Here is a 110,587-nt window from a genome sequence, read left to right on the forward strand (position 1 = left end):
CCGATGTAGACGGTGTGCCCCAGTTCCAGAAGTTGTCTGGCTGTCTCGAAACCGATGCCCTTGTTGGCCCCGGTGATCAGTGTGACGGTCATGCGTTTCCCCTCGAAGGGTGTGGCCCGAGTGGACCGTTGGGCGCGACCGCTTCCCACGTCGCCGTCCCCGAAGAATCAGCCGGTGAGCTGCCGGAGGAGCTCACCGGCGTCGTGCAGGGCCGTCATGTGCGCGAACCGCCCGTTGCACCTGGTAGACGGCGTATTCGGTGATCTCGAACGAGGCGCCGGTGGGTGCCACACCGAGCCACTCCTTCACCGGTGTGCCCGTGTTGACCAGCCGCGCGGCCAGGCGGTCACCGTCGAGGAGCAGTTCCCTGAGGTCCCAGTGCAGGTCCGGAACCGCGTCCACGTCAGCCTTCTGTACGGCGATGAGGTCGTCCCGGGTGGCGGGCTCGCCGTTCAATGTGGTCCGGTCGTCGATGAATTCGTCCATCTGATCGAACCTGTGGGCGTTGAGTTCACCGATGTAGCGCAGGTAGAACTCGCGCAGATCACCGTCGGACATCGGATGCCCCTTTCCGCATGGCAGTCGTACGGCACCGGGCAGGACGATCCCGGTGCCCTTGGGAACCGGCTCGCACCGACTTCCGCATCGATCGATGCGGAAAGGGGAGGCGGCGAACATCAGACCCGCGACGAACTGATCACCAACCTCGCCAGGGCGCGACGGGGCACCGCCAGGTGATGTCCGGCGGCCGACGATCATGCGTCCAGGACCGCCCGCGATCTCGGGCGCACCGCCGTTTTGGGCGGGGCGACCCGCCCGCGCTGTCAGGCGTCGAAGCGCCGGCGGGCGGTCTCGATGTGGCCGAAGTGCTGGTGGGTCCAGCCGCAGATGAGATCGACCGTCGCGCGCAGGGCCTGGCCCGGCCCGGTGAGGGTGTACTCGACCCGCGGCGGCACGGTGGGATGCACCTTCCGCTCGGCCAGGCCGTTGCGCTCCAGCATGCGCAGGTTCTGGGTGAGCATCTTGTGGCTGATGCCCTCGACCTCGTCACGCAGCTCGCTGAAGCGGAGGGTGCGATCACCGAGAGCCTCGATGATCAGCAGCGCCCACTTGTTGGCGACGTCCGAGAAGATCTCCCGCGCCAGGGAGTCGGCGCGCCTCAGGTCCGCTTCGTCGGCGGTGCCTGCGAACTGCTTGGTCACCATGAGGTTCCCCAGTCTCTGAAAAGTGCGTTCTTCCACGTCAGCGAACACTCTCCTATGGTTTCCGAGTAACCACAAGAGAGCACGGGCGCCCTTGGGCGCCTCGATCGCACAACCGGCCAGGAGATCTCGTGACCGTTTCGCTCATCAACCCCGACAGGCAGTTTCGCGTCCCGCTCTACCACCACGTCGCGGTGGCGAGGGGGAGCAAGCAGGTCCACATCGCGGGACAGGTCGCCTGGGACGAGAACGGCGACCTCGTGGCACCGGGCGACCTCGCCGGGCAGGTCACCCAGGTCTACCGCAACGTCGCCAAAGCGCTGGACGCGGCCGGAGCGACGTTCCACGACGTCGTCCGCGTCACGTGGTACGCCGCGGGCTGGAAGAGAGAGATGTACGACGCCTTCAACGCGGGCGTCGAGCAGGCGGCCCGCGAGTTCGACATCGCCACGCCACCGGCCGCGCTGATCGGGGTGGACGTGCTCTTCGAGCCCGGCATCCTCATCGAGGCCGAAGTCACCGCGATCATCGACTGAAGCGGGCGCGGGCAACGGGGGCGTCCCCCGGTCCGGGCCGCCCACCACGCCGGGACACGCCCAGCCTGCCACGGCCTGGACGTGCCACTCGTCTTCGGCAACCGGGGCAGCGGACAGCCCGCCATGCTGATCGGCGACCCGCCCTCCCGATCGCGGACAGCGAACGATCATCTGTGACGGCATGGGGGGCGGGACTACCATGCTCGGCATGTCCGGTCGCGCGTTGAGCTTCGGAGTGATGGCGGAAGCCTACGAACGGTTCCGGCCGGGGTATCCGGTGGCGCTTTTCGACATGGTGATGGCGTACGCGGCCCAGCCGGTCAGGACCGCGCTGGAGATCGGCGCCGGGACGGGCAAGGCCACCCGCCTGTTCGCCGGACGAGGGATCGCCGTGACGGCGACCGAACCCGACGAGGCCATGCTCGCCGAGCTGCGCGAGCGGGTGTTCGGCCGGATCATCGAGGTCCTGCCGGAAACGGTCGAGATCATCGCTGACATCACCGTTCATCTCGCGCGTCGGCGCGGCGAGCCCCGACAGTGAGGCCGTGCGCCTGATCACCTGATCCCGTTCCGCTCCGCGGATCGCCGTACCCCCGGACCTGTTCCGCGGATCCTCGGCCGTGGCGGGGACCGCCCAGGCGGATGCCCCGCAGGATGATTCCGTAGGGCGACGCCCTGGCGAACGTGGCAGGCGGAAGGATCCGCGGGACGGTCCCGGGGCTCAGGGCCGCGAGAGGCCCCCGGCCCACCTCAGGCGGTGGCCTTCACGAGGTGGCGCAGCGTCTCGCCGAGCTCGGTCGTACACACGGATCGCCTGTCGCCCCCGGGCTGGAGGATGCCCTGCTGCTCGGCGTCGTGCAGGGCGGCCAGTTCCTCGGCGAGCTGGGGCGGGACGCCTGCCTCCACCATCGTGGCGACCCATGCGGTCCGCGGGACGGTCACCACCGTGAGCGGCCTGCCGAGAACGGCCGCCAGCTCTTCGGCCACCTGCCGCTCCGAGTACCGGTGGCCGTCCAGGTCGATGATCTCGCCGGCCGCGGCAGGCGCCGTGAGGTGTTCGGCGACCGCCCCGCCGATGTCGCGTGTCGCGACCATCGGGACGGGCACATCGGCCGACGCGCCGAAGACCGGGTAGACACCGGCCCCGAGAGCGGCGTCGAGCACCGTTTCGACCTTCTCCTGGAAGTGCGGCGAGCGGATCGCGGTCAGGAGCACGCCCGTCTCGCGCAGCCGGTTCTCCATGTGGTGGAGCCAGCGGATGGGACCGGTGCCCTCGGCCAGCTCAGCCCCGATCGAGGAGAGCATCACCACACGCGGGACACCGCTGTCCAGGACCGCCCCGGCGATCGAGTCGGCCAGCCGACGATGGTAGGTGTCGGCGTCGGCCGCCGCCGGATCCGTCGGCAGCAGGACGAACGCCCCACGGCAACCACGGAACGCCTCCGCCAGCGCCGCCCTGTCGCCGAAATCGGCGACGAAGACCTCGGCGCCCGCGTTGATCCAGTCCGCGCTCCTGGCCGCGTCGCGGACCACGGCCCGCACCGGTTCTCCCCTGGCCAGCAGGTCCCGGGCCGCCGCCCCGCCTACGTGGCCCGTCACTCCTGTGATCGCGTACATCGGATACCTCCGGTGGTCGTCGAGGTGAGTTGACCCCAGTGAACAGGTGCCGAGAGAGACGATCCATATTCCGTACGCTCACTTTCATTTCTGTGCGTCTAAACTGAGGCGGTGGATCCGCTCGCTGACCTTCTCGACGGTGTCCGTGCCCGAAGTGCGGCGTTCTGCCAGGCGATCCTCGCACCGCCGTGGTCGCTGCGGATCTGCGACGGCGCCCCGCTCGCCCTGGCCACCACGTTGCGCGGGCACGCCTGGATCATGTACGGGGAGGCCGAGCCGGTGCTGATGCGCACCGGAGACGTGGCCATCGTCAAGGGGCCGGAGCCATACACGATCAGCGACGATCCGGCGACCGCGCCGGAGATCGTCGTCCACCCGGGCAACCGGCTGACCACCATGGACGGCATCGACGTCACCGACGAGTTGCGGCTCGGGCCACGCACGAGCGGACGCACCCTCGACGGGTCGGCGATCGTGGCCAGCGGGACCTACCAGGTCAGTGGAGATGTGAGCGAGCGGCTCCTGAACGCCCTGCCCGAGGTCGTGCTCGTGCCGCGGTCGGGCGACCAGTCCCCGATCATGGAGCTGCTCGCCCAGGAGGTCGACGGCGAAGGGCCCGGCCAGCAGGTCCTCCTGGACCGGCTGCTGGACCTGGCGCTGCTCGCGACCCTGCGCGCCTGGTTCGCCCGCCCCGAGGCCCGGGCACCCGGCTGGTACCAGGCGCAGAGCGATCCGCTGATCGGCCCGGCACTGCGGCTGATCCACGACGACCCGGCCCGCCCGTGGACGGTGGCCCTGCTGGCGGAAAAGGCGGGTGCCTCGCGCGCGGCGTTCGCGCGCCGGTTCACCACCCTTGTGGGGGAGCCTCCCATGGCCTACCTCACCGGCTGGCGGATGGCGCTCGCCGCCGATCTGCTGCGCTCCTCCGACACCACGATCGACTCGGTCGCCCGGCACGTCGGCTACGCCAACGCCTTCGCGCTGAGCGTCGCTTTCAAACGGGTGCGCGGCGTGTCCCCGAGCCGCCACCGGGCGGGCGGATAGGCCGCGATCGCCGACACCCGTCGAGGGAACCTCCTCGGTCTCCTCAGCCGGGCACCTGCCCGTGCCGCCCCGGCCGCCCGCGGCCCGCACGCCACCGGCCGCACCCGCATCCCCTGCCGCGTGAAGATGGCCGCTGCCCAGTGAGGAGGGCGCTGTGGCGTCGGTCTACACCGGGTTCGTCCACGCGCGCGGGTGGCTGGTACAGACGGCGAAGGTGTCGGGGCGGGGCAGAGCGTAGCGGTCGAGCAAGCCGCTGACGGCTTCATTACCTGGTGAGAGGCCCGGTGAGGGCGGGACGCAAAGAATCTTATTTATTGGTTTCTAATTTCCGGAAAATCCGGGATGTTAGGCTTCCCGGCATGCGGGAGCCCGGCGCGGTGACGCCATGCAAACACTGTGGGACGCCGATCGAGCAGCGGCCCGGGCGGGGGCGGCCGAGGGCGTACTGCGCGCAGGGGAACTGCCAGGCGGTGGCCAAGCGCGAACGCGAGATGCGGCGGGCGACGCCGGGGCTGGAGGGGGCGCTGGCCAGGGCCGAGGAGTTCTACGAGCGCATGGAGAAGGGGATGATCGCGGCGATCGCCCCGCTGGCGCAGGTGCTGTCGGAGGAGCTGAGCCCGGCCGGGGTGGAGGCCAAGGTGAGCGCGGTGCAGGCCGAGGCGCACACCCGGGTGGCGATCGCGCGCGCCGAGCGGGAGCAGGCCTTCGAGCAGGTACGCCTGGCGCGGGAGGCCTCCGAGCACGCCCGGCGCGAGCGGGACGCGATGGCGCGCCGCGTGGAGGAGGCCCACGCCGAACGCGACATCGCCCTGGCCGACGCGGAGACCGCCAGGGAGCAGGCGCTCGCCGCGTTGCACGAGGCCGCCAGCACCGAACGCCGGGCCAGGCAGGCCGAGCAGGAGGCCACCCGCAGGGCCCAGCGGGCCGAGGCCGCCCGCGACGCGGCGCTGCGGGAGATGGCCGAGCGGGTGGAGACCGCCGAGACCGAGGCGCGCCGGGCCGAGGCGCGCGCCCTCCACGACCAGGAGCAGTCCGGCCAGGCGCGGACCGAGTGGGACCGGGCGCTGGAGGAGGCCAGGAAGGCCCAGGAGGCCAGGGGCCAGGCCGAACGCGTCGCCTCGGCCGCGTCGGCGCGCGCCGACGCGGCCGAGGCCGAGCGGGACCGGGCGCTGGCGCGCGCCGACGCCGAGGCGGCCGCGCGCGCTCAGGCCCTGGCCGAGGCGGCCGAAGCGCGTGCGCGAGCGGAACGCGTGGACAAGCAGGCGGCCGAGCTGGAGCGGCGGACGGCGCGCCGGATGGCCAGGGCCGAGGAACGAGCCGCCGAGAGGATCGCCGAGGCGGGGGAGCGGGCGGCGGCCAGGGCCGCCGAGGCGCTCGCCGAACGCGATGAGGCGCGCATGCGGCTGGCCATGGAACAGATGCGCCTGACGGACCTGCGCGAGCAGATGGAGGCACTGCGTGCCGAGTCCGCCCAGCTCAGGGAGCGGGCGATCACCGCGGAGCTGCGAAGGGAACGTGCGACCACCACGGAGGCGGGCTCGCCGTAGCGTTCGCCGGGCGCCCGGCACGCCCAGGCCCCCGTGCGGGCTGCGGCCGGTCCCGGGCATCGTCGTGACCGGCACCGGGTCCCACGGTCCGGGATCACGGGGTGCCCCTGGCGACGGTCGCCGGTGACCAGCGGCAGCGAGATCGACGTGTCGGCCAGGTCGACGGTGAGCCCGGCGCCGTCCTCCTTCGGCCGGATGATGTCCACCTGGACCAGGTTCTTCTCGCCGTCGCCGTCGCCTTCACTGTCGCCTTCACTGTCGGCAGGGGACTGCACCCGGACGAGCTCGCGGATGGCGTCCTCGTAGGAGAAGAGGGGTTGCGTGAGCCCGCTGGAGGCTTCGATCTCCGGCCTCGCCGTCGCGGAGGCGGCGGGAGTCCTGGCGACCACGACCGTGAGCGTAATTGCGGTGAGCAACCCTCGCCGCTGCGGAATGGACATGTGTCCCTCTTTCGAGCTGGTGTGCAGGCGCATGTGGTGGCGTGGTCGTTTCAGGGGGTGCCGAACCAGTCGGTGAGTGCCTGGCGCAGCGCGGGCGCGGCGGTGTCGGCGGGTTCGTCGACGGCGGCGGCCCAGGCGAGGTGGGCGTCCGGGCGGATCAGCAAGGCGTCAGCCGATCGATCCCCGGTTTTGGCGGTGCGGACGTCGACGCGACGCCGCCAGTCCTGGGCGCCCCGGTGGAGGTCCGGGCGGTCGGCGAGGACGAGGAGGACGGGCCGTCCGCCGTGCATGAGTTCGGCGACGCTGGTGACGCCCTGGTCGGTGTGCAGGGTGAGGTCGGGGGCGAAGGTGCCGGCCAGCGGGTGGTGGCCGGATCCAGGCATCGGATAGCGGATGTCGCTGCCGGCGACCAGCGCTCCCATCCGGCGCAGCGGCTGTTCGTCGGTGAGCAGTTCGGAGAGGACCTCCCGCAGCGCCTCGGCGGCCGCGTCGTGTCCGCGCCGCAGGGCGACCTGGGCTCGGGTGTGCAGCATGGTGCGGGCGCCGGCGAGGTGGCGTTCGTCGTGGTAGGTGTCCAGCAGGCCGGGCGGCGCCTCGCCGTGGACGTGGGCGGCCAGCTTCCAGGCCAGGTTGACCGCGTCCATCATGCCGGCGTTGAGTGCCACGCCGGTGGCGGGGAAGCAGGTGCGCCGCGTCGCCGGCCAGCAGGATGCGGCCCTGCCGGTAGCGTTCGGCCTGACGGGCCTTGAAGGTGAACCGCGATAACCGGAGCGTCCCCGCCACGGGCAGTCGCACGCCGAGCACCCGGTGGAGGCTGTCCAGGAGTTCGGTGACGGTCATCGGGGTGTCGTCGTCGTACTCGGTGCCCTCGTCCTCGATGGTGTAGAGGGAGACGACCTTGGACGCGGGCGAGGAGCCGACGCCGAGAAGACCATGAACTGTCCGGGTGAAGCCCGCGCGGATCACGCCGAAGCCGGGGACGTCGAGATCGCCGTTGCCGAGCACGGTCACCGTCTCGGGCAGGGTGACCTGGGCCAGCCGGTTGACCTCCGGATAGGTAGTGCCGGGGAAGCCGATGCCGGCCCAGTCGCGGACCCGGCTGCGTGCGCCGTCGCAGCCCACGAGGTAGCGGGCCCTCACCCGGTAGGGCCCGTCCGGGCCGTGGGCGTCCACGGTCACCGCGGTGTCGTCCTGGCTCACCCCCACCACCCGGTGTCCGCGACGGACGTCGACACCGAGTTCGTCGGCACGTTCACCGAGCAGCCGCTCGAACTGCTGCTGCGGCAGCGGCAGGCCGCGGCTGGCTCCCGTGATGAACCAAGTGCGGGAAGGGGCGTTGTCAGGGGTACGCATGTGCGGAACTCCGATCGGTTGGGTTCTCCGCTATTGAGACGGTCCGTCTCGTCTCGAAAGAACGTGACGATAGCCGGGTTTTCTTCGCCACGTCAAGACGGACCGTCTCGTCTAGTTTGTTAGGTTTACGGCATGACGACACAGCGCACGTCCCCCTCCGGCGCGGCCCGCCGGAGCGACGCCTCCCGGAGGGCTTCCTTCACGGTGCCGAGAGTGGTCCGAGGGTCGGGTGGCAGCGGTGGCCACAGCGCCCGGCCCTCGGCGGCGAAGTGGAGACGGAGCGACTGCCCTGCTCCCGAAGCCGTCCTGAACCTCGGAAAGGGGTTGTGATCCAGATCACGGTTGAGGTTGACCCTGGGTCAGGATGGAAGCTCGGCGCAGCGGCGCGACGCCGACCGGACACAACGGATTCGAAGGAGCACACCATCATGTCCGTCACCCCCACCGACCAGGACAAGAGCACCCAGCGGGCCGGGCAGGACCGCCCGGAGCTGCGGAAAACCATCCAGGAGATCGTCGATTCCGGCTTCGTCGGGGTGTCGCTGCGCGTGCGCGACGAGCGGGGCGAGTGGACCGGCAGCGCCGGGGTGGCCGAGCTGGGCGAGACCGCGAAGCCGCCGACGGAGGGGCACTTCCGGATCGGCAGCGCCACCAAGACCTTCGTCGCGACCCTGGTGCTGCAGCTGGTGGCCGAGGGCAGGATCGGGCTGGACGACCCGGTGGCGGGCCACCTGCCCGCGTTCGGGCTGGACGGGCGGATCACGGTGCGGATGCTGCTGCAGCACACCAGCGGGGTGTTCAACTTCACCGGCGAGGTCTATCCCGACGGGACGGTCGTGCCGGGGATCTCCATCCCGTACGGCACCGCGGGCAGGGAGTGGGTGGACGACCGGTTCAGGACCTACCGGCCGCAGGAGCTGGTGGAGCTGGCGCTGTCCAGGCCCGCGCGGTTCGAGCCGGGGACGGACTGGAGCTATGCCAACACCAACTACGTGCTGGCCAGGTTGCTGATCGAGGAGGTCACCGGCCGCTCGTTCGCCGAGGAGCTCCGGCGGCTGATCCTGGAGCCGCTCGGGATGCCGGGCACCGTGGCGCCGGACGCGTCGCCTGAGATCCCCGACCCGCACGCCCACGCCTACTACAGGTACGAGGAGAAGACGGTCGACGTCACCCGCCAGAACCCCTCCTGGCTCTCCGCCGGCGGCGACATGATCTCGACCACCCGGGACCTCCAGACGTTCTTCTCCGCGCTGCTGGACGGAAGGCTCCTGCCGCCCCCGCTGCTGGCCGAGATGTGCACCCCGCGCCCGACGGGCATCCCGAACATGGACTACGGCCTGGGAGTGTTCGTGGTGAGCACGGACGACGGCGGCACCCTCATCTCCCACAACGGCGCCACCGTGGGCCACGCGGCGCTGATGTACGGCACGCCCGGCGGGGGCAGGACCCTGATCGCCGCGCTGAACTGCGTGGACGACGCCGAGCTGTCCATCGCGGCGGCTTTCCAGAACGCCCAGCGAAGGCTCGTCGACGAGGTGTTCCGCGCCGGGCGACCCGATCCGGTCCGGCCCGGCCCGGTCCGGTCCGGCAGGCGGGCGGGCTGAGCGAATGAGGAACAGGGGCGGGAACCGGGCTCGGGGACAGGGCGGGCCGGGCGAATGAAGAACAGGGTGACGAACCGGGCCCGGACACAGGGCAGGCTGGGCGGATGAGGAACGGGGTCACGATCGGGCAGGCGGCGGCGTTCGTCGGCGTCACGGTGAAGACGGTGCGGCACTACCACAGGCTCGGCCTGGTCGAGGAGCCGGAACGCGACGGCTCCGGCTACCGGCGGTACGGATCGGCCGACCTGTTGCGGCTGGTGCGGGTCCGGGCGCTGGCCGCCGCCGGGGTGCCGCTGGCCGGGATCGGGCCCCTGCTCGACGCCGACGCCGCGCTGTTCGCCACCATGGTCGCCGACGTCGAGCGGCAGCTCACCGGACGGATCGAGGAGTTGACCGCGCGGCGTGACACGCTGCACCGGCTCGCCGACGGTGACCGGGCTCTGCTGCCCGACCGCGCCGTGGCGCTGCTGGAGCGGATGCCCGGCCTCGGGTTCCCCGCGGAGGAGGTGGCGGCCACCAGGGAGGGCTGGGTACTGGCCAGGGCACTGGTCCCGGACGGCTTCGACGACTATCTCACCCATTTCGAGCGCGCCCTGGAAGACACCCGGCTCGTCGCCCTGGCCAGGCGCGCGGCCGAGGCCTCGGCCTGGGAACCGGACGACCCCCGAGTCACCGAGCTCGCCGACGACGTGGCCGACCACTACCTCGCCGACCCCGCCCTGCTGAAGACCGTGACCGGCCTGCAGGCTCGTACCGAGACCGCGACCCGGTACACGCTGATCGCCCGCCACGGCGAGGAGCGGACGCCGGCCGCGGCGCGGCTGGCGGAGCTTTTCGAGGCCAGGCTCCGCGCCGCCGGCGTCCGCATCCCCAGACCGGACTCCCGCTGACCGCGCCGCGCTCCGGCCCCTGTCAGCCCCCGCGGACAGCGGTCGCCCCTCGCCCGCCGATCCCGCGCGGCACCGACGCGAACACCTCGGCCGCGAACGCGTCCGGCTCGCCTCGCAGTGTTCACGAGGGCGGCATGCCGAACTGGGCACCCACGATCAGATCAACCCGGCGAAGTACTCGCGATGCGGCTGGAGGTCGTTTCCGGTTCAGGCACCGGCCTCGAGCACGGCGAGGTCGCGTACCGCATAGCGGTGATGCTCGGCCTCCTCCTTCAGCACCACCTTGAGGCAGCGGCGCACGACGTACTCCTGGTCGGGATACGGGTCCGCCGGCCTGCGACCGCACACCCGATCGAGCCCGGCCTCGGTGAGCCCGTCGACGACACGCCGCATCGTGGCCATGCGGGCGAGCCGTGGCGCGAGCACCTCGTCGAGTGTCGGGGTGGCTTCGAGGGTGAGACCGAGCTTCGCCGTCGCCTCGGGCGGCATCCCGCCGTGGGGGAAGCCCAGCGGGTGGTACGGCGCCTCCTCCTCCAGCACGGCGTTGCCGAGCCAGGCATCGCCGGCGAACAGCAGGTGCCGTTGGGTCTCGACCAGCGACCACTCGCCGTTGACCCGCTCGTGCAGCCTGGCCTCGGGCAACAGCCCGGCGCGGTCGAGTGTCGCCGCCCACAGCGCCTCGACGGCATCCCAGGCGGCCCGGTAGTCGTCGGGGGACTCGGCCTCACGCGCCAGCACCCGCGCGGGGTGGCGCCGGTCGAGCTCGCCTTCGACGTAGGCGGTCACGTCGACGTCGTTGACGACGAGACGCTCGAAGTCGCCGCCGAGGTAGACGTCGCTCCCATAGCAGTCGACGATCTTCAGACCGCTGACCTCGCAATCGCGGATCTCAAGATCGGCGAGGTCGCACAGGTGGATGCGGGCACCACGGAACCGGTCACTCTGGGTGTATTCAGCAGGCATCGAGGCAGTCTTCCGCACCCGTCCCGCCCGCGCCACCTCCGGCAACCAAGTCGCCGACTCGATCGCGTGCACCTGGCCGCACGACTCTTACCGACCCCGAATCCTTGCGGGTCACACAGGTGGCCTGGCCGTGCTCATCGGTGATGGCCGTCTCACACCTGGCCTGAGATTTACTATATTTAGTAAATGGTGAATTTATCGGCGATGCCGTCTTTGGACGGTTGCGCTCTTCGTTACGCCGACAGCGGCGGTGACGGCGTACCGCTGGTGTTCTCGCACGGCGCCGGGGCCGATCATGTGATGTTCGACGCTCAGTACGAGTACTTGCGTGCCCGGGGATACCGGGTCGTCGTGTGGGACATGCGCGGCCACGGGGCATCTCGCCCGGCCGGTGCCGGCTTCACCGCCGAACGGGCGATCGCGGACCTGCGCGCGCTGATCGAGCACCTCGCGCTTGACCGGCCGGTGCTGGTGGGACAGTCACTCGGCGGCAACCTCGGCCAGGCGATCGTACGGCGGTATCCGGACCTGGCGCGGGCGCTGATCGTGATCGGCGCGGCGTGGAACACGGGGCCGTTGTCGTGGAAGGAGCGTCTGCTGGTGAAGATGGCCGCGCCGAGCCTGGCGATGATCCCGGCCAGGAACCTTCCCCGCCTGATGGCGGAGGTCTCCGCGGTGAGCGAGGCCGCGCGGGCAGATGCCCGGCGCGCCTTCTCGCAGTTGCCGAAGAGGGAGTTCCTTCAAGTGTGGCGGGCGACCGTCGAGATCCTCACCCCCGATCCCGGCTTTCGCACGCCGGTGCCGCTGTGCCTGATCCGCGGCGAGCACGACCGGACCGGCAACATCGCCTCGGCCATGTCCCGATGGGCTCGGGCCGAGGGCGTCGAGGAGGTCGTCATCCCCGGTGCCGGCCACATCGCGAACCAGGATGCCCCCCAGACGGTGAACGAGGCGATCGAGGTGTTCCTGCGTACGGTGCCGGCATCAAGGCGGGCACGGTGATGAGCCTGGCCAGGCGCCACGCGTTCATCACGTCGGTGGGCGATTTGCTGGCCTCATGGAACCTGCCGCACGCGACCGGCCGCGTCTACGGGCTGCTCCTGGTCACCGAGGAGCCCGCCTCCCTCGACACGATCGCCGCCGAACTGGAACTGAGCAAGGGGGCGGTGAGCACCTCGGTACGGCAGCTGGACTCCTGGGGACTCGCCCGGGTGATCCCGCAGCCCGGCAGCCGCAGACTTCTCATCGAGGCCACCGCCGGGATCGAGACGCTGCTGGAGGCCAGTCACGCGCGGGCCAGAACCCTGATCGCCGCCCTGCGCGATGGCGAGGACCTGGTCGAACCCGGTCCGGCACAAGATCGGCTCCACGACGTGATCGGGCTGTTCGCCGGCTACGTCGACGTAGGAGAGCAGATGCTCAGCAGATGCCGTCACACCCGATGAGGTCCTCCGGCTCCCGCTTTCCGCGCGCCTGCCCGCATGACCGCCGCTGTGCCGGTCATCCCCGCGTTCTTCGGGGAGAACCAGCTTCGGGGAGGACCAGGTGAAGATCGTGGACCACAGCGGTGCGGCGTACTTCCAGGTCGCCCGAGGTCAGTTCCGGGGGAAGAACTCGGTCTCGGGGCGCTGCATGTACTCCATCGCCGCGGTGAACTCCGGGTCGCCGAGACGTCGCTCCATCTCCTCGGGCGTCACATCCTCGATGTGGGTCTGGATCCACCACACGTTGCCGAACGGGTCGCGCACCCGCCCGACCAGGTCGCCGAACGCCAGATGGGTGACCTCCGAGATGGAGACGCCCCCCGCCTCGACCGCCTGGCGGTGCACCGCGCGGGCGTCCTCGACGTACAGCCGGAGGAACGCGGGCGTCGCGGGCCACCTCGGGTCGCCGTCGAACAGCATCACGATCGCGTCGCCGATGCGGACCTCCGCGTGCCCGATCACCCCGCGTGCGTCGATCACCCGGCCCAGTTCCTCGGCGCCGAACGCCTTCCGGATGTAGTCGATGACCGCGGCCGTGTCGCGGGAGATGATCCACGGCGTGACGGTCGTGTAGCCCTCGGGGATCGCGTTGACAGACATCTGGGGTGCCTCCTTGCGTGCCGGAACGTGATACCGACACTAGGCCTCGTGTAGGTCAGTTTCCGACCTATACGGCACGAAGTGTCCTGGCCGCCATCTCACGCAGGTAGTCGACCAGCTCGGGCGGCTCGTGCACCTCGAACTCGCACCCCAGCATGACCAGCCGGAATGCCAGCCACTCCAGGGTGTCGCTCTGCCCGGACAGTCGGCAGGTGTCGGCGTCGATCGGCTCCACCTCGCCCGCCGCGTCGCCGAGGCGGGCCGCCACCCGCTCGGCCGGGGCGTGCAGGGTGGCGACGGCGCGGAAGGTGGGCGCCGTCGAGTACAGCCTGGCCGTGACGAAGGCTGCGGCGTCCTCGGCGGGCGGCGTCCTCGCCGGCACCCGCACTCCGGTCGGGCGGGGCTCGCTCACGCGGTCCACGCGAAAGATCCGCCAGTCGTCCCTGTCGTTGTCGAAGGCCACCAGGTACCAGCGCCTGCCCACGGTGACCAGGCGGTACGGCTCGACCAGCCGCCTGCTCGCGCTGCCGTCGACCGCCTCGTAGGCGAAGCGCAGCCGCTCGTGGCCTGCCGCGGCCCCGGCGATCGCGGTGAGGATCTCCGGGTCGATGTCCGGCCCGGAGAAAGGAGGGGGAGCCTCGGTCGCGGCGTTCAGCGCGCCGACCCGGTGCCGCAGACGGGACGGCAACACCTGCTGGAGCTTGGCCATCGCGCGGACCGACGCCTGGTCGATGCCCGCGACGGGGTGCCTGGCCACCGTACGCAGGCCGACGGCGATGGCCACGGCCTCCTCGTCGTCGAGCAGCAGCGGCGGCATGGCGGTACCCGCCACCAGGCGGTAGCCGCCCTCACCGCCCATCGTCGCGCGTACCGGATAGCCGAGGTCGCGCAGCCGCTCGACGTCGCGGCGGACGGTGCGCCGGCTGACCTCCAGACGCGCCGCGAGTTCGCTGCCCGGCCAGTCGCGCGGAGCCTGGAGCAGGGACAGCAGGTTCAGCAGTCGTGCCGAGGTGCCGGACATGTCACCAAGGATGCCAGGAGGCCGGCGCGCACGACCGGCGCCCGGACCTCACCGGCCCGCCGGCCGCGTGACGCCGGACGCCCGCCCGTTCCGGCGGCGGCGCGGCCGGACCTCCCGGCACTCGACGCCGGCGGGGCTGACGGTCCTGGTGTGCGCGGTCAGCCCCGCCAGCGCGCCAGGTCCGCTCACGACCCGCTGCGGGCCGGCCGCTGCGGGAGGTCTTCGCCGGGCCCGGCGTCGGCGCCATGAGCCCCCGCAGAAATCCGGCGTTCAGGAAACTGAGCACATCCGCGTAGAGCATGGTGAACATGACGGCGATCCACAGGGTGGAGAGTCTTGCTCGTACGTCACTCATTTCGGCCTCGGCGCCTTTCTGGGGCGTCGGACGGGGGTCAGCGCGGGCCGCCGCCTCGGTCGTCGCCGAGGCCGTTGTCATCCGGCGTCCTGACGCGGGCCGGTCCACGCCTCTGTGACGCGGCCGCCCGGCAGTGCGATGTCCAACTGTCGGCACCACGGTCGCGTCGGCGTCCATCCCTCGGCCGGAGTGAAGTTCACACGCAGTAGGCGGGCCGAGCCGGGAACCGGCCCACCCAGGTGGCGAGTTCCGTGCGCGGCCGCCTTGCCGTAAAGCCGGGCAAGCAGGCAAAAATTGCCATAGGCGTATAGAGCGTCGTTTCAGCTAGCCTCGGCGCACTCCCTGGATCCGGGAAGCCCTCACCTTTCACCCCGCGCGACGTGCTGATCGACGCGCCCGTCCCCGGCCGTCTGGACGAACTGCCCATCGGCGGCGCCCCTTCGACCTGGTGACCCTCCGGCCCGGAGGCCCGCCCGCGGGCACCGCTGGAGCGGCCGGGCGGCGTCACGCCGGGGTGGACGCGACGCGGGCTCAGGGTTCGCGGGCGCGGAGGTAGGCGTCCAGGTCGGCGGCGCCCCCGAGCATGGCACGGCCCCGGGCGGACAGGCGGCCCTGCCAGTCGCGCAGGGTCGACTCCAGCGGGGCGACGCCCCCGGCGGAGCGGACCTGGGCGATCAGCGGGGCGATCCGCTCCAGCGGGTAGCCGCCCCGCCTGAGCTGGTGGGCCAGCCGGACGTCCCGTACGTCGGTCGCGCTGTAGATGCGGTAGCCCGTCCGCGGGTCGCGGCGCGGCCGGACCAGCCCGGCGTTCTCCCACTTGCGCAGGGTGGCGGGGCGGATGCCGAGCCTCCTGGCCAGCGGGCCGATGAACGTGTCGCCGCGCTCCTGCGGCACGGGCGCCAGGTCGCGGAGCGCGGCCTCGACGGCCTGGAGGGTGCGGCGGTCGTCGAGGAGCCGGCAGTGGCTCTCGTCGACGAGCCGCAGCGCCTCGTCGGTGGCCCCCCGGTTGACCGCTTGCATGATCGAGGTGGCCGTCTGGTGGCCGTGTCCGGGCAGGAGAGAGAGGAACGCGCGCAGGGCCTGCGCGTGCGGCGGGGTGTAGGTGCGGTAGCCGTGGGCGGTGCGTTCGGCGGCGGGCAGGATGCCGGCGTCCTCGTAGTTCCTGATCGCCTGGGTGGACAGGCCGTGCTCGCGCGCCAGGTCGACCGGCCTCATGGATGCATCCCCGATTGAAGGTCCGTCGCGGTGGGAATGGGAAATTCCGCGAAAAGTTTACACCGAATGTTCAACGATACCGTTTAAGGAATGAACATCAAGGACACGGCCCGGCCGTTCGACGGCGCGGGCGTCTCTGCGTTCCTCCGGTCGCTTCCCGCCGAACCCCTGCTGCTCGGCCTGGGCGAGGCCAGGCACTTCGTGGGGGAGCTGGGCGAGGCGCGCAACGAGATCTTCCGGCACCTGGTCGAGCACGAGGGCTACCGGTCGTTCGCCATCGAGAGTGACTGCCTCATGGGCCTGGTGGTCGACGACTACGTCACGACGGGCGCGGGCACGCTCGACGACGTCATGGAACGCGGCTTCAGCCACAACTTCGGCACCTCGCCGGCCAACCGCGAGCTCGTGCGCTGGATGCGCGCGTACAACGAGGAGCATGGCGGCGGGCTCCGGTTCTTCGGCTTCGACGGCCCGCTGGAGTACTGGGCGGCGAGCCCGCGCCAGGCGCTCACCGCCCTCCACGCCCTCCTCGACGGCCCCCTCCCCTGCACCGTGGAAACGCTCGACGCGCTGCTCGGCCCGGACGAGCGGTGGACGAACGAGGCCACGGTCATGGACCCGTCCCAGTCGATCGGCCGGTCCGCCGACGCCCAGCGGCTACGGTTGCTCGCCGACGACCTGGTGGCCCTGCTCGACACGCAGGCGCCGCGGCTGAGCGCGCACGACCGGGAGCGGGCGGCGCTGTACGGGCGCACCGCCGTCGGCCTGCTCCGCTACCACTCCTGGATGGCCGACACCTCTCCCGCGCGGATAGGGCGGCTGTCGGCCCTGCGGGACGCGATGATGGCCGCCAACCTGCGCGCCGTCGCCGAGCGGGGCCCCGCCCTGGTCTTCACCCACAACCTCCACCTGCAGCGGAACAAGAGTCTCATGTCGTTCGGCGACCAGCGGCTGGAGTGGTGGAGCGCGGGGTCGATCACCGAGGCGCACCTGGGCGCCCGGTACGCCTTCCTGGCCTCGGCCTTCGGCACGGTCGGCGACGACACCCCGCCCCCGGACACCGTCGAGGGCATCCTGTCCACGCTCCCGTGGGACCGCGCTCTCGTCGACACCCGCCGCCTGGCCGAGGCCCTCGCGAAGGCCGCTATGGAGCCCGCCCCGCGCGTCTCCCATGATTTCGCCTATTTCCCGCTGGACCCGGCCCAGCTCGACCTGGTCGACGGCGTCGTCTTCCTCAGGCAGGCCGTCAGGCTGGGGTGACGGGCGCGCGTGCCAGGTCGTGCTGACGGGCGCGTGCGTCGGGCACACCGTCCGTGCCCGCCTTCCGCACCGAAGGCGGTCCGCGGGTGAGGGGCGAGACGCCGGCCCCGCGCGGCGGAGGGTCGTCGATCCGGCTACCGGGCGGGACGCGCCAGGCGTAATGTGACGGCATGGCCGGACAGGCACACCACCCGTTCCCGTTCCCTTTCCCGAGCGGGGTCGCCGGTGCCCGCCACGGCGGCCCCGCCGATCGGCCGCCGGATCAGGGGTTCCGCCGCCTGGACGCGGCCCGGCCGGCGCGGGAGCCACGATGAGGCGGATCGACTACGACACCGAGCAGTACCGCGACTACGCGCGTGGCCGTGCGTTCACCGAGCGGCAGCTGCGGGCATGGATCGGCGCCTTCGAAGCGGTGCTGCCCGAGCGGCGTCCGCTGGAAGGGCTGGACGTCGGCTCGGGGACCGGCAGGCTCACCCCGGCGCTGGCGCGAGCGTTCGGGCCGGTCACCGGTGTCGAGCCGTCGATCCGCATGCGCGAGACGGCGCAGGAGCGGTCACGGCATCCCGACGCGCGGTACGTGGCGGGCCTCGCCGAGGACATGCCGGTGCCGTCCGCCGGCGCCGACTACGCGCTCATGTTCCTGTCCTGGCATCACGTCCAGGACAAGCCGCGGGCGGTGCGGGAACTGGCCAGGGTGGTCAGGCCCGGCGGGCGGCTGCTGCTGCGCGCGAACTTCAGCGACCACCATCCCATGCCGTGGTGGCTCGAGTACTTCCCTCGCGGCTTCGAGGTGGACACCGCCCTGTTCCAGCCGCTGCACGAGGTCATCGAGATGTTCACCTCGGGAGGCTGGCGCGTCACGGACTTCGGCACGGTCACCCAGCCGTCCTCCGGCACCCGCGGCGAGAGACTCGAACGCCTGCGCCTGCGCACCCTCTCGTTCTTCGCCCAGCTCGCTCCCGACGAGGTGGAGACCGGTTTCCGCAACCTGGAGCGGGCCGTCGCCGCGGATCCCGACGCACCGGTACCCGCGCTTTCCGAGCCGCTGCTCACGCTCGAACGCCGCCCTTGACGCCGGCGTCCCCTGGACGACCCGGAGTCCCTTGAACGGCCCGGAGTCCCTTGAACGGCCCAAACCCCCTGGACGGCCCGGAGCCCCCTGAACGGTCCGGAGCCCCCGCGGCCACGGTGAACCACCGCTCGCTCCAGGGGCGCCGCCGTCGAAACCGGGCTCGCCGGGCTCGCCGGAGGATGGCGCTACAGGCTCGCGAGCCGGTTTCCGAGGCCGTCGAGGAGGGCCTCCAGACCGAACTCGAAGGTCTGGTCGGGGGCGGCGGCGTAGTCGGTGGCCGCGGGTGCCTCAAGACGGGCGCGAAGCCGGGGAAAGTCCATGGCGACCTCGGTCGCCCTGGTCATCGTGTCCTGGATCACTGCCTGGGCGTCGGCGCCGTCCCGGCCCAGCCGTCTGGTCAGGGAGATCGCGGCCGAGGCGCCCAGGACGTTGCCCAGAACGAAGGTGAAGACGGTGGCCGCGGCGCGGTCGGCCTGGGCGCCGGTGAAGCCGGCCGCCTCGTAGACGGCGAGGCTGTGGTCGTCGTGGCGCGCCTTGCCGGGACCGTGGAACAGGTGGGAGCCGAAGGCCTGGACCAGCCACGGGTGGCGGGTGAACATCGCGTGCAGGCCGGTGGCCATCGCGGTGGCCGCGGCCCGCCAGCCGATCGCGTCGGGGTCGGGCAGCTCGATCTCGTTCCAGACGTGGTCGCCGGCGAGCTGGATGAGGTTGTCCTTGTTCTTGACGTGCCAGTAGACGGCCGTGGCGGCGGCGCCGAGCCGGCCGCCCAGGCTGCGCATGTTCAGGCCGTCCAGGCCCTGCTCGTCGAGCAGGGCGATCGCGGTGCGGACGATCTGTTCGGCGGTGAGCGTGTCGCGCGGCATGCGGCCACGATAGGGCACCCGGCCCGTCTTGCACAAAGTTCAAGAACTCTCTTGCACTAAGTTCAAGAAGCGCTCTACATTCGACTTGAACATAGTGCAAGTCGATGCGGCGCCCCCGGGCGCACCCACCAAGGAGACCCACCGTGAACGTCCTCGTCGCCGCCACGCAGCTGCTCGTCGCCGCCGCCTTCGTGAGCATCCCGCTGGTACGCCACCGCTACGGGGCCACCGCCATGGCCGGCGCGCAGGCCGAACTGCGACGCCAGGACGTGCGGCCCACCGTCCTGGCCGAGAACGGCATGAGGTTCGACGCCGGGGGCCACGAGACCGCCGCCCCGGTCGCCGTCGCCGCGGTGATGGTGACCCTGGCCGCGCTCAACCTGATCGGCGACGGCTGGGCCCACCCCCTGACCCTGGTCTTCCAGTCCCTCGTCCTGGCCGGGAACGGCCTCATCCTCCACAGCCAGCTGACGGCCGAGAAGTCCGTGCGAGCCGCCTTCCTGCGCAAGGGCGACCCGGAGCTGGCGAGCGTCGACGTACCGGCCCTGCTCAAGGCCGCCGAGGACGGTTTCCCCGCCTGGACGTGGACCTTGCAGAACGTCCGGCACGTCGTGGTGTTCGGCGCCTCGATCCTCGCCCTGGCCGCGACGGTCCTCGCCTGAGACGCCACCCGAACCGGCTCACGTCGCCGCCGCCGTGTTGCGGCTCCCGCTCGCCGGGACCTTCCCGAGCGGGCGTCAGACCCGGTCGATCCAGACCGTGAACCGGTTCCCGGCGCGGGCGAGCGCGTCCAGCCCCCTGTCCACGGAGCCGAGCCGGACCATGCCGGGCGGGGGCACGGACCGGCCGAGGTCGTCGTAGACGATGGCGACGACCCCGCTCGGCGGCCAGTAGTAGATGCCGGCCACGTCGGGATCGACGACCCGGGTGGCGCCGGGGATGTCGATCCGGTGCGGCAACCGCCCCGACTTCGCCTGCCCCATCGGGTCGTGCAGGGTCAGCCGCAGGGGCAGCATCGCGGCGAACCCGCGCGCCGCCGGCGTGGCCGCGAGCGTGGCCGTCGCCAGCCCGTCGCCGGTACGCAGCACGATCCGCACCGCATCGGCCCGCACCGCATCGGCCCGCACCGCATCGGCGAGGCCGCCGGACGCGCCGGCGACGGTGGTGGTGGTCGCGGAGACCGGGTCGGCGGGGGGGCATCGCGACGGGGCCGCCCGACCCGCCCGCCGAGCAGCCGGTCAGCAGGACGGCCGGCAGGAGGGCCAGGAGGGCTGCCGGTGGCGCGCCCGCCCGGAGGCGGAGGCGCGGTCGCGGGGTGAGGTTCATGCCCCAAGAAGATCCCCGCCGCGCGCCGGGAGGAAGTCACCGGCGATAGGTGTACTGACAGGGCATCCCTCGGCACACGGCCGCCGTCGTACGGTGGCGGGGTGGACAACCGTGCCGAAGTCCGCGAGTCCCTGACCTCGCGGCGAGCCAAGATCACCCCTGAGCGGGCCGGGGTGCCCCACGCGGGACGTCGCCGTGTCCCAGGGTTGCGCCGCAGCGAGGTGGCCGCGCTGGCCGGGGTGAGCGTGGAGTATTACGCCAAGCTGGAGCGCGGCGCGCTCGGGGGCGTGTCGGCCGGTGTCCTGGACGCGATCGCCGGCGCCCTGCGCCTCGACGACGCCGAACGCCGTCACCTGTTCCACCTCGCCCAGGCCGCCGACGGCACCGCGGCCGCCATGCGCCCGCGCCGGGGGGCTCCCCGCGATGGGCCCTCGACTCCGTCACCACCCGGCCGGCGATCGTCGGGAACAACAGGTCCGGCCTGCTCGCGGCGAACCACCTGGGCCGCGCGCTGTACGCCGACGCCTACGCCGACCCGACCGGCGCGCCCAACCTGGCCCGGTTCGCCTTCCTCGACGCCGCCGCCCGCCGGTTCTACCCCGACTGGGACCTGACCGCCGACACCACCGTGGCCAACCTGCGCACCGCCGCGGGCCGGGACCCGCACGACAGGGACCTGCGCGACCTGGTCGGCGAGCTGTCCACCCGCAGCGACGACTTCCGGCGCCGCTGGGGTTCCCACAACGTCCGCACCCACGCGGGCGGCCTCAAGTACTTCCACCACCCCGTGGTCGGCGATCTCGCCCTGGCCTACGAGAGCATGGACCTGCGAGGCGACCCCGGCCTCACCATGACGATCTTCACCGCCGAACCGGGATCATCCACCGACCACGCCCTGGCCCTGCTCGCCTCGCGGGCGACTCCTCAGGAAAACCTCCGGGAAAGCGCTCATCCCGGAACGTGAGAGCGTCCGCCTCGTCTTCGGGAACGGCGCCGGGCGGAGTGCGTCCGCCTCGTCTCGGGGGCGAGTGCCGAGCGAAGTGCGTCCGCCTCGTCTTCAGGGCCGGTGCCGGGCGGAGTGCGTCCGCCTCGCCTTCGGGGCGGGTGCCGGGCGGAGTGCGTCCGTCACCGTAGACGGCCCGTCGGCCGGGTCCGGCCGGGCTCACCCTCGCCCTCCCGGCCGAGACCGGAGACGGCCCGCCGGTCGGGTCCGGTCGGCCTCGCCCCCGACCTTCTGGCCGAAACCGGTGCGCGGCCTCTCCGGCCCGCCGGGGCCGGGCGCCTCGTGCCGGTCTCCGGCGGACGGCGGGTGGGGGGCGGGTCAGGGGGGAGCGGCAGCCGGGGCCGGGGCCTGCCCGGCCACAGCACGGCGACGGTGGCGATCGCGGAGATCGTCAGTAACACGCCCAGCAGAATTTCGAGAAGCGCGGTGGTCGACATCGAGTCCTCCCTCGGCCTCGCTGTGATCATGTGACGAGGACGAAGGTCTTCCCACACCCTCGCGTCGCGCGAGGGCCACCCCGCCGGGTCTCCCTGTCACCGGGGACCGTGATGACGATCGAGGTGTCGGACGGTGGGTACTCCCCTCCGTATCAATCCGTATCAATTCCACTATCCGTGCAGCTCAGGCCATAGTCAAACGCCTCCCCCGGGGCGGGGCCCCGCTCGGGGGGCCGCCTAACCTGGGAGGACGAGGGGAGTACTTCCAAGAGCCGATCCGGTCAGTACGGACGTTTCATGACGTCCTCGGGCGGCCACCCACAGGCACGGGTGAAGGAGACCTCGAACAGCCGAGCGCGTTCGAGGAGGTTGCATGTCCGCCGAGACGCTCCTGTCGGTGGCCGAGCTTGAGACGATCGGTTCGCCGAAACTTTGGATGATCACCGTGGCCGCGCTGGTGGCCCTGCTGGCCGTGGACTTCATGCTGACCCGGCGCCCGCACGAGGTGCGGATGCGCGAGGCGGTGGGCTGGTCGATCTTCTACCTGACACTGCCACTGATCTTCGGCGTCTACGTGTGGGGGGTCTTCGGCTCCGAGGTGGGGATGGAGTTCTTCACCGGCTACGTGGTGGAGAAGTCGCTGTCGGTGGACAACCTGTTCGTGTTCATGCTGCTGCTGTCGGCCTTCGCGGTCCCCTCCGTACTGGCTCAGCGGGTCCTGCTGTACGGCATCGTCGGGGCCCTGGTGCTGCGCGCGATCTTCATCGCGCTGGGGGCGGCCGTCCTGAAGAGCGGCACCTGGGCGTTCCTGCTGTTCGGCGGGATACTGATCGTCACCGCCTGGAAGATCCTCAAGGACGCGCTGAAGGGGGAGCAGCACAAGGTCGACATCTCCTCCATGCGCTCGATCCGGCTGCTGCGGCGCTTCATGCCGGTCACCGACGACTACCGCGGCTCCCACCTGGTCGTCCGCGAGAACGGCCGCCGCGCCCTGACCCCGCTGGCGCTGGCCATCGTCGCCGTCTTCGCCACCGACATCGTCTTCGCCGTCGACTCGGTGCCCGCGGTGTACGGCGTCACCGACGACCCCTTCATCGTCTTCGCCACCAACGCCTTCGCCCTGCTGGGCCTGCGGGCGCTCTACTTCGTGCTCCTGGGCGTCCTGACGAAGCTGCGGCACCTGAACCACGGCCTCAGCGTCATCCTGGCCTTCATCGGGATCAAGCTCGTCCTGCACTGGGCGCACGGCATCTGGACGTGGGTACCGGAGATCCCCACCCCGATCTCGCTAGCGGTCATCATCGGGGTCCTGATCACCGTCACGATCACGAGCGTGCACGCCAACCGCCGCGACGCGAGACCTCCCGCGCCGCCCACCGAACGGGAGCCCCGCTCGCGGCCGGCTCCCTAGCGGGCCCCGCGCCGGAGGCCCGCTCGCGGCGTTCATGTGGACGTAGCCGCTACTTGATCCCGCCCGCCGGTACGCCGGAGGCCGAGGCGCCCGAACGCGTGCGCCTCGACCCCGACCGGCCGCCCGGCCCGACCCCCGGGCCCGGCCAGGCGTGACCTGGCGTGATGGCCGGTTAGCAGGTGCCCCGGTTGTAGACCCGGAACGTACCGTTCCAGGACCCGACGTAGGCCGTCGAACCGGGGGTCACGCAGTAGTACCGATTGCCGCCGAGGAAGTAGGTCACGAAGATCCTCTCATTGACCGTGGTGCAGTTCTTGTACATCGCGGCGTCCCCGTCCCGGTACATACCGCAGGGGTTGGCCGCCGTGGAGACGCGCACGCCGTCGGGCGAGGTCTCCGTGGCGTGGGCCGGCTGGCCGGTCAGCAACGCCGTACCGGCGGCCACGAGGGTGGCGATGAGGGTCGCGGCGAGTCTGCGGCGTGCGTTCATGATGGTCTCCGTTGTTCAGGCCGGCCGGATGTGCCGACTTTTCGGGAACAGGGGATTTGGGCTTCCGGCCTGGACGGGTCCGCGCGGGGACCCGTCCAGGCCGGTCGCTCCTCGTCGTGGCTCACCGGTCGTGTTCGCCCCGGTCAACCACCGTGAACGTCAGCCAATCCGTGCCGCCGAGGTGTCCAACAGGGTCACGGACGGACTCGGTCCACCCCGCGGCCAAGCTCGGACACCCTGAGCGACGGCTTGCACGCTTTGGGTTACGGCGAGGCCGCGTGGGGACGGAAGGCCCGGCTCGGCAGAAGGGCACGGCGTGCTCGACCACGCCGGGAACCGGTACCGGCGCCACCGGCGGAGCCGTTGCCCGCCGTCAGGGGCGACCCGTCCCGCCGGTGCCGTCGGTGACGTCGCCGGTGCGTGAGCCGTACCGGTGCAGCGCCTCGACCTGCTCGTAGGACGGCACGTCGCCGATGACCGGTTCGCCCCGGGCCACCGCCAGCGCCGTGGTGACGGCCGCGCGCAACGCCGCCCGGAACAGCAGCGACCCGTAACTGAGGCGGGCCACGCCCAGCTCGGCCGGCCGCCGCACCGGGACACCGGGCTGGACGAGCACGTTCAGCGGCACCCCGGCCCCGGCCACCAGCGCCTCGATATCCCGCTCGGTGCTCGCGCCCGGCACGAAGACCCCGTCGGCCCCCGCCTCCGCGTAGGCCCGGACCCTCTCCAGCGCCAGGGTCCGGGCATCGGGCAGGCCCAGCCAGAACGCGTCGGTACGCGCGTTGAGGAACACCTCGGGAACCCGTCGCTTGACCAGCGCGACCAGCCGGGTCTGTGCCGGGAGATCGGCCAGGCGGTCGCCGCGGCCGTCTTCGAGGTTGATCCCCGCCACTCCCAGCCCCGCCAGCTCCGCCACCAGGTCGGCGACCTCGCCGGGGGCCTCGGCGAACCCGGCCTCGATGTCCACCGTCACCGGGACGCCCAGCCCCGTGATCGTCCGTGCCAGCGCGAGCGTCTCCTCCCGCGTCGCCCGCCCGGCGTCCGGTTTGCCCGCCGCGGCGGCCACCCCCAGGCTCGTCGTCCCGATCGCGGCGAACCCCGCCTGCGCCAGGGCCGCCGCGGAGGCGTGATCCCACGCGCAAGGAAGCAGCAGCGGCTCGTCCGCGTGGTGCAGCGCCCTGAACCGCGCGAACGTCATCGGGTCGCCGCCTCGACCGCCCCGGCCGCCAGGGCCAGCGCGACCCGCCTGCCCGGACAGGCACGCGGCCCCGCCCCGAACGTCAGGTACTCCGGCTCGCCTTCCGTACGCGCGAGGACCGCGCGGCGGGCCGTCTCAGGGGCTTGGCCGGTCCCGGGGTCGTGGCCGGTCCCGGGGTTTTGACCGGTCGCCGGGACCCGGCCGATTTCGGGGTCCCGGCCGGTCTCGGGGTCCCGGCTCGTCTCGGGGGTCCGGACGGTTCCGGGGTCCTGGCCGGCCGCGGCGACGTCGAGTACCACGGTTCTCCCGTCGCCGGGTGCCCTGCGGCGCAGCGTACGGACCGGGGGATCGCGGCGCAGGGTCTCGTCCAGCAGTTCCTCCACCGTCCACGTCCCGCTCCCGCGCGACCCGGCGGCACTCGCTCCGGCCGTGGACCGCGCCGTCGCGGCGGCCAGGGCGGCGCGGACCAGACCGGTCGTCGGGCCGTACGCCTGGGCGAGCAGCCCCGCCACCACGGCCAGCCGTTCCGGGGCCGGGTCGCCCAGCAGGCGCGCGAGCCGCACCAGCCCCTCGTCGGCCGTGCCGGATCCCGCCTCACCGGGCCCGGGTGCCGGTCCCGTCCCGGGCAGGTAGGCCGGGGCGATCGCCGCGACGGCCTCCACGGCCTCCGGCCCGTCCTCGGCCCGTACCCCCAGGGCGACGGCGAGGACCAGCACCGGAACCAGTTCCGGGGGACAGGCGGGAGGACCGGCGTCTCGCGAGGCGAGCCGGAACGCCTCGGCGCGCAGCGTGTCCGGGTCCAGCCCGGCCAGCACCGCCTCCGCCGCGGCCCTGCGCCCGGCGTGCGCCGCCCCCTCCGCGAAGCGGCCGACCGCTCCGCGCAGCCACGCCACGGTCAGCGCGAACGGCGGGCGCGGTACGGGGTCGACGGTGAAACGGGAATCGGCCAGCACGGCCCGTATCTCGGCGGGCCGGCTCAGAACCAGCGGATCGGATGTCATCGGTTCTCCTTGGTTATCCCTGATCGCCCTGGTTCTCCGGGGTTCTTCAGGGTTTCCACGGGGTGGAGACCCCTTCTCCCGCCGGGGATCGCGCGGTGCGGCGCCCCGTGGCTCGGCGGCGATCGGAAGGCTAGACGCCGGACGCTTCGGCCCCCGCCGAAGCGTCCGCGTACCTCCTCCACGCACCCCCCGCGTGAAACGGGGCGGTGGTCACGCCCGCGCGGAGGAGGCGGCGTGGGCGACGCAGGCCGAGGCGAAGCCGGTGACGATCGGGTGCGGGCGGCTGCCGTCCCCGGCCAGTTCCGGCTGGAAGAGGGTGGCCAGGAAGAACGGGTGGCCGGGCAGCTCCAGGACCCGTACCAGCCCCGCCTCGTCGTGGCCGGTGAAGCGCAGCCCGCCCGCCTCCAGGGCGGGCACGTAGTCGGCGTTGAGCCCGAAGGCGCAGGAGTATCTCTCCACCGTCCTCTCGGTGCCGACGATCTTCTCGGCGAGCGATCCCGGCGTCAGACGGACGGCGTCCTCGTGACCCGCCAGCGAGCACGCCAGCGGCAGCAGCAGGAAGTCCTCGGCGCCCGGGTCGTTCTCGGCGTGCGCGACGGGCAGGCCCAGGACGTTGCGCGCGTACTCCAGCAGGGTGTGCTGGAAACCCCCGCAGGTGCCCAGGAACGGGACGCGGTGCTCGCGGGCGGTGCGGGCGGCGTTCACCGCGCCGGCCTCACTGCGGTACGGGCTGCCGGGCACCATCCAGACGCCGTCGAAGCCCTCCAGGCCGGTGGCCTCGGTGGTGGGGATCCAGTAGGCGTCCAGCGCCAGCCCGTCGCGCTCGCGCAGTGCTTCGAGCAGTACGGGGATGCGGGCGTGGGACCGGACGGACGGTGACTTGTCGCCCACCAGGGCGATCCTCGCGGTGGTCATGCCCCGATCCTGACCCCGGCGGCCGGGTAAGCGCCAACGATGATTACCGGTGGGCCGATAAGCGATACTGATACACCGTGGACCCGCATATGCTGCGCACATTCGTCACCGTGGCCGGGCTGCGGTCCTTCTCCGCCGCCGCCACCGAGCTCGGCTACACCCAGTCGGCGGTCTCCCAGCAGATCGCCACGCTGGAGGCCGATCTGGGCCTGGTTCTGCTGCACCGCCGCCCGGTGGAGCCCACCCGCGCGGGGGAGCGCCTGCTGGAACACGCCGGGCCGCTGCTGCTGCGCCACCGGGCCGCCCGCGCGGACGTGCTGCGCGCCGCCTCGGGACCGGCCGGGCGGCTGGAGCTGGTCGCCTCCCCGCTGTCCTGCCTCCCGGCGATCGTGCGGAGCCTGCCGCCGGGGTGCGGGCTCCGTACAATCTCCCGCGAGCGCGTCGCCGCCGAGGTCGCCTCGGGCGCGGCCGGTCTCGGCCTGGTCGACGGGATCGCCGCCCCCAGCGACCCGCTGCGGCTGCCCGACGTGGGACCGCTGTCGGGCTTCGGGGTCGCCGAGGAGGAACTGGCGGTGCTCCTGCCCTCAGGCCACCCGCTCGCCCACCGGCGCGGCCTGGACCTGGCCGATCTGACCGACGCCCTGTGGCTGCGGGCGCCGGTCGCCGTACCGGTGGAGCGGCTGCGCGAGCTGGCCGGCGGGGGCGGGTTCCGCGCCGCGTCCCGCTACGACGGCGAGGACGTGCGCACGGTGCTGAACCTGGTCGCCGCCGGGCACGGGCTGGTCCTGCTGCCCGCGTCCGTGGCCGCCGAGGCGGCCGGGGTGACCGGGGCGGCGAGAGGGGTGCCGCTGAGCTCACCGCGTGTGGTGCACCGGGTGGAGGTCCTGTACGCCGGGACCGTCGGCCCGGCCGCCGCGCTCGCCGCTCAGCTGCGCCAGCCGCCCTCGTCCACCCCGCCGGGCACCTCCGCCTCCGGGTCGTAGGGGGTGCGGGTGAAGACGAAGGTGTTGAGGTCCAGGTGGCTGAGGGAGCCGTCGGGCCTGCGGACCACCCGCAGGGTCTCGCCCGCGTAGTAGCCGTCCAGCCCCAGCCAGGTCCCGTCGGCCTGGGCGGTGAACCGCGAGGCCCGTCCCGCGCCGCCGACCGGGGTGAGGGAGACGCCGCCCTCGGGCAGCAGCCGCAGCGCGTACGCGCTGGGCCCCCAGTACCAAGGACCGGCCAGCTCCAGCAGGCCCGCGGTGTCGGCGACGGGCTCCCACTCGGCGGGCAGGCGCGGCTCGTGCTGGTCGAGGATCGCCAGCAGGTCGGTCAGCAGGTTCCGGCTCACGCCCGCGGTGGAGTTGGCGGTGAACAGCACGCCGACCTTGTCGGACGGGTCGGCCCACACCGTGGCCAGGAAGCCCGGCATGGAGCCGGTGTGACCGGCCAGGCGGCGGCCGTTCGCGCGGGCCAGCTGCAGGCCCAGGCCGTACCCGCCGGTCCAGGCGTCGCCGTCGTCGACGGTCGCGGGCTCGCGCATCTCCGCCACGGTGTCGGGGGCGAGCACGTCCCCGGTGTCGCCGGCCACGAACGCCGCCCACCGGGCGAGGTCGGCGGGGGTGGACCACAGCTGCCCGGCCGGGGCCATGGAGACCGCGTCGTGCTCGGGTTCGGGCAGCAGCACGTCCGCCCAGGGATGCACGGCGTAGCCGGTGGCGTGCGGGGCGCGCGGGCGCGTGGTGGTGTCGTGCATGCCCAGCGGCAACAGGATCTCCTCGTGCACGGCCTGGGCCCAGCTCACGCCGCGGTGCCGGGCCACCAGCTCGCCCAGCAGGGCGAATCCCACGTTGGAGTAGTGGTAGCGGCGCCCGGGCCGGTGCTTGGCCGCCTCGGGGCCGAGCCCGGCGACGAGCTCGGCGACCGGCACACCCGGGGTCCGCTCCCACCACTGGCCCGGCGACTCCGCGCTCAGCCCCGAGGTGTGCGACAGCAACTGGGCGACGGTCACGTCCCCGGCCTGGAGGCCGGGGACGTGCTTGCCGACCGGGTCGAGCAGGTCGACCTTCCCCTCGTCGCGCAGGCGCATCACCACGGCGGCGACCAGGCTCTTGGTGATCGAGCCGATGCGGTACTGGGTGACGGGGGTGGGGGCGATCCCCTCCACCCGGCCCCGCGCGCCGAACCAGGCGAGCTCCCCGTCGCGCACCACCGCGGCGGTCAGCGAGGGCAGGCGTCCCTGGGCCTGCTCCACCGCGATCCTGCGCAGCAGCGCGCGAGCCGTACTCTCCAGAACCGGCGACATCAAATGGCTCCTCACCCGACACAAAACCCAATGCGAAAAAGTGCCCCCAGGTTAGTGCCGTACGGGCAGGGAGGACGTCGGTGGCGGCCCGGCGCGGTGAGCGGGGGGAGATGAGCGCCGGGCCGTCCGCCGGCGCGGGCTCACCCCGCCGTCCCGACGCGAAAACAACCCGTAGCCGCCGCAGACCGGCTCCCCGCCGGCGAGCAGGGGCCGCCGAGCTGGGCGAACCCGGTCGCGTGTGCCCGGTGACACGAGTCTTACCGGCACGTCCGCCGTGAGTTCGGCCGAACTGAAGGTTCTTCAAGGAGAACTCGGAGGTTTTCAGCTTCGATTGGTGTCTCACCCCTTGGGTTCGCTGGAACTCGTGGTCGGCTGCGGGTGGGCGATGATGGCGTACCGCTCGTCGTGGATCGGGCGGCCCCACAGGTCGGGGTCGGTGAGCGGCTCGGTGCGCAGGTCGGCGGCGAGTGGCCGCAGGGCTTGGAGGAGACGCTCGACGCTCACCCCGCCGAGCCAGGGCAGTGCTTCGGACCCTGCGGCATAGAACTGATCGTCTGCAGGGTTGTCCCATCTCCCCTCGATGAATACCAGCCGTCCTCCCGGGCGCAGCAGGCTCACCCAGCGGTGCAGGGCTTTTTGGGGTGCGGGAAGGGTCCACAGCAGGTGGCGGGCGAGGATCACGTCGAAGGAGTGCCCCGCCCGTGCCGGGGGATCGCTCGCGTCGCCCACCAGTACCGCGGCGTCGAAGCCGGCCTTGGTGAGCTTGTGGCGGGCCTGTTCGACCATGCGCGGCGACAGGTCCATCCCAACCGAGCGGTGTCCCTGCTGGGCGAGCAGCAGCGACAACGAGCCGGTGCCACAGCCCAGGTCCAAGACATCGGCCGGGGGCCGGGCAGCCAGAAGCGTAGTCGCCGTGCCCATGCGGTCCTGACCCGGGGATCACGAAGGCCGTGATCGGCTTCGTCGTCGAAGGAAGGGGCGGCGGCATCCCAGAAGGACGCGATCGATGAGACATCCGGAGCCGGCATGGACGGATCATGCCGGCGAGCACCGACAAGAACGCGCGCCGCTCGATTCCCGCCTTCATCGCAGCCGCACGATGAGCAACACGGGTGACGGAACCTCAGAAACCCCGAAGCACCTTCAATGCGGTGTCCCGTTCCACAGATCGCGGAGAAGGCACAGCTCACAGGCCGGAAGGCGTGTGCCATGGCCGATCAAGAATGCCGGGAACTCACAAGTCGCTCCTTAAGAGTTGTGGTTGGTGTGCTCTGCGTCTCACCTGACCTGCTCAGTCAACGCGTAGCCGAGCGAATCAGGCGAGACACCGAGCAGGTCAAACGAGACGAGACACTAGGGTGCCAGAGGAATACGGCAGAAACATGCCGCGGTGGGCCGCAGACCAAACAGAATTTTGGCTTTGCCCGGTCAACCGAGCAATATCTTCGCTGGTAGACGCATCGGCAACCATGCGGACCGCAATCCGGTCCCAGGCTGGGCGCGGTCATTCACCCGCCCTCGGCCTCACTGTCCGACCTGCGGATTCGAGCGACCGCAGCCCATTTCCGCCGTATTGCGGTGGCACCCCCACCAGGCTCACCGGGTGAATCCGGGGCCACCGAACACTCGCCAAATCATATTCGGCCGTTCACCCGCCTGTCATTGATCCCAGAGGCAGGCGGGTTTTGATCACCCTGCATCTCCTGACAGATGGAGGAACTGTGCCGAAATCCGGCCGCTTCGCCTTATCCCTGCTCGTCGTCCTGACGCTGCTGCTCCAAGTGGGTTTCGTCCCGGCCGCGCAGGCCGCCACCACCACGGTCACGCTGGCGATCCCGATACCCGAAGGCACCGACCGGGCCGAGGTCGCCATCTGGGTGAACGAGATCAACGGGCGCAACGACCTGCTCAGCGACACGATCAGGGAGGAGTCCGAAAAGCACCCCGTTAATCTGCCGGGGGCCGTCGTCGACCCGCCTGATTTCGACGGCAGTTTCACCCTCACGAGCGCCGGCCTGTCACTCACGATCGAGTCGGAGGTGGCCGCCACCGATCTGAACTGGTGGGAGCGGGCGATCCTGACCTCCGTCGCCTACGCCGGGGGTGTCATCCTCCGGCTGGCGTGTGTGCTCACCCTGAACTCCACGGGTGTGGGGGCGGTCATCTCCGCGCCCGCCTGCGCGTTCCTCAGCACCGTGATCAGCAACCTGCTCTCCGCGCTGATCCTGCGGTTGCACTCCGGAGAGCTGACCGACGCGGAGTTCTGGAAGCGGGCGGCGATCGTCGCCGTGATGAACGGCCTCGCCCAGGCCGCCTGGGAGGCGTGGCTCGGCCCGTTCTCCGCGGGCACCACCTGGAGCGGCGCCTTCACGAAGATCGGTGGCTACTTCAAGAGCGCCGCGGACTGGTTCAAGAACTGGCCCGCCGTCTCGGCCCTGCTCAACAAGGTCAGCGGCGCGGTGGGCAGCACCCAGGGAAACTCCTTCAACCTGGGCATCTGGAACGAGGCCGTCCGGCGCGGCTGGGTCCGCCCGACGACCGCGCTGCGCGTGATGCCGCTGGGCGACTCCATCACTCACGGCGTCGGCGGTTCCCCCGGCGGCGTCGGTTACCGCGCCCGCCTGTGGAGCCTGCTGCAGGACGACACGAGCGAACTGGACTTCGTCGGCTCCAAGGACTCGGGGCAGGGCTCCATCCCCGACACCGACCACGAGGGGCATCCCCGCTGGTGGATCGACCAAATCGACAGCCTGGCGGCCGACTGCGCGATCAACCGTTACCGGCCCAACGTCGTCGTCCTGCACATCGGGACCAACGACCTGGCCAACGACAGCGACGTCGTCGCGGCCCGCAACCGGCTCGCCAAGCTGGTCCGCAAGATCACCGACCTGTCCCCGACGACGACCGTCCTGGTCTCCAGCCTCGTGCCCTCGACGAACCAGACGGTCAACGCGCGGATCGGGACGTACAACGCCTACCTGCCGACCATCGTCAACACGCTCCGCGCCGAGGGCAGGCGGGTCAGGCTGGTCGGCAACGGCAGTCTCAACCTCACCGCGGCCGACCTGGCGGACTCGCTGCACCCCAACAACAACGGTTATCGCAAGATGGCCGACGCCTACCACGGCGCGATCAACGCCGCGATGGCCGAAGGCCTGATCATGCCCGCACTCCCGGGCGACCCCGGGCCGTGCCGCCCCGATCCGGCCAGCCCTCCGCCGCCGCCCCCCGGCCCGCCGCCGAGCGGCCCCGTCGTCGAGGGCTGGAACTACGTCGGCAAGATCTCCGCGGACGTCGGCGCGACCCGCGACCAGGTCCGCTTCGCCGACGTCAACGGCGACGGCCGCGACGACTACCTCGTGGTCGGCGACCAAGGCCAGGTGAAGGCCTGGTACAACAACCGCGCCGCACAGGGCGGCGGCTGGGACTACGCGGGCGAGATCGCCTCCGGTTCGGCCCCGCGCGACCAGGTCCGCTTCGCCGACGTCAACGGTGACGGCCGCGACGACTACCTCGTGGTCGATGACCAGGGCCGGGTCAGAGCCTGGCTCCGGACCTCGACGGGCTGGACCTCCCAGGGCGAGATCGCGCCGGGCGTCGGCGCGACCCGCGACCAGGTGCGACTGGCCGACGTCGACTTCGACGGCCGGGCCGACTACCTGGTCGTCGACGACCAGGGCAGGGTCAAGGCCTGGCTGAACAACCTCGGCGTCGGCGGCGGGTGGAGCTACCGGGGCGAGATCGCCTCCGGGGTGGGCGCCACTCAGACGCAGGTGCGCTTCTCGGACCTGGACGGCGACGGCCGTGACGACTACCTGGTCGTCCAGGACTGGGGCCAGATCCGCGGCTGGCTCAACGACGTCGGCGGCAGCCGGCCATGGATCTACCAGGGCGACGTCGCCTCCAGCGTCGGCGCGCAACGCACGCAGGTGATCCTGGCCGACGTCAACGGCGACGCCCGCGCCGACTATCTGGTCGTCGGCAACGACGGCAGCGTCTCGGCCTGGCTGAACGAACGCTACGACCGCCCCGACCCCTGGGGCTGGCAGGGCAAGATCGCTTCCGCTGGCGCACCCCGCCACCAGGTCAGATTCGCCGACGTCAACGGCGACGGCCGCGACGACTACCTCGTGGTCGGCAGTCAGGGCCAGGTCAGCGCCTGGCACAACACCGGCTCCACCTGGGCCTGGCAGGGAGAGATCGCCTCGGGCGCCGCGCCCGGCGACCAGATCAGGTTCGCCGACGTCAACGGTGACAACCGCGACGACTACCTGGTGCTGGGCGAGCAGGGCCAGGTCAGGGCGTGGTTCAACACCGAGACGGGCTGGACCTCGCAAGGGGAGATCGCCTCCGGCGCCGGGGCCCGCGACCAGGTCAGATTCGGCGACGTCAACGGTGACGGCCGCGACGACTACCTCGTGGTCGACGCCCAGGGCCGGGTCAGGGCGTGGTTCAACACCGCGGCCGACGGCTGGGTCCACCAGGGCGAGATCGCCTCGGGCGTCGGGGCCGCCGGGAACACCGTGACCTTCGCCGACGTCAACGGCGACCGCCGCGACGACTACCTGGTCATCGGCGACCAGGGGCAGATCCGCGCCTGGGTGAACAACCGGGGCGGCACCGGCTCGCCCTGGCTGTCGCGCGGCGAGATCGCCTCGGGCGTCGGCGCGCCGCGGAGCCAGATCGAACTGGCCGAACTCAACGGCGACCGCCGGGCCGACTACCTCGTCCTCGACGACCAGGGCGGCGTCCGGGCCTGGACCAACAACGGGGCCGCCGGATCCGGCATCGTCATCCCCATGCCGGGCGACCCCGCCCCGCCCATCCCGGGCGACCCCGGGGGCTGGAGCAACGGCGAGGGCGGCGGCGGAGGCCTGCCACTCTGCGTCGCCAACCGGTGCCCCAAGTAGGAAGATCCGCAAAGGTCCCGGCCGTCCGGCCGGGACCGCCTGCTCCCGGGACCGTCCACGACCTACGGCGATGTCGACTCGGCCGGAGCCGGAGTCGGAGCCTGCCGACCCGCCCTGACCTGCCGCACCGGACGCGGCGGCCTCACCGGGAAGGGCTTCCGGGGCGAGACCCAGACGATCACCACCGTCGAGAAGGCCCAGGAGCGCTGCACCCGACAGCTTCATCACCGCCCGACGTGCCGCGATCGTCCCGCCGCCGCCCGGCGGCCATTCCCCGCAGCAACTCGCCGGCCGATGGTGCTGTCGGTCAGCCCGGCTGACGCGCGAGCCAGCACGAACCCCGCCAGGACATCGATCTCGAAGGCGGCAAGATCTTCTTCGCTGTTAGGGGCTCGATGCTCGCGTAGATCTCGTACGACTCCCAGCGCCAACCCACACCTCTCGACTTCACCCGCACCGCCGTCTCATCACTCCTGCGACAAAAACTTCACGGAGAGTGAAGTTACTTCGACATATGGTGATCGATCCAGCAAACGGAAGAAGACGCAGTTCGCAGGCAGCGAGCGTGCAAGCAGAGGAGGGTCCAGTGCCCTCAACTCAAGAACTGTTGTTTACCCGTTCCGGGCACGTCCCGCCATCGATTCGCCCGCCTCATACAGGCAGGTCATCGGCGTATACGCGATGTCAAGGTCGTGTCAACCACGGCCCCCTAGCTTCACCGTCGACAGTGAAGACCTGCCCGAACAGGGAGATCATAATGATCACGTTCATCATCAGCGCCATCATCGTCGGTGCGATCACCGGCGGCCTCGGCCGGCTGCTGCTTCCGGGCCGCCAGGACATCGGGTGGGTTCCCACCATCTTCGCGGGCATCGTGGCCGCCCTCGCCGGTACCGCCATCGCCCACCTGCTGGGCTTCGCGGACAGGGCGTGGCTGACCTTCGTGGTGCAGCTGATCATGGCGGTCATCTGCGTGAGCGTCGTTGCCAACATGCAGGGCAAGAAGGGCACCAGGGCCTGAGCCTCATGTGACGCGGGCCGGAAGGCCCGCCTCCGGGTACGAACGACGCGGGTCCTCGGCCACCGCGCCACATGAGGAGGGTTCTCACCCTTACAGGGGGTGAGGGCCCGCGAGGAGTCCGGAACCGATCAGCGCCCACCGGCGCGAGTCGGAACCGGACTCTCGGCGTATCCGCGCCCGGTATCGGTATAAGGCGCCCGGACCGATCAGGATTCGAGAAGCGCCGCCCCCCGGGCCGCACCTAGCGTGACCACCATGGACATCACCGTTCACGCGATCTTCCTCCCGCATGACGCCCCGGCCGCCCTGACGGCCCGTTCTGGCCGCTCCACGAGCCGAAGCATGAAGAAGCGAACCAGAACGAGCCGTAACGCTTGAAAGCAGGCTGAAGCCGGGCGGAGGCCCTGGTTCTCGCGCCGGGCCCGACCCCGGCCGGTGCCGTCGGCGAGGCGGGCGGCGGGCCGTCGCGGCCCCCTTCCCGATCAAGAGGAAAAACCAGACGTACTGCTCAAAGCTGGTTAGATCGAGCCAGGCGACGCCGACGGAGACCGCGAAGGCGGTCCGCTTAACAGATGGAGACACGATGAGCATGGCCCCGAGGACGGACACGCAGTCGCCTGCGCCGCACGATGCCGACAGCCACGATCTGATCCGCGTGCACGGCGCGCGCGAGAACAACCTCAAGGACGTCAGCGTCGAGATCCCGAAGCGCCGGTTGACGGTGTTCACCGGTGTCTCCGGCTCGGGCAAGAGCTCGCTGGTGTTCGGCACGATCGCCGCGGAGTCGCAGCGGCTGATCAACGAGACCTACAGCGCCTTCGTGCAGGGCTTCATGCCGACGCTGGCGCGGCCCGAGGTCGACGTCCTCGACGGGCTGACGACCGCGATCATCGTCGACCAGCAGCGGATGGGGGCCAACGTCCGCTCCACGGTCGGCACCGCCACCGACGCCAACGCGATGCTGCGCATCCTCTTCAGCCGGCTCGGTCAGCCGCACATCGGCTCTCCCCAGGCCTTCTCCTTCAACGTCCCCACGGTCCGGGCGAGCGGCGCGATCACGGTCGAACGCGGCGCCCGCAAGACCGAGAAGGCGACCTTCACCCGCGTCGGCGGCATGTGCACGCGCTGCGAGGGCCAGGGAACGGTCTCCGACATCGACCTCACCCAGCTCTACGACGACTCCAAGTCGCTCGCCGAGGGCGCGTTCACCATCCCCGGCTGGAAGTCGGACAGCTTCTGGACCGTACGGGTCTACGCCGAGTCGGGCCTCGTCGACCCGGACAAGCCGATCAACAAGTACACCAAGAAGGAGCTGCACGACTTCCTCTACAAGGAGCCGGTCAAGGTGAAGGTCGACGGCGTCAACCTCACCTACGAGGGGCTGATCCCGAAGATCCAGAAGTCGTTCCTGTCCAAGGACCGGGAGGCGATGCAGCCGCACATCCGGGCGTTCGTGGACCGGGCGGTCACCTTCACCGTCTGCCCCGAGTGCGACGGCACCCGGCTCAGCGAGGCGGCCAGGTCGTCGCGGATCGGCGAGATCAACATCGCCGACGCGTGCGCGATGCAGATCAGCGACCTGGCCGAGTGGATCCGCGGCCTCGACGAGCCGTCGGTGGCGCCGCTGCTCGCCGCGCTGCGGCACACCCTCGACTCGTTCGTGGAGATCGGGCTGGGCTACCTCTCGCTCGACCGGTCCTCGGGAACGCTGTCGGGCGGCGAGGCGCAGCGCGTCAAGATGATCCGCCACCTCGGCTCCTCCCTCACCGACGTCACCTACGTCTTCGACGAGCCCACCGTCGGCCTGCACCCCCATGACATCCAGCGGATGAACGGCCTGCTGCTGCGGCTGCGGGACAAGGGCAACACGGTGCTCGTCGTGGAGCACAAGCCGGAGACGATCGTGATCGCCGACCACGTCGTCGACCTCGGCCCCGGCGCCGGTACGGCGGGCGGCACCGTCTGCTTCGAGGGCACCGTCGAGGGGCTGCGGGCCAGCGGCACCGTCACCGGCCGCCATTTCGACGACCGGGCCGCCCTCAAGGAGAAGGTGCGGACGTCCACCGGCGCGCTGGAGATCCGCGGCGCGTCGGCGCACAACCTGCGCGACGTCGACGTCGACATCCCGCTCGGGGTGCTCACCGTGATCACCGGCGTGGCCGGCTCCGGCAAGAGCTCGCTCGTGCACGGGTCGATCCCCGCCGGGGCAGGGGTGGTGTCGATCGACCAGGGCGCGATCCGCGGCTCGCGGCGGAGCAACCCGGCGACCTACACCGGGCTGCTCGACCCGATCCGCAAGGCGTTCGCGAAGGCCAACGGCGTGAAGCCGGCGCTGTTCAGCGCCAACTCCGAGGGGGCCTGCCCCGGCTGCAACGGCGCCGGTGTCATCTACACCGACCTCGCGATGATGGCCGGGGTCGCCACGACCTGCGAGGAGTGCGAGGGGAGGCGGTTCCAGGCCTCGGTGCTTGACTACCGTCTCGGCGGGCGCGACATCAGCGAGGTGCTCTCGATGCCGGTGATCGAGGCGAGGGAGTTCTTCGGCGCGGGCGAGGCGCGCACACCGGCCGCGCACGCCATCCTCGACCGGCTCGCCGACGTCGGGCTCGGCTACCTCAGCCTCGGCCAGCCGCTCACCACGCTGTCCGGCGGCGAGCGGCAGCGGCTCAAGCTGGCCACCCACATGGCCGAGAAGGGCGGCGTCTACGTCCTCGACGAGCCGACCACCGGTCTCCACCTCGCCGACGTCGAGCAGCTGCTCGGCCTGCTCGACCGGCTCGTCGACTCCGGCAAGTCGGTCATCGTCATCGAGCACCACCAGGCGGTCATGGCGCACGCCGACTGGATCATCGACCTCGGTCCCGGCGCGGGCCACGACGGCGGCCGTGTCGTCTTCGAGGGCACGCCCGCCGACCTCGTCGCCGCCCGCTCCACCCTCACCGGCGAGCACCTCGCGGCCTACGTCGGCGCCTGACAGAGGCACCCGCCTGAGCACCCGCGGGACGACCCCGCGGGTGCCCGCCGGGCCGGCGTCCTGGTACGGGACGTCCTCGTACGGGACAGCGGGGCGCCCCGGCGGGGCGCGGGGGAGAGAGCGCGGGGTGCGGGCGCCCTGGTCTTGGCTTCGCTTCCAACCCGGTGACAGGTACCGATTCACCGCTTGTCCGGCGTCTCCTTCCCAGGTGTGCACGCCTCTTCACGGTGCTGGAACGAATCGGGAATGACGGCTGGTTCCCACTGCCCGACCAAGGCCCTGGATCTTCCGCAGTGGCCAAGAGCACACACCCTCCCTGACACCGCCGACCGCGCCGCGTTCACACGGAGGTGTCCGGCGCCGCCGGACAGCACCCCTGACCTGGCGGGAAGGAGAAACCGACGACCAGAGCGTCCGGCCCCCCTGGCCGGACAGTCGGAGGGGATCACAGGGTGGCGGTACATCACATCCCCTCTCCTGGGAGCTCCCATGCGCGCTCGCACACCCGCCCTGGTCCTCATCACCGCCGCACTGCTCACCACGATCTCCTCCGCACCGACGCACGCCTCCTCCGACAAAGCGGGGCGGGTCACCTGCGCCGGACTCAGTTGCACGTTCTACTTCTCCACCCGGACGACGGCCGCCATGAAAAGGGCCGCCGGCCGGTCCGACTGGCTGGCCGGCCCGACGTCCGACATCATCTGCCTGCGCATCCCCAACAGGTTCGTCGCGCTGGCCTGCGCGGGGGCGCTGCTGCTGCCGTACGACAAGGCCAAGAGCCGGCTTTCCGAGGCGTCCGCGATGGGCGGCTGTCACTGCCGGAGGGGCTGGACACGCGCGAGGCGTGGGACGAGGCGTACGAACGGCTGCGCCGCCAGAGCGAGGAGTTCGAGTACGCGCGGGCGGCGCTGCGCACCAGCGGGCGGCCGCAGTCCTCCGGCCCGTGCCCGTATCGCGGGCTGGAGGCGTTCGGTGCGGCCGACGCCGACCTGTTCTTCGGGCGGGACGCCATGACCGCCGAACTCCTCGACCGGACCGGCGAAGGGGGGCTGCTGGTGGTGACCGGTCCGTCGGGGGCGGGCAAGTCGTCGCTGGTCCGGGCCGGGCTGATCGCCTCGCTCACCCGGCTGCACGGCATCGAACCCGTACTGACACGGCCCGGCCCCGAACCGGTCGCCACCCTGTTGCGGCGGCTGGCGCGGGGGGGCCCGACCGCGCCGATCATCGTCGACCAGTTCGAGGAGCTGTTCACCGCCTGCCCCGACGAGGCGAAACGGGTCCAGTTCGTCGACCTGCTGACCACGCTGGAGGCCGACGGCCGGCCGGTGATCGTGGTGGTGCGCGCGGACTTCTTCGGCCACTGCACCCGCCACCCCGCCCTCGTCCCCGCCTTGCGCCGCCCCCTGGTCGTCACGCCGATGAACCGGGACGGATTACGCGAAGCCATCGAAGGACCCGCCAGGACAACCGGCCTGACCTTCCAGGAAGGCCTGGTCGACCTGCTGATGGAGGACCCGAGCAGCGGTACGGCCGAAGCCGAACCGGCCGGCGTGCTGCCCCTGCTGTCGCACGCCCTGCGCGAGACGTGGGACCACCGGCAGGGCGCGACCCTGACCCTGGCCGGCTACCGGCGGACCGGCGGCATCATGCGCTCCCTCGCCCAGAGCGCCGACACCGCCTTCGACGCGCTCGACGCCGACGAACAGCGGGCCCCCAGGGACCTGCTGACCCGGCTGGTCCGCCTGGGCAGCGACGGCCCCGACACCGCGCGCAAACTGCCGCTGGAGGAGACGACCGGCACCGGGCGGGTGCTCGACCATTTCGTCCGGGCCCGGCTGGTGACCGTCGACGCCGACTCCGTCCAGTTCACTCATGAGGCGCTCATCCGGAGCTGGCCGCCGCTGCACGGGTGGATCGAGGAGGACAGGACCGGGCTGCTGGCGGTGCAGCAGCTGGAGGTCGACGCCCGGCTGTGGGACCGACGGCAGCGCGGCGCGGCTTACCTGTACCGGGGTGAGCGGCTGGCGCGGCTGGCGAACCTGCGCGACGCGGGCCAGCCGATCTCCGCGACCGCTTCGGGCTTCCTCGCCGCCGGGCTCCGATCGGACCGCCGGGCCAGGTGGACGCGACGGGCTCTGGTGAGCCTGCTGGTCACGTCACTGGTGGCCACGTCCACCGCCGCCCTCCTGGCCGCCGCCGCCCGCAACGCGATCGACGCGCAGCGCGACACCGCGCTGTCGCGGCAGCTGTCGGCGCAGAGCGCGCTGACCACCAACGATCCGCCCCTGTCCGCGATGTCCTGGCGGATTGGCCCGACGGACGAGGCGCGCGCGAGCCTGCTGAACGTCCTGGCCAACCCGGGCCGCGCGGTCCTGACCGGCCACGCCGGCGGGTCGTTCGCGGTGGCCTTCAACCACGACGGCACCCTCTTGGCCGGCGGCGGGCTGGGCGGCGACGTCCACCTGTGGGACGCGCGGACCGGACGCGCCGCCCGCGCCCCGCTCAACGTGGGCGACGAGACCACCATCGTGCTGTCCGTGGCGTTCAGGCGCCTTGATCGCCGCGCACGCGTCGGAGGTGTCGTCGCTGGCCTACAGCCGGGATGGCACCCGCCTGGTGAGCGGCGGATACGACTCGCTGGTCAAAGTGTGGGACGTCGCCTTGTCCCCGGACGCCTTCACCTCCGTCTGCGCGATGCTCGGCCGCGAGGTGACCCCGGCCGAATGGGCCCAGTACGTGCCCGGCCTGCCGTACGAGCCGGTCTGCGCCAAGCGCTAGCGCTCGGCGTCGACGACGGCGCGGATGACCGGGTCGCGATCCAGCGCCGGCTGCACGAGGGGGCGCAGCGCGAACGCGTCGGCCGTGCTGAGGAGGTGGTTGGAGCGGGGTGAGGTCGGCGCAGCGCAGGAGCAGCTGCCGATCGAGGGTGGCGCGGTTGAGGGCGCGGCGGGTCAAGGTCTGCATGACGGTACTCCCGAAAGTCTGCATGACGGTACTCCCGAAAGTTCGAACCCGGGTGCGCGCGGCGAAATGCCCGCCGCGCGCACCCGCTCGACACGGTTCAGCGCAGCCGGCGAAAGAAGCCGCGGATGTCGTCGACCAGCAGGCCGGGCACGTCATGTGCGGCGAAGTGGCTGCCGGTGTCGTAGACGTTCCAGGACACGATGTTCTTGTGGTCGCGTTCGGCGAACGGCCGGATCGACTGGAAGTCCCAGGCGAAGTTCGCCAGCCCGAGCGGCACGGTAGTGGGCTCGGCCGGTCTGCCGGCGGCGTGGAAGTCCTCGTAGTACAGGCGTGCGGCCGAGGCGGCGGTGTTGGTGAGCCAGTAGATCATGGTGTTGGTCAGCACATAGTCCGCATCAAGGTTCGGGCCGAGCAGCTGCGCGTTCCAGCCCAGTTGTCCCACCGGCGAGTCGGCCAGCGCGTGGGCCAGGGTCTGCGGCGCAGTGGACTGCAGCTTGTCGTAGGCGCCGCCGTTGTCCGTCCACCACCGCAGGAACTGGACCTTTTTCTGGTCCTCCTGCGACAGGCCGGCCAGCTCGGCCGGGTCGCCGGAGGGGAAGGAGAAGATCTGGGTGACGTGCACGCCGATGACGTGCTCGGGGTCGTGACGGCCCACCTCGGGTGAGAGGTGTGAGCCGCAGTCGTTGCCGTGCGCGCCGTAACGCGCGTAGCCGAGGCGGCGCATCAGCTCGGCCCACGCCCTGGCGATCCGGTACCGGTCCCAGCCCCGCTCGGTGGTGGGACCGGAGAAGCCGAACCCGGGGATGGACGGGATCACCAGGTGGAAGGCGTCGGCCGCATCGCCGCCGTGGGCTCGCGGATCGCTCAGCGGGCCGATGACATCGAGGTACTCCACGACGGTGGTCGGCCAGCCGTGCGTGAGCAGCAGCGGGGTGGCGTCCGGCTCGGGTGAGCGGACGTGCAGGAAGTGCACGTTCTGCCCGTCGATGGTGGTGGTGTACTGGGGGTGGGAATTGAGTTTCGCCTCCCACGCGCGCCAGTCGTAGCCGTCGCGCCACCGCCGCACCAGGCCCTGCACGTACCGCAGCGGCACGCCGTAGTCGTCGCCGGCCTCGGGCAGCTCGCCGCTCCAGCGGACCCGGGCCAGGCGCTCGGCCAGGTCCTCCAGGTCGGCTTGCGGGATGTCGATACGGAAATCACGGATCTCGGCCGTGTCGATCTCGGTCATGGCGTCGACCCTGCCGGACCATTAGGACGACTCCGCTCCTAATGGTCCGCCATGCTGAAGGAATGTTGGACACCTCGGCCCGCCTCCTGCGGCTGCTCTCCCACCTGCAGACCCCGCGCGAGTGGACCGGCGCCGAACTCGCCGAGCGCCTCGCGGTGAGCGGGCGGACCGTACGGGCCGACGTGCAGCGCCTGCGCAACCTCGGCTACCCGGTGCTGGCCACCCGCGGTTCCGCCGGCGGCTACCGGCTCGGCGCCGGTGCCGTGCTGCCGCCGTTGCTGCTCGACGACGAGGAGGCGGTCGCCGTCACCGTCGGCCTGCGGACCGCGACCGGCGGCGCCATCACAGGAATCGAGGAGGCGTCGTTACGGGCGCTGGCGAAGCTGGAGCAGGTGCTGCCGTCGCGGCTGCGGCGCCGGGTCAACACCCTGCAGGCCTACACGGTGCCGGTGCCCCGCGGCGACACCGGCCCCGGCGCCGACCCGGCGGTCCTGACCACGCTGAGCGCGCTCTGCCGCGACCGGGAACGGCTGCGCTTGGACTACCGCGACCACGCCGGCGCGGCCACCGTGCGCACGGTCGAGCCGTACCGGCTCGTCATCTGGGGCCGCCGCTGGTACCTGCTGGCCTGGGACGTCGAGCGGAGCGACTGGCGCACCTTCCGCGTCGACCGGATCCGGCCCCGCACCCCGACCGGCCCCCGCTTCACCCCACGGGACCTGCCCGACGACGACGTCGCCGCCTACGTCTCCGGCCGGGTGTCCGCCGCCGCCTGGCGCTACCGGGCCAAGGTCACCGTGCACGCGCCCGCCGAGGTCATCGCCGATCGCATCGGCCCGGCGGCCGGCACGGTCGAACGCCTCGACGACCGCACCTGCGTCCTGCACACCGGCGCCGACACGATCGAGACCCTCGCCGTCCATCTGGGCCTGCTCGACGCGGACCTCGACGTCACCGGGCCACCGGAACTCCTCACGCACCTGCGCCGGCTCGCCCACCGATACCTCCGCGCGACCACGTCATCCGCACCCGAATGATCCAGCCGGGTGAGCGCCCGTCGCCGCATGAAAGGGCTGAGCCCCCACCGATCCATCCACCCGCGCGGGCCGACCGGCAGCCTTCAAGTCTTCGCCGCGGCCGGCTGGATCCGGGCGGCGGCGTCCTTGTCCCAGGGAGTTTCGCTCATGTCCTTGGGCGTAGCCCGACGCGGAAGGGGCGGCGGTGACAGGCCTGGTCAGCCCTGTCCCGCCAGGGGGACGGTCGTGCGGAGCGCGCCGTCGTAGCTGCGCGCGCCGGAGAACGCACCGGTGACCTCGGCCAGTCCGTCGAGCACCGTGACCGCCCGCGCCCGGGTCGCGGCGTCCAGGTTGCGGGCGAGCGTCACATGCGGGAGCCACCGTCCCGGCGCGTGCAGCGGGTTGCCGCCGCGGGAGCCGCCCAGCACCCGCCACACCCCCGCGTGTACGGCCAGCAGCCGGGCCTGCGGCACCACGCCCCAGGCGAGCACCCGCGCCCGGCCGGCGAACAGCAGCAGCGGCCCCAGCCTGACCGGCACCGGCAGGTCAGCGAAGGTCTCGGCGAACGCGGCCGGCGCGTCGGGCGGCAGCCGTTCGCAGACCGCCAGCGTCAGATGGGGGCGGGTTGGTCGGGTGCGGGTGCCGGGCCTGGCTGGGCAGTCCCTCGGCCGCCAGCCGGTCCCAGACCGCGCGCACCGCCGAGTCGAGCATGTCGTCACAGGTCAGCTCGATGGTGTGCATCCGGCAACGGTAACCGGTCCGCAGATCGGCGCGTCCGCTTCCTCCTCGGCCGTCTTCCTGCGCCTGCCGGCTCGGCCGCGACCGCCCGCGGCTTCCGGCCAGGAGCCGGGATGCCGCTGTCGACGAGCTCCAGGAGGTCGTCGACAGCGGTCGCAGGCGGAGGCCCGGCGAGCGGGCGGGCGGGGAGACCTCCAGGGGCGCGACCTCGACCGGCCGCCGGACAGTACGAGGGGTCACCCGACGCGATCGAGCGACCCCTCGGAGCATCGCGCGGTGGCCGTTCCACGTCGGGAATCACCCGCTACCGGGTTGAAAGCGAAGCCAAGGCGGCGGGGTGCGGGTGTTCACCGCCGGGTGTGAGAGGCCCGTCTCTCCCGCAGGATCGCCGCGCTCCGGTGGCACCAGTCCCGGTTGCCCTGCTCGAAGGCGAGACCGCGCAGGCAGGTCAGGTAGGGGCCGACGCGCTCGTCGTCACGCAGGAACTCCTCCTCGCTCCGGTCGCCGCGCATCTTCCGCAGCAGGCCGCCGAACAGTTCGATCTTGGCGTCGGCGAAGGCGGCCCGTTCCATGAGCTGGGCGATCACCTCGTCGGTGTCGACGTGGTCGACGGCCTGGATCTTGACGAGAAGGTCGTCCCGGATGAAGGAGGGCTTGTTGGCGGTCACCGCGAACCGTTCCAGCTCGGCCAGCCCGCTCCCGGTGACCTTGAACAGGCGCTTGTTGGGCCGGGAGTCCTGGATCACCTCCCGGCCGGTGACCAGCCCTTCCCTCTCCAGCTTGGCCAGCTCGGCGTACAGCTGCTGGGGGAGGGCGTGCCAGAAGTTCGCCACGCCCAGGTCGAACGCCTTGGCCAGCTGGTAGCCGCTGAGCTCCTCGTCCAGCAGCGCCGCCAGCACGGCGTGTCGCAACGCCATCGAGACGCCCCCTCTTGCCCGGTGAGTGTCTGGTGGGTGTCTTCCCCTGTGAGTACCCATCATGATAGTCAATAAAGTGACTAATCACTTTATTGACTACAGGGATATGGCCATGACCACCGCAGACCTCTTCCGGGCCGCCGTCGAGCGTCGTGACCTCGCCGCGCTGGGCGACCTGTTCACCGACGACATCCGTCTGTACAGCCCGGTGAAGTTCACCCCCTTCGAGGGCAAACCCATGGTCCTGGGCCTCTTCGGCGTCCTGCTGCGCACCTTCGAGGACGACTTCCGCTACATCGGGCAGCTCGACGGCACCGCGCGGACCAGCGCGGACGGCACCGAGGCCCCGTCGATCGTCCTGCTGTTCCGGGCCACCGTGGGCGGCAAGCAGATCCACGGCATGGATCTCCTCCAGCTCGACGAGGCCGGCCTGATCAGGGAGTTCACCGTGATGGTCCGCCCGCGGTCCGCGGTCCACGCCCTGGGTGAGGCGGTCCTCGCCGGTCTCGTCGCCGACGGCCTCGCCCCGGCCGAGCGCTGAACCCGTCCCGGGCGACCGCTGAGCCCGTCCCGTACGACCGGCTGAGTCCGTTCCGGTCGACCGCCGAGACCGTACGACGCGCCGGCCGGCGCTCCCGCACCGGGGGACGGCCCTCGGGCCACCCGGCGGCCGACGCCGACCTGACGTCGGCCCCGAGAGGCCCCTTCCGGTCCGCGCGATGCCCCCGGCATGCCGGCCGAACGGGTACCCCTGTCACGGGTGGTGGCCGAAGGTGGAGCCGGTGGGGGTCGAGCCCGGTGCCGCTCCGGGAGGCGGAACCCGGCGCGGCGCCCCCCGGCGGCGCAGGGCCGCCGCCGCCCCGAGGGCGAGGGCGGCGTATCCGCAGGTCACGGCCAAACCTGCCCACGGCGGGAGCGGGTAGTGGCCCCCGAGCGGCGACAGGACCACGTGCGCGAACGTGGGGACGCTCTGCGTGATCGCGAACCCGGCGGCGGGGGTGATCGTCAGCAGCCATGGCGCCAGGCCCGCGGTCGCCAGCAGGTGGGGCACGACGACCAGCGCGACGGCCAGCCCGATGGCGACGACGGCCCGCCTGACCAGCGCGGCGAGGCCGAGAGCCAGTACGGCGGCGGCCGCGGTCAGCGCCGCGTAGCCGACGATCACCCGCAGCCCGGTACCCGGGGTGATCGGCTGGATCGGGTTCTGGTTGACGCGCAACATCGCCAGGCCGACGGGGACCACGACCGCCGAGGCCGCCAACCCCGTCACGAACGCGACCGCGCCGATCACCACGGCCCTGGCCGCCAGGCCGGTCCCGGTCGGCCCGCGCCGGTGATCCGCCCTGAGGAACACGCCGCGCCGATGATCCGACGTGAGGAACACGACCGCCGCCACGAGTACCGGGATCAGCCCCACCCCTCCGCCGGCCAGCACGAGGTCGGCGCGCAGACCGCCGTCCACCGTGGCGGGCCCGATGTCCCCGCTCCCGGTGATGAGGAACCTGCCGCCGGACTCGACGACCTCGCCCGGGTGATGCGGGGTCCTGCCGTCCTCCTTCATCGTGACGCCGACGTCGTCGCGCCGCCACGAACCGTTCGCGCCCCGCAGCGTGACCTGGTCGAAGGTGGCGGTGGCCTGGGCGAAGGCCTCCGCCATCTCCCACAGGGCGCCCGGCGAGGTGGTGAAGAGCCCGATCTCGACCGTCTCCGGCAGTCCGGTCGGCTCGACCGTGCCGACCTCGGTCCACGTCCTGCCGTCGCCTGACTCGTGGCCGGTGAGAGTGTCGCCCGATCTGGTGAGCCGCAGCCACACGGGCCCCCTCACGGCGCCGCCGGCCACGTCGTGGATGAAATCGTGCTGCATCCGCACGCCATGGCCGCCGGTGATCATGACGGCGGCGTACGGCGTGCCCTGCGTGAGGCTCTGCCTGACCAGGAGCCCGGCCTTCGCCCAGGGCACCACCCCCTTCTTGACATTGCGCACCCCCGGTACGGCGTCCGGCTGCCGCATCTACGGGGACGAGATCTGCCGGCGGCTGGCCCACGACCGCCGCGAGGTCCGCGTGCTGATGCTCACCGCCTCCGGCACGATCGAGGACCGCGTCGACGGGCTCGGCCTCGGCGCAGACGACTACCTGCCCAAGCCGTTCGCGTTCGCCGAGCTGGTCGCCCGCGTGCGCGCCCTGGCCCGCCGCGCCGGCCCGCCGTTGCCGCCCACCCTGGCGTACGGGGACATCTCCCTCGATCCGGCCCGCCGTGCCGCGTTCCGGGCCGGCCGGCGCCTTGAGCTGAGCCCCAGGGAGTTCGCCCTGCTCGAATGCCTGCTCGCCGTACCCGGCCTGGTCATCTCCGCCGAGGAACTGCTCGAACGCGTCTGGGACGAGGCCGCCGACCCCTTCAGCAGTGCCGTCAAGCACACCGTGCACCGGTTGCGGGCCAAGCTCGGCGACCCGCCCGTGATCGAGACCGTTCGCGAGGGCGGCTACCGCATCGGACCGTCATGACCTCACGGAAGCTCGCCAGAAGGTCCCTGCGGACGCGCCTCGCGCTCGCCTACGCGGCGGGCGTCTACGCCGCGGGGGTCTTCGTGGTCGTGTTCGTCGCCGTCCCGCTCGCCGGTGTCGACGCGACCGTCCCCGAAGGCCGGCCCTCGTCGCGCGTGGTCGCCGAGACCGGGTCCGGGGTCAGCCTGCCCAGGCTTCTCACGGGGTCCGCCGTCGCCCTGGTCGTCCTGATCCCCGTAGCCCTGGCCCTCGGCTGGTTCGTCGCCGGCCGGTTCCTGCGCCCGCTGCGCGCCATCACCGCCACCGCCGGAATCATCTCCGCCGGAAACCTCCACCGGCGCCTCGACCTCGGCGAGCCCACGGACGAGCTGACCGAACTCGGCCACACCCTCGACGATCTGTTCGCCCGCCTGCAGGCCTCCTTCGACGCCCAGCGCCACTTCGTCGCCAACGCCTCCCACGAGCTGCGCACCCCGCTCGCCGGCCTGCGTACCCTCCTCGAGGTCACCCTCGCCGACCCCGACGCCGACGTCGAGGCCCTGCGCTCGGCCTGCCAGGAGGCCCTCGTCCTGGGCGAACACCAGGAGCGGCTCGTCCTGGCACTGCTCGCCCTCGCCACCGGCGAGCGCGGGCTCACCCGCCGGCACTCCTTCGACCTCGCCCACGTCGTCGAAGGGGTGCTCGCCCCCCGCCGCGAACGGGCGAAGGAGAGGGGCATCGACCTCGCCGAACACCTCACGCCCGCGGTGACGACCGGGGACCCGGGACTGGTGGAAAGCCTCGTCGCCAACCTCGTCGACAACGCCGTCCGCCACAACCACGCGGACGGACATGTGAGGGTCACCACTCAGACCTCCGGCACGGGGGTGACCCTCACGGTCACCAACAGCGGGCCGGTCATCCCCGGCGACCAGATCCAACGCCTCCTTCAGCCCTTCCAGAGACTCGCGCCCGCACGTCACGGCCGCCGCGACGGCTACGGCCTCGGCCTCGCCATCGTCAACGCCGTCACGCACGCCCACCGCGCCACCCTGACCATCGGCGCACGCCCCGAAGGTGGCCTGTCCGTCACCGTACGGTTCGCGCACGGATCCCATCCGAACCACCCCTGACGTCACCGGTCCCGTCACCGACGGCCTCGCCCCGGTTCCGGCCGGGTACCGGAGCGCCCGCGGTTCCGGAACCGGCACGCCGGGGGAGGGGGAACCGCGGGCGGGTGGCGGTTCGGGTCAGGGCGGCGGCGTGGGCGCGCGCCTGGTTCTGCCTGATTCAATTCCCCTGAAAGCGCGGTGCTCGCCCGGCGCATCTGCGTATTGGACTTTCGGCAGTGTCGGTGTTGCACGGCTCTGCGTATCGTCACGGCTGTGGGAAGAGGGACGACCGAGGCGAGACTGTGACCGCGGAGAGAACCGGGAACGCCGGGGGGTGGTGGCCACCCGGGGTGGCGCTCCTGCTGAGCGTGGCGGCCACGGTGGCGGCTGGTCTGAGTGTCATCAGCCTGTGGTGGGCCGTGCCGACCGCGGTCACCGCGTTTGTGGTGGGGTTGCGGTACGGGCGGGTCCGGTCGACGGCGCTCGTGCTGGTCGCAGGGCTCGCGATCGCCGTGGTGGCGGTCTCGGTGGTCCCCTCCTGGATCGAACTGGGGAGCCGGTTCGTGGCGGTGGTGGTGGGGGCCGCCATGCTGCCCTGGTTCGCGGGCCGGTTCTGGCGCCAGTACCGGCAACTCGTCCGGGCCGGCTGGGAGCGGGCCGAGCATCTGGAACGTGAGCAGCGGCTCGTCGCCGAGCAGGCCCGGCTGCGTGAGCGGACCCGTATCGCCCAGGACATGCACGACGTCCTGGGCCACGACCTCAGCCTGATCGCCCTGTCGGCCGCCGCCCTGAAGCTCGCGCCCGATCTGCCGGAGGCGCACCGGGCGTCCGCGGCGGACATCAGGGCGAGGGCGGCGGCCGCCGTGGAGCGCCTCGGTGAGGTGATCGGCATCCTGCGCGAGGAGACGGACGGGGCGCCGGCACAGCCGGTCGGTGCCGATATCGCGGACCTGGTCGCCAGGGCATCCGCGTCCGGACTCGCGGTCACGTTGTGCGTCGAGGGCGAGATGGGCGATCTGCCGCCGGTGGTCGAACGGGCCGCGCACCGCGTCGTGCAGGAGGCGCTGACCAACGTCGCCAAACACGCGCCTGGTGGGGCAGCGGCCGTCCAGGTCCGGCACATGGCCACCGAGACCGAGGTCCTGGTGGAGAACGGCCTCGCGAACACCGTCGATCTCCCGTCCCGGGGCGGGAGCGGGGGCCGCGGCCTCATCGGCCTGGACGAACGCGTCCGGCTGGCCGGAGGCTCCCTCACCTACGGTCCCTCAGGTGGTGGCTTCACCGTCCTGGCCCGGCTCCCGCACAGCTCCGCGGCGCAGTCGCCGCCCTCTTCCGGCCTCGCGTCGCCCGCCTCGGGCGGTGCCGTGCCGCGGGAGCACCGGCGCGCCCGCCGCAAGCTCGGCCGCACCCTGGTCACCGCGTTCATGCTGCCCCTGGTGACGGGCGCACTGCTCGGCGGTGTCCTGAGAGGGCGGGAGATGCTGACGGCGGGGCAGTCGGTGCTGGCTCCGGAGAACTACGCCGGCCTGCGAATCGGGCAGGATCGTTCCGAGGTGGAGCGGTATCTGCCGGATCAGCAGACGGCCCATCCACTAGGAGTCGTCGGATCAGAAGAACAGGGCATGACGTGCGAGTACTACGCGATGACAGCCGATCCTTTCGACGACCGATCCGGAGACACCTACCGCCTGTGCTTCCGGGCGGGCAAGCTGGTGTCCGCGGACGTACTCGCCGGGTGAGTGTCCGATGATCCGCGTACTGATCGCCGACGACGAGCCGATGATCCGCGCGGGCGTGCGGGCCGTTCTGTCGGCTGACCCGGACATCACCGTCGTCGCCGAGGCCGCCGACGGCCACGAGGCGGTGGGACTGGTTCAGCGCCACCGCCCTCAGGTGGCCGTGCTCGACATCCGTATGCCGAAGGTCAACGGCATCGAAGCCGCCGCGGAGATCCGCAGGACGGTTCCGGCCACCGGTGTCGTCATCCTGACGACGTTCGGCGAGGACGACTACATCCTTCAGGCACTCGGCGGCGGAGCCGCGGGGTTCCTGATCAAGTCCGGTGAGCCCGAGGAGCTGATCGCGGGAGTCCGCGCGGTGGCCGACGGTGCGGCTTATCTGTCACCGAAAGTCGCCGCCCGGGTGGTCGCCCATCTCGCGGCGAGCGGCGCGGGAACCCTGGCCGGCCGGCGCGGCACCGCCCGCAGGCGGATCGATGCGCTCACCGCCCGGGAACGCGAAGTACTGGCCTTCCTCGGCGGCGGGCTGTCCAACGGTCAGATCGCCCGCCGGCTGCACGTGGTGGAGGGGACGGTCAAAGCCCATGTCAGCTCGATCCTGGCCCGCCTGGCCGTCGACAACCGGGCGGCGGCGGCCGTGGTGGCCCACGAGGCCGGGATCGTTCCCGCCCAGGCGTCCGAGCAGCGGTGACACCAGCCGCGCCGCCGGCGGCGTGAACGCGAACAGCACCGCCGCCACCACGGTGGCAGCGAGGATCACGCCGGCGAGCACGTCATGCGGGTAGTGAACCCCCACCATCACCCGCAGCAGCGCCGCCGCCCCGGCCAGCGGCAGAGTCACCGTGGCGAGGCGGGGACGCAGCATGGCCAGCCCGACCGCGAGCCCGGCGGCCAGAGTGGCGTGGTTGCTCGGAAACGACCAGTCCCCTGCCGCGGGACATTCCGCGATCGCCGCCCCCGCCCCCCGCACCACGCGACATGGCCGCTCCTCGTCCACCACCAGCTTCAACGCTTCGCTGATCGCGTAGGCGGCGACGGTGCCGACACCGATCACGACGGTCGCGCCGACACCGTGAGCGTCCTTGCGGCGAACGGCGATCCACCAGACCAGGACGAGCAGCAGCCCGAGGACCACGAGGGTGCCCTCCGTGGCCACCTCCAGCGCCGTGCCCACCCATGACGGCGCGTCGGCCACCGCCCCGGTCACCGATCGGTACGCGGATGCCGAAGCCCCATCCACGATCTTCACCGGACCGGCCTCGCCCAACCCGCCCGGAGAAAGCCAGGCGACCACTCCCGCCCCCGCGCCCAGCAACACGGTTGAGCCCAGCAGCCGACGACCGAGATCGTGCCTGGAGTCAGTTCTCATAGCCACTGACCGTAGGAACGGCAACAGCCTGACACCTGAGTCGAACGGTAAGGCCGGGCTTGGACGAACGTCAGGGTTGACACCCCGCGGCCACCATGTCCAAAGCCGCCGTCGTCCTCGACAGCCACCCCGGAGCTCGTCGCTCCCGCGGCATGGGAGGCGCTTTCCCCGTCGGCCGGGGAACCGCCAGGGACGCCGGGCGGACGGTTCAGAGCCAGGTGGTGCCGAGCCAGGCGGTCGCCGCGGCGGCTGCCAGGAGGGCGATGTTGAGCCCGATCTGCCGGACCTCGCCGCGGCTCAGGTGGACCGCGATGCCGCCGATCTGGATCAGGAGGAGGCCGATCGCCGCGGCGACGGCGAGCCAGGGCGCGATCCCGGTGAGCGGCGGCAGGATCAGGCCGGCCGCGCCGAGAACCTCCAGGACGCCGATCAGGCGGACGAGCGGCATCGGGACGGTGTCGACCCAGCCCATCATCGGCTGGAGCCGCTCCTGGCTCTGGACGACCTTCTTGCCCCCGGCGTAGAGGTAGAAGGCGGCCATAAGCGCCGCGACGATCCAGTAGGAAATCTCCATGGGGGACCCCTCGGGGTTGGTGACGTGGCGCCTGCCACGATGGTTACCGGTCGTAAGAAGCCCCATGATGCGTCACCATTGGAAGCCGTACAAAAGGCACACGCGTGTGCCTTACACACAGGGGACTGTCATGTCGGAGTACGAGCACACCTGCATGATCCGGGGAGACGGCGGGCGGACGATCCGCGCCATCCTCGACCGCATCTGCAACAAGTGGACGTTGCTGGTCGTGGCGACCCTCGACCAGGGCAGGCTGCGCTTCACCGACCTGCACCAGCAGGTTCCCGGGATCTCCCAGCGCATGCTGACCCTGACGCTCCGTAACCTCGAACGCGACGGCCTGGTCTCCCGGACGGTGTACGCCGAGGTCCCGCCACGGGTCGAGTACGCGCTGACCCTCACCGGCAAGAGCCTCATCCCGCCCGCGCTCGCCCTCGCCGGCTGGGCCATCGAGCACATCTCGCACATCGAGGCCAGCCGCGAGGCCTACCAGACCCGCGACGGGTGACCCGAGGTCCCGCCCCCGGCCGCTTCGCCCATGACACGCCGATCCGTGACGGGAAACGCGTTTCCGGCCCGTCCTGCTCAGCCGCAGCGGCCCCAGGACTTCCAGCGGGCCTTGGCGACGGCGGCGCCGCGCCCGTCGTCCCAGATCGTGCCGGAGTATCTGACGCACCGGCCCTTGCCGTAGACCTTCAGCGGGCCTATGTGGGACTTGACCTGCCGCCCCTCGTTCCTGCCGGGCCCGCTCGAACTCGCGCCCATCCTCTGCGTCGTGACCGTGGCCGAGGCGAAGGTGGCGACGCCGACGTTCGAGGTCTTGATCGTGGTGACGCAGTTGTAGCCGGTCCTGCGGTCGTACAGCAGGTAGACGTGACCGAGCACGTCGCCGGAGGGGGTCCTCACGGCCTGCTTGCTCCGGGCGACCCGGGCGAAGCCGGGACCGCACACCCGTTCCGGGCTGACGGCGGGGGCGACCGTGTGCGCGGGACCGGCGACGGAGGCGACCGCGGGGGCGGGGTTGACGACGATCCCCCCGATCGACAGCGCGGCGGCGAGGAGGATCGTCTTCGTGGACCCGCGCATTCGGCCATCCCTCTCAACCGTCCCCCGCTTGCCGCGGGGGAGCAATGGTTGATCATTCTGCCGGAGGATCCGGCATCAAATGACCGAAACGGTCAGACGCGTGGCCTCACCCCTGACTCTGGGGGAGGCCTGACCGGCTCAGCCGCCTCAGGGCCTCGGCGGTGGCGGAGCCGGGTTCGGGGTTGTAGACGCACAGGGTCTGGTCGGGGTCGTCGGGAGGCTGGAAGGACTCGTAGAGGAAGCGGAGATCACCGACCACGGGGTGGTGGTAGCGCTTGACGCCGTGGGTGCGGCGCAGGACGCAGTGGTCGTCCCACCAGGTGGCGAACTGGGGCAGGCGCAGGGTGAGCTCGCACACGAGGTCGGCGAGCCGCCGGTCGTGCGGGTGGCGGCCCGTCTCGAAGCGGAGGATGGCGATGGTCTCGGAGGCGACCTGCGGCCAGTCCACCACGCGTTCGCGGGCCTCGGGGTCCAGGAGGTAGAAGCGGGAGAGATTGCGCCGGGGGGCGGGGAGAGCCTCGAAGTCGGTCAGGACCGCGCGCGCCAGGCGGTTGCTGGCCAGCACGTCGGTGCGCCGGCCGAGGATGAAGGCGGGGACGTGCTCCAGGGTCTGGAGCATCAGGTGCAGGCCCGGCCGGACCCGCTGCGGAGCGAGCGTACGGCCGGCGGGCGCGGGCCGTGCCAGCAGGCCGCCGAGATACTCGCGCTCCGCGAGATCGAGCTGCAGCGCGTGGGCGAGGGTCTCCATGACCTTCGGGGACGGGGTTCCGGCGCGGCCCTGCTCAAGACGGGTGTAGTACTCGGTGCTCACTCCGGCGAGGCGGGCGACCTCGCCCCGGCGCAGTCCCGGCACCCGCCGGGTGCGGTCGTCACCCGCCAGCCCTGCCAGGCCAGGAGTGATCTTGGCCCGGCGGGAGCGCAGGAAGTCCGCGATCTCGCTGCTACGGTCCATCCTCCCAGTGTGTGCCAGCGGGGTGCGGTGCTCTCTCACCGGGTGGCCCTGGCGGTACCTGCCTGACCAGGGCCTGCTCGGGCCCTCTGGACGCCGCTCGGGGGTGGTGTGCTGGATGTGTGGCCGGGATCCCGTCTCCCGGCCCGGTTCTCTTCGGAAGGTGTCCACATGTTCGGGGAAACTCCCGCCAGGCCCCTGACCGGCCGCGTGGCGGTCATCACCGGGGCCTTCGGCGACGTCGGCGAGACCCTGGCCGGGCATCTGGCGAGGCTGGGCGCGCGCGTCGCCCTCCTGGCCGGGGTCGAGGACCGGCTGGACGGGCCGGTCTCCCGGATCGAGGAGGACGGCGCCGCCCTGGCGATCACCGTCGACGTGACCGACGCCGCGGCGGTGCGGTCGGCCGCCGGCCGGGTGGCGGCCGAGCTGGACGACGCCGACCTGCTGTTCAACAACGCGGACGTCATGCTGCCCGCCCCGGCCGAGAGGCTCACCCCCGAGCAGCGGGAGCACCGGATCGACCTGAACATCACCGGGCTGATGAACGTCCTGGGCGCCTTCACCCCGCAGCTGGTCAGGGCCGCCGCCGAGCGCGGCGTGGCCGATCTGATCAACACCTCGTCGACCGCGGCGCTGGACATCTTCCCGAACATCGCCCTCCACTCCGGCACCAGGGCCTACGTCACCCACCTCTCGCACCACCTGCGCGTCGAGCTGGGCACCAGGAACGTGCGGGTCTCGACGCTCGAACCCGGCATCGTCGACACCGGGTCACGTGGCCAGGCCACCGGCGACAACGTGCTCCCGTGGCCGAAGAGGCCCAGGGAGACGGCGGAGGGCCTCACGCCGCGCGACATCGCCGAGACCGTCGGCTTCATCGCCACCCTGCCGCCGCGCGTGAACCTCCAGCAGGTCACGATCATGCCCACCCACCGGCCCGGCTGACCTTCCCACGGGGAAGGGCTTCGCGACCCGCGCGATTGTGGTTGCGGTACGTGACGGCGCACGCGTACCCTTCCGGCAACGCATTGACGGAGACGAGTAGTCACCGGACCAGGGCAGGCACGAGAGAGCCGCCGGCAGCTGTGAAGGCGGCCCTGTCCCCGGTGACGAAGACCCTCCCGAGTGCGGGGAGGAACGGCGCCCGCGCCCAATGCCCCGCCGGCCGGCCCCCGTCACCGGGCCCTTCGAGGCCGCCGTCGTCACGGCGGTGAAAGTGCGGTGGCACCGCGAGTTCCCTTCTCGCCCGCACTCCCAAGGGATCACCACTCACTGACCAGAGGTTTGTGATGATCTCCTCATCCACGGAATCCACGGAATCCACGACATCCGCTGAATCCACGACATCCGCGACTGGCCCGTCCACCCGCAGGACCCTGGCCGCCGAGCTTCCCCGGCGAATCGGCCACCAGGTGACCGTCCAGGGCTGGCTGCACCGCAGGCGAACCCTGAAATCGGTGGTCTTCCTCGTCCTGCGGGACCGCTCCGGCCTGGCACAGGCCGTGGTCACCGAGCCCGAGGCCATGGCCCTGGCCGGAGGCCACCCCGAGGAGACGGTCCTGCAGATCACCGGGACCGCGACCGCCAACCCCCAGGCCCCCGGCGGGGTCGAGGTGACCTCCCCGCAGGTCACCGCCCTGTCGGGGCCGGCCGCGGCCCCGCCGTTCGACCTCTACCGCCCCGCGGTGGCGGCCACCCTGCCGACCGTCCTCGACCACGCCCCGGTCGCGCTGCGCCACCCGCTGCTGCGGGCCCCCCACACGATCTCCGCGGTCTCGGTGGCGGGTTTCCGTACGGCGCTGGACGCGCTCGGCTTCACCGAGATCCACACGCCCAAGGTGGTTGCCTCGGCGACCGAGTCCGGCGCGAACGTCTTCGAGATCGACTGGTTCGGCACCCGCGCCTACCTGGCCCAGTCGCCGCAGTTCTTCAAGCAGGCCATGGTCGGCGTCTTCGAGCGCGTCTACGAGACCGGGCCGGTCTTCCGCGCCGAGCCCCACGACACCGCGCGGCACCTGGCCCAGTACATCTCGCTGGACGCCGAGCTCGGCTTCGTCACCGACCACCGGGAGGTGATGGCCGTTCTGCGCGAGGTCCTCGCGGGCATGACGGCCGCCGTCGCACGGCACGCCGGCGAGGCGTGCGCGCTGCTGGACGTCTCGCTGCCCGAGGTCCCGGAACGGATCCCGGAGATCCACTTCTCCCGGGCCCAGGAACTCCTGGCCGCCCACACCGGCGAGGACCCCAGGGGCGAGCCGGACCTCGCGCCGGCCCACGAACGCTGGCTGTCGCGGTGGGCGCTGCGCGAGCACGGCAGCGAGTTCCTGTTCGTCACCGGCTACCCGATGGTCAAACGCCCCTTCTACACCCACCCCGAGCCCGGCAGGCCGGAGTACTCCAACAGCTTCGACCTGCTCTTTCGCGGCCTGGAGCTGGTCACCGGCGGCCAGCGCCTGCACCGCCACGAGGACTATCTCGCGGCCCTGGCGGCCCGGGGGGAGTCGCCGGAGCCCTACGCCGGCTACCTCGCCGCCTTCCGGCACGGGATGCCCCCGCACGGCGGCTTCGCCCTCGGCCTGGAACGCTGGACCACCCGGCTGACCGGGGCCGACAACATCCGCCGCGCCACCCTGTTCCCCCGTGACCTCCACCGGCTGACGCCGTGACGCCGTGACGCCGTGACGCTGTGACGCCGTGACGCTGTGACGCTGTGACAACCCCCGGGTGCGGCCCGTTCCGGCGGGCCGCACCCGGGGCAAGCCCGGTGGGGGAGGGGCCGTCACGAGAACATGTGGCCCGCGTAGCGGGCGTACACGGCGGCGCAGCGGCGCATGGCGGCCTCGTCGACGTACTCGCCGGGGCCGTGCGAGACGTCCAGGCGGCCCGCCCCGTAGCCGAAGGCGGGGATGCCGAGCTGCGCGTACCAGCGGGTCTCCAGGATGCCCGCGCACATCTCGAACCGGGCCGGGCCGCCCTCGACCTCGCCGACGGCGCGGGCGAGCGCGACGGCCGCGGGATGGTCGGCGTCGGTGCCGGCGGAGGGCTGCAGCTGGGTCGTGCGGACCGACACCTCGGCGCCGATCTCGCGGGCGGCGTCCTCGACGATGCCGGTCAGGCGCTTGAGCTCGCCCTCCAGGTCCTCCTCGGGGTTGTAGCGGCCGTCGACGGTGAAGAAGGCCGAGCCGGGCACGACGTTGAAGTTGGAGCCGCCGCCGGACAGGCCGCCGACCACGACCATGGTGCCGGGGGCGTCGCCGGGGTTCATCGGCAGGCCGGTGTGGCGCCCGGCCATCTCGGCGGCGTAGCGCTCGACGGGACGGGCGACGTGCAGCATGTGCTGGAAGGCGTTGACGCCGAGGTCGGCCTGCCCGACGTGGGCCTCGCGGCCCCGGATGTCGACGCGGACGGAGACGGCGCCGCGGGCGGCGTTCCAGATGGCGCCGCCGCTGGGTTCGGCGGTGAGCATGGCCAGCGCGGCCGGGTCGATCAGCCCGGCGGCGCGCAGGTGACCGGCGCCCACGACGCTGCCGGTCTCCTCGTCGCACACCAGGTGCACCACGACCCGCCCGTCGCCCAGCAGCCCCAGGTCCCTGGCGGCCGCGGCGCCGTAGAGCATGCTGACGATGCCGCCCTTCATGTCGGCCGTGCCCCGGCCGATGATCCTCCCGTCGCGGCGTACGGCCGTGAACTGGCCGCGGTCCTGGGCGGGCACCACGTCGAAGTGGCCGTGGAAGTAGACGAGTCTGTCACCGTCGCCGGCGGTGCCGCGCACGACGCACGGCTCCTCGAGCTCGCCGGACGGGTCGGCGACCTCGATGATCTCCGGGGACAGGCCGAGCCCGTCCATCGCCTCGCCCAGCACCCGCGCGCAGCGGCCCAGCGCGCGGCCGGGCGGGTTCTCGGAGTCGACGGCCACGAGGCGTTCGAGCAGCCCCGCCATCTCCTCGGCCCGTTCGTCCAGCCAGGCCCCGACCCGCGCGGCATGGTTCGTCATGGGTTTCGCCTTTCGGTCGGACGGTGTCATGTCGCGGCTCGCCCCCGGAGCCGGGACGCGTGTGGCGAAAGCAGTCGGCGCGATCCCAGGTTGCCATCAACCTTCGAAGAGGTCGATGCCCCGGGGCGCTACCCGCCGGACCGATCCTCGAGGAACACGCGTTCACGCGCCTGCTCGACTCCCGGGAGGTGGCGATCGCCGAGCTGTTCCGGGCGTTCCTGAGCGCGGTGGTGGGGGGCGAACCGCCCGCGAGAACCTGATCGTCCCGGCCGCCGGGGGTGCTCCCGCGCCCGGCGGTCAGGATGGCTGGACCTCGTCGAAGAGGGCGAGGGCTTCGGCGGGGTCCGGGCTCACGAGGCGTTCCAGGCCGGCCGTCGTGATCTCCGCCCACCTGCCGGCCCGTGCCCACATCCGTTCCTCGAAGGCGCGGACGGCCTCGTCCAGACCGCCGGGGGTGGAGGCGGCGACGGACTCGGCGAGTTCGGCGCCGTCCAGCATCGCGAGGTTCGCGCCCACTCCGAGCGGGGGCATCAGGTGGGCGGCGTCGCCCAGCAGCGTCACCCCGGGGACGTGCGCCCAGGTGTGGGAAACGGGCAGGACGTGAAGGGGGCGGTGGGCGAAGGCGGTGCCGTGGCGGAGGAGGTCGAGGAGGGGGGCGGCCCAGCCGTCGAACAGGGCCAGCAGGCTCGAGCGCACCGCCTCGGCGTCGGCCAGGTCCAGGCCCGCGCCCAGGCCCGCGTCCGCGTCTGTGTCCGCGCCCAGGCCCGTGCCCGTGCTTGTGTCCGTGCGCAGGCCCAGGTGCCGGTCCGGGTTCGTGTGCCAGTCCAGCGGCGCGCGGAACTGGGCGTACACCTTGACGTGGCCGCCGCTGTTGCGCTGGGCGACGAGGGCGCGGTTCACGCCGTACGCGGCCACGGAACCGTCGCCGACCAGCCGGGCGAGGTCGGGGTGGCGGGTGTCGACGTCGTCCAGGGAGGTCTCGACCAGGGTGACGCCGGTGTAGTGCGGCGTCGCGGGCGAGAGTGCCGGGCGGACCCGGGACCGGGCGCCGTCCGCGCCGATCACGAGGTCGAACGTCTCCTGCCGCCCGTCCGCGAAGCGGACCGGCACGCCGTCCCGGGTCCCCGGCGCCACCTCCGTCACGCCGTGCCCCCACCGGACCTCCAGGGGGCCGAGCAGCAGGTCGCGGAGTTGTCCCCGGTCGATCTCGGGGTTGGCCACCTCGTCGGGCCGGGGTCGCCAGTCGCGCAGGACGGTCCCGTCCGTGTCCAGGATGCGCATGGCCTGCCCCTCGGGACGGGACAGCTCCTGGAACTCCGCCAGCAGCCCCGCCTTGGCCAGCGCGAGCCGGCCCATCCCCTCATGCAGGTCGAGCGTGCCGCCCGGGGGACGGGCGTCGGGGGCGGGGTCGCGTTCGAGGACGGTGACGGGGTGTCCGTGGCGGTGCAGGACGCGGGCGAAGGTGAGGCCGGCGAGGCCGCCCCCGACTACGGCGATACGATGTCTCATGTCGATACACTGTATTTCGCTCATACGATGTATCGCAACAGTACGATGCGACCATGACTGTGTGGGACCGGCCGGAGCCGCCGACTCGCCCCGTACCACTGGACCGGGAGCGAATCGTCGCCGCCGCCGTCGCGCTCGCCGACGAGGGCGGCCTGGAGGCGGTGTCGCTGCGCAAGGTCGCCGCCCGGCTGGACGCCGGCCCGATGCGGCTGTACGGATACATCTCCACCAAGGAGGAGCTGTTCGACCTCATGGTGGACGAGGTCCACGCCGAGATCCTCCCCGAGGAGCGGCCCGGCGACTGGCGGGAGGCGCTGCGCGGCCACGCCCACCGCACCAGGCGGGCCACCCTCCGTCACGAATGGCTGGCCGACCTGCTCGGCGGCCGTCCGGCCCTGGGCCCGAACGCCCTCGCCGTCACCGAGACCACACTGGCCGCCCTCGACGGCCTCGCCGACCTCGACACCGTCCTGCGCGCCGTGGAGACCGTCGGCGCCTACCTCATCGGCGCGATCAGGCGCGAGATCGCGAACCTGCGGGCCGAGCGCGCCACGGGCCTGTCCGAGCGCGACTGGCAGCGCGCCTCCGGCCCGCACGTGACGAGGATGCTGGCCACCGGCCGCTTCCCGGCGCTGGCCAGGGTCGTGCACGAGGGCACGGACATGGACGCCGAGACGTCCTTCGCCACCGGCCTGGAGTGGGTCCTCGACGCCGTGGCCGCCAGACTCGCCCGGCCGCCGGCGTGAGGCCCGGGATTCCGGTACATCAGCGGGAGCGCGCCCAGCCGAGGGGTGAGCTCGGCGCGGCTCGGTTCGCGGCCCGGTTCGCGGCCCGGTTCGCGGCCCCGGGGCACGGCACCGGGGCACGGCCGGTGAACCGTTCGCGGCATCCGTCGTCGGCCGCTCCGATGCCGGTTACCGCCGTCTGATTGCCCGCTGAACAGCCCCTTCCAGCTACTCGGTGCCGCTGACTACCGGGACATGGCAACACCGAATAACCGGAAGGGCCTCGTTCACGTGCCGTGCAGGCGGGTGTGTCGCGCCAGGACGGTGTCGATGATCTGGGTGCGCTCGGGCGGGGCGACGGCGGTGTCCCACCAGCGGATGGCGCCGATCTCCTGGTTGGGGGTGAAGGCGTGGTGGAGGGCGGGGACGTGGGCGGTGTAGATCGCGGCGTACTCCTCACGTAGCGGGCCGACGAGCCGGAAGCGCGCGTATCCGGCGAGGGTGAGGGTGGGCAGGAGCAGGCCGCTCTCCTCGTGGAGTTCCCGTACGGCGGCCTGGAGGGGTGTCTCGCCGGGGTCGATCCCGCCGCCGGGCAGCTCCCACTCCCCTCGGAAGCGGTCGAAGACCAGCAGCAGGTGGCGGCCGCACCAGACCGCGACCAGGGCCGCGGGCATCGGCGCGTCGTCCGGCACATCGTCCGGAATGTCGTCCGGTGCGTCGGCAACGCGTGCGACCGGCAGGAACGCCGTCAGCGTGTTGCCCTTCACATCCTGGGCCAGGGCATCGTCCATGCACCCATGGTGAACGCTCACCTTCGAGAAACCTCGGCCGTGGCACCCGTGTCACCTGACTCTGGATGCGCCGCCGTCCCTCGTCCTGAAAAGATTCCGGCCGGCATGTAGAGGAACGACAAACGGCTCCGACTCCCCGGTGAAGGCGCCGGACGGGCGCCGGAACATGGAAGGCAGCGAGTATGAGCAAGGTCACGTGCGACATGGCGATGTCCCTCGACGGCTTCGTGGCAGGGCCGAACCAGAGCCTGGAGAACCCGCTCGGCGAGGGCGCGAAGGAGTGCCTGCACCGGTGGATGTTCGAGGAGCCCGAGCGGCACACCGCGGTGCTCGAGGGCATCACCGCGGCCGGGGCCTTCATCATGGGCCGTAACATGTTCGGTCCCGGCCGCGGCGCCTGGGATCTGGACTGGAGCGGCTGGTGGGGTGAGGAGCCGCCGTACCACGCGCCGGTCTTCGTCCTCACCCGCCACCCGCGCGAGCCGTTGACGATGAAGGGCGGCACGACGTTCTTCTTCGTCACCGACGGGATCGAGGCGGCGATGGCCCGGGCGCGCGAGGCCGCCGGTGACAGCGACGTCGCCGTCGCCGGGGGCGCCGAGACGGTGAACCAGTATCTGGCGGCAGGGCTCATCGACGAGCTGCGCCTGCACATCGCGCCCGTGATCCTCGGCGGAGGCGAGCGGCTGCTCGACAACCTCGGGAGCATCACCCTCGAACCCGTCGGCGACCCCTCGGGCACCAGCCTCGTCGCCCATCTGACGTACCGGGTGATCCGGTAGAAGGGGTGACGGACGGGCCGGAGCCTTGATCGGCGACCGGTTCCCGGCCGTACCGCCGCCACCACCGCCACCGCTGCCGCCGATGGCCCGCGGGCACCCGGCCGCCTGGGCCGGAGGGCCCGGTCCCGGCGGGTGCCGGTACGCGCGGCGGGCGGCGGGCGGTGGGCGGCAGGCGGTGGAACGCACGTCGGCCTGCCGGCGGGTCAACCCGGTGGAGCGAACGCGGTGTCCGATTCGTTCAAGACGACCTTCCGGCTGTTCGGTCATGCTGATGACATGGAGCAAAAGGTACATTTCATCACTTTGGCCACGCCTGACCTCGACGCAGCCCGCGCGTTCTACCGCGGGGGCCTGGGCTGGACGCCGCTTCTGGACGTGCCGGGGGAGATCATCTTCTTCCAGGTGGCCCCCGGGGTGGTCCTGGGGCTGTTCGACGCGGAGAAGTTCGTCGAGGACATGCACGGCACGGCGGCCGACGGCAAGCTGGGAGGTCTCACCCTGTCCGCCAACGTGCCGACGCCCGCCGACGTCGACGCCACCGTACGGCACGCCGTCGAAGCGGGCGGCACGCTGGTGAAGCCTCCCCAGGCCGCGAACTTCGGCGGCTACCACGGCCACGTCGCCGACCCCAACGGGGTGATCTGGGAGATTTGCCACAACCCCGGCTGGCGGCTCGACGACACCGGCCAGGTCCACCTCGGCCCGGTGGAGGCGGACCAGCCACGAGAGGCGGGAGCTTGAGGCCTTCCGCCCGCGTGCGCCCGGGCGACGTCGCCGGGGCGTGCCGGGCGACCCGGGGGAGCGGCCACCACCCGCCACCACTCGCCGCCGCCCGCCATCACCTGCCGCCGCCGTGCCCCTCGTCGAGCACGTTCTTCGCCATGCGGGTGTCCTCCACCGGGCCCGTCTCGGCCCGGTCGCCCCGCTCCGCTCCCGCGATCTCGGCGGGTTCCCGGACGGGGTCTCGGGTCACGGGAGTCCGTCTCCGCGGAAGGTCACCGCGCCTCGGTCAGCAGGCGCAGCTCCTCGCGGACGATCGCGCGGATGCCCTGCGGGGTGAAGTTGTGCGGGTAGGTCGCCGTCTGCAGCGTCAAACCGTCCATGAACACGTGGAGCCGCGCCGCCCGCCGTTCCAGGACGGCGTCCGCGAGCTACACGAGCGACCACGCCGGCACCAGGCCCATGTGGCACATCTGGGTTCCCGTCCTCGCCGGACTGGCACTCACGTGGTTGATGCCGTCGCCGCCCCGGGCGGCCTCCGTGAACGATGCGCCGGCGACGCGAGGTTTCAACCTGCAGGCGGGCCTTCACCTGCAGGCGGGCGTTCTCCTGGCGTCGGGCGTGCTGTTCGCGGTGGCGCTGCGACTGGTGACCGACAGCGGCCATGACGCCGAGCCGGCACACACCATCTTGAAGATCGTCCTGCTGCTGGCCGTGCCCGTGCTGCTGTTCCGGCTGTCACGCCACGGCGCCACCCGTCCGGAGGCGGTGCGCGAGCGGCCCTCGGCCTGGCGCCGCTACGGGCCGGTGGTGCCGGTGGCGGTTTGGCTCGTCCTCTACCACGTCGGCCCGTTCGCCCGGCCGGCCGGCCGGCGACGACGACTGGGCGGCGGCTCTCGACCCCGCCACGCTGCTGATCGCCATGATCGTGGTCTTCGCCGTCAACGCCCTGCTCGAAGAGGTCTTCTACCGGCGGTGGCTCCAGACCCGGTGGGAGCACCTCATCGGCCGCCGGCCCGCCATCGTGCTGGCGAGCCTGGTCTTCGCGGCCTGGCACATCGGCATCCACGGCACCGGTCACCTTCCCACCGACCTCGCCACGGTCTTCGTCCACCAGGGTGTACAGGGCCTGTTCCTCGGCTACCTGTGGAGCCGCTACCGGCTGATGTGGCCCATCCTCACCGTTCACGGCGCGATCAACGCCGGTACCGTCCTGCTGGGCATGCTCTAGCACCCGCGGTCCGACCAGCGAGGCGTACGGGAAACGGGGCGCCGAGCGGCCAAGATGGCGACATGGGGGAACACGGCAGGCGATGGCTCTTCGCCGATCAGCTCGGGGACCACTTCCTCGACTCCGATGACCAGCCGGTGCTGCTGGTCGAGGCCAGGTCGGCGCTGCGGCGGCGGCGCTACCACCGGCAGAAGGCGCACCTGGTGCTCTCCGCGCTGCGGCACCGCGCGGCCGAGCTGGGCGACCGCGCGCTGTTCCTGCGGACCGCCACCTTCGCCGAGGCGCTCGACAGCGCCGGCGGCCGGGTCAGCGTCTGCGGGCCCACCAGCCACGCGGCCGACGCGTTCGTCCGGAGTCGCGCCGAGGTGACCGTCCTGCCCTCGCGCGGGTTCACCAGCACCGCGGAGGAGTTCGCCACCTGGGCCAAGAGCAGGGACGGTCATCGGCTGCTCATGGAGGACTTCTACCGCGACGCCCGGCGCCGCCTGGACGTGCTCATGGACGGCGACGAGCCCGCCGGCGGCCGCTGGAACCTCGACACGGAGAACCGTGAGCCGCCGCCCGCCGGAGGGCTGGACGTGCCCGGCCCGTGGACGGCCGAGGAGGACGAGATCGACGAGCGGGTGCGCCACGACCTCGACCGGTGGGAACGCGACGGTGAGGTCTCCTTCGTCGGGCGCGACGGCCCGCGCACCTTCCCCGCCACCGCCGCGGAGGCCCGTGGCGCGCTGCGGCGCTTCGTCGACGACCGGCTGCCCGCCTTCGGCCCGTACCAGGACGCGATGCTCACCGGCGACCCGTTCATGGCGCACAGCATGCTCTCGCCCGCCATCAACCTCGGGCTGCTCGATCCCATGACGTGCGTGCGGGCCGCCGAGGCCGCCTACCGGGCGGGCCGGGCCCCGCTCGCGAGCGTCGAGGGCTACGTGCGGCAGCTCATCGGCTGGCGCGACTACATCTGGCACCTGTACTGGTACTTCGGCGAGGAGTACCGCGACCTCAACCGGCTGTCAGCCCGCGCGGCGCTGCCCGCCTGGTTCGAGGAGCTGGACGCCGACGCCGTCGAGGCGCGCTGCCTGTCGTGGGCGCTCGCCCAGGTGCGCGACAACGCGTTCACCCACCACATCATCCGGCTGATGGTGCTCGGGAACTTCGCGCTCCAGCGGGGGTACGACCCCGCGCGGCTGACCGAGTGGTTCCACCGCTGCTTCGTCGACGGGTACGACTGGGTGATGGTGCCCAACGTGGTCGGCATGTCGCAACACGCCGACGGCGGCATGCTGGCGACCAAGCCGTACGCGGCCGGGGGCGCGTACATCAATCGCATGAGCGACTTCTGCGCGCCCTGCCGCTACCGGCCCTCCCGGCGGACCGGCGAGGACGCCTGCCCGTTCACCGCGGGCTACTGGTGGTTCTTCGCCCGCAACCAGGAGTGGCTCGCCGCCAACCCGCGCACGGCCCGAGGCGTGTACGGCATGCGGCGGCTCGACGACCTGGACGAGGTGTGCGCCCAGGAGGCCGCACGCGGCGACGCGCCTCCCTGACCCCGGAGGCACCGGGTGACCTGCCGGAGCGCGGCTCGACGCCCGGCGACTCGGCCCACCTCCTGGCCGCGTCCAGGCCGGCGGCGTGGAGTCCGACGGTGGCAGGTCCTCGTGACGCCCGCTTTCCCCTCATCGCCGCGAATACCTGCCGAGGAGGGTAAACGAAAGGCTCGCGGATCTCGTTCTGCGGAAACTCAGGGAAGATCTTGCCGGAGCAGAATCAACCCTTTTACCGGCAATGATATGAACAACCCCGGCAGGGTAGGCCCCGGTCCATGGACGGGGAACGGCTGGGTGAGACCGCCTGGCGCGGTGAGGTCGAAAGGGAGTTCGTCGCCGAGGTGGAGTCGGGGCGGCTGGACCTCCCGCTGCCCGGCGCGGGGCACACCAGGCGGCGATGGGAGGCGTTGAGCGCGCTGGCCCGGCGGGACCTGTCGCTGGCGCGGCTGTGCGAGGGGCACACCGACGCCGTGGCGATCCTCGCCGAGCTCGCCGGTCCCGCGCCGGCGGCCGGCAGCCGGTGGGGGGTGTGGGCGGCACAACCTCCCGGCCCGTCCCTCTCCGCCCGTCCCGAGGCGGGAGGGTGGCTGCTGAGCGGGACGAAGAGGTACTGCTCGGGGGCGCGGGTGTGCACCCACGCCCTGGTGACCGCGGAGGCACCGGACGGCCCCCGGCTGTTCGCCGTGGCGGTCGAGGGCCTGCGGCCGGTGGACGGCAGCTGGCCTGCGACGGGAATGGCGGCCAGCGACACCCTGGACGTCCGCTTCGACGAGGTTCCCGCCGAGCCGGTGGGACCGGTGGACGGATACGTGAGAAGGGCCGGTTTCCACCAGGGCGGCGCGGGCGTCGCCTCCTGCTGGTACGGGGGAGCCAGAGGCGTGGCCGAGACGCTGCTGGCCGCAGCCACCGAGCGGGATGTCGGCCCGCACGCCCTGGCCCACCTGGGCGCGGTCGACGTGGCACTGCGGACCGCCAGGGCCGCCCTGGGGGAGGCGGCCGACGAGATCGACGCCGACCCCCACGACCTCAAGAACGCGGGAAGGACGCGGTCCCTGCGTCTCAAGGCACTGGTGGAGGCCGTGGCCACCGACGTGATGGGCCGGGTGGGCAGGGCGCTGGGCGCCGGGCCGCTCGGCCACGACGCCGCGCACGGGCGCCGGGTCGCCGACCTGACGGTCTACCTGCGCCAGCACCACGCCGAACGCGACCTCGCCGCGCTGGGGGCCATCGTCGCCGAGCAGGGAGCCGGCTGGTGAGCACCGACCGGACCGAGAGAGCCGAGCGGACCGGCCGGACCGGCTGGGCCGATCGGGCCGATCGGATCGACCGGACCGAGACAACCGAGCGGTCCGGCTGGGCCGACGGCGCCGGGCGGGCCGACCGGACTGACAGTGCCGGGAAGACCGGCCGGGCCGACCGGAACGATCAGGCTGAGAGAGGCGGCCCGGCCGGGAGAAACGGCCGGGCCGATCCCGTCCCCAACGCCATCGACGCCCCGGGCACCTCCGAGGCCGAGTGGCGCGCCTGGCCGGGGCTCGGCGCCCTCCCGGAGCTCGCGTACGGCGGCTGGCGCAGCGCGGTGGTGATCGCCGCCCACCCCGATGACGAGGTGCTGGGACTCGGCGGGCTGCTGTCACTGCTGGCGGCCTCGGGCGTACGGCTGCGCCTGGTCGCCGTCACCGACGGCGAGGCCTCCCATCCGGGGATCGCCGACGTGGCGGCGCTGGTGGCGCGGCGGGTGGGGGAGACCGGGTCCGCGCTGGCGGCTCTGGGAGCGGGCGGCGTCGAGATCGTGCGGCTGGGCATGCCCGACACCGGGCTGGCCGGGCGCGAGGGCGAGCTCGCCGGGGCGTTGGGGCGGGCGGCCTCCGGGTTCGAGGTGTGCCTGGCCCCGTGGGAGGCGGACGTGCACTCCGACCACGAGGCCACCGGCCGGGCCGCGGCCTCGGCGGGGCTGCACCCGTACTTCTACCCGATCTGGGCCTGGCACTGGGCCGAGCCCGGGGACGCGCGGCTGCCCTGGGAGCGGGCGCTGCGGATCCCGCTGCCACCGGAGGTCCTGGACCGCAAGCGGGCGGCCATCGGCTGTTTCACCAGCCAGCTGGAGCCCCGCGGCGCGGACCTGGAGGCGGTGCTGCCCCCCGGCATCGTCGCCCACTTCACCCGCGACCACGAGGTGCTCTTCCGTTGACACCCTCCCCACCTCGGAGGACTTCAGGCTGGAGGTATCCGATGACACCCCACCCGGCGACCCTCGGTCCGGAGTACTTCGACGGCATGTACGCGGCCTCCTCCGACCCGTGGGGATTCACCTCCCGCTGGTACGAGGAGCGCAAGTACGCCATCAGCGCCGCGCTGCTGCCCGCGCGACGCTACCGCGACGCCTTCGAGGCGGGCTGCTCCATCGGGGTGTTCACCGCCATGCTCGCCCCGCGCTGCGACCGGCTGCTGGCCTGCGACCTGTCCTCCGTCGCGGTCGAGGCGGCCTCGGAACGCACCGCCGGGCACCCGGGCACGCGGGTGCAGCGGCGCGTCCTGCCCGACGAGTGGCCCGAGCGGGAGGGGCCCTTCGATCTCGTCGTGCTGTCGGAGGTGCTCTACTACTTCGGCGGAGCCGACCTGGAGCGGATGCTGGACCTGGCGGTCGCCTCGCTGGCTTCCGGGGGCACCCTGCTCGCGGTGCACTGGAGGCATCCGGTCGCGGAGTACCCGCGCGGAGGTGAGGAGGTGCACCGGGCCCTGGCCGGGCGCGGCGAGCTGACCCGCCTCGTCGACCACCGCGAGCCGGACTTCCTCGCCGAGGTCTACCTGCGCGGCACCGGGGCTCCCTCGGTGGCCGAGTCCGAAGGACTCGTGTGATCCAGGCCGTCGGGGTCGTGGTGCCCGCCCGCGACGAGGAGGAGCTGCTGCCCGCCTGCCTGGCCTCGGTGGACCTGGCCGGGCGCATGGTCCCCGGCGTGGAGGTCCACCTGATCGTCGTCGCCGACACCTGCGCCGACCGTACGGCGTCCCTGGCCGCGCGGGCCGGGGCGACCGTCGTCGAGGGCACCATGACCAACGTCGGGCGGGCGCGGCTGGCGGGTACGCAGGTGCTCCTGCGCCGGACCCGGGACCTGGACCCCGCCACCGTCTGGGTCGCCACCACCGACGCCGACACCCTGGTGCCGCCCTGCTGGCTCGTCCGCCAGCTCAGGCACGCCTCCCAGGGGTGGGAGGCCGTCGTCGGCACCGTGGTGGTCACCGACTGGTCCGGCTACCCGCCCCGGTTCCGGACCGCCTACACCGAGGGGTACGCCACCGGAACGGAGACGAACGGCACCGGGGCGACCGGAGTGAGGACGAGCGACGAGAACGCGACCGGCACCCAGACGGGCGACGGAAACGCGGTCGGCGGCGAAGTGAGCGGCGCAAACGCGGCCGGTGGCGAAGCGGGCGACGCAAACGCGGCCGGCGGCGAAGCGGGCGACGCGCGGTGGCATCCGCACGTGCACGGCGCCAACCTCGGTGTCAGCGCCGCCGCCTACCTGGCGGTCGGCGGGTTCAGCGCGCTGCCGACCGGTGAGGACGACGCCCTCGTCCGGGCCCTGGAGTCGGCGGGCAGGCGGGTCCTGCGGACCACCGGCGTGAGCGTGGTGACCTCGGCGCGGCGCGACCCCCGGGCACCGGACGGCTTCGGCCACTTCCTCGCCCGGCTCGAACGCGACACCGCCCTCGCCACGCGCCGGGCCTCCGGACGGACGTCCTGAGCCACCGCTCGCCGCCGCCACCGCTCGCCGCCGCCGCCGACGACGCGAGGTCGCGTGATGTCGTTCGTGCCCTGACGTGCCGAAAGCCCCGATCTGCCGGTGCTTTCCGTATGCGATACTCCCGGTGTGCGCCGTATCCGGCTCTCCCGAATCGCCAACGGCGCGCTCGTGGTCGTCGTCGCGTTGCTCCTGCTCGCGCTCGTGCGGGGCGGCCCCGCCGCGCATCCTCCGGCGCTGGTCCTCGTGGGCGAGCTCGCGGCCGTGACGCAGGCGGTGGCGCTGTGGTGGCGGCGTGTTCACCCGGTGCCGGTGATGGCGGTCACGCTGGCCGGTGGGCTGGTGGTGCATCTGCTCGCGCCGTACGCGCTCTTCCCGGTCGCGGCCCTGGTGGCGTTGGGCTCCCTGGTCACCACCCGGCCGCCGAGGGTGTCGCTGCCCGCGCTGGCGGCGCTGCTGGGTCTCAGCGCGCTGAACTTCAACGTCGCGCCGGTGGACGACGCGCAGTTCGTGATGCTGTTCCCGGTGGTGATCTGGTCGCTCGGCGAGGCGGTACGGAACCGGCGGGCGGCGGTGGCGGAGGCGTCCCGCCGGGCGGCCGGTGAGGAGCGGGCCCGGATCGCGCACGAGCTGCACGACGTGATCGCGCACAGTGTCTCGGTCATCGTGGTGCAGGCCGCCGCGGCCGACGACGTGTTCGACGAGCGGCCGGACCAGGCTCGCGCGGCGTTGCGGTCGATCGAGGTGGCGGGCCGCGACGCGCTCGGCGAGCTGCGCCGGCTGCTGTCCACGGTACGCCCCGAGGGCGGCCCCGCGGATCCGCAGCCGGGGCTGGACCGGCTCGAGGAGCTGGTGGAGCGGTTACGGGAGGCCGGGCTGCGGGTGGTGGTGCGGCGGGAGGGCGTCACCGGTACGCTCCCGGCCGGGATCGACCTGTCCGCGTACCGGATCGTGCAGGAGGCGCTCACCAACACGCTGCGGCACGCCGAGGCGGGCCGGGCGCAGGTGACGGTACGCGCGTCCGGCGGCCTGCTGGAGCTGGAGATCACGGACGAGGGGCGGGGAGCGGTGGGCGGCGGGACCGGGCGCGGTATCACCGGGATGCGGGAGCGGGCCGCGCTGCTCGGGGGCACGCTGGAGGCCGGCACCCCGCCGGGCGGCGGCTTCCGGGTGCACGCCCGGCTCCCGTTGCCCGGCGGGGTGCCGGATTCGCGATGAGACCTGATGAGACTCGATGAGATCTGAGGGATCGAGATGAGCGTCCGGGTGCTGGTGACCGACGACCAGGCCCTGATCCGGGGCGGATTCCGGATGATCCTGGAGGCGCGGGACGATCTGGAGGTGGTCGGGGAGGCCGCCGACGGGCACGAGGCGGTGGCGCTGACCGGGAGGCTCCGGCCCGACGTGGTGCTGATGGACGTGCGCATGCCCGGCATGGACGGGCTGGAGGCGACGCGGCGGATCGTCGCCTCGGGGAGCGCGGCCCGGGTCGTCATCCTGACCACGTACGACCTGGACGAGTCGGTGTTCGCGGCGTTGCGCGCCGGGGCGAGCGCCTTCCTGCTGAAGGACGTGCGGCCGGCGGAGCTGGTGGAGGCGGTGCGGGTGGTGGCGCGCGGGGACGCGGTGCTGGCGCCGTCGGTCACCCGGCGGCTGCTCGACCGGTTCGCCGCCGCGCTGCCCGACGGGGCGGGGCCCCCGGACGGGCTGGGGCGGTTGAGCGAGCGGGAGGTGGAGGTGTTGCGGTTGGTGGCGCTCGCCCTGTCGAACGCCGAGATCGCCGAACGGCTGGTGCTCACCGAGGCGACCGTCAAGACGCACGTGTCGGCGGTGTTGCGCAAGCTGGGGCTGCGAGACCGGGTACAGGCCGTCGTCCTGGCCTACGACCTCGGGCTGGTCCGGCCGCGCCCGCGCTGAGACCGCGCGGGTCCTCCGCGCTCACGCAGGCCCCTCGGAGGTACGCAGGTTATCTGGGGTTACGCAGGTCCTCCGGGGCCGCGCCGAGCCTCCGGTCGTGCCGGGACGTCGTGCGGGCCTCTTCTGGAAGCGCGCTACTGGAATCTGATATTTTTACCTTTCCGGCCGGGGTTGTCCCCGGCCGGAAAGTGCTTTTATGACAACTTCTCAAGCTGCCGTACGGCTCGTGAGCGCCGCGGACCGTCCCGTCGTCGAACGGCTCTGGCTCATGTTCCGCCACGACATGGCGGAGTTCCAGGGCGGGCTGCCCGGCCCCGACGGCACCTATCACGGCGACCGGCTTCGCCTGGCCTTCGAGGACGACGACTGGGCGGCCTACCTGTTCACCAGCGGGGACCGGCCCGTCGGGTTCTCGTTCGTGCGCGCGCTGTCGGGCCCGGCTCGCGTGCTGAACAGCTTCTTCGTGGTACGTGGCGCGCGCCGGTCCGGGATCGGGGCCGGCGCCGTGCGAGAGGTGATCTCCCGGCACCCCGGCCCCTGGAGGATCGCCTTCCAGGACTCGAACACGGCGGGCGTCGCGTTCTGGCGGCGCGTCGCCACCGAGATCGCCGGTGACGCGTGGACGGAGGAACGCCCGCCCGACCCGGACCGGCCCGACGTCCCCCCGGACGTGTGGATCTCCTTCACCACCTACTGACCGGATATCGGGCGACTGCCCGACATATCCGGTTTTGGGCAGACTTTGCGGGCTGGCGGGATGGGGCGTACCCGGAAAGGGACACCTGGCCATGAACGGGAAAGGCATGACCCGCGCGCCCCCTTCTACGGAGCGGGCCTGTCCGAGCTGCGCCTCGGGCGGGTGCTCGGCTCACGCGCCGAACCGGCCTCCCGGTGAACGCGGTGAACGCGGTGGTCGTCACGGGCGTCAGAGCAGCAGGCGCACCGCGGCGAGCAGCGTGAGTCCCAGCGTGATCCACTCGAAGCGCCTGCGGTCGATGCGGCTGATGACGGCGCGCCCGGTCGCGGCCCCGGCGAGGACCGCCGGGGCGCCCAGCGCGGCGAAGACGAGGGTGGAGGGGGTGATGAGGCCCAGCGCGACGCTGAACGGCACCTTGAAGGCGTTGATCGTCAGGAAGAACCAGGCGCTGGTGCCCAGGAAGCCCAGCATCGGCAGGCCCGCCGCCAGGAAGTAGACGGCCATGATGGGGCCGGCCGCGTTCGCCGTCATGGTGGCGAAACCGGCGAAGACGCCCGCGAGGGCGGCCACCGAACGGCGGTGGGCCAGCGAGTCCTCCGGCGCCCGGCGACGGTTCCACAGGTGAACGGCGATGATCACGATCAGGATCGCCCCGATGAGCCGTCTCATCTGCGCGTCGTCGACCCAGCGCACCACCACGGCACCGGCGACCACGCCCAGGGCGACCCACGGGAACAGCCTGATCAGCCTCGGCCAGTCGGCGTGATGCCGGTAGGAGGCCACGGCGACCAGGTCGCCGACGAGCAGGAGCGGCAGCAGCGTGCCGGTGGACTCCTTGGTCGGCAGCACGAGCGCGAACAGGGCGATCGCCACCGTCCCCGCGCCGGAGACGCCGGTCTTGGAGAAGCCCACCAGGAACAGGGCGGCCAGCAGGATGACCCACTGGACGACGTCGAGGGAGGGCATCAGCCTCGCCGGCGGGAGGAAGCGGGAGATGAGGTCACAGATGACCGTACCTGATGCTTCAACCGGCGAATCTTCTGGCCGGGCTCCCGATGTCCTCCGGCGAAGGTGCCGGTCTCCCCGGTGAGGGCTCCGGTGACCTCACAGCCTCGCCCGATGTCGAGGCGGCCGTGTGGCACGCGCCCCGGCCGTCGGCGCGTACGACGATCCGGCCCGCCTCGACGCGGACGGCGGCCTCGGTCGCGTCACTGACGGCCAGGACGCCGGCCGCCGCGGCCAGGGCACCGGAGTCGTCGAACACCACCTGCAGGCGCGGCCACGCCGAGGGCGGGAAGGCCTGGCGCAGGCAGCCGCAGAGCTCGGCGACGGCGAGCCGGGCCAGCGGCGCCAGCTCGTCGGGGTCGCCGGTGACCAGGACGGCGGTGATCGCGGCACCCGCCGGTGCGGCCCGTACCGCCTCCTCGACGGCTTCGAGCCGGTGCAGCCCGAGGATCGCCACCACGCCGTCGCCGTCGCCGTCGCCGGTGAGCCGCGCGGGCTCGCCGCGTACCGCGTCCAGCACCGGCGGCGGGGACCACGCCTCGTCGGCGGGCCTGGCCCGCGGGATCCACGGTGTGTACGGCCACCTGTCGTCGAGGTCGAGGTCGGCGAGCCGCTCGCAGGCGCTGACGACGGTGAAGGGGTCGGTGAAGCCGGGGGCGGCGGCGGCCAGCTGGCTCGCGCCGTACAGAGTGGTGAGCGCGGCCTCGGCCAGGCGCACCAGGCGGCCGTCGGGGGTGGCGGGCGGGCGCAGGCGCTCCAGGGCGAGGCCGAGCAGGATCGCGTCGAGCTTCATCAGCTGCGCGAACGGCCGCCGGGTCCGCTCGTCGGCGAGGATCTCCGGCAGCAGGTCCACGCCGATCCTGGCCAGGGCGTCCGGCTCGTCGGTGGTCATGGGGAGCCGGGCCAGCCAGGCGCGGGCGAGCGCGCCGAGCGCCTCGCGGGGGGTGAGGCTCGGCTCCGGGTTCGGCGGCTGGGGCGCGCGCTCGGCCAGATCGGCCAGGACCGTGAAGTACAGGGCCCGCTTGCCGGGGAAGTTGGAGTAGACCGCTCCGCGGGTGAGCTCGGCGCGCTCGGCGATGGCGTCGATCTTCGCGTCGCGGAAGCCGCGCTCGGCGAACTCCCGCATCGCCGCGTCCAGCACCTTGGCGCGGTTGCGCTCCTGCAGCTGCGCCCTGCTGAGCCGGCTCATCGCCCTCCCCACTCTCCTCGTCGTCGCGTTGCCGTCGATTCCGATCCAAGATACCGTGACCACTCAGATGACAGGATCATCTGTTTACATCATCTGAAATTCGGGAGAGAAGCCCATGGCCGCCGCCGACCAGGACGTGAGCAGTGACCCCGAGGACCCCGGGGACCCCGGGGTCCTTGAAGCCTCGGGAACGCCCGAGATCCCCGATGCCCCCGGAACCCCTGAGGCCACCGAGATTCCCGAGATCCGCCTCACCGACGCCGAGGTGCTGCGCGACCCCTTCGCCGCGTACGGGCGCGCCAGGGAGGTCTCGCCGCTGGCGCGGCTGGTGGCCCCGGGCTTCGGGCCGATGCTGGCCCTCACCCGGCACGAGGACGTCAGGGCGATGCTGAGCGACCCGCGCTTCGAGATCAACGCCTCCAGCTTCATGCGGCCCGACGTGCCCGAGGACTGCCTGCCCTACATGCGGACCATGAGCGAGATGGACGGGCCCGAGCACCTGCGGCTGCGCAGGCTGGTGTCACCGGCGTTCAGCGCGCGCCGCGCCGCCGAGTTCCGGCCGCGGATCGAGCCCGTCGTCGACGCCCTGCTCGACGACCTGCCCGGCCTGGCCGAGAACGGCGTGGTGGACCTGCTGGGACACTTCGCCCGGCCGCTGCCGATGGACGTCATCTGCGAGCTGGTCGGCATCCCCGGCGCCGACCGCCCGCGCTGGCGCGAGTACGGCGCCACCGTCGTGGGAGGCGGCGGCCAGAGGTTCGCCGAGGCCATCCCGGGCATCATGGAGGGCGCCAGGGCCGCGGTCGCGCGCCGGCGCGCCGAGCCCGGCGACGACCTGCTGTCGGACCTCATCCGCGCCCAGGCCGACGACGGGGACCGGCTCGGCGACACCGAGCTGGTCACCATGGTCTGGCACCTGGTCCTGGCGGGGCAGACGCCCACGAACCTCATCGCCAACGCCGTGGAGGTCCTGCTCACCCACCCCGGCCACCTCGCCGAACTGCGCCGGGACGCCGGGCTCATGCCGCGCGCCGTCGAGGAGCTGACGCGCTGGTGCGGCCCGACGCTGCTGTCGATCCCCCGGTACGCGCGCGAGGACGTCGAGCTGCACGGCACGCCGGTGCGCAAGGGCGAGCCCGTCACCGCCGCGATCGCCGCCGCCAACCGCGACCCGCGCGCGTTCGCCGACCCCGACCTGCTCGACCTGGGCCGGTCCACCGGGTCGGCGGGGCACCTCGGGTTCGCCCACGGGCCGCACTTCTGCCTGGGGGCCTCGCTGGCGCGCGTGCAGACCGAGGTCGCGCTCACGGCGCTGCTGCGCCGCTTCCCCGGCCTGGCCCTGGCCCCGGAGAACGCGGGACGCGCGCCCGACCCGGGCACCTGGCGCCTGGCGTCGCTGCTCGTGACCCTCTGAACCCCCTCTTGCCGTTCCGTACGACCGTCGAGGAGACGTTTTCCCCATGGCACGCACCGGTGAGCGCGGCGACCTGCTGAGATGCACGTTCTGCGGCAAGAGCCAGAAGCAGGTCATGAGGCTCATCGCCGGTCCCGGCGGCGTCTACATCTGCGACGAGTGCGTCGAGCTCTGCAACGAGCTCATCGAGGAGGAGTTCGGGGAGACCTCGCCCCCCTCGGGGAGCGGGCGCGGCGGGCCGCCGAAGCCGCGGGAGATCCACGACTTCCTCGGGCGGTACGTCGTCGGGCAGGAGGGCGCCAAGAGGTCGCTCGCGGTGGCGGTCTACAACCACTACAAGCGCGTGCGCGCGGACGCGCGGCAGGTCTCGGGAGGGGAGCCGGTCGAGCTGGGCAAGTCCAACATCCTGCTGGTCGGCCCGACCGGCTCCGGCAAGACCCATCTGGTCCAGACGCTCGCCCGGATGCTCGACGTCCCGTTCGCGATCGCCGACGCCACCGCCCTGACGGAGGCGGGCTACGTGGGCGAGGACGTCGAGAACATCCTGCTCAAGCTGATCCAGGCCGCCGACCACGACGTCAGGAAGGCCGAGAGCGGCATCGTCTACATCGACGAGGTCGACAAGATCGCCCGCAAGGGCGAGAACCCGTCGATCACCCGCGACGTCTCCGGCGAGGGCGTGCAGCAGGCCCTGCTGAAGATCCTGGAGGGCACCGTCGCGAGCGTGTCGCCGCAGGGTGGCCGCAAGCATCCGCAGCAGGAGTTCATCCAGATCGACACCACGAACGTGCTGTTCATCGCCGGGGGCGCGTTCTCCGGCCTGGAACAGATCATCGAGGCCAGGACCGGCCGGGGCGGCGCCGGGTTCGGCGCCCCGCTCGGCGCCGCGCGGGAACGGGACGTCCTCGCCGAGGTCATGCCCGAGGACCTGCTGAGGTTCGGGCTCATCCCCGAGCTGGTCGGCCGGCTCCCGGTGCTGGCGACCTTCCAGCCGCTGGACCACGCGGCGCTGGTGCGGATCCTCACCGAACCGCGCAACGCCCTGATCAAGCAGTACCGCAGGCTCCTGGAGATGGACGGCGTGGAGCTGGAGTTCACCGAGGAGGCCGTCGGCGCGATCGCCGACCAGGCGCTGCTGCGGCGCACCGGCGCCCGCGCGACCCGCGCGATCCTTGAGGAGATCCTGCTCAACGTGATGTACGAGGTGCCCGGCCGCGAGGACGTGGCCCGCGTCGTGATCGACCGCGACACCGTGCTCGGCAACGTCAACCCGACCCTGGTGCCGCGCCGCCACCCCGGCCACGGCCCCGAGCGCCGCGACAGGTCGGCCTGAGGGGCTTCCCGGGCCTCCTCGGCGGCGGCTTTGCTCAGTGGCGGGCGTCGGTGAGGCGTGCCGCCCTGACGTGCAGGTAGCGCTGCTGCGGCAGGCCGGTGGCGCGCCGGGCCGCCTCCCGGTAGGAGTCGCGCGCCGCCACGTGATCGCCGGCCATCTCCAGCAGGTGCGCGCGGACGGCGTGCAGCCGGTGGTCCCCGGCGATCCGCTCGTCGGCCGCGAGCGGTTCGAGCAGGCCGTCCTTTGGCCACCGCGTGGCGGCGGCGAGGAGCGCCTCCTGCGTCGCGTCGTCGGCGGCGTCGAAATGCCCGTAGCGCCGTACCACCGCGCCGAGGACCTGCGGCGCCAGGTCGCGCAGCAGGTCCTCGAACTCGATGCCGGACACGGTGCCGGGCTCGGGGGCGATCAGATCGCCAGCTCGCCCTGGAACTCCTCGACCGGCCGCACGTCGGCGTAGGAGTTCGCGGCGATGTCGCCGGGGGCGGGGCACTCTCCCAGCCGGGCGGCGATCTCGGTCGCCCGGTCGAAGCTCTCGCACTCCACGATCCAGTAACCGGCCAGGACCTCCTGGGTCTCGGCGTACGGGCCGTCGGTCACGACCGGGACGCCGTCCTTCGACCCCACCCTGCGGGTGTGGACCGGGGCGGCCAGCCCGCGCGTCTCGACGAACTCGCCGGACTCCTCCAGGTCCCTGGCGAACGCCTCCATGAACGCGTGCATCGGCGCGAAGTCCTCCGGGGACAGGGCCGGGCGGTCACCGTCCTTGCCCGCCATGGCGTCGTAGTCGCGCTGCGAGCCGTACATCAAGATCATGTACTTCATGGTGTCTTCCTCTCCGCCTGCGCCGCCGTGGCGCCCGGCACCGGAGACGTCGGAGCCGCGAACCCCGACCGGACATCCGGCCGCGACCGGAATCGTGGATCGCCGGCGTCCCAGGTTATTCGACGCCCGCGCCCGCCGGCGCTCAGGTGACGGGGACCAGGTCGGGACCCACGACGTGCCCCTGGTGGGGCTCGGGGTCGTTCTGGTCGTGCCGGAAGTGCCCGGCGTACCAGACGACGACGTTGGTGGCGCTGACGCTCTCGCCGTTGACGAAGCGGTTCAGCATCGCCCGGTTGTCGGGGCCGGTGTTGCCGTCGTACAGCTCGGCCGGGTGGTGGCGCAGGAACCACAGGTCGGCGACGCCGTAGGGGTCGGTGGTGTTGTCGTGCCCACCGGGGTGGATCCGCCACCCCCGGCCGCTGGTCCTGTCGGTGACCTGCCAGAACAGGGCGGGGGGGCGACGTTTGCGGGCGACCTCGCGCACGATCGGCACCCCTTGGGGAACGGTGGAGCCGGTGTCGTCGAACTGCTCGATCACGTCGTTGGCCGACCCCTCCACGTCGAAGTCGAAGCGCCAGTAGACGTGGTGGCGGTGGCGCATGCAGGTGCGCGGGTTGCGCACCCCGGCGAAGCCGAAGCGCGGCTTGATCGTGCCGTCGTCGGTCAGGCGCCACTCCGAGGCGTAGCGGTACCAGCCGGCCGCCAGCTCGCTCACGATCCGCAGCTCGGTGCCGTCGTGGTGGAAGGCCACGCCCTGGAAGTTGCCCGCGTCGTTGTCGGGCCGCTCCAGGATGGTCCGGGGCGGCTCGGCGCAGATCCGCCACCCCCAGCCCACCGGATCGGTGCCGGTCGCCGAGAAGCGGGTCTCCTCGTACTGCCAGTCGCGGTAGGTGACGCCGTCCTCCTCGTACTGGACGTTGAGGATCGGCACGTGCGCCTGGCGCAACACGAGCCTGCCCCGGTGGCGCACCTCCCTCAGCTCGACCCCCGAGCCGTCACCGGGGTCGGCCGGCGTCGAGGCGCGCGGCCGCACCACGATCATGTTCCACAGCTCGGTGGTGCCCTCGACCACGCGCAGCCGCACCTGGTCGGGGCCGCCCCGGTCGCGCAGCTTCTCCACGGGGACGGGCAGGTGCGACTCGCAGTCGCCCGGGTGGTGCATCGCGACCCCGACCCCGGCGGGCGACCAGTCGACGACGCCCCCGGCCACGTCCACCGCGACGATGCGGTGCCGGGTGGCGCCCGAGGGGTCGTAGACGCCCAGGGTGGGGCGGCGGGTGGTGGTGCCGTCGGGGTTGTCCAGGTCGGCCAGCGGCGGCATGGGCTGGTAGACCAGCACGTCCTCCCCGGCCGGGAAGCGCCCGTCGGAGCGCAGGATCTCCGCCGCGGCCCGCAGCTCCTCGTGGCGCGGGTTGGGCCGGTGGGCGCTGGGCAGCACCTGCGCCTCCTCGGGCCGGTCCAGGGTCCCGCGCAGCTCGACCCCCCGGTTGGAGACCGGGTCGAACACCCCCGCCCGGAAGGGGGCGCCCGCGTCCGGGTCGTGGCCCAGGGCCACCGCGGGCCCCACGATCAGCCGCCCTGCGTCGGCGCCCTCCAGGTGGGCGAGCACATCGGGGTGGGCCGCGGCCACCTCCCGTACCCGCTCGGCCGCCAGCTCCGCCCGCCCGACTGCCTCGATGATCACTTGTACGGTCACGGTGGCCTCCCCGTCGCGCCGTCCGGTGGCCGTGCCGCCCCCGGCATCCGGCGCCTTCCTGTCATATCGCCCCGTTCGGGCGCTGGGAAGACCCCGGACGCTCGCGTACGGCGTCACCGTGGCGGCGCGTGGGGCGGACCGGTGCGGTGACGCCGTGCGACGTGGGGGGACCGCGGCCCGTTCGGCCGCGGTCGTCGGTCGTCGGTCATCGGTCGTCGGTCGTCGGTCGTCGGGGAGGGCTCGCGTCACGGACCGGCGGTGCGATCCGCGCGTGGCCGCCGAGGCCGGGCGGGCGGGGACGGCCGTGAGAGGCCGCGCCGCCGGGCCCGCCTCAGTGCCTGGCCCGCCTCTGCCGGACCCGGCTCAATGACGGGCCCGGCTCAGCGGTCGAGCCGGAGGGCGATGTCGATCACCTGCCGGTTGGCGGGGAAGGCGCCGTAGTTGTAGTTGACGCCGCCGGTGAGCAGGTTGACGCCGTAGAACCGGTAGCGTCCGGCGACCCTCAGCGAGGCGAAGGCGCTGTTGGAGACGGTGACGCCGTTGCGCAGCGAGCTGTAGACGTCGAAGCCCGCCGCGCCGGTGGCGTCCACCCGCAGGTTGCCGGTCGGCACCACCACGCCCGCGTTGGCGGGCGACTGCAGGAGCACCCGGTCGGCGGTGGTGTCCACGTCGAAGAGCGTCGTGCCGGTGGCGGGGCTGAGGTCGTTGTTGGTGTATCCGGCGCCCAGCACGCCGGTCACGACCGTTCCCGGGACGCCCGGCGACGGGGACGGGGTGACCAGCGCGGCGTCGGCCACGGTCTGGCCCACGGCGGGGGTGCCCACCGGGTCGTCGAGGTTGTGGCGCAGGTTCTGGCCGTTGGCGCTGATCACGCGCAGCCGGTTGGCGGCGGGGTTGAAGTCGACGCCGAAGGCGGTGCCGCTCAGCGGCACGGTGAGCTGCGAGACCTTGGCCGCGGTGGCCGGACCGCTGAGCGTGTAGACGCCGCCCTGGTTCCCGACGCCGTACAGCCTGCCGTTCTGCACGCGGTAGTCGATGCCGACGAGCGCGGTGTCACCGACGAGCCCGTTGACCCTGCCGAGGTCGCGGACGCGGCCGGGGGAGCGGATCTCGAAACCCACCAGGCGCTGGTTGTCGGTCAGCCCGATGACGTCGAAGCCGGGCACGGCCGCCGCGGGCGCGGAGCCGCTCACGGTGCCACGCGCCGTGTTGCTCGCCGCGCTGTTCACGGTGCCGCCTGTCGCGCCGCCCGCCGTGCTGTCCGCCGCGCTGTCGGCCGCGCCGCCCGTCGCACCGGCCGCCACCGTGCTCAGTGCCATCACGGTGGCGATGAGTGTCCTTCGCATGTACCTCTCCTTCGTGGTCGGGTGCCCCTGCACCCGTACTTCGGCGACAAGGTCGCTACAAGCCGTAAGCACCCCATCACAAAAAGTGGTCGCGAGGCCCGTGAAAAGGAGGTGTGCCGCCCGCGTGTCCGGGGACAGCCGGGATCCGCGCCGCCTACATGCGGGCGAAACCCGCGAAACCCCGCCGGCCGCCGGCGGGCTTCCGGAGAGGATCGGACCGGATGCCGGCGCCAGAGAGTCGATCTTGACGATGATTCGGTGACGACGGCTGTTCGCCATGGTCGAGGGCCATGACGTACCTGCTCATGCGGCCTCCCGCTCGGGGCCGCATCACCCGGGGCAGAGCAACTCCGGGTGACGGCAGAGACGGGGGTGCTGCGCTGACCGTGGCCCCGGCTCCTGGGTGATCACCCTGTCGGTGGTTGCCGAGAGGGCATCGAGGTGGCCGCTTCCGGTCGCGTCATTGGCGCGAGAGCGCGCGAGTGAGGCCTGCCAGGATGGTCGTCGCGAGGATCCACCCTGCAGCGATCATCGCCGCGGCGAGCCACTGTTGTGCGCCGCGCGGGCCGAAGAAGCTCTCCTGGCCGAAACTGATGATCGGGAGGAGCAGATCCAGGGTGTAGAGGAAGGCGTTGAAGGAGGGAGCCTCGCCCGGCTTGAAGGCCGGTGGCTGGTGGGCGGCGAAAACGACCGTGCCGACAAGGAGAAGGGCTGCGAGCCAGAGCGCGGCACGGAAGGGCCGGTAGCCGTACCCGACGGTCCAGTCCTGCGCATACCCCCATAGCCGCGCCCCGAGCCGCTGCCCCGAGCGGCGGCGGCGCTGTTTGGCCAGCAGCACGTCGCGAGCAGCCTCATCGTGACCCTGCCGGCGGTAGACGGCGGCCAACTGCTCATAGGGCTGAGGCTGGTAGGCCTCCCTGGCCAGCCAGTCGAGTCGCTCCCGGACAGGCAGGGGAGCCTCAAGGCTGTCATAGGTGAAGCCGTTCATCAGGACGTGAGCGGGCCACCGGCCGGGAGTGTCATCGAGCACGCCGACCCGGCTGTGGCGAAGGTCGACGGCCCGCAGCAGTTCCGTCTGGGGCCCGATCTTCAGCGAAGCCGCGTCCACACCACGAAGGTGAAGGTCACCGTCGATGGTGGTCTCCGCGAGGCACAGCGTGGCGGCGATCCGGGAGTTCCTGATCGAGACGTCTCCCGTGGCCGCGAAGCCTTCGCAGCAGTCGATGCCCCCGCCCGCGATCACCTCCCACAGGGACAGAACCCGCCCGCCGGGATTACTGAGGACGGCACCGTGAAACTCCAAAGCGCCCTCGATCCGGGCGTTGACGAGCACGATCTCCCCATCGGCACGGAAGCCTTCGCTGCAGCTGAGTCTGCCCGTGACCCCCAGTCGGCGCAGGGAGAGCGCCGTCGCACCCGGGTTGGACAATGTCCCGCCGTCGAGGTTGACCGATCCGCGGACCTGGGTGGAGTCCAGGAAGACCTCCCCGTTCGCCGCAAAACCTGGTGTGAGCCGCAGTCCGCTGCCGATCTCCATCAGTGGCGCGTTCAGCGCGCGTCTTCCCGGATTGGCGAGGCTCGCCTGTGCGAAACGGAGCGAACCGGCCACACGGGCTCCGCGCAGAAGGACCTCACCTTCGGCCGAGAAGCCGTCATCGACGCGCAGCCCGCCCTCGACGCCGAGTCTCTCCGCGTTCAGGGCGACGCCGTCCGGGTTGGACAGCCGGGCTCCGCTGAGGACGCACCGGCGCCCTATCCGGGCGTCCTGCACGCTCAGCTCCCCCCAGGAGCGGAAACCGCGGGCGCACGACAACCCGCCGTCGATGACGGCCCCCTCGGCGGTGAGGCTGAAGCCGCCTGACCGCCCGACCCGTGTGCCGTCGAGGGTCATCGTCCCGCCGATCCTGGCGCCGACAACGCGTAACTCTCCGTCGATGACGGCGTTCGCGCACAGAAGATCACGGTCGACGATCAGGCCGTCGGCATGGACGGCATGGGCGGCCTGAAGTGCGTGGATCGCCGCGCCACTGAGATTCAGTGTCCCGGACACGTGGGCCCCGGCGAGCTGGATCGGGCCGGCCATCTCGCAGCCCTCCAAGCGCAACGCCCCGCCGATCACAGCGTCTACGGCCCGCAGTCCGGGTGCCCGGGAGGCCGCGAGGTCCACCAGGCCGGTGCGGGCTCCGGTGAGGACCGGCGCTTCCTCGAACTCGCACCTGGTCAAGATCAGAGGGTGCCGCACCTCGGCGTACGACAGGTCCAATCGGCCCACGATCCGGGCGCCGGACAGGTGCATGCCGGGCGTCTGCCCTGCGAGGCTTTCCCTGGCGCCGAGCAACATCCTTGCGATGATCGCGGCCCGGACGGGGGCGCCAGGAAGATCCACCGGACGCGCTGCGGGAAACGCCTCCCAGAGGGCGAGTTCCGGCTCGGACAGATCCTCGATGATCACAGGGCACTCCTGGAAAGTCGCACGTGTCGGCAAGGAGAGCCTTCAAGGTCATCACCTGTCTTGGCAACCTTCATGCCCGGCCCATCCCCTGGATCGCAAAGTGCGCGATTCGCGGAAATGAGGAGATCGGCACGCGGGTGAAGGCGCGACGTACGACGGGCGTTCATCGGCCAGATCACCGACTTCTCCTGGCCGTGCGATCCGGGACGTGGGCACCGCGACGGATCATGTGTGATCGATCGATCACGGATGATGACATCGCCGACGACGGCGACGTGATCGACGACGACGCGCCACCGGACGGGGGACCGGAAGACGATCATCCGGGCGCCCTTCCGGCCGGTGGCCATACACTTGCGCGAGCGGGTTCAGCGCGGAGGAGGTGGCGTGCAGCCGGAGCAACGCGGGGTCACAGGTGTCGCCATCTCCTGCGTCCTCGAACGCATCACGTACGCCAACGAGGAGACCGGCTACACCATCGCCCGGGTGGCCACCGACCGCTCCGGGGCCGACCTGCTGACCGTGGTCGGGCCGCTGCTGGGGGCCCAGCCCGGCGAGTCGCTGAAGCTGACCGGGCGCTGGGCCTCCCATCCCAAGTACGGCAAGCAGTTCGAGGTGTGGTCCTACGACACCGTGCTGCCCGCCACGGTCCAGGGCATCCGCCGCTACCTGGGCTCCGGGCTGATCAAGGGCATCGGGCCGAAGATGGCCGAGCGGATCGTCGACCACTTCGGCGTCGAGACCCTGGAGGTCATCGAGACCACCCCCGAGCGGCTGGTCGAGGTCCCCGGGCTCGGCCCCAAGCGGACCAAGATGATCGGCGTCGCCTGGGAGGAACAGAAGATCATCAAAGAGGTGATGATCTTCCTGCAGGGGGTGGGGGTGTCCACCTCGATCGCGGTCCGCATCTTCAAGCAGTACGGCGACAAGTCCATCACGGTCGTCAGAAGCGAGCCCTACCGGCTGGCCGACGACGTGTGGGGCATCGGCTTCAAGACCGCCGACACCATCGCCCAGGCCGTGGGCATCCCGCACGACAGCCCCGAGCGCGTCAAGGCGGGCCTGCGCTACACCCTGTCCCAGGCCGCCGACGACGGCCACTGCTACCTCCCGGCGCCCAACCTGATCGGCGACGCGGTGAAGATCCTGGAGGTTCCCGCCGAGCTGACCGCGCGCTGCCTGGAGGAGCTGGTCGCCGAGGAGGGCGTGGTCCGTGAGGACGTCCCGGTCGGCGACGGCAGCGTACCGGCCGTCTACCTGGTGCCCTTCCACCGCGCCGAGCTGTCCCTGGCCGGGGCGTTGCGCTCCCTGCTGGCCTGCGAGCACGACCGGCTGGGCGCCTTCGCCTCCGTCGACTGGGACGCGGCGCTGAAGTGGCTGCGCACCAGGACCGGCGCCGAGCTCGCCGAGGAGCAGGCCCACTCGGTACGGCTGGCGCTGACGGAGAAGGTCGCGGTGCTGACCGGCGGCCCCGGCTGCGGCAAGAGCTTCACCGTGCGCTCCATCGTCACCCTGGCCCGCGCCAAGAAGGCCAAGGTGATCCTGGCCGCGCCCACCGGAAGAGCGGCCAAGCGCCTGGCGGAGCTGACCGGCCACGAGGCCACCACCGTGCACCGGCTGCTGCAGCTGCGTCCCGGCGGGGACGCCACCTTCGACCGCGACAACCCGCTGGACGCCGACCTGGTGGTGGTCGACGAGGCCTCGATGCTGGACCTGCTGCTGGCCAACAAGCTGGTCAAGGCCGTCGCCCCGGGCACGCACCTGCTCTTCGTCGGCGACGTCGACCAGCTGCCCTCGGTCGGCGCGGGCGAGGTGCTGCGCGACCTGCTGGCCGCCGAGGAGGAGATCCCCCGGGTGCGGCTGACCCACATCTTCCGCCAGGCCCAGGAGTCGGGGGTGGTCGTCAACGCCCACCGGGTCAACACCGGCCTGCCCCCGGCGCTGGAGGGCATGACCGACTTCTTCCTGTTCCCCTGCGAGGAGCCCGAGGAGATCGCGGCGCTCACCGTGGACGTGGTCGCCAACCGCATCCCGCGCAAGTTCGGCCTCAACCCGCGCCGCGACGTGCAGGTCCTCTCCCCCATGCACCGGGGCCCGGCCGGGGCCGGCAACCTCAACAACGCGCTGCAGGAGGCGCTGACCCCCTCCAGGGAGGGCATGCCCGAGCGCCGCTACGGCGGGCGGGTCTTCCGGGTCGGCGACAAGGTCACCCAGCTGCGCAACAACTACGAGAAGGGCGCGGCGGGGGTGTTCAACGGCACCGTGGGCATGGTCGTCGACATCAAACCCGACGACCAGAAGCTGATCGTGCTGACCGACGAGGACGAGAACGTCGAGTACGCCTTCGACGAGCTCGACGAGCTGGCCCACGCCTACGCGGTGTCGATCCACCGCTCCCAGGGCAGCGAGTACCCGGCGGTGGTCATCCCGCTGTCCACCAGCGCGTGGATGATGCTGCAGCGCAACCTGCTCTACACCGCGATCACCCGGGCCAAGAAGCTCGTCGTCATCGTCGGCTCGCGCCGCGCGCTGGCCCAGGCGGTACGCACCCGGGGCGCCGGGCGCCGCCACACCAGCCTCACCCACCGCCTGCGCGGCCGCTGAGAGGCACCTCCCGGCGAAGGCCGGTGAGGCCCAGCAGGCGGGCCAGGGCCTCGTACCCGGCGCCGGTGACGTTCAGGGCACGCCCGGAGCCGATCCGATCGACCCAGCCGCGCTCCAGCGCGGTCGCGCACAGCACGGCCCCGGCGCTGCCGGCCAGGTGGTGGCGGCGTTCGGTCCAGTCCAGGCAGGGCCGGGCCAGCGGGCGGCGCCCGGCGGCGGGCAGGCGGGCGCCCAGCTCGGTGGCGAACCACGACAATCCCTCGTCGCCGAGCGCGAACCCGGCGTCCTGGAGCAGCAGGCCGCGGGCGGTGAGCGCGTCGGTGATCGCCACGCCGAGCCGCCCGGCCAGGTGGTCGTAGCAGGTCCGGGCCCCGGCCAGCGCTCGGGCCGTGCTCGCGGCGCGCAGCGTCGCGGGCGGGGGAGCGGACCCGAGGCCGGCGTGGGCGGCGTGGGCGGTCAGGTCCTCGACGAGCTGGGCCACCCCCGGCCCGGCCAGGCGCACGTACCGGTGGCGTCCCTGGCGCTCCTCGGCCAGCAGCCCGCCGGCGACGAGCCGGCCCAGGTGCTCGCTGGCGGTCGAGGGCGCCACCCCCGCGTGCCGGGCCAGCTCCCCGGCGCTCCAGGCCCGCCCGTCCAGCAGGGCGAGGCAGAACGTGGCGCGGGTGCCGTCGGCGAGCAGGGCGGCCAGCGCCGCCAGCGGGACCTGGGTGGTCGACGTCATGCTCCCATCATCGGCCGGAAACGGTTCGGCGCCGACCGAACCATGCCCGGACCATGCCCGGGCCGCCGTTCCCCGGACCATGCCCGGGCCGCCGTTCCCCGGGCCGCCGTTCCCCGGGCCGCCGTTCCCCGGGCCGCCGTTCCCCGTGACGGTGCTCCCGTGACGGCGTTGTTCGCGGCCGTCGTTGTTCGCGGCCGTCGTCGAGAAACGGTGACACGCGGCGGACGAGGCGCTCACCTCCGGCGCCGATCGTGGTTCGTCATGAACGAGCCACGCACGATCCCGCCCCGGCCCCGTGACCGGCTGTACGCCGCGGCCACGCTGGTGCTCGCCGTGTTCCTGCTGCCCGCGGCGTTCGTCCGGCATCCCGGCCGGGCCCGCGAGCTGGCCTGCCGCTGGGCGTTGCGGCTGCGGTTCCCCGCCGAGGACCTCACCGGGCTCACCGAGGGCGCCCTGGCGGCGTTCACCGCGGCGCGCACCCGGGCGCTCTGGCGTCACGGCCAGCTCATCGGCCTCACTTCGGGATACCGCGAACCCCATGTCCAGCAGCGGATGTTCGAGGAGGAGGTGCGCCGCTCGGGCTCGGCGGCGCTGGCGCGCATGCTCGTGCTGCCGCCGGCGGAATCCAGCCATGTCAGGGGCGTCGCGCTGGACGTACGCCCGCACGAGGGCGCGCGCTGGCTGGAGGAACACGGCGCCCGCCACGACCTGTACCGCATCTACGACAACGAGTGGTGGCACTTCGAGTACCGGCCGGACAGCGGCGGCAGGCCGCCACGGCGACGGCCCCACCCCGGTGCGGGCCCCGTCGGCGAACAGGGCGAGTGAACGGCCCCCGCGTCGGGCCCCCGGGCCGAGGGGACACGAGTCGGCGCGTCCGTGACACGACCATGACACGGCGCTGACGGGGCGGGGACACGGCCGCCCGACAGTGGACGGGATTGACCGGCACCCGCTTCCCCGGTGGCGGGTCCGGCCGTCTCCGTACCACCGAGGAAGGCTGATCGATCGTGACCGAACGCGTACGCGTGGCCGTGCTGGCGGGTGGGCCGTCCGCCGAGCACGAGGTGTCGCTGCAGTCGGCGCGGGCCGTGCTCGACGCCCTGCCGAGGGATCTGTATGAGCCCGTCCCCGTCATCATCGACCGGCGGGGCAGGTGGCCGGTGGAACTGCGGCACGATCTGGCCGACGTGGTCTTCCCCGTGCTGCACGGGCCGTTCGGCGAGGACGGCGTCGTCCAGGGACACCTGGAGACGCTGGGCATCCCGTACGTGGGCTGCGGTGTCACGGCCTCCGCCGTGGCCATGGACAAGGTCGCGATGCGGCACGCGTTCCTGGCGGAGGACATCCCGGTCACCCCGCACGTGTGGTTCACCGAGCACGAGTGGCGCACCACCACCGACCCCTGGGGCCTGGTGAAGCCGCTCGACTGGCCGATGTACGTCAAACCGGCCAACATGGGCTCCTCCATCGGCATCTCACGCGTCACCTCCATGCCGGAGCTGCGCGCGGGCGTGGAGCTGGCGCTGGCCCACGACCGGGTGGTCGTCGTCGAGCAGGGTGTGACCGCGCGCGAGATCATCTGCGGCGTGCTCGGCGACTACGACACCCCGGAGACCTCGGTGCCCGGCGAGCTCATCGTGCCCGGCGACTGGCTCGACTACGAGGCCAAGTACCTCAGCCCGGCCGAGATCGCCGCCATCCCCGCCGCGCTGCCGGAACGGGTGGCCGAGGAGGTGCGCGAGCTGGCCCTGCGCGCCTTCCGGGCGATCGGCGGCTACGGCCTGTCCCGCGTCGACTTCCTCCACCAGGAGGACACCGGACGCCTGTACGTACTGGAGATCAACACCATGCCCGGCTTCACCTCCCGTTCCGTCTACGCCAGGGCCTGGGCCGCGAGCGGTGTCGCCTACCCCGACCTGCTGCGCCGCCTCATCGACCTCGCGTTCGCCAGGAGCGGCTCGTGATCCCCATGACGCTGGAGGAGATCGCCCGGGTCGTCGGCGCGAGCCTGCACGACGTGCCCGACGCGCGGACGCCGGTGACGGCGCCCGCGGCGGTCGACTCCCGCGAGGTGGTGCCCGGCGGCCTGTTCGCCGCGACGGCCGGCGCCCGCGCCGACGGCCACGACCACGCGGCCGGTGCCGTCAGGGGCGGCGCCGTCGCCGTGCTGGCCTCCAGGCCCGTCGGCGTGCCCGCCCTCGTGGTCGAGGACGTCCGGCTCGCGCTCGGCCTGCTGGCCAGGCACCTGCTCGGCCGCATCGGCCCGACCGTGATCGGCCTGACCGGCTCGGTGGGCAAGACCACGACCAAGGACCTGCTGGCCCAGGTGCTCGAACGGCACGCCGCGACGGTCGCCACCGACAGGTCGTTCAACAACGAGTTCGGGCTGCCGCTCACCGTGCTGCGCGCCGACGCCGCCACCCGGTACCTGGTGCTGGAGATGGGGGCGGGCCGCAAGGGCGACCTGAGGTACCTGACCGGGATCGCACCGCCCCGGCTCGGGCTGGTGCTCAACGTCGGCACCGCGCACGTGGAGCGGATGGGAGCCGGGCCGGCCGACGTGGCCGAGGCCAAGGGCGAGCTGGTCGAGGCACTTCCGGCGGACGGGTTCGCGCTGCTCAACGCCGACGACCCGTACGTCATGGGCATGGCCGGCCGCACCGGGGCACAGATCCTGTCGTACGGCCGGTCGGCGGGGGCGCGGGTGCGCGCCGAGGGCGTGCGGATGACCGGCGCGCGGGCCGCGTTCGAGCTGGTGACGCCCTGCGGCCGCGCCCCGGTCGAGCTCGGCCTCATCGGCGAGCACCAGGTGGGCAACGCCCTGGCGGCCGCCGCCGTCGCCACCGCGCTCGGCCTGGGCGTCGCCGAGATCGCCGGCGGGCTGAGCGCGGCGCGGCGGCGCTCCGCGGGCCGGCTGGAGATCGTCGAGCGGCCCGACGGCGTCACCGTCGTCGACGACGCCTTCAACGCCAGCCCCGAATCCATGCGGGCCGGGCTGCGGGCGGTGAGGGCCCTGGCCGGCACCCGCCGTACCGTCGCCGTGCTGGGTGCGATGGGACAGCAGGCGGACGCCTCCCGCGCCCGGCACGCGGAGATGGGCCGGCTCGTCGCCGACCTGCGCTTCGACGTGCTGATCGCGGTCGGGGCGGGGGACCCTCTCGCGATGGCGGAGGCGGCGAAGGCCGCGAACCGGGGCGTGGCCGTCCACACCGCCGAGGACGTGGCCGGGGCCCTCGGGCTGGCCACCGCGCTTCTCGAACCGGGGGACGTGGTGTTCGTCAAGGCCTCCAGCGAGATCGGGCTCGGCGCCTGCGCCCGGGCACTGGCCGGCGCCTGACCATCGGCGCCTGACCATCGGCGCGTCACCGAGACATCGGGCATCGAGACATCGAAACGGAGTTCCATGCGCACCATCGGCCTCATCGGCGGGTTGAGCTGGGAGTCGACGGTGATCTACTACCAGATCATCAACCAGCGGGTACGCGAGCGGCTCGGCGGCAGCCATTCCGCCGACAGCCTCATCTGGTCGGTCGACTACACGACCGTCGAGGACCTCATCTTCGCCGACCGCTGGGAGGAGGTCAGCGCGCTGCTGGCCGGCGCCGGCCGGAAGCTGGAGGATCTCGGCGCCGAGGTCCTGCTCGTCTGCAGCAACACCTTCAGCCGGGTGAGCGACGACGTGGCGCGGGCCGCGAGCGTGCCCGTGCTGCACATCGCCGACGCCGTGGGCGCGGAGGTCCGCGCCAGGGGGATGCGCAGGGTCGGCCTGCTGGGCACCCGCTTCACCATGGAGCAGCCCTTCTACCGGGACCGGCTGGCCGCCCACGGCTTCGACGTGGTCGTCCCGCGGCGCGAGCAGCGGGAACTGGCCCACCGCGTGATCTTCGACGAGCTGGTGCGCGGGGTGCTCCGGGAATCCTCCAGGGAGGCCTACGCCCGGATCATCGCCGACCTCGCGGCCGACGGAGCCGAGGGCGTCATCCTCGGCTGCACGGAGATCGAGCTCCTGATCACCGAGAAGGACACCGCCGTCCCGCTGCTGCCGAGCGCCCGGCTGCACGCGGAGGCGGCGGCCGGCTTCGCGCTGACCGGCTGAGGCGCCCCCGGCCGCGTTCCTTCACGACGCTTCGGCGCCCCGTACGGTCCCCGGCGCCACGGGGTGGCGCGGACCCGTCCGACGCCTGCGTGCGGGGACCACCGCCTGACCGCCCCGGGAGTACGGTGATCCGCCCGGGGCGATCGTCACGCCGGGCAGCTCCGGGGGCCGACGCTCTGCCCGGCACCGACGACCGTGACCTGGACAGGGCCCTCCGGCGCCGTGGCGGCGGCCGTGCACACGATCTGCCCGAGGGCGAGCGCGGACAGCTCGCCGGGCGGGGTGGACAGGGTCACCACCAGGCGACCGGCCGGCTTGGCGGTCAACGAGAACGGGCCGGCTCCGGACGGGACGTCGCTGCTGAACCCGTGCGCCCGTTCCCCGGCGGTGGGTCCGGCCGCCAGCAGCGCGAGTGTGTCCGTTTCGAACAGTGGAAGGCCACCGGGCCGGGGCCGTGTCACCGCGCCGAGCCGGCCGTCCTTCACCAGATAGAGGGTGAGCGTCGTGGCCGGTGCGACGCGTCCGCTCGGCGGTGCTCCGGCGACGATGACGTCGCTGGGTTGCACGCCGCAACCGGTCACGGCGACGGCGACGAGCGACACGAGGCCCGCGGCGAGCGCACGGCGGGCGGGTCCGGTCCTCATCCGGGGCCTCCGTCCGGATCTGGCGCCCGGCCTGGCGGGCGCGGTGTGGAAACGGCACCTTCGTCCGGATCGGGCATCCGATCCGGTGGGCGCGATGTGAAGACAGCGCCTTCGCCCGGATCCGGGGCCCGGCGTGGCAGGCGCAGTGTGAAGACGGCGCCGCCGTCCGGGGCGTTGGCGACGGTGAGGTCGCCCCGGTGCAGGCGCGCGTTCTCCCGCGCGATGGCCAGGCCCAGGCCGCTGCCCTCGGACCTGGCCCTGGCCGCGCTGGCCTTGTAGAACCGGTCGAACACGTGCGGCAGCACCGCCTCCTCCAGACCCGGCCCGTGGTCGCGGACCTCAAGAGTGATCTGGTCCGGGTCGGCGCGAAGCCGTACCGACACCGGTGGCTCGCCGTGCCGCAGGGCGTTGCCGACCAGGTTCGCGAGAATGACGTCCACCCGGCGCGGGTCCAGCCGTGCCGTCACCCCGGCCGGAACCTCGGTCTCCACCCGCTCCGACCAGCCCCGGACGCGCAGGGTCGCGCGTACCAGTTCGGCCATGTCGACCTCGTTCGGCGCGAGGGCCGCGACGCCGGAGTCGAACCTGCTGATCTCGATGAGGTCGTTCACCAGGGCGGTGAGGTTGAGCGTCTCCTGGCTGACCAGCCTGGCGGCCCTGTCGGCGGGCTCGGGCAGCCGGTCCGCCTCCTCGTCGAGGACGTCGGCGACGGCGGCGAGCGCGGCCAGCGGGGTGCGCAGCTCGTGCGACACGTCTGCCACGAACCGGCGGGCGTCGGCCTCCATCTCGCGCAGCTGCCTGACGTGCCGTTCCAGCTCGGCGGCGGTGTCGTTGAACGTGCGCGCCACCTCGGCCAGCTCGTCGGAGCCGCGCACCGCGATCCTGGTCCGCAGCTCGCCCTCTCCCAGCAGGCGTGCCGCCCGGCCGAGCTCGCGCACCGGGCCCAGCACGCCGCGGGTGGCCAGCAGCGCCAGCAGGACCGCGAACGCCAGGGCCGCCCCGCCGGTGAGCCAGGCGCGTGCGGCGAGCGCGTCGATGCTGTCCTGTTCGGGGAGCAGGCTGCGCGCGCTGTAGACCTCGATGCCCGACACCCGCGTCGTCCGGTCCCGCTCGATGACCAGCAGTGGCGAGCCGATGATCAGGATGGGCCCGCTCCGCCACACCACGCGTTGCCACGCGACGTCGCCACCGGCCACCACCCGCCGCAACTCCGACGGGATCACCCCGAGATCCAGGGTCTGGGCCTCTCCGCCCGGCACCCCGTGTCCTGGCGGCGGGGGCGGGCCCGGGGGGAGCGGGGAGTGCCTGTCGCGGTAGACGGCGACCGCGAAGCCGTTCTGGCCGGCCGCGGCCGCGGCGATCTCGCCGAGCTCCTCCTGGTCCGGCGCCGCGCTCCGCAACGGGTAGAGCGCCTCCAGGCGGCCGGTCATCGCCTGCACCGCGGCGTCCTGGGTCCGCTTCAGGATGTCGTTGCGGGCCAGGACGTAGAGCCCGCCGGCCACCGCCGCCGCGGTGACCACGCACAACAGCGCGAAGGCGAACAGCAGCCGGGCGCGCAGCCCCAGGCTCGGCCGAGGTGTCACCGGCGGCTCACACCGGCCCGAACCGGTACCCGAACCCACGCACCGTCTGCACGTAGACCGGCGCCGCCGAGTCGTCCTCGATCTTCGCGCGCAACCGTTGCACGCACGCGTCCACCAGGCGCGAGTCGCCGAAGTAGCCGTGCTCCCACACCGACTCCAGCAGTTGCTGGCGGCTGTGCACCCGGCCCGGCGTGCCGGAGAGCTCCAGCAGCAGGCGCAGCTCGGTCGGGGCGAGGTCCACCGGCACGCCGCGTCTGGCGACCACGATCCCGGCCCGGTCGATGGTCAGGTCCCCGTGCCGCTCCAGCTCCGCCTGGTCGCGGCCGATCCGCCGGAGCACGGCGCCGATGCGCGCCTCGAGCACCCTGGGCTGCACCGGCTTGACCACGTAGTCGTCGGCGCCCGCCTCCAGCCCGGCCACCACGTCCATGTCGTCGCCGCGCGCGGTCAGCATGATGATCGGCAGCTGTCCGGCGGCCCGGATGCGGCGGCAGACCTCGAACCCGTCCATGCCGGGCAGCATCAGATCGAGCACGACGACGTCGGGAAGGTCGGTGCGCAACCGTTCCAGTCCCTGCTCGCCGGACTCCACCGCGCGCACCCGGTACCCGTGCAGGGTCAGGGCCAGCTCCAGGCCCTCCCGTACGGCCGGGTCGTCCTCGATCAGCAACACTCGCGACACGCCCCCGCGTTTCACAGCACGCCCCCCGTAACTCGCCCGCGACCCGTCCGCCGGCCGGCCCCACCCACTGTCGGCCGGCCGTGTGCCCGTCCCGTCTTCGCCATGTCATGGTCGTGTCACGGCCTTGCCGATGATCACCACCGTCGGCGGACGGTGACCTGCGGCGGACAAAGCGTCCACATTCGGCGCCAATCGTAGTTCGTCGGCACCACGCGCACCCGCGGCCCGCCGCTCCCGTCCGGGCGGCACCCCGTCCCGGCCCCTCCCGGCCCGCCGCCCGTCGCCCGCCCCGCCCCGGCCCGTCGCCCGCTCCGGCTCACCCGCCGCGCCCGTTCCGGCCGTGACCGTGCCCGCGTTCTACCGGAAAAGCACGCCGGGCCCGATCCGCACCCTCTGTGTCACGGCGTCGCCCCTCATCCCGGGAATGCGCCGACGCGGCTCATGACGGGCGGGATCCGCCGCGAGAACCCCCGCGCCGCCGTACGCCACGGCGAACCCGGCGCCGATCATCCCGCTCCACCCCGATATCGGCGCCGAGGCGGCCACTTCGGTGCCGCGACGGCCACCGTCAGGCGCTGACCTGCGGCGGCGCGAGCTCGCGTACCCGGTGACAGCGCTCTTGCCGAGACCCCGCCCAAGGGGGCACCCACCTGGTCGTTTTGCCTTTTCCTGACTCGTGGTTGGCATTTTTTTGACTTTAGGAAGAGACCGAAACGTTACCAAATCAGGCGCAACCATGTTCAGTCATCATGCATCTCCTATTAGTGTTTTAAGAGCAGTTTGCTGTAGTTGGGGAGAGAAATTGTGCTGATCGTGGAACGCCGACACCTCAGGACGCCGCTGGCCGGTCTGGCCCTGGCGACCGCGGCGGTGCTGGTCACCGCCTGCTCCGGGGGGGCGGCTCCGGAGGCTTCTCCCGGTCCGGGCGCCGGATCGGGCGCCGTCGCCGCCACCGCCCCGGCCGTGACGGAGATAAAGATCAGCCCGGCCAAGGGCAGCAAGACCGTACGCCCGGACAAGAAGGTCGTCGTCGCGGCCTCCAACGGGGCGTTGGAGGAGGTCACCGTGGAGAGCGGTGGCCGCGAGCTGGCGGGTGACTTCGACGCCGAGCGCACGAAGTGGATCTCCTCCACGCCCATGATGCCGGACAGTGACTACACCGTTTCGGTCCGGGCGGTGGACGGCACGACCGCCGGCAGCTCCTTCAGGACGCTCAAGCCCAAGCACGAGCTCGAGGTGGCGGACGTCACCCCGGCGATCAAGGGGGAGAAGGTCGGCGTGGGGGCGCCGATCATCGTCACCTTCAACCAGCAGATCGCCAACAAGGCCGGGGTGGAGAAGGCCCTGGAGGTCAAGGCGCAAAAGCCGGTCCAGGGCGCCTGGCGGTGGATCAACGACACGACCGTGATCTACCGGACCGCGAAATTCTGGCAGCCGCACCAGAAGGTGACCTTCACCGCCCGCCTCAAGGGCGTGCAGGGCGGCAAGGACATGTACGGCGTGAAGGACATGACCAAGGTCATCCGGATCGGCGCGGCCCAGATCGCCACGATCGACACCCGCAAGCACAAGATGATCGTCAAGCGGGACGGCAAGGTCGTGCAGACCATGCTGATCAGCGCGGGCAACGCCAGCACGCGCGAGTACACCACCACCAGCGGTATCCACCTGGCGATGGGCAAGGCCAACCCCGAGCGCATGATCTCCCCGGGCCGCAAGAAGGGCGACCCCGGCTACTACGACCTCATGATCAACCACGCGGTCCGTTTCTCCAACAGCGGCGAGTACGTGCACGCGCTGAACAACGTGTGGGCCCAGGGACGCCAGAACGTCAGCCACGGGTGCATCAACTCCCGCCCCGACCAGGCCAGGTGGTACTACAACCAGGTCCAGCGCGGCGATGTGATCACCATCAGGGGGACCGACCGCGAGATGGAGTGGAACAACGGCTGGGGCTTCTGGCAGCTGTCGTTCAAGGAATGGCGTAAGGGCAGCGCCCTGGCCCGAGCCTGACCCCCGGAACCGCCCCACCACTTCGCCCGTTCCGCCGCCCGGGCCGGGCCCGCTCGCCCGGCGTGCCGGTCTGGCCCGATCCCCTGAACAGGCCCCCGCCCGGCGCCGGCGGCGCCCCGGCCCGCGATGGCCCGGGGTGGCTTGGGGCGGCCCCCCTCGGCGGTTCGCGGGCGGCCCCGAGCCGGTGATCCCGGGCGGTGTGGCGGGTGATCCCGGGCGGTGTGGCGGTGGTGCGGCGGTAGTGAGAAACCGGCCGCGCCCGGCCTGGCGGGCGCGGTAGCGTGTGCGGCGGACACGACGGCGGCGCGGGGGCGCCGCCGGTGGGGACGTTCTCGGGGGAGGACCGTGTGAGGCTCCAGGAGCAGGTGCTCATCTTCGACGCCGACGACACGCTGTGGGAGAACAACGTGTTGTTCGAGCGGGTCGTCGAGGACTTCCTCGACTGGCTGGCGCATCCGACCCTCGACCGAGCCCAGATCCGCGCCCTCGTCGACGACATCCAGGCGGCCAACGCCGTCACCCACGGCTACGGCAGCACGATGTTCCTGCGCAGCCTCGGCGAGTGCTTCGAGCGGCTGAGCGAGCGCCCCGCGACCGCGGCCGAGCGCCGCCGCATCGACGAGCTGGCCCTGGCCCTCGTCGGGCGCCGGGTGGAGCTGGTCGACGGCGTCGCCGAGACGCTCACGACCCTGAGCGAGCGCCACGAGCTGCTCCTGCTCACCAAGGGCGACCTGGACGAGCAGCGGCGCAAGCTGGAGGCCTCACAGCTGGCCCACCACTTCCGCGACGTGCACATCGTGGCGGAGAAGGACGTCGAGATCTACCGGTGGCTGGCCCGCGAGCACGCGCTGGCGCCCGCGACGACCTGGATGATCGGCAACTCCCCGAAGTCCGACATCCTTCCCGCCCGGCAGGCGGGGATGAACGCGGTGTTCATCCCCAACGACCACACCTGGGCGCTGGAGAAGACCGATCTCGACCCCGGCGACGAGCGGGTGCTGCGGCTGGGCAGGTTCCCCGAGCTGCTGGACCACTTCTGAGGCCCTGAAAGCCGTTCTCAGCCTCCGTCTGCGGAGCCCGTCTCAGGGGAGCCCGCGGGGTCGGTGGAGCCAGTGGAGTCGGCGGCGGCCACGCCGGGCCGGGTGAGACGTTCGGGGTCGACGACCCTGTCGTAGAGGGCCTCGCCGACGCCCGACCTCAGGGCGGCGTCCCTGAGGGTGAGGTCCTCGCGCAGCGCGCGGTGGGCGATGCGCGCGGCCCTGTCGTAGCCGATGGCCGGGCTGAGCGCGGTGACCATCATCAGCGAGCGGCCGACGTTGTCCTCCAGCCTGGCGGTGTCGAGCCGGACGCCCTCGACGAGATAGGCGCGGAAGTGGTCCATCGCGTCGGCCAGCAGCCGCACCGAGCGCAGGACGTTGTCGATGACGACCGGCCGGAAGGCGTTGAGCTCGAAGTTGCCCTCCGCACCCGCCATCGAGACCGCCGCGTCGTTGCCCATGACCTGGACGCAGACCATCAGCACCGCCTCGGCCTGGGTCGGGTTCACCTTCCCCGGCATGATCGACGACCCCGGCTCGTTGGCGGGCAGCACCAGCTCGCCCAAGCCCGTACGGGGCCCCGAGCCCAGCCAGCGCATGTCGTTGGCGAACTTGAACAGCGGCACCGCCAGGGTGCGCAGCGCCGCCGAGAAACGCACCAGCGCGTCGCAGGAGGCCTGCGCGGCGAAGGCGTTGGGAGCGCCGGTGAAGGCCAGCCCGGTGAGGGCCGCGATCCGCGCGGCGGCCTCGGCCCCGAACCCCGGTGGCGCGTTCAGCCCGGTGCCCACCGCCGTGCCGCCGATCGCCAGCCGGTACAACCCCGCCAGGGCGTGCCGGAGATCCTCCTCGGCGTCTTGGAGCTGGGCGGCGTAGCCCGACCACTCCTGGCCGACCGTGAGCGGCGTGGCGTCCTCCAGGTGGGTACGGCCGACCTTGACCACGTGCCCCCACTCGCGGCTGCGGGCCTCGGCGGCCTCTCGCAGCCGCGCCAGCGCGGGCAGCAGGCGGCCGGTGGCGGCCCGGGCCGCGGCGATGTGCATAGCGGTGACGAAGGTGTCGTTGGAGGACTGCCCCATGTTGACGTGGTCGTTGGGGTGGACCGGCTCCTTGGCGCCGAGCCGGCCGCCGAGCAGCTGGATCGCCCGGTTGGAGATCACCTCGTTGACGTTCATGTTCGACTGGGTGCCGGAGCCGGTCTGCCAGACGTACAGCGGGAACTCCGCGTCCAGCTCACCGGTGACGACCTCGTCGCAGACCCGGGCGATCAGGTGGGCCTTCCAGCCGGGCAGGCGCCCGGCCTCCCCGTTGACCAGGGCCGCGGCCTTCTTGACGACACCGTAGGCGTGGTAGACGGCCTTGGGCATCCGGTCCTCGCCGATGTCGAAGTGGATCAGCGAGCGCTGGGTCTGCGCGCCCCAGTAGTGGTCGGCCGGGACCTGGATCTCACCCATCGAGTCGCTCTCGGTACGAGTGCCCGAGGCCCGCAGCCCGATCGGCACGTCGAGAATCTCCGGCGCGGCCTCCCGCGCGCGGCGCGGGTGGCGGGCGGCCACCGTCAGGCTCCCCTGACCGGCCGGTAGCACGGCTGCCACATCGCGTCCCGTACCTGCTGGACGGGGTCGGGCAGGTCCACGCGGGCCAGGCCCTCGGCGGCGGCCCGGCGGGCGACGGCGACGGCGACGGTGGCCGAGACCTCCCGCAGGTCGCCGACCGGAGGCAGCAGGGAGGCGCCGGGGGCCGAGACGTCGGCCATCGAGCCGACCGCCTCGGCCGCGGCCTGGAGCATGCCGTCGCTGACCCGCCGGGCACGCGAGACGATCACCCCCAGTCCCAGCCCCGGATACAGCAGGGCGTTGTTGGCCTGGCCGATGGTGTGGGTGAGGCCGTCATGGGTGACGGGGGCGACCGGGATGCCGGTGGCGACCAGGACGCGGCCGCCGGTCCAGCGGATCAGGTCCTCGGGCATCGCCTCGATGCGGCTGGTCGGGTTGGAGATGGGGAAGACGACGGGCCGCTCGACGGCGGCGGCCATCGCGCGCACGATCTCCTCGGTGAAGGCGCCGTGCGCGGTGGAGGTGCCCAGCAGCATGGTCGGGTGGACGCGGCCGACGACCTCGGCCAGCCCGATCCCGTTCTCCCTGGCGTCCCTGAGCCAGCCGGCGACCTCCGAGGCCGGGCGGGCGTAGGGGGTCTGGAAGTCCCGCAGGCCCGACATGTCGTCGGTCAGCAGGCCCTGCCGGTCGACCGCCCAGATCCGGCGGACGGCCTCCCGGGCCTCCAGGCCGTCGCGCACCATCGCGTCGCGCAGCTGGTCGGCGATCCCGACGCCGGCCGTACCGGCGCCGAAGACGACGATCCGCTGCTCGCGCATGGGGGTGCCCGAGACGCGGGCGGCGCCCAGCATGGCCGCCAGCACGATCGCGCCGGTGCCCTGCATGTCGTCGTTGAAGGTGGGAAGGCGGCCGGTGTAGCGCTCCAGGATGCGCCGGGCGTTGGAGGGGCCGAAGTCCTCCCAGTGCAGCATCGCGCCGGGAAAGCGGGCGACGGCCGCCGAGACGTAGGCGTCGACGAAGTCGTCGTAGCGCCGCCCCCGCACCCGCGGGTGCCGGTTGCCGACGTAGAGGGGGTCGTCGAGCAGTCTCCCGTTGTCGGTGCCCACGTCCAGCGCCACGGCGACGACCCGGGCCGGGTCGATGCCCGCGGCGGCGGTGTAGACGGCCAGCTTGCCGACGGCGATGCCCGCGCCGCCGCCCACCCCCCAGTCGCCGATGCCGAGGATCTCCTCGGCGTCGGAGGCGACGACCAGGTCGACGTCGTCGGGCCCCAGGCCCAGGTTGGCGAAGGCCCGGTCGACGTCGGCGGCGTCGGCCGCGTCGTCGACCGACAGGTACACCCCCCGCGGCCGGCGGTACTCGTGGCTGTAGCCCTCGATCGCCAGGGCGATCGTCGGGTCGTAGACGACCGGCAGCATCTCGGGCAGGTGATCGCCCAGCAGCCGGTAGAACAACACCTCGTTGCGGTCCTGCAGCGCCGTCAGGTAGACGTTCTTGCGCAGGTCGTCCGGTTGCGCCAGATACTGCGCGTAGGCGCGGCGCGCCTGCTCCTCCAGCGTCTCGACCGCCGCCGGCAGGAGCCCGTCCAGGCCCAGCTCCTCGCGTTCGGCCGGGGTGAAGGCCGTCCCCTTGTTCAGCAGCGGGTTGTCCAGGACCTCCAGGCCGCGCCCCGGGGTGGTGTAGCTCCCGTCGGGGTTCTCCGCGAAGCCGCGGCGCGCCCGGGCGAGCTGCCGTCTCCTGCCCGGCGACATCGTCTTGCCCATGGTGTCCTCCCCGCCCGTTGACGGCCGCCCGGCGTGCGGGCCCGTACCCGTTTATGCCCTCCCCGGGGCACGGCGGCGAACGCCATAATCAGGACAAAGGTTCCTTTTGCCGCTTAATGTCCTTTCCGGAAGGCCGTCCCTTCCGGAGGCCGGGGGAGAGGACGGCAGGGCTCACAGGCAGGGCTCACAGGCAGAACTCACGCAGGGCTCACGCAGACCTCACGCAGGGCTCACAGGAGGGTGAGCTGGGCCTGCCTGGGCAGGGCCAGCGGCAGGGGCTGCTCGGGCCGCGCCGGGCCCATCCCGTAGCGGGCGGCCAGCCGTGCCACCTGGCCGGTGAGGTTGCGCACGTAGCCGGGCTCGGCGTCGGCGCCCCTGCCGTACAGCTCGGCGTAGCGGGGCGCGAGCGCCGGATGGTGCTCGCCCAGCCAGGCGAGGTACCACTCACGGGCGCCGGGGGGCAGGCGCAGCACGTGGGGGACGAGGCTGACGGCCCCGGCGTCGGCGACGCGGCGCACGGTGGCCGCGAGCTGGTCGGGGGAGTCGGTCAGCAGCGGCAGGATCGGCGCCATCGCCACCCCGCACGCCACCCCCCGCTCGTTCAGCTCGGCCACCAGCTCCAGGCGTTTCTGAGCGCTGGGGGCACCGGGCTCCACGCTGCGGCGGATCCGGTCGTCGACGAAGGCGATCGAGACCACCACCCCGGCCCCGGGGGTGGCGGCCAGCAGGTCGGTGTCACGCAGGATCAACCGGCTCTTGGTGAACACGGTGAACGGCGCCCCGGCCTCGCGCAACGCGCCGACCAGGCCGGGCATCAGCCGGTAGACCTCCTCGGCGCCCTGGTAGCAGTCGCCCCCCACTCCCACGGTGACGTGCTCGCCGTCCCAGCGCGATCGTAGCTCCGCGCGCAGTTTGCGCACGATGTTGGTGCGCACCACGATCCGGGAGTCGAAGTCGCCCTCGGCGTTCAGCCCCAGGTAGCGGTGCCCCCGGCGTACCGAGCAGTAACGGCAGGCCTGGGCGCACCCCCGGTAGGGGCTGACCGCCCAGCCTTCGGGGGTGCGGTCGAGCGCGGTGCGCGCCTGCACCTCATAACAGGTCAGAGCCCCGTGGACCCTGGTCAGCGCGGAGCGCTCGATCCGCGGCCTGACGTCGGGCGGCGCGGCGAGCAGGGCGGGCGCGTCCCATGGCATGCGGCCCAGTGGAACACGCTTTCGACACCCCTCGCAAGCCGGGCAGGTCGTGGCGCCGGACGGCCCCGCCCCCGGGGATCCGGCGGCCGACGATCGATGGAAAATGGTATGTTTATGCCGATTTTTGGGGGAGTGGGGGAATTATGGCGTGGCTGATCCTGGCCGGAGCGATCGTCGCGGAGATCGTGGCGACCACCGCCCTCAAGCTGAGCGACGGGTTCGCCCACAAGGGCTGGTCGGTCCTCGTCGTCGCCGGATACGCCGCCGCGTTCATCCTGCTGGCCCAGGCGCTCAAGCTGCAGATGGAGGTCGGCACCGCCTACGCGGTCTGGGCCGGGGCGGGCACCGCGATCATCGCCGCCATCGGCGTGCTCTTCCTCGGCGAGACGATCAGCTTCGCCAAGATCGCGGGCATCGTCCTGATCATCGGCGGCGTCGTGGTGCTCAACCTGGCCGGCGGCGCCCACTGAGCCCCCGCCCCCGCGCGCCTTTGGGCGAACGCGCGCGCCCACCCGCGCACCCCCGGATAAACGCCTCGCCCGCCGCGCGGCGACTGTCCTAATCTGACCCGGTGCTGAAGCCTTCCTACCCCGTACGGACCGATCGCCTGATCCTGCGCCCCTACACCCCGGCCGACCTCGACGCCCTGTACGCCATCCACCGCCTGCCCGAGGTCGCCCGTTACCTGTACTGGGAGCCGCGCGACCGTGAGCAGACCCGCGAGGCGCTGGAAAGAAAGATCGGCGAGACGGCGCTGCTGGAGGAGGGCCGGTCCCTCACCCTGGCGGTGGAGCTGGCCGCCACCGGCGAGCTGCTCGGCGACGTCCTGCTCATCTGGCACAGCCGCTCACAGCGCACCGGCGAGATCGGCTACGTCTTCCACCCCGGCCACCACGGCAGGGGGTACGCCACCGAGGCGGCCCTGGCCATGCTGGAGCTCGGCTTCGACGGCCTGGACCTGCACCGCGTCATCGGCCGCCTGGACGCCCGCAACGAGGCCTCGGCCCGGGTGCTGGAGAAACTCGGCATGCGCCGCGAGGCCCACTTCGTCGACAACGAGATGGTCAAGGGCGAGTGGACCAGCGAGCTCGTCTACGCCATCCTGCGCCGCGAGTGGCACGCCCGGCGCTGAAGCCTCACGGACGGTGAGTCTCACGGCTGATGAGCCCGACGGGTGATGAGCCCGGCCGGTGGCTGTCTCGTGGCGGGCGGCCCGGCCCCGCGCCCGCCGAGGGGCTCCGGTTGAACGACGGGCGCGCGCAGGGCACCATGTCATCCGATGACCATTCTGCATCTCGCCCTGGCCTCCGACTGGGACGCCGCCCGGCGGGTGGGGGAGTACCGCGTCTCCACCATCGGGCTCACCCTCGACGACGTCGGTTTCATCCACGCCTGCGCCGACCACGAGCAGCTGCGCGGGGTCGTGGAGCGCTTCTACGGCGACGTCACCGATCCCCTCGTGCTGCTCAGCGTCGACCCCGCCGGGCTCGACGTACGCATGGAGGAGGTGCCCGGAGACTCGCCCGAGGCGTTCCCGCACATCTACGGGCCGCTGCCGGTCACCGCGGTGACCGCCGTCGAGCCGTTCACCCCGCCCGGTTCCGGCTCTGTCAGTAGGCTCCGCGCATGACCGACCTATCCGGACCAACCATCCGCACCCTCGACTCCATGGTCGTCTACACCAACCCGTGGATCAGCGTGCGCGAGGATCGCATCGAGCGCCCCGACGGCTCCCACGGCATCTACGGCGTCGTGGACGTGCCCGACTTCGCCATCGTCATGCCCATGGAGAACGACGGGTTCCACCTGGTGGAGGAGTACCGCTACCCGGTGGGGCGCCGCACCTGGAACTTCCCCCAGGGCGGGGTCAAGGACAGCCCCTCGCCCCTGTTCACCGCCCACACCGAGCTGGCCCAGGAGACCGGCCTGCGAGCCACCTCGATGACCCATCTGGGACGCCTGGACAACGCGCACGGCACGACGGGCCAGAACTACGACATCTTCCTCGCCACCGGCCTGACCGCCGGCGCCCACGAGCGTGAGCACACCGAGCAGGACATGCGCCAGGACTGGGTCTCGCGAGCCGAGTTCGAGCGGATGATCCTGAACGGCGCCATCACCGACAGCAACTCGATCGCCGCCTACGCCATGCTCCTGCTGCGCGGGGCGCTCTGAGAGATCGGCCTCGCACGCTCCCCGGAGCCGGAAAGGGCCGAAAAGGCCGACCGGACACGACCGGCGCCGCATCACCACATCCACGCACCGGCCGATCACCACATCTCCCTCGAATCCCTCGAAAACAGGTGATCACCCCCCCACACGACGACCTCGCGGCGGTACGCTCAGCCCATGTCGAACCCGATCGTCATCCTCCTCCTGACGGCGGTCGTCGTGGCGGCGGTCATCGCCCTGATCGTCTTCGCGGTGCGGGCGGCCCAGCGCCCCAGAAACGCCCTGGTCGGCGGGGGAATCGGCCCCGAGCTCATCGAGCGGCTCCTGGAGCTCAAAGCCACCGACCAGTTCGACCAGGCCGTCTTCCTGGTCCGGGGCGAGACCGGCATGAGCCACCGCGCCTCCGCCCGCTTCGTCAGGAAACTCAAGGCCTCGCCCCCGCCGCCCTGACCTCCCCCGCCGCCCTGCCCCCCGCCGTCCCGGGCGGGCGCCGGCCGAAGTGACCACCGCGCCGCCCCTTGGGTACCCTTGGCCGACGCCGGCGCGAGAGCGCCGCCCCCCGCCCGCGGGTCACGCCCGGCACGAACCGGCCGGGCGGCGCCCGCTCCACCGGTCGCGCGTCCCGCGCGACGCGCGACCACCAGGCACGGGGGAGAGCACGATGCGCCCGAGGGGAACCCGACGATGACCGCCTCCGGCCAGGAGGGCGCCCCGCCGCCCGCGCGGACGGTGTGGGCGCGCGGCTCCACCACCCCGCTGCGCGATTTCCTGCGTACCGAGACCGGCAGCGCCGTCATCCTGCTCGCCGCGACGCTGGCCGCCCTGGCCTGGGCCAATGTCGCGCCTTTCGCCTACGAGCGGTTCTGGCGCCTGTCGCTGTCGGTCACCGTGGGAGACTCGGGCATCTCGCAGGACCTGCGCCAGTGGGTCAACACCGGCCTGATGACGTTCTTCTTCTTCGTGGTGGGGCTCGAAGCCCGCCGGGAGTTCGACATGGGGGAGCTGCGCGAGCGCAGGCGGCTCGTCCTGCCCCTCGCCGCCGGCGCCGGCGGCATGATCGTCCCCGTCGCGATCTACCTCGCGTTCAACGCGGGCACCCCGGCCGTCCACGGCTGGGGCGCCGCCATGTCCACCGACACCGCGTTCGCCCTGGGCATGCTCGCCCTGTTCGGATCCCGCCTGCCCTCCCGGCTGCGCACCTACCTGCTCACCGTCACCGTCGTCGACGACCTGCTCGCCCTGGCGATCATCGCGATCTTCTACAGCGAGCACGTCACCCCGGTGCCATTGCTGGTCGCGGTGGCCGTCTTCGCCGTGATCCTGGCGGTCCGCGCCGCCGGCGTGCGCCACGGATTCGTCTACGCCCTGCTGGGCGCCGCGGCGTGGGTGGCGCTGCTGCGCTCGGGCGTCGAACCGGTCATCATCGGCCTGGCGATGGGACTGCTGACCTACGCCTCCCCGGCCTCCCGCGGGGACCTGGAACGCGCCACCGACCTGTTCCGTCTCTTTCGCGAGCAGCCGACTCCCGAGCTGGCCCGCTCGGCCCAGGGAGGGCTCACCTCGGCGGTCTCGCCCAACGAGCGGCTGCAGCAGCTCTACCATCCCTGGACGAGCTACGTCGTCGTCCCCTTGTTCGCCCTGGCGAACGCCGGGATAACCCTCAGCGGCGACTTCCTGGCGCGAGCCCTCGCCTCCCCGGTCACCCTGGGCATCCTGCTGGCCTACACGCTCGGCAAGCCCGCCGGGATCATCGTCTCCTCCTGGCTGGTCACCCTGCTCAGCCGTGGCCGGGTCCGCCCGCCGGTCGGCTGGGCCGCGGTGACGGCCGGTGGCGCGGTCGCCGGCATCGGCTTCACCGTCTCCCTGCTGATCGCCACCCTGGCCTTCGACGGCCCCCGGCTGCAGGAGGCCAAATTCGCCATCCTGGCCGCGGCGGTGTGCGCGCCCGTGCTCACCTGGGCCGTCTCCCGCGTGACCGCGACGCTTCCGGCGCGGTTGCGGGCCCGCGCCCTGCTGGGCACCGCCGAGACCATCGTCGACCTGGCCGCTCCCGTCGACCCGGCCCGCGACCACCTTCGCGGCCCCGCCGACGCGCCGGTGACCGTCGTGGAGTACGGCGACTTCGAGTGCCCCTACTGCGGCCAGGCCGAACCGGTCGTGCGCCGCATCCTGGCCGACCTCGGTGACGTCCGCTACGTGTGGAGGCACCTGCCGCTCACCGACGTCCACCCCCTGGCCCAGCTGGCCGCCCAGGCCGGTGAGGCCGCCGCCGCGCAGGGGGCGTTCTGGCAGATGCACGACCACCTGCTCGTCAACCAGGACCGCCTGCGTCCCTCCGACCTCATCGCCCACGCCCGTGACCTCGGCCTGGACGTCGAGCGTTTTCGCGCCGACCTGCACGATCCGGCCGCCGTCGCGCGCATCGCCGCCGACGTCGACTCCGCCGACGTCAGCGGCGTGTCCGGCACGCCGACGTTCTTCGTCAACGGGCGGCGCCACCACGGGGCCTTCGACCTCGACGGCCTGTCGGCGGCCATCCGCTCGGCCCGCGCCCGGGCCGGCCTGGATCCTTCGCGGCGATAGCCAGGAGCCCTGCGACCGGCATCACCTGCCCGCGTGGTCCTCTGCGGGGCCGGGCGGGGGAGCGGGCGAGCCGATGCCGCCCAGCAGGTTGGCGACCAGGGCTTCGGCGAACTCCTCGCTCAGCGGCTGGTCGGGGATGAGCAGCCGGTGGTAGCAGGCGCCCCACAGCTGGTCGACGGCCACCTCGGGATCCAGGCCCGGACGCAGCTGGCCGCGCCCCTTGGCCCTCTCCAGGGCCTGCACGGCCAGCGCCCGGCGCGGGCCCGAGTAGCGTTCCCGGTAGACGGCCGCCAGGTCGGGATCGGTCTGGGCCTGGCCGATGAGCTGCGGCACGACGGTGCCGGCCCGGGTGTCGCGCATCAGGCGTACGAACGCCTTCAGCTGCGCGGTGAGGTCGGCGGCGACGTCGCCGCTGTCGGGAAAGGCCAGGATGGGGCCGACCACGCCGAAGTAGCCCTCCAGGGCCAGCGCCCCCTTGGAGGGCCACCACTTGTGCAGCGTGACCCGGCTCGCGCCGGCCAGGGCGGCGACCTTCTCGACGGTGAAACCGGCCATGCCCTCGGCCAGCAGGAGCTCACCGGCCGCCCGCAGGATCTCCTGGCGCACCTGGTCGGCCGGGCGGCGCCCGCGCCCGCGTCGGGCGGGCGGGCTGGGGTTCGTCACGGTCCACCTTCCGGTAACGCGCACGCGGCGCGGCCACATATATGTACAGAGTGTACATAGCGGTGGAGGGAAGCGGGCCGCGAGCACCATACCGGCGCACCCACCGCGAACGACAGGCTCCCCCCGGACAGGGCGGGGCGGCGGGCGGGCCCTCAGCCGCTGCGCCGCAGCAGCATGGCGCCCAGGTTCGTCCGGGCGCCCCTGGCGAAGTCGGCGCTGTCGTTGACCGTGGGGAACGGGCCCTCGGGCACCGCCACCCCGAGAAACCCGCACAGCGGCTCCCAGCCCTGGCCGACCTCGAACCGCAACAGCCTGCCGGGCGCCATCGCCGCCTCGACCTCGTCGATGTGCTCCTGGAAGACCCTCAGCATCCGCGCGGGATCCCCCCAGCAGTCGCCGAAGACCCGCTCCTGGACGGTGAGCCTGGTCATCTTCGCGAACGCGGCCAGGTCGGTGCCCAGCAGTGAGGAGAGCCCGCGCATCGCCCTGCCGGAAAGCCCCCGGCCGTGCCGCGCCAGGATGGTGGCGTTCATGCTGGCCAGCCAGCGCTGCGGATCGCGCACGGTGAGCACGACCTTGGCCTCGGGGAAGTGCCCGGCGAGCTCGCGCCAGTAGGCGGCCGAGGGCCAGTCCACGCAGGAGCGGTACCCCTCAAGGAGGTCCTCCCAGCTCACCGGCCGCCCCTCGGCCAGGGCGAGCCACCGGCGGATCTGCTCGGGCCGCTCCAGCACCTCCTTCATGTGGTGACACGGCCCGTACCCCAGCCGCTCCAGAGCCGTCTTGAGCGAGAGCGTTCCCGTACGACCGAAACCTGCCCCGATGACCCGCATGATCCCTGCCGTTCCCCCCGGAAACCGCGCGGCGGCTACCTCGGCAATGTCTCATCCTCATCAAGGATCGGCGAGGAGCCCCGCCGGTCACGGGGACAGGCCGCTCACAGCGACAGGGGGGAGGTGAGCGCGGCGGGGTCGGCGGCGACCAGGCCGGAGAAGCGCCCGGGGGCGAAGAAGTCGCGCGCGGCGGCCACCACGTCGCCAGAGGGCACGGCCGCCAGGCGGCCGGGGAAGTCGAGCACCATCAGCGGGTCCCTGCCCTTGGCCGCCATGTCGGCGAGGGCGGAGGCGAAGGCCGCGCGCGGGGCCAGGCGGGTGGCCATGGAGCCCAGCGCGTAGGCCCGGGCGGCCCGGATCTCCTCGGCGGTGGGCGGGTGGGTGCGCATCCGGCGCAGCTCGGCGGCCAGGACGTCGAGCGCGGCGGTGGTGGTGGCCGCCGCGGTGTCGGCCTCGATGGCCAGCAGCGCACTGCCGGGGTAGGTGTCGAAGAAGGTCGTGACGCCGTACACATACCCCTTGTCCTCGCGCAGGTTTCTCGACAGCCGGGAGGACAGGTAGCCGCCCAGCACGTTGAGGGCGAGGAAGAGGGCCGGGTAGCGCGGGTGCTCGATCGTCACCGCCCGCGCGCGCAGGCGCAGGCGTGACTGCGGCGCGCCGGGCCGGGGCGACAGCGTGAGCCTGCCGCCCTCGAACGCGGGGGGCGGCGGCAGGGGCGAGTCGGGGCCCGGGGCGGGGGACCAGCCGGTGAACGCCTCGCCGGCGGCGTCGGCCAGATGCTCGGGGTCCTCGCGGCCCAGGATCACCAGGACGGCGCCGCCGGGGGCGAACGGCCGCCAGGGCCGCCGGGGCAGGTGCCCGAGGTCCTCCTCGCGCACCTGGAAGGTCACCGGGTGCTCGCCGTACAGGTGCCGTGCCAGCTCCTGCCTGATCGTGGTGTCGTGGTGGGCCCGTACCATCTTGAGCTGGGCGATCAGCTGCCCGCGCGCCGCCTCGATCTCGGCGGGAGCCGCCCGCACCGCCTGTGTCGCCACCTGTGCCAGCGCCGTCGTCACCGCTTCGAGGTCGGTGCCGTAGGCGGTGACGGTCATCTGGTGGACGTCGGCGGTCGCGCTGAGCCGCACGTCCTCGTGCTGGGGCAGGCAGGCCGCCTGCAGCGCGGAGGCCGCCAGGTCGCCCGGTGTGGGGCAGGGGCGGGGCAGGTGCAGGCGCGCCTCGACCAGGGGGGTGGCGCCGTGGCGCAGGGCCAGCACGCGCAGGCCGTTCGCGAGTACGCGGTCCACGTCATTCCTCCTTCGGCAGGACTCTGAGCAGCGCGCGGGCCTCCGGGCGCAGGCCGCGCGCCGCGGCCGCCACGTCCGGGGCGCTCACCCCGGCGTAGGTCCGCGCGAGCCGCGTGGCGCTCACGGGGTCGCCGAACAGCAGCTCGAAGCGCCCCAGCAGGCGCGCCCGGTTGGCGAGGCGGTCCATGGAGCGGTGGTGGGAGGTGATCCAGGTGGTGCGCCAGTCGCGCAGCTCCCGCTCGCCGGGCCCGTCGGCGGCCAGTGACTCCAGCTCGGCGTCCACGGCGGCCAGCACCCGTTCGGCGGGCAGGTCCGCGGGGTGTACGGCGGTGAGCACCCACATGTCGGGGTCGCGGGCGTCGAGGAAGTCGAACAGCCCGACGCGCGCCGAGAAGGTGACGGTGTGGCCCGTCTCGCGGCGCAGCCGCTCGCGCAGCCGTGGACGCTCACCCCCGGCCAGCAGGCCCGCCAGGGCCGACAGCGCGAAGTGGGCACCCGAGGCCGGGTCGGGCACCCGGTGGCCGACGGCGAGGGCGGGCAGCGGCGCGAGCCGGTCGCGGTAGAGGTCCTCTTTCGGCCCGGCCGGTGGCTCCCACCAGGAGACGGGCGCGGGGGCGGGCCTGGCCGGGATCTTTCCGAAGGTTCGCGAGACGGCCTCCAGCGCCGCCTGTGCCGAGACATCCCCGGCGACCGTGACCACGGCGTTGGCCGGGCTGTAGTGACGTTCGAAGAAGTCCTCGCAGTCGCCGACGGTGACCTGGCGCAGGGACTCGTGGTCGCCGTAGCCGTCGTGGGCGTTGGCGGCCTCGCGAAAGAGCACGGGCGACAGCCGGGGCCAGGGAAAACCGCCGTAGGGTTTGCGGATCTTTCCCAGGATCTCCTCGCGCACCACCGAGGTCTGCGCCCGCACGGCCCGCTCGGTGATCTTCGGGGCGCGCATGCGGCCGGCCTCCAGGGCCAGCACCCGCTCGACGGCCTCGGCGGGGACGACGGTGTAGAAGTCGGTGTAGTCCTGACGGGTCGAGGCGTTGCAGAACCCTCCGATGCCCTCCACCCGCTGGAAGTGCCCTTCGAACATCAGGTGCTCGAACAGGTGGGCGAGGCCGGGAAAGCCTTCGCCCCGGAATCCGACGCCGTAGTGGACGGCGACGGCGGCCACCGGCGCCGAGCGCTCCTCCTCGACGACCACCCGCAGGCCGTTGTCCAGCGTCAGGCGCCTCATCACCGGATCAGCCTCCCCTCGCCCGCCGCGTCGATCACGCCGGCGACGATTTCGAGGTACTCCAGAAGGAGGTCGTGCCATTTCATGTACGCGGCGAAGTCGTGCACGTGGCTCAGGAAGCGCACCGTGGCGGCCCTGCCCACGGCGGCCGGGTCCAGCGGGGCGCCGTAGCCGTCCAGCACGTGGCCGATGAGGGCGTCGTAGTCGGGTGTGGCGCGCCCGGAGCGGCCGGCCAGCTCGCGAAATTCCACCAGCTCCCCGATGAGCCAGCCCACGTCCGACTCCGGCGGGCCGGCGCTCAGGTCCTCCCCGGTCAGCAGGGCGCCGTCCCGCTCGCGGGTCAGGGGCAGCAGGGTGCCCAGGCTGGGGGCGCCGTGCAGCAGCGCACGCGGCCCTGGCGGCTCCTGCGGCGCGCACCAGGCCTTGACCGCGGCGATGCGGCCGGGGCCGAGGATCTGCTCGGCGTGCCGGTGCAGCCGCGGCGCGGCGCCGGGCCCCTCCCCCTCCAGCAGCCACCACAGCAGCCGCCGCGGCCCGTCGGGGCCGGCCAGGCCGGCCGGCGCGGGGGTGGCGTGCAGCCGGGCGAGGGCCGCGCCGGTCTGGGCCAGGGTGTCGGCGATGCGGACCCCGCCCGCCCCGCCGCGCAGGAAGACGCCCGCCAGCGAGCCGGTCTGGTCGGTCCGGTAGGTCACGCCGTCCCCGTCGCCCCGCTCGGGCAGCGCGAGCCTGACCGGCCCCGGTGGCAGCGCCCGCACGGCCGCGAGCAGGGCGGGGGCGGGCATCCGCATCGCGTCGCGGCGGTCGGGGCCTGGCCCGCGGGTCCA

104 protein-coding genes and 5 pseudogenes (2 of these 109 only partly in view) are annotated in these 110,587 nt (G+C 72.5%); 57 read left to right on the plus strand and 52 right to left on the minus strand.

Annotated elements, in window-relative coordinates; genetic code table 11:
- From ACFYWM_RS28665 to ACFYWM_RS28675, 3 genes are all read right to left on the minus strand, one after another.
- Positions 1-92, minus strand: the 5' end (the start) of a protein-coding gene (locus ACFYWM_RS28665) for an SDR family NAD(P)-dependent oxidoreductase (protein WP_389919557.1). The gene continues 595 nt to the left of window position 1, outside the view; the window shows 92 of its 687 coding nt (coding positions 1-92); the start codon lies at positions 90-92; its stop codon lies beyond the left edge, outside the window.
- 100 nt (positions 93-192) lie between these two features.
- Positions 193-759, minus strand: coding sequence for an ester cyclase (locus tag ACFYWM_RS28670; RefSeq protein ID WP_389919560.1), 567 nt, complete (start codon positions 757-759; stop codon positions 193-195).
- Between the two features lie 65 nt (positions 760-824).
- Complete coding sequence (locus ACFYWM_RS28675; RefSeq protein WP_389919563.1) at positions 825-1,205, minus strand: winged helix-turn-helix transcriptional regulator; 381 nt, start codon at positions 1,203-1,205, stop codon at positions 825-827.
- 128 nt (positions 1,206-1,333) lie between these two features.
- On the opposite strand from ACFYWM_RS28675, the gene ACFYWM_RS28680 reads away from it, so the two are divergent.
- Both ACFYWM_RS28680 and ACFYWM_RS28685 read left to right on the plus strand, forming a co-directional pair.
- A complete protein-coding gene (locus ACFYWM_RS28680) occupies positions 1,334-1,738 on the plus strand; it encodes a RidA family protein (protein ID WP_389919566.1) in 405 nt (134 codons plus the stop codon).
- 199 nt (positions 1,739-1,937) lie between these two features.
- On the plus strand, positions 1,938-2,279 hold the full coding sequence (locus ACFYWM_RS28685; RefSeq protein WP_389919569.1) for a methyltransferase domain-containing protein: 342 nt from the start codon (positions 1,938-1,940) through the stop codon (positions 2,277-2,279).
- 209 nt (positions 2,280-2,488) lie between these two features.
- Here the strand turns inward: ACFYWM_RS28685 and ACFYWM_RS28690 are convergent, their stop codons facing one another.
- A complete protein-coding gene (locus tag ACFYWM_RS28690) occupies positions 2,489-3,355 on the minus strand; it encodes an NAD(P)H-binding protein (RefSeq protein WP_389919572.1) in 867 nt (288 codons plus the stop codon).
- A gap of 111 nt (positions 3,356-3,466) precedes the next feature.
- On the opposite strand from ACFYWM_RS28690, the gene ACFYWM_RS28695 reads away from it, so the two are divergent.
- Positions 3,467-4,399 (plus strand): AraC family transcriptional regulator, encoded by a 933-nt coding sequence (locus ACFYWM_RS28695; protein WP_389919574.1) that lies wholly within the window; start codon positions 3,467-3,469, stop codon positions 4,397-4,399.
- 359 nt (positions 4,400-4,758) lie between these two features.
- Positions 4,759-5,946, plus strand: a complete 1,188-nt coding sequence (locus ACFYWM_RS28700) for a hypothetical protein (protein ID WP_389919576.1) — start codon at positions 4,759-4,761, stop codon at positions 5,944-5,946.
- 490 nt (positions 5,947-6,436) lie between these two features.
- On the opposite strand, the gene ACFYWM_RS28705 is transcribed toward ACFYWM_RS28700, so the two are convergent.
- Together ACFYWM_RS28705 and ACFYWM_RS28710 are read right to left on the minus strand one after the other, a co-directional pair.
- Positions 6,437-6,919 carry a hypothetical protein gene (locus ACFYWM_RS28705; RefSeq protein WP_389919878.1) on the minus strand — a complete coding sequence of 161 codons (483 nt, stop codon included), beginning with the start codon at positions 6,917-6,919 and terminating at the stop codon, positions 6,437-6,439.
- 57 nt (positions 6,920-6,976) lie between these two features.
- Positions 6,977-7,739: pseudogene (locus tag ACFYWM_RS28710) on the minus strand (FAD-dependent monooxygenase); the annotation flags it as partial.
- A gap of 428 nt (positions 7,740-8,167) precedes the next feature.
- On the opposite strand from ACFYWM_RS28710, the gene ACFYWM_RS28715 reads away from it, so the two are divergent.
- Together ACFYWM_RS28715 and ACFYWM_RS28720 are read left to right on the plus strand one after the other, a co-directional pair.
- Positions 8,168-9,343: a serine hydrolase domain-containing protein gene (locus ACFYWM_RS28715; protein WP_389919578.1), complete on the plus strand. Its 1,176-nt coding sequence runs from the start codon at positions 8,168-8,170 to the stop codon at positions 9,341-9,343.
- A 104-nt stretch (positions 9,344-9,447) separates the two neighbouring features.
- Positions 9,448-10,233 (plus strand): MerR family transcriptional regulator, encoded by a 786-nt coding sequence (locus tag ACFYWM_RS28720; RefSeq protein WP_389919581.1) that lies wholly within the window; start codon positions 9,448-9,450, stop codon positions 10,231-10,233.
- Between the two features lie 207 nt (positions 10,234-10,440).
- Here ACFYWM_RS28720 and ACFYWM_RS28725 read toward each other — a convergent pair whose 3' ends face one another.
- Positions 10,441-11,196 (minus strand): DinB family protein, encoded by a 756-nt coding sequence (locus ACFYWM_RS28725; protein WP_389919584.1) that lies wholly within the window; start codon positions 11,194-11,196, stop codon positions 10,441-10,443.
- 204 nt (positions 11,197-11,400) lie between these two features.
- Between ACFYWM_RS28725 and ACFYWM_RS28730 the strand changes: the two genes are divergently transcribed.
- Both ACFYWM_RS28730 and ACFYWM_RS28735 read left to right on the plus strand, forming a co-directional pair.
- Complete coding sequence (locus ACFYWM_RS28730) at positions 11,401-12,198, plus strand: alpha/beta fold hydrolase (RefSeq protein ID WP_389919586.1); 798 nt, start codon at positions 11,401-11,403, stop codon at positions 12,196-12,198.
- Positions 12,198-12,641, plus strand: coding sequence for a GbsR/MarR family transcriptional regulator (locus ACFYWM_RS28735; RefSeq protein WP_389919588.1), 444 nt, complete (start codon positions 12,198-12,200; stop codon positions 12,639-12,641). The genes ACFYWM_RS28730 and ACFYWM_RS28735 overlap by 1 nt, the downstream gene beginning before the upstream one ends.
- 150 nt (positions 12,642-12,791) lie before the next feature.
- Here ACFYWM_RS28735 and ACFYWM_RS28740 read toward each other — a convergent pair whose 3' ends face one another.
- From ACFYWM_RS28740 to ACFYWM_RS28750, 3 genes are all read right to left on the minus strand, one after another.
- Positions 12,792-13,280: a VOC family protein gene (locus ACFYWM_RS28740; protein ID WP_389919591.1), complete on the minus strand. Its 489-nt coding sequence runs from the start codon at positions 13,278-13,280 to the stop codon at positions 12,792-12,794.
- 67 nt (positions 13,281-13,347) lie between these two features.
- Positions 13,348-14,301: a helix-turn-helix transcriptional regulator gene (locus ACFYWM_RS28745; RefSeq protein ID WP_389919594.1), complete on the minus strand. Its 954-nt coding sequence runs from the start codon at positions 14,299-14,301 to the stop codon at positions 13,348-13,350.
- Between the two features lie 886 nt (positions 14,302-15,187).
- Positions 15,188-15,871: a TioE family transcriptional regulator gene (locus ACFYWM_RS28750; protein ID WP_389919597.1), complete on the minus strand. Its 684-nt coding sequence runs from the start codon at positions 15,869-15,871 to the stop codon at positions 15,188-15,190.
- A gap of 90 nt (positions 15,872-15,961) precedes the next feature.
- Between ACFYWM_RS28750 and ACFYWM_RS28755 the strand changes: the two genes are divergently transcribed.
- Together ACFYWM_RS28755 and ACFYWM_RS28760 are read left to right on the plus strand one after the other, a co-directional pair.
- Positions 15,962-17,131: an erythromycin esterase family protein gene (locus ACFYWM_RS28755; RefSeq protein ID WP_389919600.1), complete on the plus strand. Its 1,170-nt coding sequence runs from the start codon at positions 15,962-15,964 to the stop codon at positions 17,129-17,131.
- A gap of 310 nt (positions 17,132-17,441) precedes the next feature.
- Positions 17,442-18,203 carry a class I SAM-dependent methyltransferase gene (locus ACFYWM_RS28760; protein WP_389919602.1) on the plus strand — a complete coding sequence of 254 codons (762 nt, stop codon included), beginning with the start codon at positions 17,442-17,444 and terminating at the stop codon, positions 18,201-18,203.
- 185 nt (positions 18,204-18,388) lie between these two features.
- Here the strand turns inward: ACFYWM_RS28760 and ACFYWM_RS28765 are convergent, their stop codons facing one another.
- On the minus strand, positions 18,389-19,066 hold the full coding sequence (locus ACFYWM_RS28765; protein ID WP_389919605.1) for a TetR/AcrR family transcriptional regulator C-terminal domain-containing protein: 678 nt from the start codon (positions 19,064-19,066) through the stop codon (positions 18,389-18,391).
- 143 nt (positions 19,067-19,209) lie between these two features.
- Between ACFYWM_RS28765 and ACFYWM_RS28770 the strand changes: the two genes are divergently transcribed.
- Positions 19,210-19,728: a hypothetical protein gene (locus ACFYWM_RS28770; RefSeq protein ID WP_389919608.1), complete on the plus strand. Its 519-nt coding sequence runs from the start codon at positions 19,210-19,212 to the stop codon at positions 19,726-19,728.
- A 75-nt stretch (positions 19,729-19,803) separates the two neighbouring features.
- Here ACFYWM_RS28770 and ACFYWM_RS28775 read toward each other — a convergent pair whose 3' ends face one another.
- Complete coding sequence (locus tag ACFYWM_RS28775; protein WP_389919610.1) at positions 19,804-20,193, minus strand: cyclophilin-like fold protein; 390 nt, start codon at positions 20,191-20,193, stop codon at positions 19,804-19,806.
- Between the two features lie 444 nt (positions 20,194-20,637).
- Between ACFYWM_RS28775 and ACFYWM_RS28780 the strand changes: the two are divergent.
- Positions 20,638-20,688, plus strand: a pseudogene (locus ACFYWM_RS28780) (hypothetical protein); the annotation flags it as partial.
- Positions 20,689-20,873: 185 nt separating this feature from the next.
- Positions 20,874-21,356: a hypothetical protein gene (locus tag ACFYWM_RS28785; protein WP_389919880.1), complete on the plus strand. Its 483-nt coding sequence runs from the start codon at positions 20,874-20,876 to the stop codon at positions 21,354-21,356.
- A 161-nt stretch (positions 21,357-21,517) separates the two neighbouring features.
- Here ACFYWM_RS28785 and ACFYWM_RS28790 read toward each other — a convergent pair whose 3' ends face one another.
- Positions 21,518-21,832 (minus strand): hypothetical protein, encoded by a 315-nt coding sequence (locus ACFYWM_RS28790; RefSeq protein WP_389919613.1) that lies wholly within the window; start codon positions 21,830-21,832, stop codon positions 21,518-21,520.
- Between the two features lie 373 nt (positions 21,833-22,205).
- On the opposite strand from ACFYWM_RS28790, the gene ACFYWM_RS28795 reads away from it, so the two are divergent.
- The gene (locus ACFYWM_RS28795) at positions 22,206-23,243 is read left to right on the plus strand and encodes a TerC family protein (protein ID WP_389919615.1); all 1,038 of its coding nucleotides are present in this window, start codon (positions 22,206-22,208) and stop codon (positions 23,241-23,243) included.
- A 172-nt stretch (positions 23,244-23,415) separates the two neighbouring features.
- Here the strand turns inward: ACFYWM_RS28795 and ACFYWM_RS28800 are convergent, their stop codons facing one another.
- The 4 genes from ACFYWM_RS28800 to ACFYWM_RS28815 form a co-directional block, all read right to left on the minus strand.
- A complete protein-coding gene (locus ACFYWM_RS28800) occupies positions 23,416-23,733 on the minus strand; it encodes a DUF6355 family natural product biosynthesis protein (protein WP_389919617.1) in 318 nt (105 codons plus the stop codon).
- A gap of 373 nt (positions 23,734-24,106) precedes the next feature.
- Positions 24,107-24,931 carry an isocitrate lyase/phosphoenolpyruvate mutase family protein gene (locus tag ACFYWM_RS28805; RefSeq protein ID WP_389919619.1) on the minus strand — a complete coding sequence of 275 codons (825 nt, stop codon included), beginning with the start codon at positions 24,929-24,931 and terminating at the stop codon, positions 24,107-24,109.
- On the minus strand, positions 24,928-25,932 hold the full coding sequence (locus tag ACFYWM_RS28810) for a hypothetical protein (RefSeq protein WP_389919622.1): 1,005 nt from the start codon (positions 25,930-25,932) through the stop codon (positions 24,928-24,930). Before ACFYWM_RS28810 ends, ACFYWM_RS28805 begins: the two co-directional genes overlap by 4 nt.
- A gap of 210 nt (positions 25,933-26,142) precedes the next feature.
- Complete coding sequence (locus ACFYWM_RS28815; RefSeq protein ID WP_389919624.1) at positions 26,143-26,847, minus strand: hypothetical protein; 705 nt, start codon at positions 26,845-26,847, stop codon at positions 26,143-26,145.
- An 89-nt stretch (positions 26,848-26,936) separates the two neighbouring features.
- On the opposite strand from ACFYWM_RS28815, the gene ACFYWM_RS28820 reads away from it, so the two are divergent.
- Complete coding sequence (locus ACFYWM_RS28820; RefSeq protein WP_389919627.1) at positions 26,937-27,830, plus strand: LysR family transcriptional regulator; 894 nt, start codon at positions 26,937-26,939, stop codon at positions 27,828-27,830.
- On the opposite strand, the gene ACFYWM_RS28825 is transcribed toward ACFYWM_RS28820, so the two are convergent.
- Entirely contained in the window at positions 27,773-29,128 is a 1,356-nt protein-coding gene (locus ACFYWM_RS28825) for a serine hydrolase domain-containing protein (RefSeq protein WP_389919628.1), read from the minus strand. The two genes, ACFYWM_RS28820 and ACFYWM_RS28825, sit on opposite strands and share 58 nt — an antisense overlap.
- 339 nt (positions 29,129-29,467) lie before the next feature.
- The gene (locus ACFYWM_RS28830) at positions 29,468-30,049 is read right to left on the minus strand and encodes a class I SAM-dependent methyltransferase (RefSeq protein ID WP_389919631.1); all 582 of its coding nucleotides are present in this window, start codon (positions 30,047-30,049) and stop codon (positions 29,468-29,470) included.
- Positions 30,050-30,849: 800 nt separating this feature from the next.
- Here ACFYWM_RS28830 and ACFYWM_RS28835 point away from each other — a divergent pair.
- From ACFYWM_RS28835 to ACFYWM_RS28860, 6 genes and pseudogenes are all read left to right on the plus strand, one after another.
- Entirely contained in the window at positions 30,850-34,038 is a 3,189-nt protein-coding gene (locus tag ACFYWM_RS28835) for an FG-GAP-like repeat-containing protein (protein ID WP_389919633.1), read from the plus strand.
- Between the two features lie 757 nt (positions 34,039-34,795).
- Positions 34,796-35,059, plus strand: a complete 264-nt coding sequence (locus ACFYWM_RS28840; protein ID WP_389919635.1) for a GlsB/YeaQ/YmgE family stress response membrane protein — start codon at positions 34,796-34,798, stop codon at positions 35,057-35,059.
- 583 nt (positions 35,060-35,642) lie between these two features.
- Positions 35,643-38,033, plus strand: a complete 2,391-nt coding sequence (locus ACFYWM_RS28845) for an ATP-binding cassette domain-containing protein (RefSeq protein ID WP_389919637.1) — start codon at positions 35,643-35,645, stop codon at positions 38,031-38,033.
- 489 nt (positions 38,034-38,522) lie between these two features.
- On the plus strand, positions 38,523-39,047 hold the full coding sequence (locus tag ACFYWM_RS28850) for a hypothetical protein (protein WP_389919898.1): 525 nt from the start codon (positions 38,523-38,525) through the stop codon (positions 39,045-39,047).
- Positions 39,023-39,964, plus strand: a pseudogene (locus ACFYWM_RS28855) (ATP-binding protein); the annotation flags it as partial. The gene ACFYWM_RS28850 and the pseudogene ACFYWM_RS28855, both read left to right, overlap by 25 nt.
- Positions 39,965-40,610: 646 nt before the next feature.
- Positions 40,611-40,811: a hypothetical protein gene (locus ACFYWM_RS28860; RefSeq protein ID WP_389919882.1), complete on the plus strand. Its 201-nt coding sequence runs from the start codon at positions 40,611-40,613 to the stop codon at positions 40,809-40,811.
- A 283-nt stretch (positions 40,812-41,094) separates the two neighbouring features.
- On the opposite strand, the gene ACFYWM_RS28865 is transcribed toward ACFYWM_RS28860, so the two are convergent.
- On the minus strand, positions 41,095-42,225 hold the full coding sequence (locus tag ACFYWM_RS28865; RefSeq protein ID WP_389919639.1) for an epoxide hydrolase family protein: 1,131 nt from the start codon (positions 42,223-42,225) through the stop codon (positions 41,095-41,097).
- A gap of 62 nt (positions 42,226-42,287) precedes the next feature.
- Here ACFYWM_RS28865 and ACFYWM_RS28870 point away from each other — a divergent pair, with 62 nt between their 5' ends.
- On the plus strand, positions 42,288-43,262 hold the full coding sequence (locus ACFYWM_RS28870; RefSeq protein WP_389919641.1) for a helix-turn-helix transcriptional regulator: 975 nt from the start codon (positions 42,288-42,290) through the stop codon (positions 43,260-43,262).
- A 197-nt stretch (positions 43,263-43,459) separates the two neighbouring features.
- Here ACFYWM_RS28870 and ACFYWM_RS28875 read toward each other — a convergent pair whose 3' ends face one another.
- The 3 genes from ACFYWM_RS28875 to ACFYWM_RS28885 form a co-directional block, all read right to left on the minus strand.
- Complete coding sequence (locus ACFYWM_RS28875; protein WP_389919883.1) at positions 43,460-43,855, minus strand: 2'-5' RNA ligase family protein; 396 nt, start codon at positions 43,853-43,855, stop codon at positions 43,460-43,462.
- Positions 43,788-43,982: a hypothetical protein gene (locus ACFYWM_RS28880; RefSeq protein ID WP_389919900.1), complete on the minus strand. Its 195-nt coding sequence runs from the start codon at positions 43,980-43,982 to the stop codon at positions 43,788-43,790. Before ACFYWM_RS28880 ends, ACFYWM_RS28875 begins: the two co-directional genes overlap by 68 nt.
- 344 nt (positions 43,983-44,326) lie before the next feature.
- Positions 44,327-44,896, minus strand: a complete 570-nt coding sequence (locus tag ACFYWM_RS28885) for a PadR family transcriptional regulator (RefSeq protein WP_389919643.1) — start codon at positions 44,894-44,896, stop codon at positions 44,327-44,329.
- Positions 44,897-45,008: 112 nt separating this feature from the next.
- Here ACFYWM_RS28885 and ACFYWM_RS28890 point away from each other — a divergent pair, with 112 nt between their 5' ends.
- Entirely contained in the window at positions 45,009-45,437 is a 429-nt protein-coding gene (locus ACFYWM_RS28890) for a nuclear transport factor 2 family protein (protein ID WP_389919646.1), read from the plus strand.
- A 213-nt stretch (positions 45,438-45,650) separates the two neighbouring features.
- Here the strand turns inward: ACFYWM_RS28890 and ACFYWM_RS28895 are convergent, their stop codons facing one another.
- Positions 45,651-46,880, minus strand: coding sequence for a hypothetical protein (locus ACFYWM_RS28895; protein ID WP_389919648.1), 1,230 nt, complete (start codon positions 46,878-46,880; stop codon positions 45,651-45,653).
- Positions 46,881-46,905: 25 nt separating this feature from the next.
- Between ACFYWM_RS28895 and ACFYWM_RS28900 the strand changes: the two are divergent.
- The 4 genes and pseudogenes from ACFYWM_RS28900 to ACFYWM_RS28915 all read left to right on the plus strand — a co-directional run.
- A pseudogene (locus ACFYWM_RS28900) lies at positions 46,906-47,400 on the plus strand (response regulator transcription factor); the annotation flags it as partial.
- On the plus strand, positions 47,397-48,512 hold the full coding sequence (locus ACFYWM_RS28905) for a sensor histidine kinase (protein ID WP_389919651.1): 1,116 nt from the start codon (positions 47,397-47,399) through the stop codon (positions 48,510-48,512). The pseudogene ACFYWM_RS28900 and the gene ACFYWM_RS28905, both read left to right, overlap by 4 nt.
- A gap of 281 nt (positions 48,513-48,793) precedes the next feature.
- Entirely contained in the window at positions 48,794-50,230 is a 1,437-nt protein-coding gene (locus ACFYWM_RS28910; protein ID WP_389919654.1) for a sensor histidine kinase, read from the plus strand.
- A 7-nt stretch (positions 50,231-50,237) separates the two neighbouring features.
- On the plus strand, positions 50,238-50,921 hold the full coding sequence (locus ACFYWM_RS28915; RefSeq protein WP_389919657.1) for a response regulator: 684 nt from the start codon (positions 50,238-50,240) through the stop codon (positions 50,919-50,921).
- Positions 50,922-50,966: 45 nt separating this feature from the next.
- Here ACFYWM_RS28915 and ACFYWM_RS28920 read toward each other — a convergent pair.
- Together ACFYWM_RS28920 and ACFYWM_RS28925 are read right to left on the minus strand one after the other, a co-directional pair.
- Positions 50,967-51,599 (minus strand): annotated as a pseudogene (locus ACFYWM_RS28920) (phosphatase PAP2 family protein); the annotation flags it as partial.
- A 208-nt stretch (positions 51,600-51,807) separates the two neighbouring features.
- Positions 51,808-52,173 carry a DoxX family protein gene (locus tag ACFYWM_RS28925; RefSeq protein ID WP_389919660.1) on the minus strand — a complete coding sequence of 122 codons (366 nt, stop codon included), beginning with the start codon at positions 52,171-52,173 and terminating at the stop codon, positions 51,808-51,810.
- Positions 52,174-52,303: 130 nt separating this feature from the next.
- Here ACFYWM_RS28925 and ACFYWM_RS28930 point away from each other — a divergent pair, with 130 nt between their 5' ends.
- Positions 52,304-52,681, plus strand: coding sequence for a winged helix-turn-helix transcriptional regulator (locus tag ACFYWM_RS28930; RefSeq protein ID WP_389919663.1), 378 nt, complete (start codon positions 52,304-52,306; stop codon positions 52,679-52,681).
- Between the two features lie 77 nt (positions 52,682-52,758).
- Here ACFYWM_RS28930 and ACFYWM_RS28935 read toward each other — a convergent pair whose 3' ends face one another.
- Positions 52,759-53,259 (minus strand): hypothetical protein, encoded by a 501-nt coding sequence (locus ACFYWM_RS28935; protein ID WP_389919668.1) that lies wholly within the window; start codon positions 53,257-53,259, stop codon positions 52,759-52,761.
- 106 nt (positions 53,260-53,365) lie between these two features.
- On the minus strand, positions 53,366-54,211 hold the full coding sequence (locus ACFYWM_RS28940; protein ID WP_389919671.1) for a helix-turn-helix domain-containing protein: 846 nt from the start codon (positions 54,209-54,211) through the stop codon (positions 53,366-53,368).
- A gap of 168 nt (positions 54,212-54,379) precedes the next feature.
- Here ACFYWM_RS28940 and ACFYWM_RS28945 point away from each other — a divergent pair, with 168 nt between their 5' ends.
- Both ACFYWM_RS28945 and aspS read left to right on the plus strand, forming a co-directional pair.
- Positions 54,380-55,153, plus strand: coding sequence for an SDR family oxidoreductase (locus tag ACFYWM_RS28945; RefSeq protein WP_389919674.1), 774 nt, complete (start codon positions 54,380-54,382; stop codon positions 55,151-55,153).
- A gap of 431 nt (positions 55,154-55,584) precedes the next feature.
- Positions 55,585-56,874 carry an aspartate--tRNA(Asn) ligase gene (gene aspS / locus ACFYWM_RS28950; RefSeq protein WP_389919886.1) on the plus strand — a complete coding sequence of 430 codons (1,290 nt, stop codon included), beginning with the start codon at positions 55,585-55,587 and terminating at the stop codon, positions 56,872-56,874.
- Between the two features lie 113 nt (positions 56,875-56,987).
- On the opposite strand, the gene ACFYWM_RS28955 is transcribed toward aspS, so the two are convergent.
- Together ACFYWM_RS28955 and ACFYWM_RS28960 are read right to left on the minus strand one after the other, a co-directional pair.
- On the minus strand, positions 56,988-58,202 hold the full coding sequence (locus tag ACFYWM_RS28955; RefSeq protein WP_389919677.1) for a M20 family metallopeptidase: 1,215 nt from the start codon (positions 58,200-58,202) through the stop codon (positions 56,988-56,990).
- Positions 58,203-58,499: 297 nt separating this feature from the next.
- A complete protein-coding gene (locus ACFYWM_RS28960) occupies positions 58,500-59,711 on the minus strand; it encodes an FAD-dependent oxidoreductase (RefSeq protein WP_389919680.1) in 1,212 nt (403 codons plus the stop codon).
- A gap of 53 nt (positions 59,712-59,764) precedes the next feature.
- Between ACFYWM_RS28960 and ACFYWM_RS28965 the strand changes: the two genes are divergently transcribed.
- Positions 59,765-60,457, plus strand: a complete 693-nt coding sequence (locus tag ACFYWM_RS28965) for a TetR/AcrR family transcriptional regulator (RefSeq protein ID WP_389919682.1) — start codon at positions 59,765-59,767, stop codon at positions 60,455-60,457.
- A 266-nt stretch (positions 60,458-60,723) separates the two neighbouring features.
- Here the strand turns inward: ACFYWM_RS28965 and ACFYWM_RS28970 are convergent, their stop codons facing one another.
- On the minus strand, positions 60,724-61,227 hold the full coding sequence (locus tag ACFYWM_RS28970) for an NUDIX hydrolase (protein WP_389919685.1): 504 nt from the start codon (positions 61,225-61,227) through the stop codon (positions 60,724-60,726).
- A 182-nt stretch (positions 61,228-61,409) separates the two neighbouring features.
- On the opposite strand from ACFYWM_RS28970, the gene ACFYWM_RS28975 reads away from it, so the two are divergent.
- A complete protein-coding gene (locus tag ACFYWM_RS28975; RefSeq protein ID WP_389919687.1) occupies positions 61,410-62,009 on the plus strand; it encodes a dihydrofolate reductase family protein in 600 nt (199 codons plus the stop codon).
- Between the two features lie 276 nt (positions 62,010-62,285).
- Positions 62,286-62,750, plus strand: a complete 465-nt coding sequence (locus ACFYWM_RS28980) for a VOC family protein (RefSeq protein ID WP_389919690.1) — start codon at positions 62,286-62,288, stop codon at positions 62,748-62,750.
- 97 nt (positions 62,751-62,847) lie between these two features.
- Here the strand turns inward: ACFYWM_RS28980 and ACFYWM_RS28985 are convergent, their stop codons facing one another.
- Both ACFYWM_RS28985 and ACFYWM_RS28990 read right to left on the minus strand, forming a co-directional pair.
- Complete coding sequence (locus tag ACFYWM_RS28985; RefSeq protein WP_389919692.1) at positions 62,848-62,982, minus strand: hypothetical protein; 135 nt, start codon at positions 62,980-62,982, stop codon at positions 62,848-62,850.
- Between the two features lie 22 nt (positions 62,983-63,004).
- Positions 63,005-63,145 (minus strand): TetR family transcriptional regulator C-terminal domain-containing protein, encoded by a 141-nt coding sequence (locus ACFYWM_RS28990; RefSeq protein ID WP_389919889.1) that lies wholly within the window; start codon positions 63,143-63,145, stop codon positions 63,005-63,007.
- Between the two features lie 506 nt (positions 63,146-63,651).
- Here ACFYWM_RS28990 and ACFYWM_RS28995 point away from each other — a divergent pair.
- From ACFYWM_RS28995 to ACFYWM_RS29035, 9 genes are all read left to right on the plus strand, one after another.
- Positions 63,652-63,960: a CPBP family intramembrane glutamic endopeptidase gene (locus ACFYWM_RS28995; protein ID WP_389919694.1), complete on the plus strand. Its 309-nt coding sequence runs from the start codon at positions 63,652-63,654 to the stop codon at positions 63,958-63,960.
- A 62-nt stretch (positions 63,961-64,022) separates the two neighbouring features.
- Positions 64,023-65,504, plus strand: a complete 1,482-nt coding sequence (locus tag ACFYWM_RS29000; protein ID WP_389919697.1) for a cryptochrome/photolyase family protein — start codon at positions 64,023-64,025, stop codon at positions 65,502-65,504.
- A 275-nt stretch (positions 65,505-65,779) separates the two neighbouring features.
- Complete coding sequence (locus ACFYWM_RS29005; protein ID WP_389919699.1) at positions 65,780-66,760, plus strand: acyl-CoA dehydrogenase; 981 nt, start codon at positions 65,780-65,782, stop codon at positions 66,758-66,760.
- The gene (locus tag ACFYWM_RS29010; protein ID WP_389919701.1) at positions 66,757-67,695 is read left to right on the plus strand and encodes a PIG-L family deacetylase; all 939 of its coding nucleotides are present in this window, start codon (positions 66,757-66,759) and stop codon (positions 67,693-67,695) included. Before ACFYWM_RS29005 ends, ACFYWM_RS29010 begins: the two co-directional genes overlap by 4 nt.
- A gap of 41 nt (positions 67,696-67,736) precedes the next feature.
- The gene (locus ACFYWM_RS29015) at positions 67,737-68,363 is read left to right on the plus strand and encodes a class I SAM-dependent DNA methyltransferase (protein ID WP_389919704.1); all 627 of its coding nucleotides are present in this window, start codon (positions 67,737-67,739) and stop codon (positions 68,361-68,363) included.
- A complete protein-coding gene (locus ACFYWM_RS29020; protein WP_389919706.1) occupies positions 68,360-69,250 on the plus strand; it encodes a glycosyltransferase in 891 nt (296 codons plus the stop codon). Before ACFYWM_RS29015 ends, ACFYWM_RS29020 begins: the two co-directional genes overlap by 4 nt.
- Before the next feature lie 126 nt (positions 69,251-69,376).
- Positions 69,377-70,465 (plus strand): sensor histidine kinase, encoded by a 1,089-nt coding sequence (locus ACFYWM_RS29025; RefSeq protein ID WP_389919709.1) that lies wholly within the window; start codon positions 69,377-69,379, stop codon positions 70,463-70,465.
- Between the two features lie 36 nt (positions 70,466-70,501).
- Positions 70,502-71,164, plus strand: coding sequence for a response regulator (locus ACFYWM_RS29030; protein ID WP_389919711.1), 663 nt, complete (start codon positions 70,502-70,504; stop codon positions 71,162-71,164).
- 196 nt (positions 71,165-71,360) lie between these two features.
- Positions 71,361-71,861, plus strand: a complete 501-nt coding sequence (locus tag ACFYWM_RS29035; RefSeq protein ID WP_389919713.1) for a GNAT family N-acetyltransferase — start codon at positions 71,361-71,363, stop codon at positions 71,859-71,861.
- Between the two features lie 228 nt (positions 71,862-72,089).
- On the opposite strand, the gene ACFYWM_RS29040 is transcribed toward ACFYWM_RS29035, so the two are convergent.
- Together ACFYWM_RS29040 and ACFYWM_RS29045 are read right to left on the minus strand one after the other, a co-directional pair.
- On the minus strand, positions 72,090-72,827 hold the full coding sequence (locus tag ACFYWM_RS29040) for a sulfite exporter TauE/SafE family protein (RefSeq protein ID WP_389919716.1): 738 nt from the start codon (positions 72,825-72,827) through the stop codon (positions 72,090-72,092).
- 58 nt (positions 72,828-72,885) lie between these two features.
- Complete coding sequence (locus ACFYWM_RS29045; RefSeq protein WP_389919719.1) at positions 72,886-74,055, minus strand: TetR/AcrR family transcriptional regulator; 1,170 nt, start codon at positions 74,053-74,055, stop codon at positions 72,886-72,888.
- Between the two features lie 115 nt (positions 74,056-74,170).
- Between ACFYWM_RS29045 and ACFYWM_RS29050 the strand changes: the two genes are divergently transcribed.
- Both ACFYWM_RS29050 and clpX read left to right on the plus strand, forming a co-directional pair.
- Complete coding sequence (locus tag ACFYWM_RS29050) at positions 74,171-75,469, plus strand: cytochrome P450 (RefSeq protein ID WP_389919722.1); 1,299 nt, start codon at positions 74,171-74,173, stop codon at positions 75,467-75,469.
- A gap of 46 nt (positions 75,470-75,515) precedes the next feature.
- On the plus strand, positions 75,516-76,802 hold the full coding sequence (clpX, locus tag ACFYWM_RS29055) for an ATP-dependent Clp protease ATP-binding subunit ClpX (RefSeq protein WP_389919725.1): 1,287 nt from the start codon (positions 75,516-75,518) through the stop codon (positions 76,800-76,802).
- 34 nt (positions 76,803-76,836) lie between these two features.
- Here clpX and ACFYWM_RS29060 read toward each other — a convergent pair whose 3' ends face one another.
- From ACFYWM_RS29060 to ACFYWM_RS29080, 5 genes are all read right to left on the minus strand, one after another.
- On the minus strand, positions 76,837-77,187 hold the full coding sequence (locus tag ACFYWM_RS29060) for a hypothetical protein (RefSeq protein ID WP_389919727.1): 351 nt from the start codon (positions 77,185-77,187) through the stop codon (positions 76,837-76,839).
- A 20-nt stretch (positions 77,188-77,207) separates the two neighbouring features.
- A complete protein-coding gene (locus ACFYWM_RS29065; RefSeq protein WP_389919729.1) occupies positions 77,208-77,624 on the minus strand; it encodes a YciI family protein in 417 nt (138 codons plus the stop codon).
- Positions 77,625-77,766: 142 nt separating this feature from the next.
- The gene (locus ACFYWM_RS29070; RefSeq protein WP_389919732.1) at positions 77,767-79,320 is read right to left on the minus strand and encodes a hypothetical protein; all 1,554 of its coding nucleotides are present in this window, start codon (positions 79,318-79,320) and stop codon (positions 77,767-77,769) included.
- A 380-nt stretch (positions 79,321-79,700) separates the two neighbouring features.
- A complete protein-coding gene (locus tag ACFYWM_RS29075; RefSeq protein WP_389919734.1) occupies positions 79,701-80,666 on the minus strand; it encodes a DUF4394 domain-containing protein in 966 nt (321 codons plus the stop codon).
- A 460-nt stretch (positions 80,667-81,126) separates the two neighbouring features.
- Positions 81,127-83,118: a hypothetical protein gene (locus tag ACFYWM_RS29080; RefSeq protein WP_389919737.1), complete on the minus strand. Its 1,992-nt coding sequence runs from the start codon at positions 83,116-83,118 to the stop codon at positions 81,127-81,129.
- Positions 83,119-83,505: 387 nt separating this feature from the next.
- Between ACFYWM_RS29080 and ACFYWM_RS29085 the strand changes: the two genes are divergently transcribed.
- A complete protein-coding gene (locus ACFYWM_RS29085; RefSeq protein ID WP_389919740.1) occupies positions 83,506-85,722 on the plus strand; it encodes an ATP-dependent RecD-like DNA helicase in 2,217 nt (738 codons plus the stop codon).
- Here the strand turns inward: ACFYWM_RS29085 and ACFYWM_RS29090 are convergent.
- On the minus strand, positions 85,697-86,443 hold the full coding sequence (locus tag ACFYWM_RS29090; RefSeq protein WP_389919742.1) for an ArsR/SmtB family transcription factor: 747 nt from the start codon (positions 86,441-86,443) through the stop codon (positions 85,697-85,699). The two genes, ACFYWM_RS29085 and ACFYWM_RS29090, sit on opposite strands and share 26 nt — an antisense overlap.
- Before the next feature lie 261 nt (positions 86,444-86,704).
- Here ACFYWM_RS29090 and vanY-N point away from each other — a divergent pair, with 261 nt between their 5' ends.
- From vanY-N to ACFYWM_RS29110, 4 genes are all read left to right on the plus strand, one after another.
- Entirely contained in the window at positions 86,705-87,271 is a 567-nt protein-coding gene (gene vanY-N, locus ACFYWM_RS29095) for a D,D-peptidase/D,D-carboxypeptidase VanY-N (protein WP_389919745.1), read from the plus strand.
- A 182-nt stretch (positions 87,272-87,453) separates the two neighbouring features.
- A complete protein-coding gene (locus tag ACFYWM_RS29100) occupies positions 87,454-88,410 on the plus strand; it encodes a D-alanine--D-alanine ligase family protein (RefSeq protein WP_389919747.1) in 957 nt (318 codons plus the stop codon).
- A complete protein-coding gene (murF, locus tag ACFYWM_RS29105) occupies positions 88,407-89,783 on the plus strand; it encodes a UDP-N-acetylmuramoyl-tripeptide--D-alanyl-D-alanine ligase (protein ID WP_389919749.1) in 1,377 nt (458 codons plus the stop codon). Before ACFYWM_RS29100 ends, murF begins: the two co-directional genes overlap by 4 nt.
- A gap of 66 nt (positions 89,784-89,849) precedes the next feature.
- Complete coding sequence (locus tag ACFYWM_RS29110) at positions 89,850-90,542, plus strand: aspartate/glutamate racemase family protein (RefSeq protein WP_389919752.1); 693 nt, start codon at positions 89,850-89,852, stop codon at positions 90,540-90,542.
- Positions 90,543-90,688: 146 nt separating this feature from the next.
- Here the strand turns inward: ACFYWM_RS29110 and ACFYWM_RS29115 are convergent, their stop codons facing one another.
- Genes ACFYWM_RS29115 through ACFYWM_RS29125 form a run of 3 tightly spaced genes read right to left on the minus strand, consistent with a single transcriptional unit; the run spans position 90,689 to position 93,451 of the window.
- Positions 90,689-91,186: a GerMN domain-containing protein gene (locus tag ACFYWM_RS29115; RefSeq protein WP_389919754.1), complete on the minus strand. Its 498-nt coding sequence runs from the start codon at positions 91,184-91,186 to the stop codon at positions 90,689-90,691.
- On the minus strand, positions 91,183-92,769 hold the full coding sequence (locus ACFYWM_RS29120; protein ID WP_389919757.1) for an ATP-binding protein: 1,587 nt from the start codon (positions 92,767-92,769) through the stop codon (positions 91,183-91,185). The genes ACFYWM_RS29115 and ACFYWM_RS29120 overlap by 4 nt, the downstream gene beginning before the upstream one ends.
- A 7-nt stretch (positions 92,770-92,776) precedes the next feature.
- On the minus strand, positions 92,777-93,451 hold the full coding sequence (locus tag ACFYWM_RS29125) for a response regulator (RefSeq protein WP_389919760.1): 675 nt from the start codon (positions 93,449-93,451) through the stop codon (positions 92,777-92,779).
- Between the two features lie 813 nt (positions 93,452-94,264).
- Between ACFYWM_RS29125 and ACFYWM_RS29130 the strand changes: the two genes are divergently transcribed.
- Both ACFYWM_RS29130 and ACFYWM_RS29135 read left to right on the plus strand, forming a co-directional pair.
- A complete protein-coding gene (locus tag ACFYWM_RS29130) occupies positions 94,265-95,464 on the plus strand; it encodes an Ig-like domain-containing protein (protein ID WP_389919762.1) in 1,200 nt (399 codons plus the stop codon).
- Between the two features lie 347 nt (positions 95,465-95,811).
- On the plus strand, positions 95,812-96,504 hold the full coding sequence (locus ACFYWM_RS29135) for an HAD family hydrolase (protein WP_389919764.1): 693 nt from the start codon (positions 95,812-95,814) through the stop codon (positions 96,502-96,504).
- A 17-nt stretch (positions 96,505-96,521) separates the two neighbouring features.
- Here the strand turns inward: ACFYWM_RS29135 and fumC are convergent, their stop codons facing one another.
- The 3 genes from fumC to ACFYWM_RS29150 all read right to left on the minus strand — a co-directional run bounded on the left by fumC (position 96,522) and on the right by ACFYWM_RS29150 (position 101,010).
- Entirely contained in the window at positions 96,522-98,093 is a 1,572-nt protein-coding gene (gene fumC, locus ACFYWM_RS29140) for a class II fumarate hydratase (RefSeq protein ID WP_389919766.1), read from the minus strand.
- Positions 98,057-99,817, minus strand: a complete 1,761-nt coding sequence (locus ACFYWM_RS29145; RefSeq protein WP_389919769.1) for an NAD-dependent malic enzyme — start codon at positions 99,815-99,817, stop codon at positions 98,057-98,059. Before ACFYWM_RS29145 ends, fumC begins: the two co-directional genes overlap by 37 nt.
- A 230-nt stretch (positions 99,818-100,047) precedes the next feature.
- Positions 100,048-101,010 (minus strand): radical SAM protein, encoded by a 963-nt coding sequence (locus tag ACFYWM_RS29150; protein WP_389919772.1) that lies wholly within the window; start codon positions 101,008-101,010, stop codon positions 100,048-100,050.
- A 143-nt stretch (positions 101,011-101,153) separates the two neighbouring features.
- Here ACFYWM_RS29150 and ACFYWM_RS29155 point away from each other — a divergent pair, with 143 nt between their 5' ends.
- The 6 genes from ACFYWM_RS29155 (at position 101,154) to nhaA (ending at position 105,765) form a co-directional block, all read left to right on the plus strand.
- On the plus strand, positions 101,154-101,480 hold the full coding sequence (locus tag ACFYWM_RS29155; RefSeq protein WP_389919775.1) for a DMT family transporter: 327 nt from the start codon (positions 101,154-101,156) through the stop codon (positions 101,478-101,480).
- Positions 101,481-101,581: 101 nt separating this feature from the next.
- Positions 101,582-102,142: a GNAT family N-acetyltransferase gene (locus ACFYWM_RS29160; RefSeq protein ID WP_389919778.1), complete on the plus strand. Its 561-nt coding sequence runs from the start codon at positions 101,582-101,584 to the stop codon at positions 102,140-102,142.
- Between the two features lie 147 nt (positions 102,143-102,289).
- Positions 102,290-102,640 (plus strand): DUF952 domain-containing protein, encoded by a 351-nt coding sequence (locus ACFYWM_RS29165; protein WP_389919781.1) that lies wholly within the window; start codon positions 102,290-102,292, stop codon positions 102,638-102,640.
- A complete protein-coding gene (locus ACFYWM_RS29170) occupies positions 102,637-103,185 on the plus strand; it encodes an NUDIX domain-containing protein (RefSeq protein WP_389919784.1) in 549 nt (182 codons plus the stop codon). The genes ACFYWM_RS29165 and ACFYWM_RS29170 overlap by 4 nt, the downstream gene beginning before the upstream one ends.
- Positions 103,186-103,359: 174 nt before the next feature.
- Entirely contained in the window at positions 103,360-103,632 is a 273-nt protein-coding gene (locus ACFYWM_RS29175; RefSeq protein ID WP_389919787.1) for a hypothetical protein, read from the plus strand.
- Positions 103,633-103,866: 234 nt separating this feature from the next.
- Positions 103,867-105,765 carry a Na+/H+ antiporter NhaA gene (nhaA, locus tag ACFYWM_RS29180; RefSeq protein ID WP_389919790.1) on the plus strand — a complete coding sequence of 633 codons (1,899 nt, stop codon included), beginning with the start codon at positions 103,867-103,869 and terminating at the stop codon, positions 105,763-105,765.
- A 21-nt stretch (positions 105,766-105,786) separates the two neighbouring features.
- Here nhaA and ACFYWM_RS29185 read toward each other — a convergent pair whose 3' ends face one another.
- The 5 genes from ACFYWM_RS29185 to ACFYWM_RS29205 form a co-directional block, all read right to left on the minus strand.
- Complete coding sequence (locus ACFYWM_RS29185; RefSeq protein WP_389919793.1) at positions 105,787-106,428, minus strand: TetR/AcrR family transcriptional regulator C-terminal ligand-binding domain-containing protein; 642 nt, start codon at positions 106,426-106,428, stop codon at positions 105,787-105,789.
- A 152-nt stretch (positions 106,429-106,580) separates the two neighbouring features.
- On the minus strand, positions 106,581-107,258 hold the full coding sequence (locus ACFYWM_RS29190) for a sulfotransferase family protein (protein ID WP_389919795.1): 678 nt from the start codon (positions 107,256-107,258) through the stop codon (positions 106,581-106,583).
- Between the two features lie 104 nt (positions 107,259-107,362).
- The gene (locus ACFYWM_RS29195; protein WP_389919798.1) at positions 107,363-108,541 is read right to left on the minus strand and encodes a M16 family metallopeptidase; all 1,179 of its coding nucleotides are present in this window, start codon (positions 108,539-108,541) and stop codon (positions 107,363-107,365) included.
- Position 108,542: 1 nt separating this feature from the next.
- Positions 108,543-109,763, minus strand: a complete 1,221-nt coding sequence (locus ACFYWM_RS29200) for a M16 family metallopeptidase (RefSeq protein ID WP_389919801.1) — start codon at positions 109,761-109,763, stop codon at positions 108,543-108,545.
- Positions 109,763-110,587, minus strand: the 3' portion of a protein-coding gene (locus ACFYWM_RS29205) for a hypothetical protein (RefSeq protein ID WP_389919803.1). The gene runs 78 nt beyond the window's last position; only the last 825 of its 903 coding nucleotides appear in the window; its start codon lies off the right edge, out of view — the gene reads right to left on this strand; it ends in the stop codon at positions 109,763-109,765. Before ACFYWM_RS29205 ends, ACFYWM_RS29200 begins: the two co-directional genes overlap by 1 nt.

The sequence above is a fragment of the Streptosporangium sp. NPDC002721 genome (genome assembly GCF_042888905.1).
Taxonomy (GTDB): domain Bacteria; phylum Actinomycetota; class Actinomycetes; order Streptosporangiales; family Streptosporangiaceae; genus Streptosporangium.

What these genes read in the sequence shown, in the direction of transcription:
- ACFYWM_RS28975 (WP_389919687.1), top strand. Translation starts at nt 61,410, where the DNA reads ATGAGCAAGGTCACGTGCGACATGGCGATGTCCCTCGACGGCTTCGTG.
- ACFYWM_RS28720 (WP_389919581.1), top strand. Translation starts at nt 9,448, where the DNA reads ATGAGGAACGGGGTCACGATCGGGCAGGCGGCGGCGTTCGTCGGCGTC.
- ACFYWM_RS28880 (WP_389919900.1), bottom strand. Translation starts at nt 43,982, where the DNA reads ATGCACACCATCGAGCTGACCTGTGACGACATGCTCGACTCGGCGGTG.
- ACFYWM_RS29175 (WP_389919787.1), top strand. Translation starts at nt 103,360, where the DNA reads ATGTCGAACCCGATCGTCATCCTCCTCCTGACGGCGGTCGTCGTGGCG.
- ACFYWM_RS28700 (WP_389919576.1), top strand. Translation starts at nt 4,759, where the DNA reads ATGCGGGAGCCCGGCGCGGTGACGCCATGCAAACACTGTGGGACGCCG.
- ACFYWM_RS28790 (WP_389919613.1), bottom strand. Translation starts at nt 21,832, where the DNA reads ATGTCGACCACCGCGCTTCTCGAAATTCTGCTGGGCGTGTTACTGACG.
- ACFYWM_RS28925 (WP_389919660.1), bottom strand. Translation starts at nt 52,173, where the DNA reads ATGGAGATTTCCTACTGGATCGTCGCGGCGCTTATGGCCGCCTTCTAC.
- ACFYWM_RS28915 (WP_389919657.1), top strand. Translation starts at nt 50,238, where the DNA reads ATGATCCGCGTACTGATCGCCGACGACGAGCCGATGATCCGCGCGGGC.
- ACFYWM_RS28755 (WP_389919600.1), top strand. Translation starts at nt 15,962, where the DNA reads ATGAACATCAAGGACACGGCCCGGCCGTTCGACGGCGCGGGCGTCTCT.
- ACFYWM_RS28760 (WP_389919602.1), top strand. Translation starts at nt 17,442, where the DNA reads ATGAGGCGGATCGACTACGACACCGAGCAGTACCGCGACTACGCGCGT.
- ACFYWM_RS29145 (WP_389919769.1), bottom strand. Translation starts at nt 99,817, where the DNA reads ATGGGCAAGACGATGTCGCCGGGCAGGAGACGGCAGCTCGCCCGGGCG.
- ACFYWM_RS28960 (WP_389919680.1), bottom strand. Translation starts at nt 59,711, where the DNA reads ATGAGACATCGTATCGCCGTAGTCGGGGGCGGCCTCGCCGGCCTCACC.
- clpX (WP_389919725.1), top strand. Translation starts at nt 75,516, where the DNA reads ATGGCACGCACCGGTGAGCGCGGCGACCTGCTGAGATGCACGTTCTGC.
- ACFYWM_RS29110 (WP_389919752.1), top strand. Translation starts at nt 89,850, where the DNA reads ATGCGCACCATCGGCCTCATCGGCGGGTTGAGCTGGGAGTCGACGGTG.
- ACFYWM_RS28955 (WP_389919677.1), bottom strand. Translation starts at nt 58,202, where the DNA reads ATGACGAACCATGCCGCGCGGGTCGGGGCCTGGCTGGACGAACGGGCC.
- ACFYWM_RS28885 (WP_389919643.1), bottom strand. Translation starts at nt 44,896, where the DNA reads ATGGCGTTGCGACACGCCGTGCTGGCGGCGCTGCTGGACGAGGAGCTC.
- ACFYWM_RS28810 (WP_389919622.1), bottom strand. Translation starts at nt 25,932, where the DNA reads ATGACATCCGATCCGCTGGTTCTGAGCCGGCCCGCCGAGATACGGGCC.
- ACFYWM_RS28730 (WP_389919586.1), top strand. Translation starts at nt 11,401, where the DNA reads ATGCCGTCTTTGGACGGTTGCGCTCTTCGTTACGCCGACAGCGGCGGT.
- ACFYWM_RS28935 (WP_389919668.1), bottom strand. Translation starts at nt 53,259, where the DNA reads ATGCGCGGGTCCACGAAGACGATCCTCCTCGCCGCCGCGCTGTCGATC.
- ACFYWM_RS28870 (WP_389919641.1), top strand. Translation starts at nt 42,288, where the DNA reads ATGTTGGACACCTCGGCCCGCCTCCTGCGGCTGCTCTCCCACCTGCAG.
- ACFYWM_RS28805 (WP_389919619.1), bottom strand. Translation starts at nt 24,931, where the DNA reads ATGACGTTCGCGCGGTTCAGGGCGCTGCACCACGCGGACGAGCCGCTG.
- ACFYWM_RS28815 (WP_389919624.1), bottom strand. Translation starts at nt 26,847, where the DNA reads ATGACCACCGCGAGGATCGCCCTGGTGGGCGACAAGTCACCGTCCGTC.
- ACFYWM_RS29075 (WP_389919734.1), bottom strand. Translation starts at nt 80,666, where the DNA reads ATGCGAAGGACACTCATCGCCACCGTGATGGCACTGAGCACGGTGGCG.
- ACFYWM_RS28690 (WP_389919572.1), bottom strand. Translation starts at nt 3,355, where the DNA reads ATGTACGCGATCACAGGAGTGACGGGCCACGTAGGCGGGGCGGCGGCC.
- ACFYWM_RS28820 (WP_389919627.1), top strand. Translation starts at nt 26,937, where the DNA reads ATGCTGCGCACATTCGTCACCGTGGCCGGGCTGCGGTCCTTCTCCGCC.
- ACFYWM_RS28970 (WP_389919685.1), bottom strand. Translation starts at nt 61,227, where the DNA reads ATGGACGATGCCCTGGCCCAGGATGTGAAGGGCAACACGCTGACGGCG.
- ACFYWM_RS29090 (WP_389919742.1), bottom strand. Translation starts at nt 86,443, where the DNA reads ATGACGTCGACCACCCAGGTCCCGCTGGCGGCGCTGGCCGCCCTGCTC.
- ACFYWM_RS29030 (WP_389919711.1), top strand. Translation starts at nt 70,502, where the DNA reads ATGAGCGTCCGGGTGCTGGTGACCGACGACCAGGCCCTGATCCGGGGC.
- ACFYWM_RS28945 (WP_389919674.1), top strand. Translation starts at nt 54,380, where the DNA reads ATGTTCGGGGAAACTCCCGCCAGGCCCCTGACCGGCCGCGTGGCGGTC.
- ACFYWM_RS29165 (WP_389919781.1), top strand. Translation starts at nt 102,290, where the DNA reads ATGACCATTCTGCATCTCGCCCTGGCCTCCGACTGGGACGCCGCCCGG.
- ACFYWM_RS29170 (WP_389919784.1), top strand. Translation starts at nt 102,637, where the DNA reads ATGACCGACCTATCCGGACCAACCATCCGCACCCTCGACTCCATGGTC.
- ACFYWM_RS29190 (WP_389919795.1), bottom strand. Translation starts at nt 107,258, where the DNA reads ATGCGGGTCATCGGGGCAGGTTTCGGTCGTACGGGAACGCTCTCGCTC.
- ACFYWM_RS28965 (WP_389919682.1), top strand. Translation starts at nt 59,765, where the DNA reads ATGACTGTGTGGGACCGGCCGGAGCCGCCGACTCGCCCCGTACCACTG.
- ACFYWM_RS28725 (WP_389919584.1), bottom strand. Translation starts at nt 11,196, where the DNA reads ATGCCTGCTGAATACACCCAGAGTGACCGGTTCCGTGGTGCCCGCATC.
- ACFYWM_RS29115 (WP_389919754.1), bottom strand. Translation starts at nt 91,186, where the DNA reads ATGAGGACCGGACCCGCCCGCCGTGCGCTCGCCGCGGGCCTCGTGTCG.
- ACFYWM_RS28825 (WP_389919628.1), bottom strand. Translation starts at nt 29,128, where the DNA reads ATGTCGCCGGTTCTGGAGAGTACGGCTCGCGCGCTGCTGCGCAGGATC.
- ACFYWM_RS28715 (WP_389919578.1), top strand. Translation starts at nt 8,168, where the DNA reads ATGTCCGTCACCCCCACCGACCAGGACAAGAGCACCCAGCGGGCCGGG.
- ACFYWM_RS29050 (WP_389919722.1), top strand. Translation starts at nt 74,171, where the DNA reads ATGGCCGCCGCCGACCAGGACGTGAGCAGTGACCCCGAGGACCCCGGG.
- ACFYWM_RS28845 (WP_389919637.1), top strand. Translation starts at nt 35,643, where the DNA reads ATGAGCATGGCCCCGAGGACGGACACGCAGTCGCCTGCGCCGCACGAT.
- ACFYWM_RS28740 (WP_389919591.1), bottom strand. Translation starts at nt 13,280, where the DNA reads ATGTCTGTCAACGCGATCCCCGAGGGCTACACGACCGTCACGCCGTGG.
- ACFYWM_RS29155 (WP_389919775.1), top strand. Translation starts at nt 101,154, where the DNA reads ATGGCGTGGCTGATCCTGGCCGGAGCGATCGTCGCGGAGATCGTGGCG.
- ACFYWM_RS28800 (WP_389919617.1), bottom strand. Translation starts at nt 23,733, where the DNA reads ATGAACGCACGCCGCAGACTCGCCGCGACCCTCATCGCCACCCTCGTG.
- ACFYWM_RS29200 (WP_389919801.1), bottom strand. Translation starts at nt 109,763, where the DNA reads ATGAGGCGCCTGACGCTGGACAACGGCCTGCGGGTGGTCGTCGAGGAG.
- nhaA (WP_389919790.1), top strand. Translation starts at nt 103,867, where the DNA reads ATGACCGCCTCCGGCCAGGAGGGCGCCCCGCCGCCCGCGCGGACGGTG.
- ACFYWM_RS29000 (WP_389919697.1), top strand. Translation starts at nt 64,023, where the DNA reads ATGGGGGAACACGGCAGGCGATGGCTCTTCGCCGATCAGCTCGGGGAC.
- ACFYWM_RS28865 (WP_389919639.1), bottom strand. Translation starts at nt 42,225, where the DNA reads ATGACCGAGATCGACACGGCCGAGATCCGTGATTTCCGTATCGACATC.
- ACFYWM_RS28890 (WP_389919646.1), top strand. Translation starts at nt 45,009, where the DNA reads ATGACCACCGCAGACCTCTTCCGGGCCGCCGTCGAGCGTCGTGACCTC.
- ACFYWM_RS28670 (WP_389919560.1), bottom strand. Translation starts at nt 759, where the DNA reads ATGATCGTCGGCCGCCGGACATCACCTGGCGGTGCCCCGTCGCGCCCT.
- ACFYWM_RS29040 (WP_389919716.1), bottom strand. Translation starts at nt 72,827, where the DNA reads ATGCCCTCCCTCGACGTCGTCCAGTGGGTCATCCTGCTGGCCGCCCTG.
- ACFYWM_RS28850 (WP_389919898.1), top strand. Translation starts at nt 38,523, where the DNA reads ATGCGCGCTCGCACACCCGCCCTGGTCCTCATCACCGCCGCACTGCTC.
- ACFYWM_RS28795 (WP_389919615.1), top strand. Translation starts at nt 22,206, where the DNA reads ATGTCCGCCGAGACGCTCCTGTCGGTGGCCGAGCTTGAGACGATCGGT.
- ACFYWM_RS28995 (WP_389919694.1), top strand. Translation starts at nt 63,652, where the DNA reads ATGATCGTGGTCTTCGCCGTCAACGCCCTGCTCGAAGAGGTCTTCTAC.
- ACFYWM_RS28930 (WP_389919663.1), top strand. Translation starts at nt 52,304, where the DNA reads ATGTCGGAGTACGAGCACACCTGCATGATCCGGGGAGACGGCGGGCGG.
- ACFYWM_RS29045 (WP_389919719.1), bottom strand. Translation starts at nt 74,055, where the DNA reads ATGAGCCGGCTCAGCAGGGCGCAGCTGCAGGAGCGCAACCGCGCCAAG.
- ACFYWM_RS28705 (WP_389919878.1), bottom strand. Translation starts at nt 6,919, where the DNA reads ATGCTGCACACCCGAGCCCAGGTCGCCCTGCGGCGCGGACACGACGCG.
- ACFYWM_RS29005 (WP_389919699.1), top strand. Translation starts at nt 65,780, where the DNA reads ATGGACGGGGAACGGCTGGGTGAGACCGCCTGGCGCGGTGAGGTCGAA.
- ACFYWM_RS28675 (WP_389919563.1), bottom strand. Translation starts at nt 1,205, where the DNA reads ATGGTGACCAAGCAGTTCGCAGGCACCGCCGACGAAGCGGACCTGAGG.
- ACFYWM_RS28980 (WP_389919690.1), top strand. Translation starts at nt 62,286, where the DNA reads ATGGAGCAAAAGGTACATTTCATCACTTTGGCCACGCCTGACCTCGAC.
- ACFYWM_RS28840 (WP_389919635.1), top strand. Translation starts at nt 34,796, where the DNA reads ATGATCACGTTCATCATCAGCGCCATCATCGTCGGTGCGATCACCGGC.
- ACFYWM_RS29015 (WP_389919704.1), top strand. Translation starts at nt 67,737, where the DNA reads ATGACACCCCACCCGGCGACCCTCGGTCCGGAGTACTTCGACGGCATG.
- ACFYWM_RS29065 (WP_389919729.1), bottom strand. Translation starts at nt 77,624, where the DNA reads ATGAAGTACATGATCTTGATGTACGGCTCGCAGCGCGACTACGACGCC.
- vanY-N (WP_389919745.1), top strand. Translation starts at nt 86,705, where the DNA reads ATGAACGAGCCACGCACGATCCCGCCCCGGCCCCGTGACCGGCTGTAC.
- ACFYWM_RS28685 (WP_389919569.1), top strand. Translation starts at nt 1,938, where the DNA reads ATGCTCGGCATGTCCGGTCGCGCGTTGAGCTTCGGAGTGATGGCGGAA.
- ACFYWM_RS28830 (WP_389919631.1), bottom strand. Translation starts at nt 30,049, where the DNA reads ATGGGCACGGCGACTACGCTTCTGGCTGCCCGGCCCCCGGCCGATGTC.
- ACFYWM_RS29035 (WP_389919713.1), top strand. Translation starts at nt 71,361, where the DNA reads ATGACAACTTCTCAAGCTGCCGTACGGCTCGTGAGCGCCGCGGACCGT.
- ACFYWM_RS28765 (WP_389919605.1), bottom strand. Translation starts at nt 19,066, where the DNA reads ATGCCGCGCGACACGCTCACCGCCGAACAGATCGTCCGCACCGCGATC.
- ACFYWM_RS29150 (WP_389919772.1), bottom strand. Translation starts at nt 101,010, where the DNA reads ATGCCATGGGACGCGCCCGCCCTGCTCGCCGCGCCGCCCGACGTCAGG.
- ACFYWM_RS28750 (WP_389919597.1), bottom strand. Translation starts at nt 15,871, where the DNA reads ATGAGGCCGGTCGACCTGGCGCGCGAGCACGGCCTGTCCACCCAGGCG.
- ACFYWM_RS28745 (WP_389919594.1), bottom strand. Translation starts at nt 14,301, where the DNA reads ATGTCCGGCACCTCGGCACGACTGCTGAACCTGCTGTCCCTGCTCCAG.
- ACFYWM_RS28735 (WP_389919588.1), top strand. Translation starts at nt 12,198, where the DNA reads ATGAGCCTGGCCAGGCGCCACGCGTTCATCACGTCGGTGGGCGATTTG.
- ACFYWM_RS28940 (WP_389919671.1), bottom strand. Translation starts at nt 54,211, where the DNA reads ATGGACCGTAGCAGCGAGATCGCGGACTTCCTGCGCTCCCGCCGGGCC.
- ACFYWM_RS28905 (WP_389919651.1), top strand. Translation starts at nt 47,397, where the DNA reads ATGACCTCACGGAAGCTCGCCAGAAGGTCCCTGCGGACGCGCCTCGCG.